Genomic DNA, 115,343 nt, shown 5'->3' with positions numbered 1-115,343 from the left:
GACTAATGCGTTGACGCTTACCTACGCCCATCAACGAGAAGGAGGTCCGCAATGCCGGATTGCAAACTGCCCACAGCGGCCCGGAGGCATGCGTGTGCCAGGAATCGCGAGTGGTACAACAACGCCGAAGCCGGGCGCCACCCAGCCGCTGCAGGCACGCGCCCATCTTCGCGACCACACCTCGGAGTACAGGCTGGGTGGTGAGGCGCGGACCCACCCGGAGCGTTCAAGCGATAGCAGCCAAGCTTCTTGTGCGCGTCCCCAGACCGTCGCGGCCATTATTTAGTTGGATACACATGCAATGACCCACAACGAACCAACTCCTGAGCCTTTTGTGATCCTTGCTATGCCAAGGACCGGAACACACTATTTAGAAGAATTGCTAAACGAGCATCCGACCGTTTTGAGTAACGGTGAGTTGCTAAACGAATATGATCCCAATTGGCCCAGCACGGATCGCCTGCTAGGCACGGATCGCGAGCTTCTTGAGCTTGCCTATGTGCGCTGCCCTATGCGCGACTACAAGAATGTGACGCATCTTGGCTGCAAGATCAATGAACCTCAGTTTCGCGAGCGTCCAGCATTCTTTGCGGAATTAGCTCGTTGGCCAGCACTCAAGGTCATCCTCGTTGTTCGCCGAAACGTATTGGAATCGCTCCGTTCCTTTGTGCAGGCCAGGGAAAGCGGTCAGTGGCTGAAGTTCAGCTCGGACAACGATACCGCTCGGCCACCGAGCGTCAGGTTGTCAATCGCTGACTGTGAGGCTTATTTCAAAGCCGCCGACGATTTTCACGCTCGCGTTATGGACTCCTTCACGTCGACCAACCTGCTTGTAATGGAATACGAGAGCCTTCTTCATGAACCTGCCCAATGCTTGGGAGCGGTTTGGGATTTCCTGGGCGTTCCAGCGCTTGAGCCATCAGATAACGCCATCCTGCAGCGCCAGGAAACGCGACCGCTGGATCAAACGGTGGAGAACTTTGACGAGTTGCGGATTCACTTCGCACGCGGACCTTATTCAAGATTTTTTGACCTCGGAGATTCGATGCGCTCCTACGCTTAATCGCTTGTCCCGCGTGCTCTGATGGGCGTGTAGGATATCCTACAGTTTGCGCGCATTCCGTCGCAAAACTGACCAACCAAAGTCACCAAGACGACAGATATCGGCCGGCATTCGATCTGCGGCGAACATCAAAGGCACGGCCGCAAGGCGACCTGGTCAATTCCCTCTCTGGCGAAGCACTTCTTCACGCGATCTTTGGCGAGCCTTGAGTGCAAATTCCGGCAAAGGTGGAGGGTTCCAGTGCGCAACCCGCACCAATCTCGCTGGACGGGACAGGCCTCCAGTTGGCACGGCGCTTGCTCCGAGATGACAGCAGCGCTCGACCGGAGCGCAGCATGGGAGAAGGAGGAGCCCCCACCCCGATCCGGTCAGGGAGAGAGAAACGGTGTTGGTTCCAAAAGTCCCCCGCGCGATCGCAGCGCCCCGCAAGCGCCATTTTGCCCGGACCTACGTGCAGGTGCTTGCCGCCATAGTCCTGGGTGCCGCAATTGGCTATCTCTATCCGGAAACCGGCCAGAGCCTGAAGCCGCTCGGCGATGCCTTCATCAAAGTCGTCAAGATGATTATCGCACCTGTCATCTTCCTGACAATTGCGACCGGCATTGCCGGCATGAGCGATCTGCAGAAGGTCGGCCGAGTTGCCGCCAAGGCGATGGTTTATTTCCTCACCTTCTCGACGCTTGCACTCGTTGTCGGACTGATTGTCGCGAATATCGTTCAGCCTGGCGCCGGCCTCAACATCGATCCGGCCTCGCTCGATGTCCAAGCCGTTAAGGGCTATGTGGCCACGGCTCACGAGCAGTCCGTGACCAGCTTCCTGATGAACATCATCCCGTCAACGATTGCCAGTGCCTTCGCGGAAGGCGACATCCTGCAAGTCTTGTTCTTCTCGGTCCTGTTCGGCATTGCTTTGGCGATGACCGGAGAGACGAGCAGGCCGGTCGTTACCTTTCTCCAGGCGCTTACCGCCCCCATTTTTAAGCTCGTCGGCATTCTGATGAAGGCTGCACCCATCGGCGCCTTCGGCGCAATGGCCTTTACGATCGGCAAATACGGTATCGGTTCGGTGGCCAACCTCGCGATACTGGTCGCGACGTTCTATCTTACCGCCTTCCTCTTCGTGTTCGGGGTTCTCGGCGCGGTCTGCCGCTACAACGGCTTCTCGATCTTTTCTCTTGTCCGCTACATCAAGGACGAACTGCTGCTTGTCCTGGCAACGTCCTCCTCGGAGGCCGCGCTGCCCTCGCTCATGGAGAAGATGGAGAAGGCCGGCGCCGCGCGTTCGGTCGTAAGTCTCGTCATCCCTACTGGATACTCATTCAATCTGGACGGTACCAATATCTACATGACGATCGCCGCCCTCTTCATCGCGCAGGCGACGAACACAGATTTGTCAATTGCCGATCAGATCCTCCTGCTGCTAATTGCGATGCTTTCCTCGAAGGGTGCGGCAGGCGTCACCGGCGCCGGCTTCATCACATTGGCCGCTACTCTCTCTGTCGTGCCGAGTGTTCCCGTTGCCGGAATGGCTCTAATTCTTGGCGTGGACCGCTTCATGTCGGAATGCCGCGCGCTGACGAATTTAGTCGGTAATGCGGTGGCATCGCTCGTTGTCGCTCGCTGGGAAGGCGAATTGGACCAGTCACGGATGGAAGCCGCTTTCCGCGGTTAGGGTTACATCAAACTGGCTCCCCGCAAGCAAAATCGCAACAGCGCGACGTGTAAGTCGCGGCCTTGCCACAACAGTCGAATTGCCAGCCTCCAAAGAGCGCTGGAAATAGAGTACTAACGCAGTGAGTAATACAACACCATGAAGCCCCTAAGCAAACGAACGGTTCACGGAAACTCATCTGGGTGCGCATGGAGCGCTGTTCGTCGAATGCGCTATCAACCGCCGGGTGTGGGAACTATTTCAGCTTGCCGCCCCAAGCCGTCGCGGGAGCGCACCGGATGATGGAGGACCGGCCGATCAGAATCGCTAGGGGAAAGCGCGTCACAATTGCCGATCTCGCCCGCGAAGCCGGAGTCAGCGTAGCAACAGTCGATCGGGTTCTGAACGTCCGCCTTCCGGTGCGAGAGGAGACCGCCCAGCGGGTCCATGCGGCCGCGCACGCGATCGGCTATCATGCTGCCGGTCTCATCAAACAGCGCTTGCAGCAGCACCTGCCGCACTACAAGCTGGGCTTCATCTTGAGAAAACCTACCCACGATTTCTACCAAGATTTCGCTCGCAAGATCGAAGAGTCGGTCAGTATGGCTAAATCCTTCCACGGCCTTCCGATCATCGAGTTCGCGCAGTCACATTTGCCGCGTGACCTGCTCCCGCTTCTTAAGGACCTTGGGAGCCGCTGCCAGGCGATCGCCATGGTGGCGGCCGATCACCCGAAAATCACAGCATCAGTCGAGGAGCTCAAGGCGAAAGGTATCCCGGTATTTTCGCTGCTATCCGACTTCGCCGATGGCGTGCGCGAGGGCTACATCGGCCTCAACAACAGCAAGGTCGGACGGACTGCCGCTTGGGTGTTTTCCAAGACCGCAAAACGGCCCGGCAAGGTGGCGGTGTTTGTCGGAAGCCATCGCTTCCAGGCGCATGCGACGCGGGAAACGGCCTTTCGTGCGTATTTTCGTGAGAACGCGCCAAAATTCGAGGTGCTTGATGCGCTCGTGAACCTTGATGAACGGCAGCTCACTTACGAAAAATTGCTGGATCTTATGCAGCGGGAACCAGAGCTCGTCGGCTTCTATATGGCCGGCGGGGGGATAGAGGGGGCAATTTCCGCGCTCCGAGAAGAGGGGAGCGGTCAGGATCTCGTCGCGATCGTGAGTGAAATGACGCCGCAGTCACGTGGGGCGCTTGCGGATGACATCTTGACGATGGCGGTCGGCACGCCAATGCGCCGACTTTGCCAGGAGCTGATAATGGCAATGGAGCGGGCCATCAAAGCCGGCGTCGCGGAGAGCCCGGGGCAGACATTTCTGCCGTTCGACATTTATCTTCCGGAAAATATTTGAGCTTGATGGATTTCTATCATGAGCGCCCATTTTCCTTTCACCGATGAAAGGAAAGCTCGATTGACTCGGCCGTCTCTGTCCGATCTGTGAACCGGCGTGGTTCCGTCTTGAAAGAAGCCGGATGCCGAAATGGCAGCCGCGCTTCATGGAAGGAAAGTCAAGCAATGCGCCAGGTATCGCCCCGCTTTGCACTCGATCACATGGCGGCGCCCCGCCTTGACGTCAGTGCGCTTTTCGCGCTTGCCCGTGACCAAGGCCTGACCGACGTCCAAATCCGTTACCCTCATTTCAGCAATCCTGTCGCACGCGGCATTCCGGCTGCGGACGTCCGGTTTGCCGCTACCGAAGCGGGCATCACGATCATCTCTGTCAACGCCTTGCAGCGGTTCAACGACTGGACTCCAACGCGTCAGGCCGAGGCAAGCAACCTCGCCGATTATGCGACGGCGTGCGGGGCGGAGACGCTCGTGTTGGTGCCGGCCAACCGCAGCTCGTGGCCCACCAATAGCGAGCGCCAGGACAATCTTCGTTTCGCTCTAAACGAGATCAAGCCAATCCTCCAGTCGCGGGGTCTGATCGGTCTTATCGAGCCGCTGGGTTTCCGAACCTGCTCGCTTCGATCAAAGAAGGAAGCGGCCGAGGCCGTTGCCGCGGTTGATGGCCAGTCCGTCTTTCGCCTCGTGCACGACACGTTCCACCACACCCTGGCCGGGGAGACATGCCTGTTCTGCGAGCTTACCGGCCTGGTGCACATTTCAAGCGTAAACGACCCGACCTTCTGGATTTACCCCGATCGCTTTCTTGCAGGTTCCGACAATGGCAGCCAGATTCAGGCGCTGCTGGATGGCGGCTACGCGGGACCTTTCTCGTTCGAGCTGGTCGAGGAAGTCCATTCTCTGGACGATCTCGCAGGCGCACTTGCCGCCAGCATCGACTTTATCCGGCGAGGGCTATTGTCGTCAGAGTAGATGGTGACAGGAGTAGTGACTATAGGTGCGCCTGAATTTTCCGTGGGTTCACAGCGGGACAGCCATCCGAGATGCCTCTTGCATCATTATCTCCCGCATCCAGATGCTTGCCGGATCGCTATTGTGGAGGGCCGGCCATTGGAGGGTCTCGGTGAATGTGGGAAATGGCAGCGGAAGTTCGATAACCCGCAGGGGGAACGTGTTTTCGAAATGCCTGACCAGCCGCAAGGGCATGGTCGCTATACGAGCTGTGCCGGACACCATAGGTGGAATCATGCTGAAGCCCTGCACGGCGACCTCGACACGTCTCTTAAGGCCATGCTCAAGCAAAAACCATTCCTCGATAGACGGCTTCATCGTACGCCCGAACCTGACCGCGACGTGCCTCATCGACATGTATCTCTCGAATGTAAGCTGCTGTGGCAGCTGCTTGTTTGTGGGACAGCCTACGCACACGAGCTTCTCGTCAAACAGCGGAACGCTTGAATGCACACTCGACGTGAACATATCCGGTAGAATTAGAAAATCGACGTCACCGCGCCGGAGAAGCTCATCGGGGCTATCGTCGACAGGCAGCAGTTCGAAGCTGACGGCGGGGGCTTCCCGTGCAATACGCTCCACAAGCTTTTCGAAAAACACGAGCGTGACGAAATCGGAAAGAATGATCCTGAAGAGGCGATCGGCTCGAGCTGGGTCAAACGGATCCGAAGAAATAATCGAGCACTGGATGTGCTGGAGAGCGTCGCGAACTGCGGGGGCAAATGCTGCCGCACGCGGGGTTAGAAATCGTTCGCGACCTCTTATCGTAAACAGTTCATCGCGGAAATAATCGCGCAGTCGGGCGACGGCCGCACTCATGGCGGGCTGACTCAGGTTGATCCTGCGTGCCGCCGCCGAGAGATTACGCTCCGTCAGGAGTGCGTCGAGCACAACGAGGAGATTTAGATCAAGTCCTTTGAAACGCATGTCATCAGCCATCCATGGGATGGATGCCTTTAACCGAAACAAACGACTTTAACAATTTAGCATTCTTGCAATCTTTTGTCGCAAAAAGTTTATGATGGATGACGTTAAGGTCCGACATATGAGCCGCGTGATCTGCCGAAGCGAGCAATCGTACGTACTGTGCTGGTCAGAGATTGGCGGTTTGAAATGCCGGGCCGATGGCGCCGGGCTATCAACCAGCGTCTTCGGCGGCCCCGACCTAGCTAGGCGTGGAACCTAATAGGGTGCACCCTTCCAGTCCGAGGCGACTGATGGGCGGTTTGATCCTAAGCTGCCGTGAGGCCTGTGTTGTATCGGCGAAGCCAATGCAGCAGTTCGGCAGCGTTTTTGAGAGCTGTTGTAGGCTCGGCCTAAGCCCATTGGCGCAAGCCTGTCTGAACGAAGCGCTTGGCCTTGCTGTTATCCGGTGGTGATCTGTGGTGCCTTTTCGTCCTGCTGTTCTTGTTTTGGAACGCCCTTATGGTGAGCCCATCCGGGACGTGGGGCACCGGGAGCACGAAGGTGCAGGCAGGCCGTCAATAGACCGTGGGCTGAGAGCCCGAGCTCGTTACATGGCCGCCCCTCGCGACTTTCCCGGAGGCGCTGCGAGCGCGGATCAGTAGATGTCGTGTTACCCGCCAGCTCCCGTCTTTGACCGAGCCAAGAAGGAGGAACGGACATGCGCATCATCGGACTGGATATTCACCGCGCCTTCGCCGAAGCAGTGGCATGGGAGGATGGCAGGCTCAGGCGACTCGGCCGCGTCGACATGCGGCGCGATCTGCTGGCGGCGTTCGCCGCGAAGCTGTCGCCGAACGATGTCGGGGTGATCGAGGCCACCGGCAACGCGACGTCCGCTACGGCTGTGGTTGCGCCGCATGTGAAGAAGGTGGGGATCGCCAACCCGAAACAGGTGCGTATCATTGCCGATGCCAAGATCAAAACGACGATCGACGCCGACGTTCTTGCGCAGCTCTATGCCAGCGGCTTCTTGCCAGAAGTCTGGATTGCGGCCGACAGGAGAATAGCGCAGATTTATCAAAAAGGCTCTTGTCGATCACATCAGTGGTCTTGGGCGCTGTACGGCCGGGTGAAGACTTTGCAGGTGGCCCGGAAAGCGTTTGACCTGTAGCGAAGCAATTGTCGTCATTACGCGCTCGACCCGGGCGCCCAGCTTGGCATAAGAGCTACGTGGCCTCAGGAAGCGTCGTCAATGCAGACCATGGACGAATTCCCAGCCGATGCCGAGATGCCGGTCGACCGTGCCTGTCGCCGTCCGGTGATGCGATGCCCCCGAGCGCATGAGTTCGCCCCGGATGCTCCCGGTCACGACGCACGGGTTCGGGTTCCAAGGCGCTCAGTTTGTTCGCGCCTAATCGGTGTAGGACGCGGCAGAAATACGAGCGTGACGAAATCGGAAAGAATGATCCTGAAGCGGCGATTCGGTAGAGCCGGGTCAAACTATCCGACGAAATAAACGAGCACTGGATGGGCAGGAGAGCGTCGCGAACTGGAGGGCAAGAGCTCCCGGACGCAGCGTTAAGTTTGAATACCTCCGCGGACATGGTCGCGAGCTCATCGCGCAAATAATCGAGCAGCCGAGCGCCGGCCGCACTCATGACCGGCTGGGCTCGGTTAATCTTGCATGCCGCGCCCATGAGGTTGCGCTCTGTCGGGAGTGCGTCGAGCACAACGAGGAGATGTAGTTCACGACCTTTGAAACGCGTGGTCAATTATCCAAAGTGTGGATGCCTTTCATCGAAACAAACGATTTCATCAATGTTCTGGAATCCTGCATGGGCAGAAGCACCTGACGGACACCGATGCCCCACTGCCTCATAGCGTGGCGAGCGTCTTAAGAAACCGCCCGAAAGGAGATTTTTCATGCGCTCTACCGGGCAGTGGAGTGCTGGGAAAGGGAGTTGCAACTGACCGGCCATGTCAAACTGTCCGACTTCTTCCGAGCCTATGGACAGACTGGGAGACGCGCACGGTGTAGCGGCTCACATCGTCATACTGCACCTACGCCACACATCGGCCGGACCTGATCCGGCTTTATGAGCATTGGGCTTTGTCAGTCGCACAAGCGTGATGGCTTTCGCGACGCGGCGCGCCTCAGGAACTGAGCCGCGGGTCCGGGTCGAAACGCGGGAAAGAAAGACAGGAAACAGAATGGCCGATCAATTCGCAACGGACGTCATTGCCCTGATCAAGAAACGCGCCGAGTCGGAGAGCGGTGAGGGAATGCCTGCGTCATTCGTCGGCGAGATAACAATCGCCACGGAACTGGACGCGCTCGGGTTCGATTCGCTGGGTTTGGCGGACGTCCTCTGGGATGTGGAACAGGCCTACGGCATCAAGATCGACATGAACACGGCCGATGCCTGGTCGAATCTCAAGAATGTCGGCGACGTCGTGGACGCCGTCCGCGGCTTGCTTGCGAAGGAGGCTTGAATGGACAGGCGCGTCGTTATCACCGGAGTGGGCGGCCTGTGCGGACTGGGCACTGACGCCGCCTCTATGTGGAAAGAGATCCGCGAAGGCCGCTCCGCCATCGGCCCGCTCGCCAATTCCGAGCTTCATGACCTGGAGGGCATGACCGGCGCTGAGATCAAGGCGCTGCCCGAGCACGACATCGATCGCAAGCAGCTCGTCTCCATGGCCCGCTTCAGCTTGCTCGCCGTGCTTGCGGCGCGCGAAGCCATGCGGCAGGCCGGACTTTCCTGCGACGAAGGGAATGCCCATCGCTTCGGCGCTACAGTGGGCGTCGGCGGCTTGGGCTGGGATGTAATGGAGGAAACTTACCGGGCCCTCCTTTTGGACGGCGCGAGGCGAGTTGGCATCCTCGCTGTACCCAAAACGATGCCAAGCGCCGCCGCCGGCCAGGTGAGCTTGCGCCTCGGCTTGCGCGGGCCGGTGTTCGGGGTGAACTCCGCATGTGCCTCGGCCAACCATGCGATCGCCTCGGCGGTGGATCAGATCAAGCTGGGCCGGGCCGACGTAATGGTTTCCGGGGGCAGCGACGCACCCTTCGCATGGGGCGTGCTGAAAGCATGGGAAGCAATGCGCGTGCTTTCACCCGATACCTGCCGGCCCTTCTCCGCCGATAGGAAGGGCCTGGTGCTGGGCGAGGGTGCGGGCATGGCCGTGCTGGAAAGCTACGAGCATGCCACGAGGCGTGGTGCCACAATTCTTGCCGAGATCGCCGGCGTCGGCCTTTCCGCCGATGCCTTCCACATCGCCGCGCCATCTGTCGAGGGGCCAGCGTCGGCGATGCGCGCCTGCCTTGCCGATGCCGGGCTGAATGCCGAGGACGTCGACTACCTCAACGCGCACGGCACCGGTACCAAGAGCAATGATCAGACTGAAACGGCGGCGATCAAGCGTGTGTTTGGAAATCACGCTTATTCGATGTCCATCTCTTCCACCAAGTCCACGCACGCGCATTGCCTCGGCGCAGCGAGCGCGCTTGAAATGATCGCCTGCGTGATGGCAATCCAAGAGGACGTCGTGCCGCCGACCGCCAACTATCGCGAGCCAGACCCCGCTTGCGATCTCGACGTCACGCCCAATGTGCCGCGCGAGCGCAAGGTGCGCGTCGCCATGAGCAACGCCTTCGCCATGGGCGGCACGAACGCAGTTCTGGCATTCAGGCAGGTGTAGAAGCCATGCAAGACGCCTCATTTGAGGTCACCTGTCGTATCTAGCTGCTTGAGGGGCGGGGCATTGTGATACAGGGGGAGCTGTGTGGCCCCTCTTTCTCGGCCTCGACGATGTGGAAGGAGCCTGTGCCGCGAAACGGGCCGACGCCCCCCAGGCCCAGAACTTGGGCGAAACCAACTCCCACCAAAGGACAGCCGGTTTAGTAGCCGAACAATGAAGCCTCGCTCGACGAGCCGCCGCCTCTACTGTCAGCGGCATCACGCGGTTGAAGCGAACAGCGCAGCGGCTACTGTTCCGCACAACTCGGATGGCAATTGGGACAAGTCCGCACATGTCGTCACGTACGCTGAACGCCGCAGGTACAGCCAAATTGGGGGCGGGGCGTTTCTGCCGTTTTGATAGAATTCTATCAAACTGACAATTTTCCTTGCACAAATGCAAGGAGAGCTCGATTGACCCCTCCCTCTCTTGCGTCAACGATGGGTTTGCAGGCTGCGGTGCGGCAGAAGCCGGACAGAACGGCGACCGGTCGAGTAAAGGCCTGCGCAAACGGCATATTGCGAGCGCCCGCGCGGAGGAGAAGACGCTCGTCCTGGTGAAAGGCAACGATGCTCAGGCGCCATTGCCATTTGCCGAGGGCGTCCGCGCGCCGGAAATTTCGAAGCAACAAAGGTGAGATCGAGAATGATGATGACGAAATACAACACAGCTCACCGTCCAGTGCAGTTCTACCGGCGGGTGGCGGAGTGGGATGGGCTGCCAAATGGAACGTAAAAAGATCAGCAAGGAGATGCTTGGCGATAGTCAGGCGCTGCGCAAGCTGCGTGAGCACCTTGTCAAGGTGGCCAAGGCGAAGACTACGGTCCTGTTGCGAGGTGAATCCGGAACCGGCAAGGAGCTGGTTGCCAAAGCCATTCACGAGCTCTCGCCTCGCGCCAAGCAGCCCTTCATCAAGGTCAATTGCGCGGCGCTCACCGAGACGCTTCTGGAATCTGACTTGTTCGGTCATGAGAAGGGTGCCTTCACCGACGCGAGCAGTTTGCGCAAGGGGCGCTTTGAGGCTGCCGACAAAGGCACATTGTTTCTGGACGAGATTGGCGAAATATCAGGTTCGTTCCAGGCTAAGCTGCTGCGTGTCCTGCAGGAGCAGGAGTTTGAGCGCGTCGGCAGCAACCACACCATTAAAGTTGATGTTCGCGTGATTGCCGCAACGAACAGGGACTTGGAAACGGCAGTTCAACGCAAGGAGTTCCGGCAAGACCTCTATTATCGCATCAACGTCGTCACTTTACGCGTGCCGGCATTGCGCGAAAGGCGAGGTGATATTCCGCTCTTGGCCGCTCAGTTTCTCAAGAATTTCAATACTGAGAATGATCACACGCTGACCTTCGCTCCCGAAGCGATTGAGGTGCTAATGAACTGCGAATTTCCAGGTAACATCCGAGAGCTCGAAAACTGCGTTCAACGGACGGCAGTTCTGGCGACGGGTCCATCAATCCTCAGAACTGACTTTGCCTGTTACGCGGATCAGTGCTTGGCCGCGGCGCTGTGGAAGAACGGACCGCCGACGTCAGAGAAGTCGACTACGATCGAGCCTTCCGCCGCCTGTGCCGCCCCGCCCGTCGGCGACGGGCAAGCGCCGATAGGCCCTGCCACGACTCGTGGTAGGGTGCCCGATGCCGATACGGTCATTGCTGCCATGGAAAAGTGTGGCTGGGTGCAGGCAAAGGCGGCGCGCCTGCTCGGTTTGACCCCGCGCCAGATCGGCTACGTGCTGAGAAAACGCGGTATCGAGATCAAGCGTCTCTGAAACAACCCGCCGAGCAAGAGCTGGAGCAGGTCAAGCATTGGTGCTCTGGCGCCGAGCCCATCGGCCAGGCTTACGAAGTGGGTGTGAACAGCGCTGCCAAGATTCCGGCCGTGTGCTTTCTACCACCAGTCGTACTGGGGCTCTGCGACTGACAAACTAAAAAGGAGTAATCCTATGGCTAGTAACTTCGCTCTACACCGCAAGGGCAAATCAATTCGACGTGCCTGAAATCCAGAAATAATCGATGTATCATTGGTGACACGCCAGCATGCGTAGAGGCGACGCACAGATGTCCGCTGGCGGGACCTGGTCGATACATAAGCTGATCGCTTACCGCTCGATATCGCGCCAATCTGAGATGGGCATGAAAGTGAGTTCGACCGCTGGACAGTTGCCGACTTCGTCAGGTATTGGCCCCTGCGACCGGTTGATCTGCGATATTTCCAACTTCGCAGAAGTTGGTCGAGACGAAACTGTCGCCCCGGCTCGTGACCGCGCGCCCGGCAAGACCGAGTTACAAAGTTGCCGAGGCCAGTTTGATGTGCGTTCCTGCATCACTGCACGGGACACGACCTGACGGGAGACTATGATGCGTAGCCAAAAAGAAAAGATGCTCGCAGGCGAGTTTTACAATGCGGCGGATCCGGAGATCCAAGCTGACCTGTTGGCCACCGGGGCTTGGCTCAAGCGGTACAATGATACGCTGGGGCAGACCACGGGGCATTGGCATGAGCTTTTGTCCGAGCGGCTGGGAGAGGTTGGGCGCGGAACGGTCATCCGTCCGCCCTTTTTTTGCGACTACGGATTCAATATCCGCATTGGCGCCAATGCCTACATCAACTTCAACTGCGTTATTCTTGACGTGGTAGAGGTCAAAATCGGGCAAGGAACGGCAATTGGGCCTGCCGTGCAGATTTATACCGCCGATCATCCACATGATGCCGAGCAGCGGCAGGCCGGCCTGCAGGTCGGGCGTCCTGTTCGCATTGGCAGCCGTGTCTGGATCGGCGGTGGAGCAATCATTCTGCCTGGCGTCACGATTGGCGATAATGCGGTCGTAGGCGCTGGCAGCGTGGTCACACGAGATGTTCCCGCCGGGGCAAAGGTAGTGGGAATTCCTGCTCGCGTCGCCAACCCACATAAACAGGCATAATCAACCTCCTTGACCCTGGAGGTGCATGCGAACTGTCGAAACTGTGCCAAATTTCTGCCGAAGCCATTGAGCGCTGCATATCTTGTCGCGGTTCGGCTCGGGCGCTTCAGTTCTTTTGCCACGGGTGTCACAAAATCATGTGCGTAATGCCGCCGCAACGTGCTCACGTCCCGCAGCAGCGGGCCCTTTGACATGGCCCAACGAATTCAGAGCCTTCGTTGTGCTGCCAGTAGCATTACTGCTCACGAATGTATTCCCAACTGAGTTTTCGCCCTTGGAGGCAAGCGACTCACCAGCAATCGCCGGCCATTAATCCTGGCTAGCATCGACCCCGACGAGGCGAGCCGCGGCGTTGCGGATCGGCATGTCGATGACCGTGATCGCGCCTTCGGCAAGGAAACGACGTTCGTTTCTGGTCAGCGTAGCCGAATCGATCACCGCAAAGTGTGGGCCAGTGGAGCGCTTCATCATCTGTCTGGCATATGTGCGCAGCATCTGATCGTTGAAGCGGCAGCCCACGAAGAAAAAACCCCGGTTGACGCGCCGTTGCTTCACCACGTCCGGGATCGGCGTCTGGATATCAATTTCGGTTAGGACTTCGACGTAATCGGAATCAGCCACGAGGAAGTTTGCGGCCGGCCTGACGCTGCCGTGCGGCGCATAGAGCACCGTCCTAGCCACTTGTTCGGCGTCGAGTTCTGTTCCTGACAAATCGTAAGTTCTCGTCCAGATGTTACCGATTCCGGTCGCGCGCGTCGTTCCTTGTATCTCGACAACGTCTGTTTGGCCGGCCTCTGCAAGGGCTGCTCGCATGGCGCCATCGTACCAGCTATCGATGATGACAGACAGTTGAAGGGTTGCGAGCCAGGCGTGAAGAACGGTCGGCTCGGCGGGGGCTGCGAATATCTCCGCCATCCACGCTTGAAGAGTCCGACGATGTCGGCGCTGCTCGATAAACTGCGCGACCGACCACATATTGGTGCGAATCCTGGAAGGGGCAGGCGCCCGCTTGTTGAGCGCCGCGGCGACATCTTCAGGGGTGCAAGGTACAGGTGATTCCGGCGCGTTAAGCTGCAGAAGACCAGGACCGAGATAGGGGATCACTCGATCGGCCTTGAGAGCGCCCTTCAGCAGGTCAATCAGCTTTTTGGCAAAACTGCCCCGGACGACGACGAGATGGTCCCAGCTCAGCATCGTGTTCATACGCGTTTCCTCTCCGCCACTGAACCCACCGGCATCAGGCCCCGTCGGAAATCTTCATCGCCTCGACGGTGATCGGCAAACGCGTATCGCGCGGAAGGTCGGGCAGCATGAGCCGCCAACCGTTCCTGAGCGTCACGGTCCCGCCCCATAAGTCTGCGTTCTCAATCTCGGTGATCGGCTCTTCGAGATCCTTCTTGGGGACATAAGCCGACAAGCCAGTAGCGGTCCTGCGAATCATTACTTTCATCCGGCTGTTCCTCCGTTGGAAATGCCTTCAGCTCCGCAGGGAACCTCGACTTTGTCGAGGCTAATGAGTTCGCGCGCTCGCATGCCGACGACCGTGCCACGATCGATCCATTCGACCGCATAGATGAAGAATTGCTGGAGAAAGGTTCCAATGTCGCGCACGTAGCCTTCGTCGCCCTTCCGCACGAGGTTTTCGCCGATCTCCTTGCCGGGATAGGTTCCGTCGTTTTTTATGTGGCGTGTCGCACGGACCCGCTCACCCTGCATGAACCGTGGCGGTCTGCCGATTTCGACCTCCTGTTCGCGTCTGGACCACATGCTGTCCATTCCTTTCTCGAGGCTTTTGGTGTGGTCGCGGTTTGCAGGCGTCCTCGTGCGGCGAACCCGACCTTCGGTAGGAATCAAGCGGGAACGCAGGTTTTCGGTACCGGACAGACCGACACGCATTGCTGCGTATCGAAGGCCTCCTTGCATTCGGTGCACTTGTTTGGATCGATCACATAGGCGTCGCCCTTGAAATTGATCGCTTCCGAGGGACATTCGAACTCGCAGGCCCCGCATTGGGTACATTGGGATGCGATGATCTTGAAAGCCATTCTAACTCCTGGTTATCGGACGAGACGGCTCAGGCCGTCGCCGCTAGTGGTCTGATCCCAAACTCGGCCGCGTAAAGTGCGCTGACTGCGGTCTCGATATAGTCATGGGCATAGGCGTCGGTTGCGCGCAGTCCAGCTCGCGAGAGTTGTTCCTTCGGGCGATTTCCGATCTTGGCGCATAGCACTATGTGTATGCCTTCCAGCGCAGCGATGACGCCCTCGAGGATGGCGTCTTCGCCCCCGCCTCCGAGGCAATACCGCTCGACCTTCCGATGCCCGACCAAGCTGATCCCTCTAGGCGAGACTTCATAAACTTGGAATTCCTTCGCGTGGCCGAAGTGTTCGTTGACGCGTCCACCTCCCTTAGTGGCCACCGCAACCAGAAGCGACTTTTCGGAGTCTGTTGCCTTGACCATACCGATGGCTTCGCTCCTCGCCGCCTCATGATCACGGCGCTCGTGTGCGACCACCTGCCGATAGGCCTGACGCTTGCCAGCCTCGTAGGTGACACCGTCGGGAATCCCGTCCAGCGTGAATTCCTGGCCACGATCTTCACCGAGCAGGCCGACAGCATCTGCCCGGCACTGCCGGCAGTGGCGCATCAACTTGGCGCCACCTTCAAGTCGATCCTGAAGAGCCATCATCTCCATTGCCGTTGGGCCGCGCTGCCCGATGAGTCCGTAGTGGGTGCCGTGCGCCGGGTCCGAAATCAGAGGCATCACGTTGTGCAGGAACGCGCCCCGCTCCTTCACCATTTTGTTCACCTCAAACAGGTGCTGGTCGTTCACTCCAGGAATCATCACCGAGTTGATTTTGGTGAGGATGCCGCGCGCGCTCAGCATCTCCAGGCCCAGCATCTGCCGCGCGTGCAAGATTCGAGCCGCTTCGATGCCGAAGTAGCGGCGATTTTCATAAAAGATCCAAGGATAGATCTTTGCGCCGACTTCCGGGTCGACCATGTTGATGGTGATCGTCACGTGATCAACATTCATTTCGGCAAGCTCGGCGACATGGTCCGGCAGCACGAGCCCGTTGGTGGAGACACACAGCTTTATGTCGGGAATTTCCCTGATGACGCGGTCGAACGTTGCCTTCGTTTTCTCCCAATCGTAACAGGCATCCCCCGGCCCAGCGATGCCAAGAACCGAAAGCTGCGGAACTTCGTTGGCAACCGCGATGACCTTGCGTAGCGCTTGGTCGGGCGTCAGCTTCTCAGACACAACGCCAGGCCGGCTCTCGTTGGCGCAATCGTATTTGCGATTGCAGTAGTTGCACTGGACATTGCAAGCCGGCGCGACCGCCACATGCATACGCGCGAAATAGTGATGCGCTTCCTCCGAAAAGCAGGGGTGATCCTTGATCTTGTCCCAAATAGCCGGATCCACATCGCCCGGGCTGGTCGGCGACGAGCCGTAGGAGGACGGTGCGCAGCCACCGGATTTCGCGGCTGCCAGAAAACCCTCGGATGTCGTGCTGGTCGGCCCCTCAATCGAAACTGTCGGTGAGGACATCAAACGGCTCCGTTGCTGGTAACGTCGCGGTTCAAGATGCAAGAGCCATACCAACTTAAAAAAGCGGCTTCAGTTCACTATTTGGGTCGATGTCGGATTGTGTGAGGCCGGCGCGACACAATTTTGTCCTGCTTGCGACAGTGCAAGTCCAAATCCGTTCAGAAGCACAAAGCACTCCTTGTCGCGCAGAGGGCGCGCAAGACCACTGGCCTGACGATTGGCTCATCAGGCTCTTAGAATTTCCTTCACCTCGATACTATGCCGGCGTATCGCCTAGCCGACTTGTCGCGGCGTGAGGCGGAGAATTCGAGCCGCATTAGCCTGAACCCAGCCGGCCTTCTCCATTGTGTCGATCAGCCGGTCACGCTCCGTCCGTCGCGGTCCCAGCGCCGGTCCGGCCGTATCGTTAGAATCGCAACCGGCTATCTCGTGTTCAGGGGCGCCGATGCGCCTAACCGGCTTCGTGCTGGGCCGTGAGAGCTCGTCGATGCCATTGCCACGTTCCGAAAGATTGGTTCCTTCCAGAGGAGAACGCGCAAGTGTGGCTGTTCTTTACACGCTAGTTCTCCAGCTCGCGGACGTTGCCGCGGAAATAGCATTGCGAGATCAGCTCAACTGCCGACGGCGTAAAGCCATGGTTCTCCATATTTCAAAAGTAAGCGCTGTGTCCTTCCAGGAGTGCCCGCGATCTGTGGGCCTGCCGATTCTGAGGTGGATCGGAGATCGGCTTGTGTCTGAACTTGAACTTTACGATTGACCCTGAGCGGCAGCCTCGCGTTTCAAGGTGATCAACGGCGCTGTTAGTCGGCAGGCATTGGTCGATGGACGACAAGGGACGGAGTCATCGCCGAGACCCTGGGGCCGAACGTGGTGATCTCGGAGGTTGCCCGGCGCTACGGGCTGCGGCCGCGGCGGAACGCTCGCAAGCTTGCGACGTCGGCAGGACAGGCCACTCCCGCCTTTGTTCCGGTGGTGGTTTCGGTGGCGCCACCGGAACGACCCGTTGGGCCTACATCCGTGCACCAGAACTCAAGGCCGCGGCCTGAGAATCGGCCGCCGCTCACCCTTTACTTGGTTCCTCAGCCGACAGCGCTAAGAAGGAGAGCAACTTCCGTCGGTGCGAGGATCATTGCGTCGTGGCCAGTGGCGAGTTCCTGCCACGCCCAGCCATCCTGCTTCGCGACCCATTCTCGCGCTCCCGCCATCGGCGGGTGGAGTGGATTAGTGCAGACGACATAGGTTCGGGGCCTGCCGTTGCCGAGCGGGTGCTCGAGCTTAAGTCCGCTTTCGTAGGTGCCTGCCGGATGCGGTGTTATCCGGCGCCGCACCCAGTCCGTGAGCGAGTGTCCCTCGGGAATGCCGAATGCTGTTGGCGGCGGAGTCGGCATGAAGATACCCCGTCCTTCCTCCGCAACCAATTTTCGACGGGCGGCGACGATGTCGGGGGGCATGGTGCTGAATACACTTTGACCGCTCTCGACGATGGCGCCGTCGAGATAAACGAGATGGCTGATATGGTCGGGTATCCGGTCGGCGGCGCCGGTGATGCTGATGCCGCCTAGACTGTGACCGACAAGGATCACATCGCTCAGCTCTTCCGTCACAATGTGGTTGACGATGTCGGTCACGAATGTGTCGGGCGTGATGTCCTTGCACAGCAAATGTGCGCGTTCGCCGACACCTGTCTGGGTCGGCGTGGTCACGTGGTATCCCATCTTGCGAAGATTGGCGGCCACGTCCCGCCAACACCATCCGCCATGCCAGGCACCATGCACTAGCACATACGTCTTTGTCATGGGTTGTGCCGTTCCACTTGCTCACCGGCCGTTGTGGCTGCCATCCGGCACGATGGCCGGACGTTGTCCCAAAGGGGCTCGACCACGTGACCGGTGGTAAGTCCGGCGCACAGGGCACCGCCGTGGCCTGAGGACACCGCTAACGAGTCGAGGAAATTTGAATTGCGAAAGGCCAATATTCACTAGCTCTTTGCAAGTGGATGGAGAGGCTCATGGTGTGCCGCAGTTGCTCGCTGCCGGCATGCTCTTGGCACGGTCCCGGCTGATCATCCGAACTTGAACAGGACACCAAAGCCGCCGCGCGGATAGTTCCACTCGATGTCGCCGCCTTTCTCGCACAATATCCGGCAGGTGCCGCATTCCATGCAGCCGTCGGCGGTGATCTCGACTTGACCCTTGTCATTCAACTCATAGCATTTCGCTGGACAGACGTAGGTCAACGCAAGCAAGTTCGCGCTTGGCTTGTCGTGCGGTCGCACTATAATATGGGGGCGGCCGGAATCGACCAGATAGCGGTTCTGGTAAAGCTTGTCCTCGACACGAACCTTCGTCACTGCGATCGTCATCTTGTACCCTCTTCAGCGCCATGCCAATGCCAGGCGGACCGCGTCGCTGACCAACCCCCAGCGCGAGCGCGCGTTGATGAAGGCGGCCGTGGTGTTCTTTTCCTTCTCGATCTTCGGCGTGCCGTCGACACGCATGAAGTTCTGAGCGGCATGCGACATCAACCGCGGATAGCTGTCAAAAAAGTTGCTGGAATTGGTGTGGAGTAAGGCTGGCATGTCCTTGTATTTCTTAAGATCCTTGATCACAAAGGAGTCATCCAGCATCGTCTTGTAGAGCGCAAGGTTCGCTTTGGTCATAGGACCGTTGCGGCTTTTGACTTTGATGATCGCCTCAGCCGCGACACGACCCGAGGTCATGGCAAGGTTCGAACCCTCACGGTGAATGGCATTGTTCAGTTGCGCTGCGTCGCCGACGATGACCCAACCGTCGCCGAAGAGCTGCGGAATGGCCCTGTAACCACCTTCGGGGATAAGATGGGCGGCATATTCTTTCACCTCCGAGCCAGCGATCAGCGGCCGGATCGAAGGATGGTTTTTCATCGCATCTAGGAGGGCGGACGGGCTCTCCATCGTCGCGGCGAAATCCGAGACCAGGCAGCCGATGCCGAGTGAAATCGACTCCTTGTTGGTGTAAAGGAAGCCGAGCCCGGCCATGCTGCGAGAGATCGTGCCCACGGCCTCGATTACGCAGCCTTCATCGCCCTTGACACCGAACCGCTGGCCAATGACCTCTTCGGGCAAGAAATGCATTTCCTTGACGGCAAGCGCCACGGTCTCCGGCTTCGGCATCTCGCGCAGGCCTGCGCGAGTGCCAAGCAATCCCGACACCCCTTCTGCGAGAACGACCACATTCGCGAAGACCACTCCGCCAGCCCGGTCTGTGCGGACGCCGATCACCTTGCCATTGCCATCACGGACGAGTTCCGTCGCGGTCGTCTCACACAGGACCGTCGCGCCAGCCTCGCGCACCTTGCGGGAAAACCATTTGTCGAACTGGGCGCGGATGATCGTGTAGCGGTTGGGTTTCGCCTCATTGAAGTCGTCCGACCGGTAATGAATTCCGGTGTGAGACGTGTCGTCCATCACCCAAAGTCGCTGTTCGACCAGGTGCCGCTCGAGGGGCGCATCATCCCGGAAGTCCGGGATGATCTTCTCCAGCATGTTCGCGTACATTATGGCACCCTGGACGTTCTTAGAGCCCGGATATTCCCCGCGCTCCAACTGCAGTACCTTCAGCCCCTGGCTTGCCAAAGTGTAAGCAGCTGCGTTTCCGGACATGCCGGCTCCGACCACAATGGCATCGAATTGTTCAATCATGTCCTCTCCCTCAACTCGCAAGCTTGTCTCGACTGTGCGGCGACAGCCGCCGGGTGAAGGCTTCCGTCAGTGCGGGCAGGAAGCGGATTGCATCCGTGACGATCCCGAGGTGGGCGAACTCGAAAATCGGCGCGTTCGGATCGGTGTTGATCGCGACGATGAGATCGGCCCCCTCGACCCCAACTCGGTGCTGGATGGCGCCGGAAATTCCGGCCGCGATGTAAAGCTTCGGTCGAATGGTCTTGCCAGTTTGGCCAATCTGCCGATCAGCCGGCATCCAGCCCTTCTGGACCAAGGGGCGCGAACAGCCATGCTCGGCGCCGATCGCTCGGGCAAGTTTCTTCACAAGCTGAAGGTTCTCCGCCGCGCCGAGACCGAGGCCTCCCGCAACCACGACATCCGCATAGGCAAGATTTGCCATTGCCGACTGGTTATCCGGCAGGAAGCCGAGGACTTTGGTGACGATATCGTCCTCAACGAGCGACAGCTTGTGCCGCATGACACGCCCGACCGGCTTATCCACCCGCTGCGGCATAGGCATGACCCTTGGTCGCACCGTCGCCATTTGCGGCCGGTAGTTTAGTGTATAGATCGTACACAACAACGAGCCACCAAAAGTCGGACGGGTCGCGGCGAGTGAACCGTCGGAATCTACATCAAGTTCTGTGCAGTCGGCCGTGAGCCCCGTCTGCAGGGTCGTCGCTACCGAGCCCGCAAGATCCCTGCCCAGTGTGGTCGCGCCGAGAAGGAGGATTTCGGGTTTATGGGTATTGACCAGATCCGTGAGCGCCTTGGCGAACGGCTCGTTCCGGTAGTCGGCGAGCGGCGGCGCATCGACGATGTAGACAAGATCCGCCCCGTAAGCGAAGGCCTCGGCAACAGCGTCCTCGACCATCTCGCCCGGCGGTCCCAGCACGACGCCCGCGAGCTGGACTTCAAGCTTGTCGGCTAATTTGCGGCCTTCACCCAGCAGTTCGAATGATACAGGATGCACATTGCCGCGTTCGAGCTCGAGGAAGACCCACACGTGCCGGTAGTCTTTGAAACGGTCGGGAAGTTCTTTCTTTACACCGGAACGGCCGGGGGCGAGGCGAGGGGTAGCTTGGCTTGCGGTCGACATTTTCTGCTCCTGGCCGTCACGTGCCGCTGTTGAAGGCCAACTCATGTTCCAGCGCCGGCCGGCGGGTTAAGATATTGGCGATGAGTTCATCGGCGATGTCCTGCAAGCACTTTTCCGCGGTGTCGATCTGCGCCGCGCTTTCTGCCCGTGCGGTGGGGGCGAAAACACGCTTGACGACTGTCGGCGAGCCACGCAGACCGCACCGGGTGAGATCATCAATGCCGGCGTCGGCTGCAGTCCACTTCACGACTTGGCTGCGCGCCGCGCAAAGAGCCTGCTGGAGCGAGCCCCGGCGGATTTCGTTGGTGTCTTCCAGCATGGTAATGAGGCAAGGGAGTCTGCTCTTCAGCAACTGGGTGCCGCCTTCGGCGCGACGCGCGACTTCGATCTCGCGCGTTTTGAGATCGATGGAGGCAATCTTCGCGACATAGGTAAGTTGCGATAGATCCAGGCGCTTGGCTATGCCGGGTCCGACCTGGGCGGTATCGCCGTCAATCGTCTGCTTGCCGGTGAAGACGATGTCCGGCCTGCCGAAAGTCTCCCCAATTTTTGCGATTGCTTGCGAAAGAGCAAAGGAGGTCGCCAGCGTATCGGATCCGGCAAAATAGCGGTCCGTCAAGAGAACTGCTCGGTCAGCACCGTAACCGAGCGCCTTTCGCAGCGAGTCCTCCGCCATGGGCGGACCCATTGTGAGCACAGTAACCTCGCCACCATGAACGTCGCGCAGTTTGAGCGCTTCTTCGAGGGCGAACAGGTCGTAGGGATTGATGATGGTCGGCACACCCTGACGCATGATCGTGTTCGTCACCGGGTGGACGCGGATCTGTGCCGAATCCGGCACCTGCTTGATGCAGATTACGATGTGCATTGGCGATTTCTCTAAGCTCCCAGTCCGGATGCGTGCTTGGCGGTTCACCTCATGCCTGCATCGTTCATGCCAAGTCTTCTTCCTGCCTCTATTCCAGAAGGTGGCTTCGTTTGCTTCCGAGGAGGCGTCATGAGGACTGGATTTGTCGACTTCTCGACATTGTCGCGCCGCAGCCGTGTCGGGCTCATTACTTTCCGAACCGCTTCAGTGCAGAGTCGAGAGGGACGAAGGCGCGGCCAGGTGCGGCACATATGTTTGGATCGTGGTCCCTTAGCACCTTGAACACACGTTGCGTGAGCGGCGAGGAAGTCGCGAAATCTTCGTAGGCGCGTTCCAGCTTGGCGCGTACCCGCGCGGCGATTACCTGGTCAGGCAGACCGGAGAAATCTTCTTCGGCAAGGTATTGGCCCACGCGCTTCATGATATGGAGCCGCGAGACATTCATCACTTTCGGGTCGTAGGAGACGCCAAGGCAGGCGAAGAAGTCCTCCGCAGCCGACAGCCCCTTCAGTCGCGCCAGGATATCGGTGGGATCGATCGGGCGGCTGTCAGCGGAGCAGTTCATTGTATTCTCCCGGCACGAAATTGTGGTGTCGATGCGTTGGTGACATTGCTGACGGCGTGCCGACCTCTGGCACGGCGGCTGGGCAAGAGACTTGGCGATCTCAAGCTTTTCTGAAGTGGTGAAGGCGACCCCGGGTTTGACCGCTCTCCATTGCGCAGGGTCGTCACGTTGAGGAAGACCTCACGGCTCGTCGGCTATTGTGCCGCTCGGACCCGGGCCGGAATGAAGCTGTTCTGCACCTCGCCCGCACAGTCCAGCACTGGGAACGGCCCGTAGCTTCTCGGTGATCGCAGGCAGGACCTCAAGCACGCGGTCTACGTCATCTTCGCCGTTGTCACGCGACAAGGAGAAGCGGACTGCCCCACATGCCGCGTTCATAGCGATCAGAACATGGCTCGGTTCCAGTGAGCCAGAGGCACAGGCGGACCCGGCGGAACAGGCGATTCCCAGCCGGCTCAAGACAATTGGGATTGCATCGCCTTCGATACCTTCGAATCCAATGTTTGCAGTGTTTGGCAATCGCTCTTGCGGATCGCCGTTGATGGATGTGTTTGGGATGCGCTGGATGATCCCGTTCTCAAGGCGGTCGCGCAACCATTTTATTCGTTTTGTCTCGTCCATGAATTTCAAGGCGAGTTCGGCCGCCATGCCCAGTCCGACTATGCCGGGTGTGTTTTCAGTGCCTGCACGCCGGTCGCGCTCTTGGTGCCCACCCTTGATCATGGAGGAGAAGCGCACGCCACGTCTTACATAAAGCGCGCCTATCCCCTTTGGACCATGCAGCTTGTGGGCGGAGAGCGACAGCATGTCGATCGCGGTCGATTTCAGCTCAATCGGAAGCCTTCCGACCGCCTGCACTGCATCAGTGTGGAAAAGCGCGCCGACTTCCCTGGCTAGATCGGCAAGCTTAACCACGGGAAAGATCGTACCGGTCTCATTGTTCGCCCACATTATCGAGACGATTGCCACTTGTGGGGTGAGGGCGGTTCTGTAGGCGTCCAGGTCGAGCCGGCCGTGGTGATCGACTGGGATAATGTGCACCTTGACGCCGCGCGTCTTTTCAAGGTGCGCGCACAACTTCAGAACGGCCGGATGTTCAACCGCGGAAGTCACTATTTCCGTTCGGTCGGGCATCACCTCCAGCGCCGAAAGGATGGCTGTACTGTCGCTTTCAGTCCCGCCCGAGGTGAAGATGATCTCGTCCTCGAATCCCGCGCCGATGAGGGCTTGCAACTGTTGCCTCGCCTTTCTCACGGCTTCAGCAACCGATGCGCCATAGGCGTGCATGGACGAATGATTGCCAAATTGCTCCGTAAAGAAAGGCAACATCGCTCCAACGACTGCAGGATCAACCCGCGTCGTTGCGTTGTTGTCGAGATAGACAGGGCTCATTGGGAGTGATCCTTCAACTGCTGAAATGATTCAAGGGTAGGCGGGCCATTGAACCTCTGGCGCATATCGTATCTGGTAAGGTGGGCGGCCGGGCGAGCGATGGCTTGGCTGACCGGTCGCTGTCGACATTGCCCTTTGGTGGCGGCATCCGCCGGGAATTCAGCTGTTTCGGGCAATTTTGTTTGCTTGCCCACGGCAACGATCGATGATCGCGATTTCGCGCATCACCGAACGCAATTGTTCCGGGCCGACAGTGCGTGTCGGCCGGTTCCAGAGCGCCGGCGGTTACCGGTTCGACGCAGTATTCCTTGGCGTCGCTATAGTCGAACATAGCCTGTTCCCTCGCAATCATTTGCAGGACTTGCCGCAGCCGCACGTCTCACGCGCATTGGGGTTATCGAAAACAAAGCCGGATGTTTCGAGCCCAGTGACGAAGTCCACGGTCATGCCGGCGGCATGGGGTTGGGAGCCTCTATCCATGAACACCTTGAGCCCATCTCGCTCGATGATCGCATCGCCCTCACGTGAGACGCTCTCCAGGCCCATTGAGTATTGGAAGCCGGCGCAGCCGCCGGCATGGACCATGATGCGAAATCCTTCCGCCGGCTCGCTGGCGCGGTAAAGAGCGGCCTTGATGGCGGCAACAGCGTTGTCGGTGAGCGTAATCATGGCTCGATTTCTCCTCGGTCCGACGTTTTCGCGGATCATCTCGCATGGACCGTGCCAAAGGGAAGACGTGTCAAAAACCGTAGGACATCCCGACGTCTCTTATGCTCGATTGCTGGGGAGACGTCCGACAACCGACACTTACTGTCGGGTTTGTCGCGTCCGCGTCACAGGAAGGGCGCCTGAGTTCGCGATGCACTCACGCGTAAAGCAATGAACAGAGCCAAAGATGTTCAGAGCTTGCCGCGGAGCAACTGGCACGATTTTTGTGAAGCCTTCGTTGCGGCGGCAAAATTGCCGGCCGATTCACCTTTGGGTTGCCCTCGCAATCGAAGAACGAAGGAAAGCAATATGATCCATCAGACCCGCCTTGAGTGGGAAAGCAGCACCGCCGGTGGTACCCGAATGCTCGATCGGCCGATTGGCGCCGACCACCCAACAATCGCTCTCTACCGGCGATTGGCCGCTGACCGCCCGGAGACAGGATTCGACTGGCATGTGCCTGACGATCGATCGCGTCCGCCGTGCACACCCCTGAGGCCCGTTTTTCGATCGATCGTCAAAAGAAGAACGGGGCGGGGGTAAAAACATGGATCAGCGCAAGAAGCGGTCGCCCAACGAAATCCGGCGTGCGTGGGAAGTCTGTCCGAACATTCCCGCGCGTGATTTCGCCGCCCAATTGGCCATTTCGGAAGCGGAACTGGTCGCGGCCCATTGCGGTTTCGGCGCGGCACGCATCGACCCGCGCGTCAATCACCTTCTGACGGGCCTCGAATTCGTGGGCGAAGTGACGGCGCTGACCCGCAATCAAGGTGCCGTGCACGAAAAGATTGGCGTCTTCAACAGAGTGATAACCGGCAACAATCACGCCATGGTCCTTGGTGACGAATTCGACCTTCGCGTCTTCCCGCAGGCTTGGAGGTATGGTTTCGCTGTTGAAAGGCGCCATCGCGGCGGAATCCAGCGCAGTTTGCAATTCTTCGACGCCACCGGCGCAGCAGTGCATAAGGTGCATCTCAGGCCGGTCTCCAACCTTCATGCCTATCGAAAGCTGGTGGCCGAGCTCGTATCCGCCAACCAGGAGCCGACCATGTCGCTTAAGGCGAGAGTAGCCGACCTGGGCGCGAGGACTGCGGACTGGGCCGGCACGGTGGACGACCTACGCGAGCACTGGAGCCGGCTGACTGACGTCAACCTTCTAAAGACGCTCAAGCTCAGCCGCTGCCAGGCTTTGCGCATGGTCGGCCAGGATTACGCTTGGCTGCTCGACAATGCCGCAGTTGGCGCCGTGCTCCAGCGTGCGGCCGAAGACGAATTGCCGATCATGTGCTTCGTCGGCAACCGAGGTTCTATCCAGACCCATTCCGGCTTAATCAAGTCGGTCAAGCAGATCGGGCCGTGCATCTATGTGCTGGACGAAACGTTCCGGCTGCATCTCAGGACCCACCAAATCCGTGAGGTTTGGGCCGTGCGCAAGCCGACCAATGACAGTCACGTCACCTCGCTCGAAGCATATGGGTCCGACGGCAAGATTATCATCCAGTTGTTCGGTGCGCGCAAGGAAGGCGAACGCGAGCGCGACGACTGGCGGGTTCTGGCGGAAAACCTGCCTCGTTTCCCCGACAGCTACATGAGAAAAGACCGATCGTCGTCGGTGGGACGCCGGCGCCCATCTGCCTCCGCAGCCAGTAGCCGGGCATTGAAGCCGAGATCGGGGACACGATGACGCAATAAGCGCGCTGTATTATCGCAACGCGATGAGCAGGAAGCAATTTGGCGCTGCCCCATCGACCGCATGGTTACGACGAAGCCGCGGCCTTTGGGCCGAGCTCAGAGGTGACAATAGCGTGAACGCCGCCGACCGTCGTCACTCCCCACCAGGCGGTCAGGTTTTGCGGTTCGGGCCGAGCAAAAATACTGTCAAGACAGCGAGGAACGTAGCAACCGCGCTGTAGACAAAGACACTGGCAATACCCGTGTGATCCACCAATAGGCCACCGAAAGCTGTGCCGGCTGCGATGGGCACTTGGAAGGCTATGACCATCAGTACACCAGCGCTCTCGGCCTGTTCCGGAGCGACGCGCAGCACCATCCAGGTCTGCAATCCGACCGGGACTGCGCCAAAAGCAAAGCCCCATACGGTAACTGCAATTGCCGAGATCAAGGCCGATGCTCCCATCGTCAGGAGCGAGACAGCGGCTACGGCAATGAGCAGGGGCGGCAGGGCCGCGACCGCCTTGAGACTGTGTTTGGTGAGGAATGCGCCGGCTAAATTGCCGAAGACGCCGGCCGTGCCAAAAGCAAGGAACACGAGCGGGATCGACTTCTTGTCGAGCGCAGGAACGCTCTCAAGAAAGGCGCGGATGTAGGCGAAGCTGGCAAAATGGCCGGAAGCGACCAATAGCACGACTAGCACCGCAACCTTCATCGCCGGATTCTTCGCGACATCCAGCGGACTGCGGAATCTGCGCACTTCGATCGGAGGCAGTGGCGGAATGGTTACGAGTTGCACGAGCAGCGCAACGGCACTCACGATTGCGGCGACCTTGAACGAGGCTCGCCATCCCCAAATGTCACCGACATAAGCGCCGATTGGAGCCGCGCAGACGGAGGCGACAGAAACGCCGGTGAGGATGATCGACATGGCGCGCGGCATGAGGTGACTTGGAACCAGCCGCATCGCCAACGCTGCCGAAATTGACCAAAAACCACCAAGCGATATGCCAAGGACGACGCGTGCCGCCAGCAAAACCGGCAGCGACCCCGCAACCTCCGCCAGAACGTTCGACAGGATCAGCAGCAGCGTCATCGCCCAGATGACGACCCTGCGGTCCAGACGCTTTGTCACGATGGCGATTATCGGTGCCGAGATCGCCGCGACGATTGCGGTCGCTGTTAGCGCCTGTCCAGCCGTGCCCGTGGTGATACGGAGATCATGCGCGAGCGGTGTCAGAACGCTGGCGGGCAGAAACTCTGCCGTCACAAGCCCGAAGGTGCCGAAGGAAAGCGAAATGATGGCACCCCATGCAGGGCCAGAACGTTGATAGGGACTTTCTGGGTCAAGCCGATCTCGGTCGAACAAAGCCGCGTCCACTAAATCTGTCGCCGATTCGGTCATGAATGAGTTCTCCGGCTAGGAGCTGTTGCAGCAGGGGTGGCTACATCGCCGGGGATCAAAGCCGCGAGACCTTCCGGCGGCGGCCAGTCGGCATCAGTCGAGGCCTCGGCGCCCGACGCATCCGAGGCCTCATCGGAGGGCCGACGGACCCAACCGTCGACAATGCGGGAGAGTTCTCGGCGCGGTCGCATCGATCGCATTCGTCGAAGTGCGGCCTGTTCACTGCGAACCAAGCAAGCCGAACGCGGTGTCCTCGATCGAGGCCTTGATTGGGGGATGATCGACGATCTCTATATTGCTTTGAAGCAGGAAGTTCCGTCGCCATATGTGGTTATCCTGGCAGCCAGAATTGAGCGGTTGTCGCAAGCACCAAGGCGGTCGCAATGAGTGCAACGAGGCGGAAGTCTGATCGATGGCTGCGGTTCGATGGCCGCGCGATCGACAAAATTGAGGTGATGAGTTATCCCTTTTGAAGCCGTTGCTCCCAATTTTGGGATAAGGTGATTGCAGGCGGTCCCAGCAACGTCGGGCGGCCTTTTTGGTGATCGAATTCATGGGACGACACTCTCGGTCCGTGACGCATCTGCGAATGACTGCGCAAGTTCCGTGCCATCAACGACAAATCTGGCTCTGCTGAGCGGGTGGTGGAGGCACGAGCGTGGGCTATCCCAAGAGCTTGCCGCAAGGTTGTTCGAAGTTGAGGTGCCGGATAGACCGCAAATATGTCGGGCGGCCTGGGGTTGGCCAACACGAAGATGCGCAAGTTCAAAAGGACGAGCTGAACCCTTGCCGATATCCGTCCGAGGCTGATCTGGAGAAGGTCAAGAACTGCGTCTTGAAGGCTTCCGCCGCACCGGCAAATGCGAAGCCAAGGTGCTGGGCAAGATGGACAGGGCCATCCAACCCGTCGACTGGACGCTCATGGCGTCGGTGTGGCTCTGTAGCTGGCGAGAAAAACGCCCTGCTGAAAGACAAAAGCTCGTGTGGCCGGCTCTGAAGGACGGCCAATGAGGCAGGCGAGGAGAGGCTATAGTCCATTCGTGTAGACTGATCTTGTCCCACGGAGGCGGCTAACCACCCCGCCAGACATCATCGAGGGGAGCGCCACTAGGCTCACCCCAAGTGTTGGTCATTTCCACCTGGGTGACCTCGGCCAAGTCACCAAGCCGCTTAGCGCAAGCTTTCGAACTGGATGCTCCCCGGGCACATGATCGGCTAGCGATCCCACCAGTTGAGTTGCTCCAAGTCGGTGTCTAGCTTTCTACATTCTGTGTCCGACGCTGGACAAGAATGTTGCAATCCCGACCAGCAAGTCAGCGCAGGCGCCACCTGCTGCCCAGCAAACAGCAAGGATTATCGAAAGACGAATTCGGCACGGAGCTTGCACCAACGATTGCATGCAAATGCCGACAGCATCTCATGAACGGTCTCTCGATTCTGGCGCGGTTAAATCGCGGCCGGTTCCAGATCATGTCCCGCCCGAAATGGTGAGGGACTTCAACCTGTTTACGTCGCCCGGCATGTTGCCGACCGCTAACGGGGATCCGCATGCAGCGGTTGCTTGCATTCATGCCGGGCCTCCGATCTTTTATTCAACCAGCAACACGCGCGACGGTCGGGGTACCTGGGTCATCACTCGCGCGAGCGACCAGCGCCGGGTGCTGCAGGACACCGAAACGTTTTCCAGCCATCGCAGCATCTTCGCCTCTGTGCTCGGCGAGAGCTGGCCGATGATCCCGCTTGAGCTCGATCCGCCATTCCACGGTGTTTTTCGCTCACTGCTCAATCCGCTGCTTTCGCCAAAGCGGGTAATGGCATTGGAGCCGGCTGTCCGGGAACGAGCGATCAAGCTGATCGACAGGATCGCCGCATCAGGCACGAGCTGCGACATCATGAAGGATTTTGCAGTTCCGTTCGCGGTCAATATCTTCCTTCGCTTTATTGGGCTTTCGGACGACGGACTAGAAACATTTGTCGGCTGGGCTAGAGATCTGCTCCACGGCGATAAGGAGCAACGACCACCCGCAGCCCGGACGATCGTGGCCTTCATCGACGAACTTGCCACCGAGCGCCGCAAGGAGCCGGTCGATGATTTCATGACCTTCATCGTGAAGGCAAAGGTCGAGGGCCGTCTGCTCAGTGACGAAGAAGTCCGTGGCATCGGCGTGCTTGTGTTTGTCGCGGGGCTCGACACGGTCTCAGCAGCCATATGCTTCGACTTGGCCCATCTCGCGCGCAACCCCAAAGATCAGGAATTGCTACGAAGCGAACCGGACCGGACTGCCGTCGCTGCGGAAGAATTGCTGCGCGCCTATTCGACCATTCAGATGATCCGAGTGGCAACGAAGGATGTCGACTTCAAAGGCGCGCCGATCCGCAAGGGAGACTATGTTTCCTGTGCCACGATGATTGCCAATCGTGACCCGGCGGAATTCGAATGCCCGAATGAGATCGATCTGGCGCGCGAGGACAACCGGCACGCTGCCTTTGGCTATGGTCCCCATCGTTGTCTTGGCTCACACCTTGCCCGGCGGGAGATTGTCATTGGCCTGGAGGAGTGGCTGGCGCGCATCCCAGCCTTTCGGATCAAGACAGGGACTGAACCTATCACCTTCGGCGGCCATGTGTTCGGGATCGAGAATCTGATCCTGGACTGGTCCTGAAGTTTCAGCCAACGACATTGGAGTTCGCTATGCGTGTCGTCGTACATAAAGCCAGATGCCAGGGTCATGCGCGCTGCTGGGCGCGGGCGCCGAGAGTCTTCAAGCTTGATGACGCCGGCTACATCTTGCCCGGTGATATTGATGTTGCCGATGGGGAGCAACTGCTTGCCTCAAAAGGGGTACGAGCCTGCCCCGAACAAGCTCTGGAAGTTGACGAGCCCCCCGCTAACTCAGTTGTAGAGAGAGACACACGCAAAGTGCAGACTGGCATCGGGAAGGATAAAACAATCATACAATTCGCGACAGACCCTGTCGACCACGCGAAAATTACCGAACTGCGTGACCGAGAGGCGATCCGCAACTGCCTGTATCGGTACTGCCGCGGGATAGACCGCGCCGATGAGGCGGCGCTGCGTAGCGCATACTGGCCCGAAGCGTATGACAGGCACGGTCCCTATTGCGGACCGGCAGAGGACTTCATCCAATTTGCTCTCGGTCTGCCGGGGCACCGTAATATCCATCAAATCACGAACAGCCTGATCGACTTCATCAGTTCAGCAGAGGCCGCGGTCGAGAGCTATTTCACCGCGCTGCAACGCGGACCGGATACAGACCAAGAAATACGTCAGACGCTGCTTTGCGGCCGTTACTGCGATCTGTTTCAGAAGAGGCAGGACGAGTGGCGAATTGCGGAACGGACAGTCGTCTACGATTGGGTTGAGGAGCAAATCCCGCCAGCGATTCTTGAGGCAGATAGGTTCGGCCGGCGACAGCCGATTGGAGCACCACATCCAGACGATCCCATCTACCAGTTGCTCAAGGGTCACATCCCCACCGACCAAGATGGCGTCGAGGGTCCCCAACTGGGAGCTGCATAAGTGGGTAGAAATGGAGGATGAGCGCCCTACGGGAACGACATCTGTGTGGGGCCGCAACTGGCGGTCACTGCAACGATTTGGCTCGGCCCTTCATTCCGCCCAAGGTTGATGGGCTGAGATCACAAGCGGTCATCGTGGAGAAGCTCTCGTGAAACTGGCAGCACGCACCGTAATCATCACAGGCGCTGCGGGCGGGATCGGCCGTGCCCTGGTCGATATCCTTGCCGCGGACGGAGACACTGTAGTTGCGGTGGACCTTCCGGGCAGTGGTGTGGTTGAACTGGCTCGGGATCTCGGGTCGCCGCACGTCGGTCTGGAGTGCGATGTGTCGCGAGAGAAGGACATGCTCTCACTTTTCGGCCAGGTCGAAGCACGGTTCGCGCAAATCGATGTCCTCATCAACAATGCGGCGGTTGGACCCACGATGGATAGGATCATCGACACCGCTGTCGATACCTTCCGACGCGGCGTGACAGTGAACCTTATTGGGCCATTCGTTATGGCCCGGGAAGCGGCGCGGCGCATGAAGCCGGGCGGTGCGATCGTCAATGTGGCTTCGATGGCGGGCGTGGTCGGCAATCCCAGGCGCAACGCCTACGCAGCCTCGAAAGCTGGCGTGATCTCGTTGACAAAGTCCCTTGCATGCGAGTGGGCTATGCGAGGAATCCGCGTCACGGCGGTGGCGCCGGGCTCCGTCCGCACCCCAATGGTCACAGAACTGGCACGCGCTGGCAAAATGGACCTCGCGGCGATACGCCGCCGCGTGCCGATGGGGCGCTTGGCTCGCCCCGACGAGATCGCCAGGGTCGTGCGTTTTCTGAGCAGCACGCAGGCGCGCTACATCACCGGCTCGGTGCTGGCAGTCGACGGAGGCTGGATGTCATTCAACCAGCCGGGGGATGCTCACCCGCCGGTGGATGGTGCGCTCCAAGCCGAGCTCTCCTGTCCGGCCGAATGCACAGATGCGCGAATCGTGCTCGTCACCGGTGGCGCAAAAAGCATTGGCGCGGCCGTCGCTCGCCGCTTTGCCGCGAACGGCGACACCGTCGTGATTGCTGATAAAGATGGCACTGCAGCGGCAGAGCTGGCTACATCGCTCCCCGGCAAGCATCTGGCGAAATCGCTGGACGTGGCCGTCGAGAGCGATGTGGTGTCGATGTTCGAAGAACTGAGGGGACGCTTCGGGTATATCGATGTTCTGGTCAATAGTGCTGATACCGCCGACAGGATTGTGCCTGCGATCGAGCAACTGTCGAAACAGCTCGAACACGTCCTGGATGTCAACCTTACCGGCGCCTTCACCTGCGCGCGCGAAGCGATCAAGGCTATGCGCCCGGGCGGCGTGATCCTCAATCTCGGGTCGATCGACAGCTTTCTGCCGTTCGCGCCGCGCCATGCCTACGGCGCCTCCAAGGCGGGGATGGATATGCTGACCCGTTGCATGGCGGCCGAACTCGGGCCGGTCGGAATTCGGACAGCCACCGTCGCTCCTGGCCACATCCGCACGCCCGCACTTGCTCAGTTGGCCAAAGCCGGCCGCATCGACCTGGCAGCAATCGGACGACGCATCCCCATGGGCAGGATGGGACGGCCAGAAGACGTCGCAGATGCATCGTTCTTCCTTGCTTCGTCTGACGCCTCATACATCAACGGCTCGATCCTCTACGTGGACGGCGGCTGGACCTCGTTCGGTGATGCGGGAAACGCCAGCGAACTCTATGACGAATGTTTTGCGGAGGCCGCAGGTTAATTGCCAGGCCTTCGCAGGCGACCGGCCGAGCATTATGAAGCCTCGGCTCCACGACGCACCCGAGGTGCTTGAGATCCAAGCATGTGCATGCCGAGCACATTCCCGGTCGGCTGACGTGTCTATAACGAGGAGAAATCATGGAATTTGCCACGTTCATTCTGGCCGCCCAGCGTGGCTATCACCAATCCTCAGAAAGCGTCATCCGCAACTCCATCGAACAGGCCGTCGCTTCGGAGCAGGCTGGGTTCAACACCGCGTGGTTTGCTGAGCACCACTTCAACAATTACAGCCTCATACCATCCCCGCTGATGATGGTGGCGCACTGCGCCGGCTTGACAAGCACGATTCGCCTGGGCACTGCCGTCTGCGTGCTGCCGCTTTACCAACCGCAGCGCCTGCTGTCCGAGATCGGCTTCGCCGACATCGTTGCGAACGGCCGTCTCGAGCTCGGCGTAGGCTTGGGATACCAGCAGTTCGAGTTCGAACGGTTCGGCGTGGACATCAATGAGGCGCCGGCCGTCTTTTCGGAATACCTGGACATCATTCTCAAGGGCCTCAACCAAAACGTCTTCGAACACGACGGCCAGTATGAGAAGATCCCCCCAACAGCGATTTCGGTCCGCACAGTCCAGCAGCCGACGCCGCCTATCTGGATCGCTGGCGGAGCCGCACGGATGGCTCGGGCCTACCGCGACGGGCACAATTTTTTTGTCACAGCCTTCCACGACGGCTTAGAGACTTTGACCACACTGCGTGAATCAGTCGAGAGGGCGGCGGCATCCGAGGAAAAGAACGTCACCGACGTCAAGATATCGCTGCTGCGCTGCTGCTATGCCAGCCACGACGAGTTGGAGATCAACAGCTATCTCGACAACGCCCGCTTCCAGCGCCGGCTTTCTGAAGCCCTGCATCAGCGCCGCCAACAGAGCCACGATGGCTACCTGCTGCAGGAGACACCGACCCAGCAGGATCTGTCCTTCGAGACCATGCGCAAAAATTTGCCGATTGGCAGCGTAAATCGCGTGATTGATCGCCTGCTGGAAGAGATCGATATCTTGAAACCGGACCAGATCGCAGTTCAGACTCAATTGGGCGACTTCGACCAAAAGACGATGCTGCGCCAGATCGAGCTCTGGGGCGACAAGATCATCCCTGCGGTCAACAAGGCGCTTTGTCATGCCGGAAGCTGAAGCCGGCCGTTACGATGATGGCTGCCTATCCAGCGCGCAATGGCGTGGGTCCGAGCTAGGGAGGAGCTTCGATCAGCATGTGCTGCCCTGCGTACATTCACGTTCGCTTGAGGAGGTCCAGGCGGGCGAGGTGTTGGCGACGGAGGGGACAGGCCTTTCGTCTGTCGAATTGCGTGATGTCTTGGCCGCAACTTTCCCGTCTACCTCCAGCAGCGTATTCGCTTTGGAGGAGTTGAGCGAGCCCGAGCCGGAACTGGAAGAGGAGCTGCTACGCCGGCTGCTGCTAGCGCATGCTGCGCCGGCCGACCCGGCGAGCGGCCGCTTGGCCAAGATCATCGCCCGGCGTGCGATGCGCACGGACCATCTTTGGCGGGATCTTGGCCTCTCAAATCGCGCTGAGCTCAGCCGCCTGCTTGCCAGACATTTTCCCGCGCTGGCGGCAGGCAACACAGAAAACATGAAATGGAAAAAGTACTTTTACCGCAAGCTGTGTGAGGCCGAAGGCTTTTCGTCATGCACTGCACCCAGTTGTCGGGAATGCCAGGACTTCGAAAGCTGCTTCGGCCCGGAGGAAGTTGAGAGTCGCCTCTCGCCGACCAGGAATGCCGGTTAGTCACTTCGCTTGATCGCAGCTGCGGACAAACGCTTATCGCGGCGCCGTCGTATGGAGGAAGGGATGTTCATCGCCTCGCGATATTTGGTGACGGTACGGCGAGCGACATCGATGCCGGTCTCCTTGAGTTGAGCAACGATGTCTTCGTCGGAATGTACCTTGTCGAGCGATTCTTCGGCTATGATTGCCTTGATCCGATGGCGGACAGCTTTGGCGGAGTGCGCGTCGCCGCCCTCGCAGGATGCGATTGGCGCAGCGAAAAAATACTTCAGCTCGAACACCCCGCGCGGAGTCAACATGTACCTGTTCGAAGTCACCCGGCTTACCGTCGACTCGTGCATGCCGATCTCGTCAGCGACATTTTTGAGACAGAGAGGCCGCAGATGGGCGGCGCCGTGTGTAAAAAAGGCATCCTGCTGGCGCACGATTTCGGTCGCAACCTTAAGGATCGTCTTAGCGCGCTGCTTGAGACTGCTGATCAGCCAGTTCCCTTTTTCCTGGCAATGGTCGAGAAACGCTTTGCCTTCCGGATTTTGCTTGGTCTGCTGCGAGATTTCGGCGACATAGGTGTGGTTGATCAACACTTTGGGCAGCGTGGCCGGATCAAGCTCCACCCGCCATCCACCTTCGGACTTGGGCATTACCCAGACGTCCGGTACGATGGTTTCCGGCGTCCCGGACTGGAACCGGTCTCCAGGCTTGGGATCGAGCGCGCGGATTTCGTTCCTCATGTCGAGGAGATCCTCCTCGTCGACTCCGCAACGCTGCTTCAATCCCTGAAAATCCCCCCGTGCAAGCATCTCGAGATTGGCGACCAAAGCTGCCATAGCCGGGTCGAACCGGTCTTGCTGGCGCAGCTGAATCTCCAGGCATTCGCTGAGAGTTCGCGCAAAAATGCCCGGCGGATCAAATTGCTGCAAGATTCCGATGACCCGTTCCACATCAGCTTGCCGAACGTTTAACCTCCTGGCCAGATCGAAAAGGTTTACCTGAAGATAGCCAGTGTCCTCCAGATGGGCGGCGAGCTGTCCGGCAATCAGCCGCTCCTGGGGGGTGAACGGGGTGAGGGCGACCTGGCGGGCGACATGGTCGTGCAATGTTTCGGTGTGGGCGGTAAACTCCTCGACGGCAGGTCGATCGTTGCCGCTACTGCGTTGCGACTTCCATTGCCCGCGCCCGCCAGACGGCCCGCCAATGGGCGATTCGCCGATTTCGCTTCTGCTTTGACTGCTCCGCTGATCCACCCCTGACAGCGGCGAATCGTCGTCAAACGGGTCAGGCTTCAAAACGGGGTTCTTCTCGAGTGCCTGCTGCACGAGCTGATGGAGTTCAGTATGCGTCAATCGCAGCAAGCGAATAGCTTCAATGGCTTGAGGCGATAAGACCATACGTTGCTTCTGGCGTTGAAGCAGGCTTGCTGAGAGATGCATGTTGAACCGGTAATCTGCCGAGGAGGCTCTAGTGTGTGCTGGGGTTGTGTGAGACTTGCCACTTCTGGGTCATGCCGCCGCCTTCAGTTTGTCGAGAACGTTTTGCGGGGATGAAACGCCATAGGGGTCCGTCTCGCAGTTGTCACAGAAGCCTTCCTCCTCGAACCACTGCTCCACCACGCCATCGTCGATCAGAGCGGCGTATCGCCAGGAGCGCATGCCAAAGCCCAGATTGTCCTTCGCGACCAGCATGCCCATCTTGCGCGTGAACTCGCCCGACCCGTCTGGGATCAGCTCGATCTTCTGCAGCCCCAAGGACTTTCCCCACGCATTCATGACGAAAGCATCGTTGACTGAGACGCAGTAGATCGCGTCAATTCGCAGTTCCAGAAATTGATCATAGAGTTTTTCGAAATCGGGCAGTTGGAAGGTCGAGCAGGTCGGGGTGAAGGCGCCAGGCAGCGAGAACAGGATAACGCGCTTGCCCCCGAAATAATCGTCGGAGGTCTTGTTCTCCCACCGATAAGGATTTGGCCCCCCGATCGACTCATCGCGAACACGCGTGCGAAAGGTCACGAGAGGAACGTTCTTTCTATCGGTCATTGATTTGCTCCCAGGCCAAAGTGGTACGGTGCATTTTTCGGTTAAACTGAAGCGGCATCGACTTCGGTGGACAGTTCCGGCAGCCTTTCGCCCTGGCGTGGTTGCCTCGGACCAGTCTTGTGCAAGACCGCCCCCGAGCAGGGACGTTTAACGGCGACGAGCTTCCAGTTTTCCGCGGGGACGGGGAATGTTTGCTCGCGTGCTTTATCGAGCTTTGAGAGGTAGGCATGGTCTCCAACCGTGGTTTTGACTGCGTTCTAGCGACCGGGTCGCAAGCGCCATGCCAATTGACCCCATGCCTTGGGTTCACTTCGGTTTTTGCAGCAACTTTTGTGTTGTGCAGTAATGCCGGTCGATATTATTGCTCAAGCAGCACTGGAAATTGGGTGGGACTCCGTTCGGCAAACCCGGCCTTTGTCCGAAGCCGGACACGAATGTCGGAAATTAGCCAAACGCCAGGACCTGGGGCGGGTTTAAGAAACGTTGCCGTGGGCACCGTTCTTCAGCACAATTGCGCCACGCGAGCATGGCTCCCAGCGTCAATGCCGTGCAGCAGCGAGACGAAAGTCACTGCAGAATATCAACCTCTGCGAAGTCGTTGAGACCCAGCATGTGCGAGCCGTTCGAGCCGCAGATCAAGGCATGCTCGAGGAAGAGCTCGTGCTCTCGGCAGCAAGTGTTGCGACGTCTGACAAGGATCGTCGCGCTTCAAGGAAAAGAACCTGAATGGTGCACGGCTTGTGAAGGCCTGGCGCATGGAAATGGCTGGGCTGATCATCCTCCATGGCGGTTGGATGAAGAGCTGGCCCCTATCTCCCTCAGCTGCAACGGGGGGAGATAGGGCATGCCGGTCTATCGCGCTGGGTAACATTCCTCGGTGAGGCAATAAGGGGAGCAATTTCTCATTTCGGCCGACACGACCCAGCTCTCCTTTCATGCGCTGATTCCCCTAGGGAAATCGCGACTCCAGCCTTCCTATGCAGCGAATCGCGGTGCTGTCCGATGTCCGACAATGTCGGATGCGGATCGTAGCTGGGCTAGATCCGTCACTTTGCCTCGAATGGTTTCCCACTGGCCTAATATCTGCTTCGCCCCAAATGCGGCGACAGTTATCTCAGGAGGGAGCCAAACCTGTGCGGCATCTGTGAATGGATCGACTTCAATCGCGACCTCGGAGGTCCCGACGCGCGAAGAAGCTTGCCGATATGACGGCCACCATGGCGAACCGCGGTCCGGACGACGAGGGGACTTGGATCGGCGGGCCTGCGGCGCTGGGACACCACCGCCTGGCAATCATCGATATCCATGGCGGCCGTCAGCCCGATGATGCTCCAGGAGGATGGCCGACCTGACTTGGTGCTCGTCTACACGGGTGAGACTTACAACTACCGCGAGCTGCGTCAACAGCTGGCCGGCCTAGGCCATCGCATGAACACGAGCAGTGACACCGAGGTGGCGCTGCACCGCGCCCGCGGGTGGGGCTCTTCGGCGGGTACACTTTTTTCACGAAATCCGTGAATGTTTCTCGCGACATCATCCCGCAATCGGTGGTGCAGCGGGTGAAGAGCCCGTATCCGGCTATCCAGGATGCCGCCTACGACAAAATGCTACGTACGCGGTTCACTGCGGTGCTGGACGACCCTAGTGCGGCAGTGGCACCGCTGTTGTCCGTCGACAGGTCCCGCGCTTTGCTCGGTGCGACCAACAACCTTAAGGGGCTAGGGCGTATCCTGACCCTGCAAGATCTCCTCGCCGACTATAAGGTGCGCCTCACGATCTGAGACGATGGGACAGGATGGCCAAGGAGGTGCGCCGTCTTGCATGCCCCGCCAGCGAGGCGAACCCTCTTGGCTACGCGCGCCACCAGAGACGCTCCATATCGTCAGGCCCGCGTCTCATGCTCAGATGAGCCGGTATTTGGCTCTCTCATCAGCGAACCGAGAGAGCCCATGCCAAGACGGAAGCAAGCAAGACGAACGAGCGTCAGATACCCTGCGCCTGACCCATAAACAGGGCAGTCCGGTGGGCGAGGTGGCAGAGCAACTGAGGTTCGGCAAGACCTCGGTTTCCACCTATTTCTGCGGGCGCTGGAGGCGGGCTGTCGTGCTGGCCCTGCATGCGGCTTTGACGACGATGCGATGTTGAAACACCGTCTGTTGCGCCGAATCGGCCGTCGGCCACACGTTGGGTCGTCATCAGGTTCTCGACAGCTTCCCGGTGTCAAATCCAAACCGTGGTCGGCGATCCCCACCAAGGTGGGAAGGCAGCGCTGACACAGCCGAACGTCGATCAAGTCACGATCAACGATTGCCTCATGTCACATGCCCTGCGGGACTGAAAAACGGAGAAGAACATGTGCGATGCAAAACTGAAGACCGTGCTTTCGCTTTTTTCGCCGGTGGCCAGCAAATTAGATGCTCTCTCGTCCAACGGACCAGCGACGGATGCAAATTGCGTTAAGCTAAATACGAACGAGAACCCGTTTCCGTTGCCGAAGAGCGTAATGCAAAGTGCAATTGCTGCGATCGAACACCAGTATCTTTATCCGGAAGACGACAATCTCAGCTTAAGGGCAGCTGCCTCCGACACTTACGGATTTTCCAAAGATCAGGTGATTGCCGGCAACGGTTCGTCGGAACTGCTCGGACTCATCTACAGAGCTTTCCTCGCCCCAGGAGATAGAGTGGCGATGCTGTCGCCCGGATTTTCGTTCAACCGTAAACTTGCCATGTTGCAGGGTGCTGAGTTTCTCGAAATCGCATCGAGCGAAGCTCATCCCCTGCCGATAGAAAAACTGCTGTCCGGCCCCGCAAAAGACGCGAAGTTCATTCTGTTGGCTAATCCGAACAATCCGACCGGAACATTCGTGCCGGTGGCCGAAATCGAACGCCTTGTGGAGCAAGCAGATCGCTTGATCGTCTTGGATGAGGCCTACGTTGACTTCGCACCCGACCATGCCCTGCGCCTCGTCAATAGGCATCCGAATCTTTTGATCTTGAGGACTTTTTCAAAGAGCTATGCTGCCGCTGGCGTGCGAGTCGGCTTCGGTTTCGGTCACCCAGAAATCATTGGCAGGCTGCGCAACATCCAGAATGTCTTCAACATGAACGTGATCGGGCAGGCGGTCGGGAAAAGCATTCTTGCGCATCGCCACGCCTACGAAGAGAACCACAGGCACATCAAGCATGAACGACAGCGAGTGACCCTGGCGCTGTTGCAACTTGGCTTTTCAGTAACACCCTCCCACGCAAACTTTTTGCTGGCCCGTGTGCCGGCGGGACAGGAGGGCTCATGCTGGCAAGCCGCGTTGAAAGAGCAGAAGATCCTCATCGCCAGCTTTCCTGACATAGATTTGAAGAACTGCATTCGCGTCAGCATTGGCACCACAGAGCAGATGGACAAATTCCTTGCTGCCGCCAAAAACGTTTGTATGAACGTTAAGAGGAATCGCGGTATGCACAAGCATGAAGTCAATTCACATTGCTTTGGAAATGTATCAAGTAATAAGTGTCGATGTGTTGTGAGTTATGATGTTTCCAATAGTGGATAAATCATAGGTAATTTGGAGAATAATTAATTGAAGAAAATTTTCGCTTCGGGCCTGACCTTCGGCATCTTCGATCATCTGGACGAAAACGGCGATGACATCGCCCAACAATATGCAGATCGGCTGAGCCTAGCAGAAGCGTGCGATGGCTATGGCTTTTATGCGTATCATCTCGCAGAGCACCACTGTACGCCGCATGGCAGAGGTCCATCACCGAATTTGTTCTTAGCGAGCGTCGCCCAGCGAACCCGCAGTCTTCGTGTTGGTCCCATGGTAATGCTACTTGCGCTCTATCATCCGCTGCGTGCCTTCGAGGAGATCTGCATGCTTGATCAGTTGAGCGGCGGCAGGCTTGAACTCGGCATAGGGCGCGGCTCTGCTCCGACTGAATTGGGATACTTCGGGGTTGCTGTAGAAGCAGCACCAGAACAGTATGCGGAGGCCAGCGAGATTCTCATCAATGCGATGAAAGGCGGGACGCTTTCTTATCAGGGCCGCCACTTTGAGTTGAAAGACGTTCCGCTGACGTTGAGACCTCACCAATATCCCCATCCGCCGACATGGATCGCCACCAATCGACCCGAGCCGGCTAGCTGGGCCGCCGCGAATGGGGCAAACATCGCCTGCGTCGGACCTTCCACTTCTGTTCGCAGCGTTACCGACGCGTTCCGCGCCGCCCGAATTCACGATGCTGACATTGGCCACCAAGCGCCATTTCTTGGATTGCTCCGAATGGTGGTGATAGAGCGTTCTGAAACAGATGCGTATTTGCTCGCAGCACCTGCCTATGAACGATGGCTCAAGAGCTTCAAATTTCTATACGAACTAAATGCCATTCCCACTCCACCAAACTTGCCTCTGAACTTCGATGCAGCAATTGAAAGTGAATTGTGCGTCGTGGGAACGGCAGCTTCTGTCCGAAAAGCTCTCCTTGATCAGTTGGAAGAGGCAGGTGCTAATTATCTTCTGTGTCAACTGGCATTTGGGGATTTGCCGCTGGATGCGTCCCTATACACCGCATCGACCATTCGATCCGAAATCATGGCTCGAGTTGGCGCATCGTGAAATCCGTTGCGTGATTGGAGGAGCAGCGGCAGCGCTGCTCCTCATTCCGAAACGGTTGTGGGGGCCGAACCTCTTGTGTCAGGCGTAAACCACTAGAGCACGTCCTGTTTGATCCAGTTCATATCCTGCGGCTTTGAAGTAGTTGGCACATTCGGCTGGGGTGAAGAGGTCGACGACCGCGCCGACGCGTCTCATAGAGCCTTGATGGTTCTCTCGGCTTTGCTCGCAGCAGCGCCTTAAGTTTGGCGAAGGCGTTCTCAATCGGATTGAAGTCGGGACTGTAGGGCGGCAGGTAGAGCAGGCTCGCGCCCGCGGCCTCAATCGCGTCGCGCACGCCGGCGGCCTTGTGGGCGGGCAGGTCGCCCATGACGACTACGTCGCCCCGCGACAATGTCGGTGAAGGCCTTGGTCTTCCAGTGGCATGTGGCACGCCGGCCTGGCAGCGCTCGCCGCGCAGGGTTCTCCAGGCGGATGTCGCCAATGTCAAATTTGCTGGCATCCATGCCGCCATCGCTTTCTGGTTCCAGATCGAAAAATCGCCGAATGGAACCAGCGCATCAACCTGCGCCTCAAGGAGCTCACTGCCACTTTCGGTCGGCGGGGTGTGCCGCCCCACAAATAGAACATCAATTGTCGTGCCAACCGCGCAAGCGAAGGCCAGAAAGCCAACCTGTGTTTCTACGGCTTAATTGAGAGGCAGCCGATGTCGGCCGAACATCACCTTGTCTCGAAGTCGACGAATCCGACAGCAGGTTGCGAAAGTGCGCGCGACGCGAACAAACTGCTGAAGCGCTCAACTCTTATTGATCACGCGTGTTGGACGCGAACCATTCTCGTTCCAATCGGGCTGAGCGCAAATTCTCCCGGTTCACAAAATTGCGTTGCTGGAGTAGTGGGGGCGCAGAGAAATCTCCGGTCGCAGCCTTACCCGGTCAAAACAAGGATACCAATGATGAAGACTCTCGCCGTCTGCTCTGGCGGATTGGACTCCGTTTCCCTTGCTCACATGGTGGCAGCGGAGCATGAACTCACCGGCCTTCTATCTTTCGACTATGGCCAACGGCACAGGAAGGAATTGGGCTTCGCCGCTCTTTGCGCGGAGCGACTGAAGGTCCCGCACCAGATCATCGACCTCCGCGAAATTGGCCGTGGCCTTTCCGGCTCAGCGCTCACCGACAGTGTCGACGTGCCGGACGGCCATTACGCCGAAGATACTATGAAGATTACGGTGGTGCCGAACCGCAATGCCATCATGTTTGCAATCGCCTTCGGGCTGGCCGCCACGCATAAGGCAGAAGCGGTGGCGGCGGCCGTGCATGGTGGGGATCATTTCATCTATCCAGATTGCCGTCCGGCCTTCATCGAAGCTTTCCAGACAATGCAAGACCGCGCGCTCGACGGCTATGCGCAGATACGCCTCTATGCACCGTACGTGAACCTCGGAAAAGCTGACATTGTGGCGGATGGCGCAAGATACGGCACCCCGTTTGCCGAGACCTGGTCCTGTTACAAGGGCGGCGTGCGTCACTGCGGGCGATGCGGGACCTGCGTCGAGCGGCGCGAAGCGTTCCATCTCGCCGGGCACGCTGATCCCACCGACTACGAGGACGCCGATTTCTGGCTCGAGGCACTCCGCAGGAGGCGCGCGTAATGTTCCACATCAGCAAGGAATTCCACTTCTCGGCCTCGCATCAGCTCACCTCCTTGCCCCCCAACCATCAATGTGCGCGCCTGCACGGGCATAACTATATCGTCGTAGTGGAGCTATCGGCCAAGGAACTGGACGCCCGCGGCTTCGTGCGCGACTATCACGATCTGGCGCCGCTCAAACGCTATATTGACGAGAGCTTCGACCATCGGCACCTCAACGACGTGCTGGGACATGAGAAAGTCACGGCGGAATGCCTGGCCAGACATTTCTATGAATGGTGCAAGGCACGTCTGCCGCAGACCACGGCCGTGCGCGTTAGCGAAACACCGAAAACTTGGGCGGAATACCGTCCGTGACCGACATGCATCCCGCAATCCGTGTGAGCGAGATATTTGGGCCGACGATCCAGGGCGAGGGCGTGCTCATCGGCTTGCCGACGGTGTTCATCAGAACCGGCGGATGTGATTATCGCTGTTCATGGTGCGACAGCCTTCACGCGGTGGACAATCAGTATCGCAATGAATGGCTACCGATGCCGATCGATGCCGTGTGGCAAACCGTCCATGCGCTTTCCGGCGGCAGGCCGGTTATGGTCTCCTTGTCAGGCGGCAACCCGGCCATTCAGCCGTTCGGTCCCCTCATAGAACGAGGCCATCGCGAGGGCTATCGTTTTGCACTGGAAACGCAGGGTTCCGTGGTGAGGGAGTGGTTTGCGGATCTTGACGTGCTGATCCTTAGCCCAAAGCCGCCGTCCAGCGAAATGACGACCAGTTGGGCTGCGTTTGAGGCGTGCCTCGAAGCGGCGCAAGAGAAGCCGCAAATCGTGCTCAAGCTCGTCGTTTTCGACGAGAGTGACTATGCCTACGCCAAAGAAGTCGCGGCGCGATATCCGCACCTTCCGATCTATCTGCAACCCGGCAATCACACGCCGCCGCGCCCTGGCAGTGAAGACACCTCTGTCGACTTGGACGGAATAATGATGCGAATGGAATGGCTTGTCGAAAGGGTGACCAGCGACAGGTGGTTCGAAGCCCGCGTGTTGCCGCAGCTGCACGTTCTGCTTTGGGGTAACAAGAGGGCGGTCTAGTCTGCGGCTTGCGTCGCACCGGAAGGCCGGGCTCCGACGGCTTGGCAGGCTCTCTTAGCGTGCCGAGTACAGCCGAGCTTTGTTCGCGCCAGCGGTCTCGCATTGTGCGGCTGGAAACCGCCCGGACACCCGCTGCCGGCGTGTGTTACCTTGACTCCGATGAGCGGTCGTCACGCAAAGTTGAAATCCGCAAGAACTGGCCTTCTCGCCCCAGCTGCTTGACTGTTTCCTCCGTCGCAAGCACGTCATCCCTCCCATCCTTGTCCAGCCCTTATCGATGTATCTCATGGTCCGGCCTGACGCTCGACTGTCAGACACCAGAACGCCAAAGGGGCTGGCCCGCCGGTCAACGGCAGCTGCTAAACAGAACGGCGATGTGCATGGGAATGCATCCGTTGCTTAAATGCCTTCCATAAAGAAGATCGATTTCCTCACTGGCCCAACGATCTCATGGATTTGTTCACGCAACAGGTGAAGCCGTCCGAGATTACGGCGCAACTCGGCTCGGCTTCGTTCCGGTCGGGGCATACGCTACCCGCACCGTCGGACCCTTTGCCCGCGCGTGTTCGATTGCCGCTCACTCGTCATCTTCTGGCGGTTCTAGTTTGCCAACCGAAACCTCTAGCCTCGTGGTGCACTCAATAAGGTTAGCTAGCAATTTGGCATCAATGTCTGTGTGCCCCTCGTACTCGGAGAGGTTTCGCTCGTTGTGCGCCTTTAGAAAAATCTGAATGTCAGCCTTGTCGGTTCCGACGGTATGAACGAGCGCTTGAAACACCGAAGTGCGATTGTCCGAGCGATAGCCTTCGCGGCGTAGGGCTGCCAGGGCAAGCCGATGCGCAGCTCCATATAAGAGAGTGAATTGGCTGTCGGGGTCGAGACCTTTCTGTGCGTCAGTTAAATTCTTGCGCGCGCCACCCAGCATGCCGTCATATTCGGACAGCGATGGGGGCTCACTTTTCATCAGCCCAATCTTTACGAGGTTGTCTAGTTCTTGCTTGCCCACGCTTGTAAATCTTTCTCCGAGCCGATGAGGAAAATCTTTGGAAGGGTACTTACCTTGCGGACAAACGACCCTTTCTGAGACGCCTTTCGTTGCCATTCCTCCGGCGACAGAAATGTCGGACTGACCTTTCGGCCTAGTCTCAGTTCCGCGTTTTGTGCGGCTGAATAAAGTTCAGAGAGGTTCAGGTTATCGCCGACCACCATCAAATCGATATCGCTGCGTTCTGTGTCCGTGCCTTTGGCGACTGAACCGTACACGAAGGCAGATTTGATCGAATGAAAGTGCGACAGCAATTCCCTTAGTGGCTCGGTTGGTATTTGGTTCTTAAGTGAAAAGTGCGCCGTGCTCTGCAAAGCAGGGGGGGCTGCGTTCTCAGGCCCCGCGCTAGTGCCGTCACGATGCGCCTTTAGGCGCTGGTATTCATCGACCGAAAGCAGCACAAGCCGTTCGCGGCCATTCTTGCTGATGATCACGGGTTCCGCTAGCGCCTTGTCCTGATACACCCCAAAGTTGCGCTGAAATTCAACCGAGCTAATGACCGACATAGAATTGTCCCGATAATCCGTCATATCCGTATAATACGTATCTTTTTGAAAATATCAATGATCTCGTGCTAAGGTACTGAATTACTTGCCTTCGATATAGCGCGTCGGCGGAACCAACTCGTAGACGGGCTATGAAAGGTTAAGCGCGGATGTCTATCGGCCGCCGGCGTTCCCGCTCCGCAAGCCTGCCTGAACTATTCCGCGCGGCGGTCAAGCCCCAGGCTCCTGCTCATCCAGCGACCGCAGGCTGGAAAAGACAATAGCCGACGTCTTCCGATGGTCTCGCCATCAGCTTTGGGCTAGCTCCCCATTATCCCGCTTCGAGCTCGACACAGGGCGGTTTCGATGGCGCACGACAATCTGTGTCGGCTTTGTCGTGTCCGTGACAGACGCCTGAAAGGCCCGCTCGCGCGTTTTGCCGCCGTCTAAGTGGCTGGAATTTAATAACAAAGTTTCTTCTCGGATCGGCCGATCACGCTGGTACGCTTTTTGCGATGCTTGGTGTGAGGTGGCACGAGCTGCCTATCGGCACTTGTGTCGCGGGCAGTCGCGATGATTAGAACGAAGGAAGGAAAGCTATTATGTCAGGTCTGCGTCAGATCGCCTTTTACGGCAAAGGCGGCATCGGCAAGTCCACCACCTCCCAAAATACGCTCGCCGCCCTTGTCGACCTCGGGCAGAGAATCCTCATCGTAGGATGCGACCCCAAAGCCGATTCCACACGCTTGATCCTGAATTCGAAAGCTCAGGATACCGTCCTGGATCTCGCCGCACAGGAAGGTTCGGTGGAAGACCTCGAACTCCAGGACGTGCTCAAGGTCGGCTACAGAGGCATCAAGTGCGTGGAGTCCGGCGGCCCCGAGCCGGGTGTCGGTTGCGCCGGCCGCGGCGTCATCACCTCGATCAATTTCCTCGAGGAGAATGGCGCTTATGACGATGTCGATTATGTCTCCTATGACGTCCTCGGCGACGTGGTATGCGGCGGCTTCGCCATGCCGATCCGCGAAGGCAAGGCCCAGGAGATCTACATCGTCATGTCCGGCGAGATGATGGCGCTCTATGCCGCCAATAACATCGCCAAGGGCATCCTCAAATATGCCCATTCGGGCGGTGTGCGGCTGGGCGGGCTGATCTGCAATGAACGTCAAACCGACCGTGAACTCGATCTGGCCGAAGCACTGGCTGGCCGATTGAATTCCAAGCTCATCCACTTCGTGCCCCGCGACAACATCGTCCAGCATGCCGAACTCAGGAAGATGTCGGTGATCCAGTACGCGCCGGACTCCAAGCAGGCAGGGGAATACCGCGCTCTGGCCGAGAAGATCCACGCCAATTCGGGCCAGGGTACGATCCCGACGCCGATCACCATGGAGGAGCTGGAGGAGATGCTGCTCGACTTCGGCATCATGAAGACCGACGAGCAGATGCTTGCCGAGCTTCACTCCAAGGAAGCGGCGAAGGCGGCGGCCCAGTAGTGACATTAGCGCTGCCATGAATCGGCGCGCCTTGCAGAGAACGGCGCCTATTCGTTGAGGCGTCACCCAACCTTGAAAGGGGACTCATGAGCCGGGAATACGAGAATGACGGTGCTCTTCATGCGAAGCTTATCGAAGAGGTGCTGTCGCATTATCCCGACAAGGCGGCGAAGCGCCGCAAGAAGCACCTCAACGTCGCAAAGAGCGGCAACGAGGCTGGCGGGGAAAGCGAGGTCCTTTCCGAATGCGACGTCAAATCGAACATCAAGTCCATTCCCGGGGTGATGACGATTCGCGGCTGTGCATATGCGGGTTCGAAAGGCGTGGTGTGGGGGCCAGTCAAGGATATGGTCCATATATCGCACGGCCCGGTCGGCTGCGGCCAATATTCTTGGTCGCAGCGCCGCAACTACTACGTCGGTACGACGGGCGTCGACACGTTCGGGACAATGCAGTTCACCTCCGATTTCCAGGAGAAGGACATCGTCTTCGGCGGCGACAAGAAGCTGGAACAGATCATTGACGAGATTGAAGTCTTGTTTCCGCTCAACAACGGCATCACCGTGCAATCCGAATGCCCTATCGGCCTGATTGGCGATGACACCGAGGCGGTTTCTCGCAAAAAGACCAAGGAGTATGACAAGACGATCGTGCCGGTACGCTGCGAGGGTTTCCGCGGCGTCTCGCAGTCGCTTGGCCACCACATCGCCAATGATGCGATCCGGGATTGGGTCTTCGACAAAAAGGATGTCAAGTTCGAGGCCGGCCCCTACGACGTCAACGTCATCGGCGACTACAATATCGGCGGCGATGCCTGGGCCTCGCGCATACTGCTTGAGGAGATAGGGCTGCGCGTGGTCGGCAACTGGTCGGGTGACGCCACACTCGCAGAGATCGAGCGCGCCCCGAAGGCTAAGCTCAATCTTATCCACTGCTACCGGTCGATGAACTACATCTGTCGGCATATGGAGGAAAAGTATGGCGTCGCTTGGATGGAGTACAATTTCTTCGGTCCCTCCCAGATCGAAGCCTCTCTGCGCAACATAGCCAAGCATTTTGGGCCGGAAATCGAGGAGAAGACCGAAAAGGTCATTGCCAAGTACAGGCCGCTTGTTGATGCGGTCATCGCCAAGTACCTGTCGCGCCTGGAAGGAAATACCGTGATGCTCTATGTCGGCGGCCTGCGCCCCCGCCACGTCGTCACGGCCTACGAGGACCTCGGCATGGTCATCGTGGGCACCGGCTATGAATTCGCCCACAGCGACGACTATCAGCGCACCGGCCACTACGTGAAGAACGGCACGCTGATCTATGATGACGTGACCGGCTATGAGTTGGAGAAATTCATCGAAGGGATTCGCCCAAATCTGGTCGGCTCGGGAATCAAAGAAAAATACCCGGTGCAGAAGATGGGCATACCGTTCCGCCAGATGCATTCCTGGGATTATTCAGGCCCGTATCACGGCTACGATGGCTTTGCCATTTTCGCACGTGATGTGGATCTCGCCATCAACAACCCGGTCTGGGACCTATTCCACGCGCCTTGGAAAAGAAGCCGGGGCGATGAGCGGGCGATGGCTGCCGAATAAACATCTGCTTTAGCCCCAGTCTCCCACTGGGACGGTGAACTCCCGCGGCCTCTGATCCGCCGGAGCCTGGAACGTCTCGACGTCCTGAGCTGCCGTACCGCGCAGCCAGATGCAAAAGAGGTAATCATCATGCCGCAGTCGGCTGAAAAAATTCTCGATCACGCTCCCCTGTTCCGCGAGCCGGAATACAGAAAGATGCTCGCTGAGAAGAAGCTAAACTTCGAATGTCCGCACCCCGATGAGATCGTTTCCGATCAGCGCGATTTCACCCAGACGTGGGAATACCGCGAAAAGAACCTCGCCCGCAAAGCGCTTGTCGTGAACCCGGCCAAGGCCTGCCAGCCGCTGGGTGCGGTATTCGCTGCCGCCGGCTTCGAGCGAACCATGTCCTTCGTCCACGGCAGCCAAGGTTGCGTCGCCTATTACCGCTCGCACCTGTCGCGCCATTTCAAGGAGCCTGCCGCGGCGGTCTCCTCCTCAATGACCGAGGATGCGGCGGTGTTTGGCGGCCTGAAGAACATGGTCGACGGGCTCGCCAACACCTACCAGCTCTACGACCCGAAGATGATTGCCGTGTCGACGACCTGTATGGCAGAGGTCATTGGCGACGACCTGCACAGCTTCATCCAGAACGCCAAGGACGAAGATTCAGTCCCGCGCGACTTCGACGTACCCTTTGCCCACACGCCGGCCTTCGTTGGCAGTCATGTCGACGGCTATGACAACATGGTCAAAGGCATTTTGGAGCACTTCTGGAAAGGCCAGGAGCGTACGCAAGTCGAGGGAACCATCAACATCATTCCGGGCTTCGACGGCTTCTGCGTCGGCAACAACCGGGAGCTCAAGCGCCTCCTCGATGTAATGGGCGTGTCCTACACATTGATCCAGGATGCCTCTGACCAGTTCGACACGCCTTCGGACGGTGAATACCGCATGTATGACGGGGGCACGAAGATCAACGAGGTGAAGAAGGCCCTCAACGCCGAGGCAACGCTTTCGCTGCAGCATCACAACACCCGAAAGACGTTGGGCTATTGCGAGGAGGTCGGGCAGGCGACGGCCTCGTTCCACTATCCGCTCGGCGTTCAGGCGACCGACGAATTCCTGATGGAGGTCGCGGCGATTTCCGGCAAGGAGATCCCCGAGGCAATTCGCCTCGAGCGCGGCCGACTGGTAGACGCCATGGCGGACAGCCAATCCTGGTTGCATGGTAAGAAATACGCCATCTACGGCGATCCCGACTTCGTTCACGCGATGGCCCGCTTTGTCATGGAGACCGGCGGCGAGCCAACCCATTGCCTCGCCACCAATGGCACCTCGGCATGGGAAGCCGATTTGAAGAAGCTGCTAGCATCCTCGCCTTTCGGCAAGGCTGCCCAGGTTTGGGCGGGCAAGGACCTGTGGGCGCTGCGCTCGCTGCTCTTTACCGAGCCGGTGGACCTTTTGATCGGCAATTCCTACGGCAAGTACCTGGAGCGCGACACCGGAACGCCGCTGATCCGGCTGATGTTTCCGATCTTCGATCGGCACCATCATCACCGCTTTGCGCTCTTTGGCTACCAGGGCGCGTTGCGCGTGCTGACGACGATCCTCGACAAGATCTTCGACAAACTCGATCGCGAGACGAGCGAGACGGGTGTGACGGATTATTCCTATGACCTCACGCGCTAAGAGCCGTGGCCGGCTTTTCGCCGAGGCCATTCCTTGCCCAATGGACTGGGGAGGCTGAGCGATGTCCTCCCTCAGCGCCAAAATCAAGGACGCCTTCGATGAGCCCGCCTGCGATAAGAACCGTGGCAAAGATGCCAAGGCGCGCAAGGAGGGCTGCTCGAAGTCGCTGACACCAGGGGCGGCAGCCGGCGGCTGCGCCTTTGACGGAGCCAAGATCGTCCTGCAGCCGATCACCGACGTTGCGCATCTGGTCCATGCGCCGCTCGCCTGCGAGGGCAATTCTTGGGACAACCGTGGTGCGGTTTCGTCAGGGCCGACCTTGTGGCGGACAAGCTTCACGACCGACCTCACCGAACTCGACCTGGTGATGGGGCAGGGCGAGCGGAAACTCTTCAAGGCGATCCGCGAGATCAAGCACACATACGCGCCGCCGGCGATCTTCGTCTACTCAACTTGCGTAACGGCGCTGATCGGTGACGACATCGAGGCCGTGTGCAAACGCGCCACGGAAAAGTTCGGTTTGGCCGTGGTGCCGATCAATGCGCCTGGCCTGGCAGGCTCCAAGAACCTCGGCAACAAGCTCGCCGCCGAGGCGTTGCTCGATCATGTCATCGGCACGGTCGAACCCGACGACCCCGGGCCCTACGACATCAACATCCTTGGCGAATTCAACCTCTCGGGCGAATTCTGGCTTGTAAAGCCGCTCCTCGATCGGCTCGGCATCCGGGTGCGCGCCTGCATTCCCGGCGATGCGCGTTACCGCGACATTGCTTCCGCGCACCGCGCCCGGGCGGCAATGATCGTGTGCTCGACCGCGCTGATCAGTCTTGCCCGCAAGATGGAGGAGCGCTGGGACATCCCGTTCTTCGAGGGCTCCTTCTACGGCATCTCCGACACATCGGAAGCTCTTCGCAACCTTGTCAGGCTGCTGGTGAGGAAGGGCGCCGATCCGGAGATCCTCGAGCGCACGGAGACGCTGATCGCGCAGCAGGAGGCGATCGCGTGGAAGAAACTCGAATCCTACCGGCAAAGGCTCCAAGGCAAGCGCGTGCTGCTCAACACAGGCGGTGTGAAGTCCTGGTCGGTTGTCCATGCGCTGATGGAGATCGGAATCGAGATCGTCGGCACCTCGGTCAAGAAATCTACCGTGCAGGACAAGGAGCGCATCAAACAAGTTCTCAAGCACGACAAGCATATGTTCGAATCCATGGCTGCGCGCGAGCTGTACGCCATGCTCTCTGAACACAGGGCCGATATCATGCTGTCGGGCGGTCGCACGCAATTCATTGCGCTCAAGGCCAAGACGCCCTGGCTCGATATCAACCAGGAGCGCCAGCATCCTTATGCCGGCTATGACGGCATGGTGGAACTCGTACGCCAGATCGACCTCGCCATTCACAATCCGATCTGGTCTCAGGTGCGCCAGCCGGCCCCGTGGGATTGCCAGCCTGAGCTGATAGGCGAATTGCCGTGCACGAGGAACGAGACCGCGTACCTGTTTGATGAATTCGCCTGCGCGACGGCACACGAGTGTTGAGGCGACCGATGGCCCGCATCCTTCCCCAGAGCAAATCGGCGGCAGTCAACCCGCTGAAGTCGTCGCAGCCGCTGGGTGCCGCCTTTGCCTTTCTTGGCGTCGACGGTGCGATGCCGCTGTTCCACGGCAGCCAAGGATGCACAAGCTTTGCGCTCGTTCTCTTCGTGCGGCACTTCAAAGAAGCGATTCCCTTGCAGACTACGGCGATGGATGAGGTGGCGACCATCCTCGGCGCAGCCGACCATCTGGAAGAGGCGATCCTCAACCTCAAGAACCGCACGAAGCCAACGCTGATCGGGGTGTGCACGACCGCGCTGGTGGAGACGCGTGGCGAAGATTGCGCGGGTGATATTGCCAACGTCAAGCTGAAGCACACGCAAGAGCTTGCGGGTACGGAGGTCGTGCTGGCCAACACGCCGGATTTTGACGGCGCGATCGAAGAGGGCTGGGCCAGGGCAGTCACCGCAATGATCGAAGGGATTACACGCTCGGGCGAACGGGCGCGGCACCCGAAGAAGATCGCAATCCTGCCCGGATGCAACCTCACTGTCGCCGACGTCGAGCATATGCGGGACATGGTTGAAAGCTTTGGGCTCAAGCCGGTTATTCTGCCCGACATCTCAGGCTCGCTCGACGGTACGGTTCCTGACCGCTGGGTAGCGACCACATACGGCGGCACCAGCGTCGAGGACATTCGCGAGTTGGGCACGGCCATGCAATGCATCGCCATCGGTGAGCACATGCGCCGCCCGGCGAAAGCGCTGCTCGGGTTGACCGGCGTGCCTTACGTGTTGTTCCAGTCACTGACTGGGCTGCAGGACACGGACCGCTTCGTGTCGCTGCTGTCTTCGATTTCGGGCGCGGCGGTACCGGCCCGCGTGCGCCGGCGCCGGGCCCAATTGCAGGACGCGATGCTCGACGGACATTTCCATTTCGGCGGCAAGAAAATTGCCATCGCTGCCGAACCAGACCAGCTGTTCCAACTTGCAACCTTCTTTGCTGGCCTCGGCTCCGAGATAGCCGCGGCCGTCACAACGACCGACAGGTCTAAAATTCTCGAGAAAGTCCCGGCGGTTTCGGTTCAGATCGGCGATCTCGGCGATCTGGAAAGTCTTGCCGTCGGTGCTGACCTGCTTGTCACGCATTCGCACGGGCGCCAAGCATCGGAGCGGCTCCGAATTCCGCTCATGCGCATCGGGTTCCCGGTCTTCGATCGACTAGGCAGCCAGCACAAGCTCGCAATTCTCTATCAGGGCACCCGCGACCTGATCTTCGAGGTCGCCAACATCTTCCAGGCCAACCAACACGCGCCCACTCCTGAGGCGCTTGATCCACTCCGTAATCGAGAAATATCACATGAACGCTGTTCGCCGCCTCTCGCTGGTCAGTAATGAGGTTTTCGCCCCGATGCCTGAACGACGTGCGGGCGCATTGCGCGTTGCGATCGCCACTCAGGACATGCAGAACCTCAATGCCCATTTCGGATCGGCCAGGCGCTTTGCTGTCTACGACGTGACGCGCGAGGAATGGAATCTCGTCGAAGCCGTGGCCTTCGATGACGTTTCGGATGAAAGCGGGGAGCATCGGGCCGAGGGCGATGACCGCATCACGCCCAAGGTGGATGCGCTGAAAGGCTGTCATCTGCTGTTTTGTCTGGCGATTGGCGGACCTTCGGCAGCCAAGGTTGTCGCGGCAAAAATCCACCCGATCAAAGTGGCGGAGCCCCAATCCATCCGAGAGGTGCTGTTGCGCACGCAGATGATGCTCAGGACGTGTCCTCCGCCCTGGCTGCGCAAGGTGCTGGCGCAAGCGGGCGTTGCCGAAACGAAACCGTCCTTCGAGGACGAGGACTGATAGGAGGACGCCAAATGTCTGACCCCGCAATCCCCCCAGCTGTCACCGAAGACGAGGCGGCTCTTTGCACCCCGTTCGTCAAATGCCTCGTGCGGCTGATCCGTGCTCAGGATTCCTATGGCTCGTGGGAACGCAAAGCGGACGCCGAGCTGCTGGGCGACTTCATCATTACCAAGGAACAGCGCCGGGCGATCCCGATCATCGGAGATCCCGATCCGGACGTGCTGTGGAGGCTCGACAAGTACTACGCCGCCATCGGGCTTGCGATCGAGGAGCGCTGCGGCCTTATGGCATCGCCGATGATCCAGGTGAGCCATGAGGGTTTTGGTCGGGTGCTTTTCACGACCGGACGGTTGGTCGTTTTGTCCAAAACGCTGCGCGATGTCCACCGGTTTGGCTTCGAGACGCTCCTGAAGCTCGCCACGGCCGGTACGAAGCTGGTCGACGATGGGATTGCAGTCATCGAAGCCTTTCCCCACGTGGCGCTGGCATGATGGGCGCGATTTTCGAGAAAGGCCATCATGACGGAACCGAGAATTGTTGGCCAGCCCCCTCGATCCAGGGGCTCGAGGCCGACCAGGTTGCTGGGGTATCGCTGATGAAGAAGCCGCTGGTCCTGATCTGCTCGCAAGATGCCGAGTTCTATCTGCTCTACAGTCACATACTGGAGGTGGACGGTTTCAGCAGTGAGACGGCAGACGGCGCGAAGGCTGCGCTGGCCTTGGCCGACCAACGGGAGCTTCAGGCCGTGGTGCTGGATTGCGACCCAGCCAGCATAAACGGGCCCGCAATTTGCGCCCACCTCAAGCGGGAACCGCGCACCACCGACCTGCCCATTATCGCCCTGATCGCACCTGGCGCCGAGCACCAGCACCTCGATCTCTTGAAGGCAGGCGTTGAGAGCTTTGTGCGGCCAGTGGCTCCGGCCAAGCTGCTCGACTGCCTGCGGGCGAGGCTCGGGCTGACCAAGCGTGGTTCCAACGGGGTTGAAAACGACAGTTGGATTTGTTGTGGAGGCCTGGAGATGAAGCTCGATGCCCATCGGGTTCGCGGTAATGGCCACGACATCCATCTCGGACCGATCGCGTTCAACGTGCTGCGGCTTATGATTGAGGCCCCCGGCAAGGTCTTCAGCCGGAACGAGCTTATCGGGGCGGCCTGGCGGGCCAACATTCATGTCGGTGAACGCACCGTCGATGTCCATATCAGCCGAATCAGGAGGGCGCTGAAAACGGCCTTGCCCGGCAGTGTCATTCGCACCGTCAGGTCGGCCGGCTACTCGCTCGAGAAGCCGGACGACTGAAATCGGTCGAATGTGGTGCCGCTCTCTCTTCCTCTGCTGAGAGCGGTGTTGCCGCTTTGAGACGCTCCTAACGAAGACCAGGAGAAGCAGGCAAATGGAATTTAAAAGCATATTCAGTGTAACGGGTGCTGATCATTCTGATGAGGACCTCTCAACAGCTGCCGGACTGTGTGCCGAGGTCGGCGCGCACCTATCTGTACTGATTATACCGCCTCCATTGCTCTTGATGTCGTCTCCGCCCCCCGAGTGGGGTACGGGACGTGCACAGGCAATTGCAGTACCGAATTATCGATTTCAGCAAATCGAGAAATTTTCACAGGACGTGACCAGAATGGAAAGACGGTCCGCGGATATCCTCAAACGGCTGAAAGCTATGTCGCTTTCCTGTGACGTTGACACCGACTATTGCGATCCGGCTAGCCTCGGTGAAGTGGCACGACAGCGGGCGCTCTGCGCTGACCTGACGATCGTTGGAGGAGACCTCCTCAACGATGAGACTCTCGGACCTCCTGTTGTCAACGGCTGCTTGTTCGATAGCGGAAAGCCGGTGCTCATCGTGCCGAAGGGCGCTAAGGCGACCCTGTCGCCTCGACGCGTGCTGGTCGGCTGGGATTCGCGCGTAGAGGCCTCGCGTGCGGTTCGGGAAGCTCTTAGTCTCCTATCCGCTGCTGAGGAAGTTTGTGTCGCTATGGTCGATCCGAAGGCGCAAAACAACGGGAAAGGTGCGCAGTCTGGAGCAGACATCGCTGCCTATCTTACTCGGCACGGTGCTCGGGTCTCGGTTGACCTGCTTAAGAGCGCCGGTAAATCGGCGGCCACAGTGCTGACGCAGCACGCGGCCGACACCTGCGCCGACATGATAGTCATGGGTGCTTATGGCAGCCGTCGGCTGCGTGAGCGGATTTTCGGCGGTCCGCCGAGCTGGAGCTTTGAGAAGACCACATTGCCGCTGTTTTTGGCTCGCTGATCAGTTCCGTAGGAACACCGATCAGGTCGTAGGACCGCCAACCAGTCCGAAGTCGTCGTCGGTTACCGGTCGGATTGCGGAGACATGGCTGGATCCGCGAACATCGTGCGATGCTTGTCAGAGCCAAACCGGACGCCTCGACTGCTTCAGGACGCTCTCGTGCATCCAACTCGTGCGAGATCGTCTGTAACGGGCAGTAAAGACGAACGGCTGCAGCAGACCGCAGCCAAGCCACAGGGCGGGTGTACCAGGGGACCCCCGCCTCGGGGCGCGAACCCTGTTGGAAGGCCCCTGATCAGTACCCGGACGCGGGTCAAATCGGCGGCTGCCCCCTGTCAGGCCTGCGGTGTGCAAGGGCCGCTGCCGCGGAGCTTCCTCTGCCCGATCGTCGGGCGTGCGACAATGTCGGGTTCCAGACGAGCTGGAATTACGAGAACTCGTTGGTTTGACAGTTTTCTTTATCCGGCACGCTGCATGCATGGGAGTCTACGAACGCATTACGAGCCGTTATCCATGGTTACGCCCCTCGAAGAAAGAGCCGCTTCCGTCGTAACCGGGAAACAGCCAATCCTGGGGTGGAGGCAGCCGCTAGGAGCCGCCGTAAAATCCGGAGAGCTGCGCGACAGCATCACACGCGGTCCTTCTCGCTCTTGGGTTCGGATGATGCGGTGCCCGCTGTCGATGTCGCCCATTGAGCCCAAGATCTGGAAGGCCGCGCAGGCTTTTGCCTTCCTCTCAGTCGGGACCGCGGCTCAACGATGCCTGTGAGGTTCGCAATGCTCAATGCCTGGCGGTCGCCGCGCACATGCCGCTGAGTTGGAAAACACTCCTAGAGGAGCAAGGATAAGTGGACCTCTTTTGCATTGGTATCGGTGCTGGGCCGTCTAATTTGAGCCTTGCGTGTCAGATACAGGAAGAGATTGCGCAAGGGGCACTGTTCCTGGATCGGCAGGTTGATTTCCGAGGACATCCAGGCAGCGCTTTCGATTGCGCGGAGCTCCAGGTCGGCCACTTCCAGGATCTGGTTACTCTGGTCAATCCGCGATCAGCCTACACATTCGTAAACTACCTCCACGAGAACGGGCGTCTTTACAATTTCCTCAATGCGCAATTTCACGGGGTGCTCAGAGCCGAGTTCGCTCAATATCTCAACTGGGCGTTCCAGAAGAATCCGCTTGTCCGTGGCGGCGAGGCCGTTCGCGAAATCCGCTTTGACGGCGAGTTTCGCGTGCGGACGGACAACGCGGTCCTTGATGCGAGAAACCTCGTCATCGACATAGGCAAGCAGGCGCAAATTCCGCCTCAGTTTCATGGCTGGACTGGACCCAACCTGTTCCACTCATCAGACCTAGCGCATATCCATCCTGAGGTACACAAAAAGCATGTCTGCGTGGTTGGCGGCGGACAGTCGGGAGCCGAGCTGCTGCTGCACCTTGTCGGCCGGCCGAAAGAACGGCGGCCCGCGGCGATCACTTGGGTCTTGACGCGCGAGATGCCTTTCGACGACCACCCGTTCACAAACGAGCTGTTCACGCCTTGCTTTTCGGATCGTTTTGCGGCCATGAGCGAGGTGCATCGCCAGCTGTTCCTGCGTCGTTTCGCGCTTGCCTCCGATGGGATTTCAGAAAGCACGTTGCGCGCGGTCTATCAGGCGCTCTATCACCACGCCTTTCTCGAGCCACACCAATGCGACATCAAACTGCGGCCAAGTTGCAACGTGTCGCGCTGCATCAACGCAGGGGCGGGGCACAGGCTCACGCTGCAGCGCGGCATGGATAACATCGGAGAAGTAACCGCCGACATCGTCATCCTGGCCACGGGGTACGAGAACGCGCTGCCGGACTTCCTGGAACCGATCGCAGATCGCCTCGAGCAGATCGGCAATGAGCTCGCCACCGGCGAGGATTTTTCGGTGTACTGGGACGGACCGCGAGACAGACGCCTTTTCGTTCAGAACGCCTGCCTTGGACAGCGCGGGCTGGCTGATCCGAACTTTGGCCTGCTGGCCTGGCGAGCGCGCCGCATCCTGGACAGCCTTCTGGGGCGCGCGCCATGCACCAATCCCGAGCATCTCGGCCTCATCAGCCGTACGTTGATCGAGCGCCGGCCCGACCTCGTAGCCGAAGAAATGGGCAGCGGGATATAACTGGTCTACTATTGTTCATTGGCGGTGGCATCCAGGGAATGATGTACGCCTTCGTTGCGGCGAACGCGGGAGCCTTAGCCCAGATCATCTTGACCGAATAAGCACTCGGGCCCTGAGGCACATCGTATATTCTGCGGACGTTTCCCCTACGCTCGTTAAGTCCTTACGTTCACTCGAAAGAGTGCGGTAGCCTCAGCGGCCATGGCTGAGCCCGCGCTCAGCGGGGAGGGTCCTTGCCTTTGGCGATGCATGTCGTGGCTGGACCCGGTGAGTTAGGTGAGTCCGGCCCGGTCTACCCAGCCCCTGCGCCCGCCCCGAAGCCGCTCGCCCGCTCAGCGCTATCGAGGGGGCGCTCGCGCGGCTTCGCTGACCGTCGCGTTACAGCGTAAGGACGCGACCCCAGTGAAGGCATACTCCAGTGTCGCCAATTCCGTTTCGTTGGCCCGCCGCAAGCCGGTCTTCCAACCAAAGGCCGAACTCGCCAATTCGCCAGCCAACTCCACCAACGATTGTCTAAATCCGCACCCCAGGGCGGTTCGCTCGGGCTCGCTTGCTTGAGCACGGCACAGACGGGATCGCGAGCATGATGCCGCGGAATGGGAACGCACCATGGTTAGGCACGAGGGCCCGTGCCAACGCGCATCGCGCCAATCGGCGTCGTCACGTCCGAGATTCAGCACCGGCTGCTCGGCGCTTTTACGCTCGCATCATGGGCCGGCATGCCGCTGGCGATCCATGACGCGATGCCGCCGAGGCTGCTCGTTCATGGAAAGCGATAAGCACTAGATTAATGGGCAACCTCGTCGGGACCGAAAAGGGCGCTAAACCGGCTGGCTAGATCGATCCAGGGTGCCGCGTCTCCGCGCTCTGAAGCTATTCGAACGACCGTCGCCAGATAATCGGTAAAGGCCTTCAGTCTGATGGCGCCTTGCTCAGAAAGGTGGTCAATGGCGTCAAGCCGCTGGTGAACGGCAGCCAGCATATGTTGCACCAAAAGCAGTGAGGATGGGCAAGGGCAGTCGCCCTTACTCGCGAGGCGCCTGCACTCGCTGCAAAGCCGCGGAATGTCCTCTAAGGCTAGGTCGCCGGAAAGCCGTTGTATGAGATTGTCAGTGGCGTTCCACAAATTCGCTCGCATGCAGAACGGAATGCAGCGTGACCCCATGTTGGGCTAGCAGCGCCGTAGCTCCCTCGTCGCGGTCCACGAGGCAAGCAGCGTCACCTACAATGCCCCCGACGCGGCGAACCTCTTCAATCGCCTTCAATATCGACTTGCCGCTTGTGGCAACGTCGTCAACGATCAGGACGACTTTTCCCTCGAGATCTTCTTTGGGCCCAAGACCTTCAATCACGTCCCTTGTGCCATGAGGCTTTGGAGTCTTGCGAACGAAGATCGTGTTTATGGGTTTGTTCATCGCCGAGCTGACAGCTGCCATCGATCCGATTACGGGGACCGCTCCCATTTCAAGGCCGCCGACGTACTCTGCTTTCACTTGCTCAGCGATTTTTAGGAACTCAAGAGCGGCAAGTTGCGCGCCTCGCGCCATCATCATGGTAGGCTTCATATTGAAATAGATGTCGCTCTCTATGCCCGACGAGAGCGTGTAGCGTCCGGATCGAAAAGAGCGCTCACGGACGATTTCGCGGAGTTCGTCCTTGTCGTGTTGGCTGGAATCAACTGGTCTGAATTTTGCCAGTGCCGCCATAGATCAGACCTCGCCCTAGGGAAAAAATTGGGTGCGGCATGCACCTAGTCACTACCGCTATGTGGCTTATGCAAGTGTTCGCGGGGTGTGTCAATTAATGTCAATACCGGTGCGACCGTTTCGCGCAGATTTTTCCATTATCGTTATTGGGTGCCTAAAGCGTGATCACGGGTTTCCCTACGGCTGGGTAGCGTTGGCCACCCGCCCTTGCCCGATCTCGGCAGGCACGGCTTTTCTCGATGCGGGCCGTCTCTTTGAGGATTTGGGCGTTTCATCCTCGTCCCCTCGAGTTCCGCCTCGCTCGGCCCCGTTTGCGCCAGCTTCTTAACCAGGTTGCGCATGAGGTGAGCGTTTCGGCCGCCATGTCGGCCCGTGTCGCTCTTGTGATGACGAGTGGGCAAGGCCGCGCTTTTCGTGCAACCTCCTCGTCGAGGCGCGAGAGGTAAAGTTCGAGCCGCCGAGAATTTTTGTCATCAGCACCGCGGCGCAACATTTCGGCTCGCTTCATCTGACGACGGTAGAAAGCAAAGTTCAAGGTAGGTCGTAGTCCACCTCCCTGCCGGCCGAGTCTTTACGGCGATATCGGCGACAGGGGCGAGCGTCTGCCTCTGAGGCAGACGCCGAACAGCAGGCCGAGCCTTACACTGATTTTGGTGACATTGAGTTCGCCGACACCCCTGAGATGGAGCCTATCACGGGCGGGAAGCGCCTTGTGGCAGAACTCGACAAGCGGCGCTACGTTCTGGACGCCGGCGTTGCTGACAGGACATCGAGGCGCCCGAAGGTTTCGATTGCCTGCATCAGCCGCGTTCCACCTGCCTCTCACCCTGGCAACCATTTTTCGTCAATCGATCGATCCCGGACGCCGTCGTTGGACTTCGCTGTGATCAAGATCCGCGGACCACTCTTGCTCCCTCGCGGGCGAACCGCGCTTTCCTTGCCGACCCCGCTCGCGGCTTCGGCGATCACCGCCACCTTGTCGATAAGCCGGCCACCGGCTCCCCGTCGCGCTGGTTCAACAAAATATCATTGTGAAAGTTCATGGTTTCTTCCTTTCCGATGGCGAGGCTCGGCTTCCGCGAGATAGTCGTGGACGACCTTCCCGAGCGCGAGCGTGAGATCGGCGACGAGGTGTACGGCCGAGACTACTTCCAGCACCGGCAGTTCGGCGACGGGGGCAAGCGCATGCGACCAGAGGTTCAGGGCTGCCGGGCCGGTCCAGGCGCCTCTCAGATCGATGTCCTCCAGGTGGTATTCCACGAGTTCGCAGATGCGCGGCGTGCCGTCGACATGCGGGATGATTTTGAGGAGGAAGTTCGGGTCGGCGAGCGAGGCCTTAACGCTCGCAAGGTCCGCGGCCCGGTGCTTGTAGCCCATCGTACCCGTCGCGACGCGGACCGGGCCGTAGTCCAGCGTGCCAACAAGCGTGTCCGTCTCTGTTCGGAGCGTTGGGCTGGCGAGCTTCTTGGGAAAGCCCCACAACTCGCGTCCGCCCGCTGTCGGCGGATGGTCGTCGAGAAACATGCAGTGGGTGTAGCTCCCCATGCGGCCCCAGAAGGAGACAGGGATGACCTGTCCGCTTTCCGTGTAGTCGCCGAAGCCCGTCGAGTCCGGCATGCGAATGAACTCGAATTTGACCAGAGGCTCGCACACCTGAAGCGGCTCCGGCACAAGGTCGCGCAGTTTTTGCGGATCGGTGCGATATGTGATGATCAGATACTCCCGGTTGCTGAAGCGATATGGGCCGGGTGGGTAGGCTGGGCTGGTCAGGGGCATGGCGAAAGCTCTCCCACGGACGGTATCTTGGTGCATGTTTGAAATTCCTTTGTGCTGGCTCAAGTGGGCTTAGATAGGTCTCGATGATGGCGGCGAGGCTCTCCGAGGTGCCTTCGTTAGCCTGGATGCATGGCGTGATCGCGCGTAGCCATTTTGCGCTGGGCAATTGCCTCGGGGCGCACTCATTGTATGGTCGCGGACGCGGTTCCATGGGTCCGGTTGTAGTCGAGAGGCAAGATTCGAGGTAAAGTGATTTTGTTCCTCATTTGAAGGCGCTGCTTCCCGTCTGCTCTCGTGGTAGGAGGAAGTGGAGTGGCGGCCAGCTCCGATTTCGCCTCATGGCGGGGTTTGCGGATCAACGCGCACGCGCCATGCCAAATGAGAATCGTTCGAGGCAAAGCGATAGATCTTGCTCAGCTACGTTACGCCTCCGACGTTGTCGGACATCGGATAGCGCCGAACAGGACCGCTTGCGGATTGGGAGGACGTGTCTTTTGCGCAAGAGGACCTCCGCCCCTCAGGCAAATAGCTCCGACCGGGGCGCTATGCTTCACCACCGTCGGCCCGGGAAGTAACGCTCTTTATGCCGAGGTGTTCTCCCACTGGACGCCGCGCATTCGCCATCATGTGAAAGAGTTCTACTGCTCGACGACCAGAAATTCTCGACCAGCCGGGGCACATGCGGCTAGGGCAAGGAGGCTCTGGGCCCAAAGGCAGGTTGACGTCGTGCGTACCCATTCGGCGCTGGTACGCCCGCAAGGTGAGCTGGACGCGCTCCGCCGGGGGAACGAGACATTTCAAGGGATCTTGCGATATCCGTCGTGTTAGCCTCGCCGTCTTTACCGGTGTGGTTCGAGGCGCTAGTCAGCGTGACGCGCCTTGCATAGTGCCCGATCACCCGACAACGCCTGTGATCCATCGCGAGGAAATACAGCGGACCTCATTTGCTGGCAGAATGCCTATCCGACCCAATCGTACCTTCTAATGGCGGCTGGCTATCCGGCGGCGCAGATTACTGCAGTCGCGCTCGAACGTGGGCAGGTAGCGTCGCTCGACGCCTGGCTGCAGAAGTGGAGGCAGCGAAGGGCATCCGATACATTGGTGCAGCATTATGTTCTGTCGGGGCTCAACGCCGCGCTGATTGAGCCCAATGCCGCCGACTTGCCAGCCGCGTGGTGATTTATGTCCACGAGGCAAGGATCCACACGCGGCGGTGGCGGCACGAGGACCAAGCCGCCCCGCACTTTCGACCCGGCGCCAAAGTGCCACTGCTCGAGGACGCCGGCCAGTCTAATGACAGGCGAGCCATCCAAGCTCTCACCTGTCCTAAAGCGGCTGGCTCAAGAGGGCGAAACCCGACAGCGGCAGAAGACATGTCAGGTTCACGACAATCGGCCGTGTTTGGGCTCGTGGAGAATTTTCAAAGCATTCCCCGCCGCTTACCGGAGCTGAGAGGGGTTGGCACGCCCATTGCTGCTTGATGGGCGGCAACACTGTGAGAGGGCTGAATCGCATGCAAACGCGCAAGACGAGCGATGGCCTCCTGATCCGTGTGTTGCGATTCTGACAGAGAACCAACTACGCATAAAAGCCACGAAAGGTGTGGGTAGCTTTGGATAAGAACATCATGGAACTGCGTATGGGGTCCCCGGCTCCTCCGATCAAAGTGGAGAACTGGCTGCGTGGCGAGCCCGTCAAAAACTTTAAGCCCGGCAAGGTCTACCTCGTTGAATTTTGGGCGACTTGGTGCGGACCATGTGTGACGGCCATGCCGCATTTGGTTGAACTGCAGGAGAAACATGCAGACAGCGGATTTGAGATTATCGGAGTCGCAGCTGGCGAACGGGCTGCAACCGCGGACGAGGCACGTACTAAGGTGGATGCCTGGCTGACCGAGAAGTTCTTGAATCTGAATTATCGTATCGCGTTCGATTACACTGGCGAAATGAACAAGCTCTGGATGGATCCCAGCTCTTCGATCGGGATTCCCACCTCGTTCGTGGTCGACCGCGACGGCCACATCGCTTTTATCGGCCACCCGGCGGAACTCGATGACGTTTTGCCGAAAGTCCTTAACGGCAGCTGGCGCAGCAGCTATGAAGCGAAAGCCGCCGATGCAAAGCGAATCGCGCGTAACCAAAGTATAGCGCGCGAAAGGTCGCTGACCCGGCCGATATACGCCAAACTTAGGCCGGCGATGCAGGACGAGGATTGGACAGCGGCACTATTGGCCATCGAAGAAGGCCTCGCCGTGATGCCAGAATCTTATCATTTTCGGCAGATTCATGCGGATCTTGTGCTTCACAAGCTGCGCGACATCAAAACCGGCTTGCCGCTTATGCGCCAATTGGTCGAGGACGCGATCGACAAAAAGTTCGAAGCGATGTCTTGGATGGTCATGGCGCTGAACCAACTCTTCGATCCCACGATCGACAACTCCCATCTTCCGCATGATGATCGCTTTGCGATGGGCAACGAGCTCTCAGAACAGATCCTGGAACTTAATCCTCCGCAAGGCGACGGGCCCCTTAAATTCCGTTGGTACATCCCGGTCGCTCAGTATTATTACGAGAGCGGCAACAAGGATCGCGCGATCGAGCTGATCGAGGTGGCAATCAAATCGCTGGACCACCCGGAGCCAATGCCGGACCACACCAAACAGCACTACCTCACCCCGTTGCTCCAAGCCCTGGCCAACTACACGGGTGAGCCCGCCTGTCACGCAGATATCTGTGTGGCTCCGCAAAATAAGGCTTTCGAAACTCAAAACGCAGTCACTTCCTGAGCAAAGATCGCGAAGGGGATGACAATTGGAATTGAACACTGGCCAATCCGCCCATCGAGGCTCGCTTCGCAGCAAGTATGTCGATGCAGCAAGGGCGGGCGGCTTGCGGCAGGTTGGATTTCAATTGCGTTGACCACCGGTCGGATCGCGGCGCAGACGATGTGCGCCGCGAATTCGCGCCGTAGGTCTCGCACTCGTGGACATGTCGAGGTCGGCCACGGGGCACTCTTGCGTGGGGTTGGCCCGCCCAAGCCATTCGTCGGCCACGCAAGTGGGCCCGGAGTGGGCATCGCAGAAAAAGGAAATCGTCTCTCGAAGACGAAGACTGAAATGAGAAACAACGAAATGCCTCATGCACCGGTTGGCCCTGATGTCAACAAGGACGAAGAAGCCCTTGCTCGCCCGTTCGTCAAATGCCTTCTGCGGCTGATCCGTACTCAGGATTCCTTCGGCTTATGGGAAGGCAATTCGGACGCCGAGCTGCTGGCCGAATTCATCATCACCAAGGAACAGCAATGTGCGACCCCTCTCATCGGCGATCCTGATTCGGACGCGCTGTGGAGGCTCGACATGTTTTACACCGCCGTGGCGCTTGCGATTGAGGAGCGCTCCGGCGTGTCGACGTCGCCAATAATCGGAATGAAACCCCTGGGGGCTTCCGGCGGTTGGTCGTTCTATCGAGACGTCCACCGGTTCGGCTTCGAGACTTTCCGCAAACTGGCTGAGGCCGGTACGAAACTGGTCGACGATGCGACTGCAGCCATTGAAGCCTAGCCCGAGATGGCGCGCATCAAGAAAACCATTGTTCCAGGAAGGATCTATGTCAGACCTAGATAAGATGAGGAATAAAGTCCGAAAGCTCCAGTTGCGTGCAGCTATTGCCAAGATGGCATTGCAGGACCTTGTCGAGGGTCTGCCGGGCAAGTGGGCCGACATACAGGAAGTCGCCGAGAAAACCCACGCCGTTTATGCCGAGTTGGATGTTGCCAAGAGAGAACTCGCTTCAATGAAGAATTTAGGATGACGCGCACATTCACCACCCGTGACGGCTCCATTTGGATGCCGTCGTACCTGACCTTCATCGATAGCAAGACCTGCATCGGCTGCGGCCGTTGTTTCAAGGTCTGCTCGCGCGATGTCATGCATCTTCACGGTGTCAATGACGCGGGTGAAATCCTCGGCCCCTGCGATGACGAAGACGACGATTTCGACGGCGAGCTCAATCGCATGATCATGGTTGTCGATGATGCCGGCCGCTGCATCGGCTGCGGAGCCTGCGGCCGCGTCTGCCCCAAGAACTGCCAGACGCATGTTGCGGCCGACGAGCTCGCAACATGATCTGGCGAAAAAACCAGGAGAACGGCGTTACACTTCATATCTTTTGTCGGCTTGTGGGGCTGATCCTGTGCAGCAATGCGTCGATGGTTTACTTCGCTTCGCATTCGCCCCGTGTGGCAGTCGTCACGACGCTGGCCTGTTCGCTGCTGCTTCAGGCCTGCTATTTCGGCCGCCTACTCTTTCTGATCCGGCAGTCTAGCCGCGCTCGTGGAACTCGCCACAGGGGCCAGCATGTCAATGGTTCCAGGAAAGCTCGGGTATCAGTCGTCTGAACTCTGATCAGCTGCGGAATGAAATTTCAGCTGTGTCCGAGCTAAGTCAATTACCCAGCATGTGCTGCTGCTTTGACGCGCGAATGACATGATCAGTGCTCAGGCCCACACCACTTTTGGTAACCCTCTGATCACTGAGCTGATCGATATAGGGGATCTGTATTTGGCAGTGGGACGCGACCACATTCGGTTTGTCCTTAGGCCAAGGAGATGCGGGTGTTGGGTCGATTAGGCACATAAGAGTCATCGCAGCACGCCGGATGCGGTCTGCTTGTCGCAATGACAAACTCGGTGCTGCAATAACGATGAACGTCTTCTGCACCCGCTTCGAAAGACGGGTGGCTTTGATCACACACACCCTTGGGCTGACCGGTGCGTAGCCGGTTCAGGTACTTTTTTGCTGGAGAGAGCATGCTGGAAAAATTCGAACGTTATCCGCTCACCTTTGGGCCCACGCCGATCGAGAGGCTCGACCGCCTCGGCAAGCATCTGGGCGACAAGGTGGAAATCTACGCCAAACGCGAGGACTGCAACTCTGGTCTCGCGCTCGGCGGAAACAAGCTGCGCAAGCTCGAGTACATTGTGCCCGACGCGATCGCGTCAGATGCCGATACGCTCGTCACAATCGGTGGCGTGCAGTCCAACCATACGCGCATGGTCGCTGCGGTCGCCGCCAAGATCGGCATGAAATGCTTCCTGGTCCAGGAGAGCTGGGTCCCACATGATGATGCCGTCTACGACCGGGTCGGCAATATTCTCTTGAGCCGCATCATGGGGGCAGAGGTGCGCCTGGTTGACGAGGGCTTTGACATCGGCATCCGCCGCAGCTGGGAAAAGGCACTTTATGAGGTCAAGGCAAGGGGAGGACGGCCCTATGCGATACCGGCCGGCGCCTCTGTCCACAAATACGGCGGCCTGGGCTATGTGGGGTTCGCTGAGGAGGTACGCGCCCAGGAAAAGCAGCTTGGGTTTGCCTTCGACTACATCGTCGTCTGTACGGTGACTGGTTCAACCCACGGCGGCATGCTCGTCGGGTTCGACAAGGACGGTCGACAGCGCAACGTGATCGGTATCGATGCCTCCGCCATGCCCGCCAAGACCAAGGCGCAGGTGCTTGGCATCGCCCGAAATACAGCGAAGCTCGTCCACCTCGGAGCGGAAATTGTCGAGGAAGACGTGGTATTGCTCGAGAACTACGCGTACCCGCGTTATGGCGTTCCATCGGAGGAAACCAAAGAGGCAATCCGTCTGTGCGCGCGGCTCGAGGGCATGATTACCGATCCCGTTTACGAGGGCAAATCGATGCAAGGGATGATCGACCTCGTCCAGAGGGGCTTCTTTCCAGAGGGATCGAGGGTCCTCTACGCACATCTAGGCGGCGCGCCGGCGATCAACGGGTACGGCTACACCTTTCGCAACGGCTGACATTCGGCAGACTGCGATTCCGCCGTCCTGCCGTACCGGACGTGCATAACATCGTTTCAGCGCTGGGCCGGAAAGGCCGAGGTCAATTTCGCGGACGTCGATGATCTGTAGAACTGTTCATTCGCTCCGCAGAGGGCCGGCGAATCCAATCTCTTCCTAAGGCCGTTGGCCGTAATCGAAAGACACGAGGCCGGCGAGTTCGTGCTCAGCTGTCACTCTGTTAGCAAGGGAACGGAATCCAATCCCCCGGAACAGATGGCGAGAGTTGAGCGAAGACTGCGGTCGGAGCTCCTGCGCTTCCGGGTCTCCGAGGGACGCCTTTGCGAACCGAAGGGAGTTTGATGCGTTGACGTGCCGGCGTGCGGCAGGTTGGGCCAGCGACAGGGCTCCCGGCCGGCCGGGAAGCACCGCCCTCTTCAATGTGCGTTGACTTCGCTTTCTTTGGCGAAATGTGGGTAACGGCGAGGGCCGCACACTTCCCGGACCCAAATGACCGTCGACATTCCCGCCCTTTTGGTGCGTTCGCCGTGAGGCGCGACAATTCGGTGCCCGCGTGTAACTGCGGGCATTCGCCGAAGCTTAGACGTGGTGCATTCCCGCCCGCCCGCTCGGCGGACAGTCCGGCCGTGCTGGTTTTGCCGGCCGTAACGCCCCCGGCTCGTCGGTAAGGCCTCACTGCCACACGCCTCTCCGGCAACGGCTCGGCGCATCGCGCAACCCGGTTGGCGCTCAGGCCAGGCCCTTCGCTAGTTCCAACGCCTGCCGTTCGAAGAGGCGGCGGTAAATGCCACCATCGAGATCGATCAGCGCGGCATGATCGCCGTCCTCCATGATGCGGCCACGGTCGAAGACGAGCAGCCGATCGAGCGAGCGGACCGTCGACAGCCGGTGTGCGATGACGAGTGTGGTTCGACCCACCATCAACCGATCCACCGCTTGTTGAATGAGCACCTCGGATTCCGAATCGAGGCTCGATGTGGCCTCGTCCAGAATAAGGATCGGCGCGTTCGCGAGGAAGGCGCGCGCGATCGCCACGCGCTGGCGCTCGCCGCCGGAGAGCTTCAAACCCCTTTCGCCGACCAATGTCCCATAGCCCTTCGGCAGGGGCGCGATGAAGTCGTGCGCACTGGCCAGCCGTGCCGCTTGCTCGATCTCGGCCTGGCTCGCGCCAGGCCGGCCATAGGCGATGTTCTCGGCAAGCGACCTGTGAAACAGGATAGGCTCCTGCTGCACTATCGCGATCTGCGAACGGAGCGACTCTTGGGTTACTTCGGAGACGTCCTGGCCGTCTATCAGGATCCTGCCGCCGCTCAGGTCATAGAGTCTCTGGATGAGCTTCACGAATGTTGTCTTGCCGGAACCGGAGGGTCCAACCAACCCAACCCTTTGGCCAGCTTCAATCGACAGCGAACATTCGCTATAGAGCGGCAGGGGATGGTCGGCGTAGCGGAAGTGGACGTTCTCGAAATCGATACGGCCCTTCGTGATCCGGATCGGCTTGGCCTCTGGACGATCCGCAACATCCAGCGGCTGATTGTGGATGGCCACCAGTTCTTCCATATCATTAACCGAGCGTTGCACGTTGCGGACATGTATGCCGGCATCACGTAGATAGCCCTGTAGGACGATGAAGGACGTGAGAACATATGCTATCTCGCCTGGCGTTGCCTGTCCGCGAGACCATAGAAGCAGGGCATATCCGATCACCGCCACCCTGAGCGCAACCAAAGTGACGCCTTGGGTTGAGCCGATGATCGTTACCCGCACCCAATTCCGGCGCGCGCGGTGCCGCCATTTCGTCATGATATTTGCAAGCCGCTCGTCTTCGCGAACCTCTGCGCCGAAGCCCTTGACCACAGCGTTGCAACTGACCGCGTCCGCAAGCGCGCCGCCGAGCCTTGTGTCCCATCGGTTGGCAAGGCTCGCCGCTGGCGCGACATAGCCGAGCGACAGCGAAATCGAAAACGCAAGGTAGACGAGAGAGCCGCAAGCAAAGATCACGCCCATGACCGGCCAGTGCCAGCCGAGCAGCACCGTCGAGCCGATCAAGATGACAAACGACGGGAGCAGCGTGACGAGTATCGTGCTGTTGAGGAGGTCGAGCGCCCACATGCCGCGCGTTATCTTGCGCACTGTCGAGCCGGCGAAGCTGTTTGCATGCCAGTCTGTCGAAAAGCGCTGCACATGATGGAACGCTTCGGTCGCGACATCGGAAATCATTTTCAACACCAGGTCGCTCAGGCCAATGAAGGCGACGTGGCGCATCGCAATGCCACCGAGTGCCAATCCAATCGGTACAGAGAATGCTGCAACAGCTGAATCCCAAGCTGGTGCTGCCGCATTAGCAGCACGAGAAACAGCGTCGATGAGTCGGCCAGAATAGAGCGGCATCAACACGTCAGCCAGCGTGGAGGCGAGCATCGCGGTCATGATGATCGCGAGCCGGGCCGGCTGCCTGTTCCAGAGGCGAACAGTGAAGGCGAAAACGTCGCGACAAGTGGCGCCGCGCCCATGGACGGGGAAACGTTTCATAGTTTCCAAGCGGGCGCATCAACACGCTCGCTCCCAAAGAAGTTAAATGACAAAGCTGGAATTTTCGACCTCCCCCACAACAGCATCAATTTTGGCGGGCAGCTCCTGGCGCCTCACAATGTGAGCTTCAAAGGTCGTGCCAATTGAGCGGGAACAGCCGAAGGACAAATTCAGCAGGTTGCCGAGCCTGGAGAAAGTCAGCCGCGATCCAACGCGCCGCGAATACTTTCCTGCCCACATCCGGTCAATCGAATGCTCGACTGTCGGATTGTGCGCTCCCCGACACAGTGCTGTTCGGTTCGCCTCCTGGGTACCTCGCTCCAGTCGGTTTACAACCTGAAAAAGCTCCGCTCGCAAGGTGGCACGACTCTTGATGCCACGTCTTTAGGTGGCGGAAGAGAACTCCGGCTGTCGATCCGTTCACTACGCATGTTGCGATGCTGGGCTGGAGCTGTGCACCTGAGGACGCAACTGAAGGAGAGATCGTGAAACTCCCGCGGATTGAACTCGAGTTAGGTCTATTCCTCAACATGACTGATGGTATCGCTCAATCCGAACGGTTGTTCGAACTGTTGTCCGCGTTTGCGCTGAAGTTCGATTGCCCTTGGATTGCCTATGGCCCGCTCGCATCAAAACAGAGGGTTTTCAAGCCGAACCGACAGGATTCTGTGGTGATGTGGAATTATCCTGCTGAATGGCAGGAGCGCTACTCGAGAATGGGCTATGCCAAAATAGACCCGCTCATCAAGAAAGGTCGAAAGGAGGCAGGGGCCTTTCGATGGAGCGAGGTGTATACCGATAAAAGCATAACTGAAGATGGACGCCGCGTCTTGGACGAAGCAGCAACATTCGGCTTGAGGTCAGGCGTTACCGTCCCTTTACATGGCCCTGCTGACAGCTTTAGGTTTATGAGTTTTGCTCAATCCTCGGACTGCGAATTGCTAAATAGAACGATCACCTACCTGCAAATGGCCGCGCTACGGTTTCATCTGATGGTTACGAAGTTCGACACTACGACTGCGTCAGAACAAGTTCATAGCCTGTCTGCGAGAGAAATAGAGTGCATTGATTTGGTGTCACAAGGAAAATCGTCATGGGAAATAGGAACTATTTTAGGCAGATCACGAAATACGATAGATTTCCATTTAAAAAATGTAATGCGGAAGTTGGATGCGACCAGCAGAACGGTAGCTGTTGTAAAAGCTTTGGAACTTGGGATTATCGAACGGCAGTAGGTTGCGCAGCTAGTTCTCCGCCCGTAGTAGCGCGAGTGATAGCCGAGACGCTCCGGCGTGCGCTCGCTCTTCGAAGCATCCAGCGCATCGTCCATCTCGGCCTCGAGCACCTCCTGCATGACCGCGCGGATCACCTCGTTCAATCTATCCGGGTTCCAAAGCAGAATGTCTTTGACGGCAGCGCTGGCGGTCTTACTTTCTGTCTTGATCATGGCGGCGTTCCTTCCAGGGAATCGGTGACGTTGAACACCACCCTGTCATGACCGCCCACTCTCAGCGAATTTGCAGAACTCAGCACGCCATTCCGTCTTAAGCGACTGACGCATGAGTGATGTGTGTCCAAATCTGACAGCCGTCAGAAAACATGTCGGGTTCAAAACAGCGGAGCGTCTTGGGCCTGTCGGGCTTTTCGAAGCCCATCACGCAGTAACTGCGCGCCAGGCGCACTGGCACGGCCTTTGCTGGTCGAGGTGCGGCAATATAGGGTGAGGGTTGACCCGCATGAGAACACGGAACTCGCTCGATGAAAGGGGTGATCGACCTCATCCAGAAAGCTTCTTTCCGGCGGGTTCGAGGGTGCTGTGCGCGCATCTCGGCGATGGGCCAGCGATCACCGGTTGAGGCTACATCTCCGGAGCGAGTGATGCCTCGAAAGATGCAATGCTGTCTCTGGTCCGACGCGCTCGAAGTTTGTGAGGAGTCGGCCCGGCAAATCGGCGAACCGGGCGGCTTAGGCTGCCAAAAGGGTAGATGGCCGCGTTGCCTCAGTAGATCAGCAGGCGGTGCCAGAAAGCCAAAGGCACACCATCGTGGCGCTTCGACGTAAGTAGATGGGAGTCGTCACCAGTGATTTTGCCGGAACTTCGCTTAGCAAACACAGCCGGCAGGGTTTTGGAGATAACGACGACCACGGGATGTGTCGTAGGATGTTCATATTGTCCCCAGGACAAGTTCGCGGTCCGGCAAAGAAAAGTGTCTCATGCGAGTCATCTGGGTCTTGAAGATTTCAAGCGGTGTCTAGCCCGCGTACCGGCTTCCGTCGACATTGGTTTTGCGGGATACTCCGAACCTTGGCTCAATCCGGACTGCACCGAAATGGTGGAGCACGCCTTCGCCAAAGGCCATGGCATCAGGATTTTTACGACGCTGGTGGGAATGAACGGGGAGGACCTGCAACGATTGCAAGCCTTGCGCTTGGGCGTATTCGTGGTTCATGTTTTCGATGATGGCACCTACATGAACAGCCGCCTGGTCGGAGACAAGTATCGCGATCTGGTTCGTCAACTCGTCGACGCGGATATCCCCTTGATCCGGTTCGTGGCTTTGGGCGAGCCCCACCCAGATATAGCCGACATTATTCCTACCGAAGCACTGATAAGAGCGCGGCCCATGAGCAGTAGGGGTGGAAGCGTCGACCCTAAGATCGTTGCACCACGCCAGCCAGTGGTCGGAGCCCTAACCTGCGTGGACGAACGACAGTATCGGAATGTTCTTCTTCCAAACAGCGACGTTACCCTGTGCTCCATGGATTTTGAACGGCGTCACGTATTGGGCAACCTTCTATATGAGGGTTACTCCGCTCTGTTTGAAAAGCCAGTTTTTCGCGAAATCGTCGACCGCATGAATGGAGCGGATGGTTTTCTGCTTTGCAGAATGTGTGAATTCGCCGACCCAAACGACCGGACCTGAGTGGATGCCGGCCGAGAGGGCGTACCTGGCAATCCGGATGGCCCCACGGCACATGCACCTGCCGGCGACGCGATCGTGTTTTCACGTTACGCGAGCATGATCCCGTAGGCGCGGCAGTGGGCCTCGACCATTCCCAGACGAGCTCATCGAAAGTGGTCTTCGGCTTCCAACCGAGCTTGTCGGCCTGCCTGCCTTGAGGTAACGCCGATCACAGGTCAACCTCGGTCGGACGGAAACAGCGTTGTCGATCCCGATCAGCGCTTGATTGCTTACTCACGGCCCACCTCGTCAACGCCTTTACCCTCCCAGACTATCTCCTTTTCGACTCGCCTGAAGGCAGCAGCCCCAGCTGCGGCCGGGGATGGTTGCCGTCGCGGTAGTGGACGTTCTCGAAACCGATTCGGCCCTTCGCCAGCGCGTCTCTCGGTTGCTTCCGCCTGGCCTACAAACGGGCTTTCCGTCAAGGGCGCCCACGGCGGCCCGCCCTCTTGACCCGGCGGCTCGGGCCAATCATCTCGCGCAAGAGATCGGAATCCGCAGTCTTCTCCAAGAGAGCGCGGCTTTCGCTCTGTCATCGGTCATCAAATAGTTTCTTGAATCAGGTTGGTGTCCGCAGCCCGAGGTTGAACGGCGAATATTGATGGCCGCCGCAAAGCCGCTCGCTCGCTACGGCGCTATTGAGGAGCGCGCTCGCGAGCGGCTTCGCTAGCGCCGAGCTACACAACCTCTGGCGACGCGACCCTGCTAATCGTCCTTGGACCCATTCATTGTCCGGAGGCGCTATGGGTAGCGATGGGTGGGTACGTCAACTACCTGATGCCATAGTAGCGGTGCTTTCGCGGAAGCTTTAGAAACCATCCTGTTGCAGCACATTCTCCGAAGGCATCCGAATGGAGGGCAACGCAACCCAACAATATTCGATGAGGATCCCGGCATCACCAGACCAACCAAAGCTTCCTCCGGCATTCTGCTCTCAATGTTAGATGACGAACATCTACCGCAAACCACTAGCCATTAAACAGCTCTCTTCTTTGACGACCTATGTGCAGAGGACTCAATATGAACACCGACCCTTTCACGGCCCATGAGTCCAACGTTCGTCGCTATGGCCGGTCGTTTCCCGCGGTCTTTGCGAGGGCACTTGGGGCCACCATCTGGGACGAGTCCGGTAACGCATATATCGACTTCCTAGTTGGGTCCGGGGCGCTCAATTACGGGCACAACAATCCGGATATCATGGCGCCGGCGATTGAATATCTCGTCGGTGAGAACATTCTTCTGTCACTTGATATGCATACGGCGGCAAAGCGTGACTTCATTGAAGGGTTCGTCGATTGGATCCTGAAACCCAGAGGCCTTTCGTACAAGATTCAGTTTCCTGGGCCGACCGGCACGAACGCCAACGAAGCGGCTCTGGCGCTGGCGCGAAAATACACCGGCCGCTCGAGCGTCATGGCCTTTACGAATGCGTTCCACGGCATGTCGCTCGGCTCTCTAGCGGTGTCGGGCTCGGCCTCAACCAGGGAACTGGGAGGCGTTGCTCGCCACGATGTGATCCGTGTTCCCTATGACGGCTATCCGAGCCAAGCTTTCGATTCCGCCAGTTACATCGACTGCGTTTTGAGCGACCCGGGGAGCGGAATAGAAAAGCCGGCCGCAATCATTCTGGAGACCATCCAGGCAGAAGGCGGCATGAACGCCGCATCCGCAGCTTGGCTCACGGAAATTCAGCGCATTTGCCGTACTCACGGCATTGTTTTTATCGTCGACGATATTCAGGCGGGTGCGGGCCGAACTGGCGATTTCTTTTCATTCGAGTCCGCAAAAATCGAACCGGACATTGTGTGTCTTTCCAAGTCCCTAAGCGGTTCAGGTAGCCCGCTTTCCATCGTTCTGATTCGACCCGACTTGGACATATGGAAGCCCGGAGAACATAGCGGGACTTTCAGAGGCAACAATTTCGCCTTCGTGACGGCAGGAGCCATGTGCAAGATGTGGTCGGATAGGAAATTTACTGCAGGTGTCGAGCGGACAGCCGTCAGGCTGCAAACGCACCTCGATCGCCTGGTTGCGAAATTTCCCAGATACATCCAACAAAAGCGCGGGCGCGGCCTGATGGCCGGCCTGAAATGCCGTTCACCGGCACTTGTCGGCCGCGTGCACGATGTCGCATTCGAAAATGGCCTTCTTATCGAATCCTCGGGGCCAAATCGCGACGTTATCAAAGTCCTCCCGCCGATAACCATCACCGATGCCGAACTCGATCGTGGCATCACCATCCTTGATCACGCACTACAGGAGCAAGACAATGCCTAAGCAGATAACTCAAGTGCCAGCCATCTCCCCGGTTTCGATCAAAGAACGGACCGGGTCGATCAACACGGGGGAGATCATCTCGGTCCTGAAAGGTGAGCTCACCGCTCTGCACGTCAAGCAAGCTTTCAGCACCGAAGTAGCCGAGGAGATCACCACGAACTTTATTGGAAGCTCCGGTCTCAGAGAGCGTAGAGATGGTGTGCCCGGACAATATGTCGGCGCATCTCACTACAGGAAGGATGCAGCCACCTATTTCGCAGATGCGGAAGCTGCGCGACCTTACGTCGAGGCCCTTTTTAAGAATTTGGTTGACCCGGTCCGAGCAATATTCGGCGCGTTGAAGCGAGAGCTTCACAACCAGGGTATTGAATTGCGGCTCGCCCGTTCGGAACGCGGTCAGGCCAACGTCTGTCGCGCTCTCAGTTGGTCAGGCAGTGGCACGTTTTCCTTGGATCCCCACGACGACGTCGCTCAAGTCTTACGTGCTGGCGATGATTACGAGCTTTCTGCGGTGGCGCACAATACGGTCGCAGCGCTCAACCTCTATCCCAGCATGTCCGAGCACGGGGGCAATCTGAGGCTCTGGAGCCATAAGCCGACAGTTGCGGACCGAAAGTCGCAGGGTGTGGAGACCACTGGATATCCCTATTCGGCAGCCTATCTTGAGGCCGTCCCGTGCCGCGAGTTCCAGCTCAAGGCCGGGGATATCGCCCTAATCGATGGCGGCTTCGTTCACGGGGTTACCGGTCAATCAGGCGACGGAAAGCGTCGCCTGGTGCTGAATTGCTTTTTCGGGTTTGCGCGGCCGGATCTTGTTCTCTGGTGGACCTGATAGGCCGTGGATAGCGGCGACTGTTTTGTGCCGATAGTGAAGGCGTCACCTCCGTCATAGCGGGGAACCTTCAATGACAGACCCCTCCGGACGTTTTTCCATTCTTCCGGAGGGGGCGAACCTGACTTGTTGAGTTCAGTAAAATGGCTTGGCAGTGACTTTTGCGTCCGCCCAGCCCCGTGTTTGCCGGAGCGGCGGACTGTGGCGCCTGCTCAGGCAGCCAGCGCCCTCAGGTTCTCGTAGTGGCTGATCAACTCAATGTACCTGACGCGGAAGTGATATGGCGATCCAAAATTCTACCCATCCTATCGGCTCCGGCGGGGCGAGCATGTCGACTAGAGAACTTCTCGAGGCGGCCGCCGATGAAGTTTGGAGGCCGTACCTGTATCATCAGACCTTTGATGGCGTAGATGCGGCCCAGAATATCGCCGACGACGGACAACAGCCACGGGTTTATTCTAGCGACGCGCTTTGTTGCGGCACATTCGGCGAGTTGCTCCAAGGACAGTTGCCGGTCGGTTCCGTTCCCGGGGACCCTCACTTCTTGATCACAATGCCTATCGCGCTCTTTGCGCGAGCTCACTTCATGCCGATGGCAGGCACACAATCCGTAAGCGTTTATCCGTCACATAAAATCAAAGCGAAACGGCTGGCTGAGAATCTCGTGATTGCGCTCGGCGCCTCAGGAGGAATCCTCCTTTTGGAATCTGAGCTCCCTGAAGGCAAAGGACTCGCGAGTTCGTCGGCCGATCTTGTTGCGACTGCACGGTCAATCGCCTGCTGCTTTAAGCGTAGAATCCGGACACTGTTGATCGAAAAGCTAATGGCGGACATCGAGCCATCCGACGGGGTGATGTACCCGGGTGTGGTTGCATACCAACAGCGAGCATGTAACCTTCTCTCGTTCCTTGGCCAAATGCCGCCGCTTGCGATCGTTGGTATCGATGAAGGAGGGACGATCAAAACCGTCGATTATGATCAACGGCGAGGTGAAATCTCCGCCAGTCGAAGAGCAGAATATCAAGGACTCCTGGACCGCGCACGGATAGCAATTCCGCGGGGTGACGCGGCGACGATAGGCAAAATAGCCACTGCCAGCGCTCTCCTGCATCAGGAGCGGACTCCAAAGAAGCATCTGAACTCGATGTTGAAAGCATCGCAGGCCACCGACGCTCTCGGGGTGATAGTCGCGCACAGCGGCACCATGATTGGAATCCTGCTTGATCGAACCGCGGATGACTTTACACGAAAGATTCAGTCCGTGCTCGCACATGTGTCGCGATTCGACAACTCGCCAAGAATTTACCGGACCATGACTGGCTGCCGATGAGGTAAGAAATATGGACGCTGCTCGCAAACACCTTCTATTCTCCGGATATTCTGATGCGTATGCTCTTCCTAGAATTATTAGGTGCGGGACAAACCTTTATCTCGCGCAGTTCGCTTTCATGAAGCTTCTCCCTGCGAAGTACATTATCGAGAAAGCGGTGACTCGAGGGACGTTGACGCACGGCATGAAAGTTCTCGAGACCTCAAGCGGAACCTTCGCACTGGGGCTGGCCGTCATTTGCCGAGAACGTGGATTCCAGCTTGAGATCTTCACGGACCCGGTGATGGACAAAGGTCTCGAAAACAGGTTGAGCTCTCTAGGAGCCGAAGTCGTCATAGTAACTGAAAAGGCCCAGGATGGTGGTTACCAACGAAGCCGGCTGGACGCGTTACACGCTAAGATGAGACAGTTGGGCCATTCCTGTTTCTGGCCCCGTCAGTACGAAACACCGGACAACCCCGCAGCCTACAAGCTTTTTGCTGATCAACTATCGGGGATGCTGGACGCCGACATAACTTTGGTCGGTTCTGTGGGGTCTGGTGGCTCTACTTGCGGAACGATAGAGCGCCTTCGCCAAAAAGCCCCGGAGGCGCGCCTGATCGGAGTAGATACCTTCAATAGCGTCATTTTTGGCCAACCGGATGGCGACCGGAAACTGCGGGGCCTGGGGAACAGTCTTGTCCCCAAGAATGTGAAGCATGAACTGTATGACGACGTGCATCTCATTTCGGCTCCGCTCGCATTTGCTGCAACGCATACCCTCCATGAGCGGCACGCCGTTTTCGCCGGTCCGACCTCCGGGGCGAGCTACATCGTTGGGCGTTGGCACGCTCGGCAGTATCCAGGAGAAACCGTGGTCGTCATATGTGCAGATGAAGGCCACCGCTATGCCGAAGCTGTTTATGACCACGAGTGGCTCAAGCAGAATGGATGTCTGCATGAAGGTGCTCTTCTGGACGCTCCGTCCAGTGAAGAGCATCCCTCGACCGCTCTTCCGCCATGGAACCGATATCGTTGGAATCGGAAAAGCCGGGAAGCTGTCTTAAGCCTGCTGGAGGACGATTCTTGATGAACCGAGGTAGCTTCCTTTTCGTGGAAAGCAACACGACGGGCACCGGCGAACTATTAATGAAACGGGCCCGAGCTCTTGGCTTCGAACCATATCTCGTTACGCGTAATCCTGCGCGTTATCCGTTTCTGAAGGACTCGGTCGCTCACGTTGTCGAAGCTGAAACGCGTAGTCCGGACGAACTCATCGGGGTCGCCGCCAAGTTGGGAAGGCTGGCAGGAATATACTCGTCGTCGGATTATTTTGTGGAAGCAGCGTCAAGTGCTGCGACGGCCATCGGGCTACCAGCAGCCAATCCGAAGGCTATAGCTACCTGCCGGAACAAATGGAAGCAAGCGGCCGAGTTGCAGCGACAATCAATCACGATCCCTGAGACTCGACTGGCCACTTCCGTCCGAGACGTGGAGAAGATACTTGCCCAAGCCACTCTGCCGGTGGTGGTGAAGCCGGTCTCCGGTAGTGGTAGTAGTGGCGTGCGGTTGTGCGATACAGCGGCAGCCGCAATCAAGGCGTTTGAGAGTGCAAGGGGCGCGTTACTCGATCAGGTAGGTCTGTGCAGCCCTGATGTCCTCATCCAGAAATATATAAGGGGTAAGGAATACTCCGCAGAGATAATTGCGAACGATGGAACCCTGCATTGCCTTGGAATACTTGCAAAGCACAAGGGCCCGCCTCCCTGCTTCGTCGAGGTAGGGCACGACTTCCCGGCACCGCTCCCGGAGCGCTCCCTCCAGGAACTGGCCTGTTTTGCCGTGAGTGCGGTATCAGCGCTCGGCCTGGAGTTCGGACCGGCTCATGTAGAGTTCGTAATAGCGGAGCCAGGCCCGGTCATCATTGAGGTCAATCCCAGACTGGCTGGAGGAATGATTCCAGTCATGCTGTCGCACGCTTTGCGCACCTCAATCCTTGATATGGTCATTAATCTTTACGCGGGACAAGGGTTTACGCCTCCGCGGGCGGGCGGAAGAGCGGGAGCTATCCGTTTCCGCCTTGCTCACGAATCCGGGAAGCTCAAACGCCTGAGCTTTTCTCGAACTCCAGGGCCGACAGTGCCCGAAGCGGGGCTTCTGAAATATGGGGGGGAGGATGTTCAAATAAATGGCGATTTCAGAGACCGAGTAGCCTACGCCGTAGGCGTCGCTGATGAACTCGACGCCGCCGTTATAGCAGCTCAACAGATGATCGATTCCACGGTGATGGATATGGAAGAGGCTGCTGGCGAATCGGACAACAAGCAAGTCGCTGGGGCAAGCGAGGGCAGGTGGAACCTACATCCCGAAGCGATGAAGTTGCTCGCTCCGCCTATCGAAATCTCGCGTGACGGTCGCCTTCTGCGGCACCAGGCGACCATAGATGAAGCACATCTGGTGATGCTCGCGGATCAGGGCTTGATCAACCGGGAAGTCGCTGCCGATCTCTTGAAGCACATCTTTCACCTCCAGGACGAGGGCTTTCAGTCTTTGGAGGGACGCGATGCTCCGCGCGGCCTCTACCTTGCCTATGAGGCAGAACTTGCCGCCAGAGCTGGCCCGGAAAAGGCCGGCTGGCTGCACCTTGCAAGATCCCGCAACGACTTGAACGCGACCATCTCTCTGCTGGTCCTTCGGGAAGCTGGGTGTGCTATCTCCCAAGAAATAGGCATTGCACAAGATGCCCTGCTTCAGCGCGTGGAGGAAGCATCGAGATTTGTTGCTCCTTTGTACAGTCAGTACCAGATTGCAATCCCCGGATCGCCAGGGCACTACCTGCTCAGCGTTTTCTTCGCTCTGCGGCGCGAGCGCCAGCGGCTCCATTGCCTCCTGGAAGACATCAAGAACTGCCCTATGGGAGCTGGTGCCGGCGGAGGCACCAGCCTGCCTATCGACCCTTTGAAGACAGCAAATCTTCTGGGATTTGAATTGCCGTCATTCAACTCGCTTGATGCGGTTGCAAGCCGTGACCATCACCTACAAGGGCTTTCACTCTTCGCTAGCGTTGCAATTTTGCTCAGCCGTGTGGCCCAGGACCTGCAGCTTTGGACGACCAGGGAGTTCGCGCTCATTGACCTTCCTCATTATCTTGCTGGTGGCTCTTCCATGCTTCCCCAAAAGAAGAACCCATTTTTGCTTGAACACGTCAAGGGGTCGGCAAGCACAGCGATTGGGGCCTACGTTTCTGCGGCAACAGCCACCTGCAAATCGCCTTTCAGCAACTCGATCGAAACGAGCAACTACGGTTGCTCTCCATTAGCCCTTGCAGAAGATGCCCTTAAGAGGGCCATCACCCTCACATCACTCATTGTGAAATTCATGTCTTTCAACGTGCGGTCAATGCGTGAAAATCTGGAAGATGGCTCACCCATGACGGCAGTCGCCGCAGAACGGATGGCGTCGCGAGGCGTTCCTTTCAGGAAGGCCCACACACTAATTGGTGAGATCGCCCAACGCCTGTCTCTGGATAGCTCGGTTGCGGAGCGCCGAAGCGAGTTGGCAAGCCACCTCACTGGCGTGTTGCCGGAGAGTCTTGAAGAATGCAGGGATGCTCTGCAGTTCGGAGGAGGACCCGGACAACGATCAACCGATGATCAGCTTTCTGTAGCAAAGAAGATGTATGGCGAAATGCAGCTGAAATGCGCGGAAATACGGGAGCGTTGGGCGCACGCTGAGATACACCGCAAACAGAGGGTGAATGAGCTTATTGATGATCATCAGGCAACTTGAACGAGCGACATATGGACAGCGCTTAATCTTATAATAATCGGCAGATCAGTCCGCGGCTGGAGCGGCGCAGCGGCTGCAGCCTAGGCATTCCCCCATTGGACGAGCCACGACACGCTCCGGTCATTTGCAGTGACGGGGGTTGCCCTTTTTGGGTTTGTCAATAAAAAACTCGACGGAACTACAATCGGCCCGGCGACAACATCGACGTACGCATCCGGTGAAGACCGCAGACGTGCGTATCTGGTGGCCATGAGAACCTGAGCACCGGAGTGCTGGGGTCAAGCTTTCGATGGGGAGACGCGATGATATTCTTCGAGGAGGAGTTTGACCTCCTCGATGCCTTCATCGGTGAAGGCCAAGATCCCGTCGTCATCGTTGGCGCCGTACACCCAGATGACGCCGTCCTCGGGCTCCAGACCGAGGGTCAGTTCGTGGATGAGCGCTTCGCTGACGCCGAGGTCCCTGGCGACACGTTCGACGGTGTAGACGTGATGCACCTTATTGCGCTGCATGATCAGGCCGCCGCTGGTTGGGTCCGCAATTTTGCGGATCTCCAATTCCACGGCAGCAAATCATCGATCCGATGGGCCGGATAGGCGGGCAGTCGGGCGAGGACGTCGGCGAGCCAGGCCTGCGGGTCGATATCGTTCATCTTGGCGCTGACGATCAGAATGGCCGCGCGCTGTCCGCCGCGATCGGAACCGCAGAACAGCCAGGACTTTTCTTCCGAGAGCGAAGACTGATTCATTATGCACCTCATCTTCAAATGGCGGAAAACAGCGATTCCTGGTTGTCGTCGTGGATGCGACGCGGAGTATTGCGCGCCAAATCGGCCTTGATCCGTTCGTCTTCGAGGTCGCTGGCGCGGATCTGGTAGGGCGCGCCGCGCATGACTTGCTCGGCCGGCAAGAGGCCATCCCTGATGAACCGGCGGATTTTGACGTGCGACACGCCGAGCTTCGCGGCCGCATCCGACATGGTGAGCCACTCGCCATTCTTGTCGGAAGAGCGATAGCCGCTGATCTTGTGCACCGTGCGCAGCGATTGGACGCGACGCGCGGTCCAGGTCTTTCCCTGACCGGTCTGCATGCCCATGCGGTTGAGTGTGGCAGCGATTTCGGCATCCGACCACCGGGTTGCCATGGATCGCATGATCGCCAGAGCCTCCTCAGGCGTACGCTGGCCATGCTCTCCGGATTTGGGCTTGCGAACCCGTACCTGCGAGTGCTGGCCTCCGTGCCAGTGGATGGTCAAGATCACGTCGCGCGCATCGTCATCGACATCCGCCACGATATCCTTGATGAGCGCGCGCAGCAGTTGCTGACGACAGCGCATGTCGACACCCGGCGCATTCCAGGAGGCCTCGAGATCCTGGGCGAGGCCCGTGAAGTCCGGAACCGCGTCGACAGGCTCCACACGCTGGACTTCGCTCAGCTGGGCCTCGCAGGTCTCCACGCGCCTGAGTGTGGCTTCCCAACTCCTCTCGAGCTGGGCCGCAATAAGCCGGTTCTCCGGGTCGCAAGCGGCATAGCGGCGCTCGGCGAGCGATGCCTCATAGCGCGCCTGCTGCAGGTCCATCTCGATCATCTGCCGCCGCTTGGCTTCGCTCTCCAGCTGCATCCGTTCAGCCTCCAACGCCGCTTCGATCGCCATCGGCGCAACCGCCTCCAGCGCTTCGCGGGTCACCGCCGCGTCGGTGCGAAAGCCGTTGAACGACATGCATCGCGCCTGTGCCATCATGAGGTTGCCGCGCTCGCAGCGATATACCGGATAACCTTGGCCGCGTCCGGCATACATGACAACCAGTCTTCGCCCGCATCGACCACAGGAGATAAGACCCGGGAGCAGCGCGCGACCGCCGCGGCCCGACTTGACGCCGCCGGCTTTGCCGTAAGCGTTGGCTGCGAGCAGTTCCTGGTTCCGTTCGTACTCGCTCCATCCGATGTAGCCTTCGTGATGGTCCTTGAGCACCACCGCCCACTCGCTAGCCGGCTTGTAATGGCCATAGCTCTTGCGAACGCGGCCATCGACGATCTCAGTGCGCTTCTCGCTTTTACCATAGACATAGGCGCCGGCGTAGAATGGGTTCTTCAGGATCGAGATCACGTTGCGGTAACGGATCGGAACCCAGTCGAAGGACACCATCTTCTTGCCGTCGGAGGGTCTGGGGAAATGCACGCCATCGTCGATCATCGAGATCAGGACCTGGCGCGCGCTGCCGAGTTCGCGGAAGCGCGCGAATATCAGGTGAATGGTCTCCTGCAGGCGCATGTCGGGATCGAACCCGAGACCGTAATCGCGGTGCCAGACATAGCCGAAGGGCACGGAGATGCGCAGTTCTCCGCGCTGTGCCTTGGCGCGGGCGGCCTCGTACATGCGGGCACGCAGCACGCCGAGCTCGAATTCGCTGATGCTGCCCTTCATACCCAGCAGCAGGCGGTCGTTCGGCAATCCCGGATCGTAGACTCCGTCCAGATCGATCACGCGTGCATCGACTTCGCCGCACAACTCGAGCAGCCGATGCCAGTCCGGCCCGTTGCGCGACAGGCGGGACGCCTCCAGGCAAAGCACGGCGCCCACATGGCCGGTGCACAGATCGTCGACCAGGCGCTCGAAACCGGGACGCTCCACAGCCCCGCTTGCGGTTCGTCCCAGATCCTCGTCGATCACCTCTACTTTGCGGAATCCCCAACGCCGCGCGACGTCGACAAGCTCATACTGCCGACGCTGGCTCTCAAGGTTGAGCTGGACCTGCGCCTGAGTGGATTGACGCACATAGACGACGGCCTTGCGCTTGAGGACGGCAGTCGGAATCAGATTACCGCTCGTCATCGCAGCTCTCCTCCTCCGTTGCCACGCCGGCGGCGGCCCTCAGTACGTTGGCGAGCCGGGCGATCACTATGGTCCGTTGCGTTGAACTCAGCCCGTTCAGCTTCTGCGAGTCGAGCGGCAAGCTGAGTTGGCGAACGACCTCGAGAGATCGTGTCGGGGGTGGCAGGGTTCTCATGTTGCGACTCCGCGATGGTGAAACCATCCGGAGAGCCTCGCCGGAAACGGCGTTCGATCAAGAGCTTGTTAAGCTCAAGCAGCGCGGCAAGCGATACGCGCGGGGGGCCCAGGTCCATCGCCGCGCAAGCCACGGGATCGATCATCCAGGCCGGAGCGGTAATGACATGACCGGGCGCGACGACGAGGTGAATGATCCGGCCGTCGGCGCGCTCTTCGCTGTTCTCGCAGCGAAGCCGACGTCCGAAATACGGGTGCCAACGGTAATGGACCTCGACCTCCTGCCCAACATGGGCAGAATGACCCCGAGATGGCGATGCCGCGCAGGGCTAGCTCGGCTGCATTGTTGGATAGGCAGATCCGCCCATCGTCGAGGAACCGGGTGAAGGATGACCAGCGGCGCAGCATGTAGTTGAAGGCCTTGGTCAGGTCGTGCCCGCGCGAGAGCTTGTCGCGCGTCTCGATCATCCAGCGCTCGAGCTCGGTGACCAGCGGCGCGCTCCGCTCCTGGCGCACGGCGTGGCGTTGGGCCGGCAACAGGCCGTTGATCGCGCGCTCGATATCGAACAAGGCATCGATGCGCTTCACGGCTTCGACCGCCAGCGGATAGACCAGGTTGGGCTTCTCGCTGCGCGCCTTCTTGCGCGCCGCCGCTTCGACATCGGCCAGCTCAAACACTTTGCGCCGGCTGTGGGCCCAGCAGCTGGCCTCCAGAACAGGCGCCGGCTGACGACCCGTCGCATAGAGATCGCCGTAACCACCAAAGGCATCGGCCTGCAGAATGCCGTTCCAGCCGGCGAGATGCGCCGCGGGCTGTTCGCCTCGGCGATCGCGGGAATAGTAGAACACTGCCGCCGGCGGATCGGCGCCGCCGAACGGCCGGTCATCGCGCACATAGGTCCATAATCGACCGGTATCGGTCTTGCCCTTGGCCAGGACCGGCACCGTCGTGTCGTCGCCGTGCAGACGTGAAGCGGCCAGCACATGGGCTTCGAGCCGCTTGAACAGCGGCATCAGCGCCGCGGTGCCGGCGCCGACCTGGTCGGCGAGCGTCGACAGGCTGAGCGGCACGCCTTCGCGGGCATAGCGTTCGGCCTGGCGGTTGAGCGGCTGATGCTGGCCGAACTTCTCGAACAGGATCATCGCCAGCAGGCCGGGACCGGCCCAGCCGCGCGGGGTGGCGTGGAAGGGCGCCGGAGCCTGGCTGATCGTCTCGCAGTCGCGGCAGGTGAACTTCTCCCGCACGTGCTGGATCACCTTCCATTGCCGCGGCACCACCTCCAGCGTCGGTGATATCCTCACCCAGCTTGCGCAGCCGATGACCGCCGCAGCAATGGCAAGCGGTCGGCGCCGGCTCGACCACGATTCGCGCGGCAGATGCTCTGGAAATGGCTGGCGCGCCGGTCGTTTGCGCACATAAGGCGCCACCTCGGTGGTCCGGGCCGCGCCCTGTTCGGCGGCGATCTCGTCTTGCGTCGCGGTGCTCTCGAGTTCCTCGAAGGTGAGCTCCATCTGATCGTGCAGGCGGGCTGAGCGTTCAGAACTCTGACCATGCAGCGCCCGCTGCAGCTTGCGGATCGTCAGATCCTGATGTGCGATCAGCGCCGCATCATCCGATGCCTTGGCCCTGGCGACCGCCAGTTCGGCCTCGACCAGCGCAGCGCGCGCGGCCTCGTCTTCGGCTCTGGCCAGCGCCGCGGTCAGCGGTGCTCTCAGCGCGCCGATATCGTCCGGAACAGCATCCTGGGCGGTGGCAACCATGCCTTGGAGTGAATCATAAAACGCGTCCGCTGACTCGCGGAAAATGGCGCAAACTCAAAGAAAACTCAGCCCGCGCGCTGCGGGCGGAACGTGTGAACCGGGTTGCGCCAATCGATCCCGTCGAGCATGTAGGCGAGCTGCGCCGGCGATATGGAAACCGTGCCGTCCGCCGGCGACGGCCATAGAAACCGGCCCTTCTCGAGCCGTTTCGCATACAGCGACATGCCGAGCCCACGCCACCTTCGAGGTTGCGCGATGCGAACCCGCACCTTGGCGGATCGCATTTATTCGGCGCCGGCCGTAGACATATGCGCCGGCATAGGCCGGGTTGTGCAAAATATGATGGACGTCGGCGATGGTGGCGTCTCGCCACACCAGCTCATGGGGCGCCGGCCCGCGAATCGGCGCACCGGTACGCGTAGGTCGTGCGTGCGCAGGTAACGCATAACGCGTCGCGCGGTCTGAAGCTCTCTAAATTTGTCGAAGATCAGACGCAGCCGAGCCTGAACCTCTTCATCAGGGTTGAACACGATCTGGCCGGAGCGGTTGTAGGCCAAGCCACCTGGCAGCGGTATGCGAAGCTCGCCCCGCGCCGCCTTCTGCCGTCCCCCTTGATGCAGGCGGGTGCGGATCTGGTGCAACTCCGCTTCGCTCATGATCCCCGAGAGCCCTAACAGCAGCCGGTCTTGATAAGCGCAGGGACCGTAGAGACGTTCACCATCGGCGATGACAACGCCGAGCAATGAACACAACTCGAGGAGTTGATGCCAGTCCCGGTTGTTGCGCGCTGCATCGAGGCTGACCACCAGACCCGCGTTGCCGAGCCCGATCTCGGCCCCGATCTCGGCGATGAGCCATTGGAAGTCGCCGCGCTCGACTTGGCCGTTTCCTGGTTTTCCAAGATCCTCGTCGATGGCGACGACACGATCCGGCGGCCAGCCCAATCTGACGCGCGGTCCACCAAGCTGTGCTGAAGTTCGGTGCTTTCCTGATGGTGGCGCACCTAGTTTATCGAGGATTGGCGCACAACACGTAAGCGAAATTTGAACGCCGGACGGCCGCTCTCGGAATAACCAACATCAAACTGGTCCCTCGCGGCTGGCGCGTCCGGCGGCATCCGGCGGATCAGCGCGAGCATCTGCGCGACTTGGTGCTGAGATACCGGTGGGAGATTGTTCCAAAAGGCTGGGCGTATCTGGCTTGATCCGTACCAGTGGAACACTGGTCTCCGGTAGAGCCACCGCAATCCGATGCGCCAAAGCATGAGCACCATCGCAACTCGCCATTGAGTTATAAAGGTGATTCGCGCACAATACACTAAAGGAAGCAAAGTCCGAACGGGTATTAACTTTCCAGCCCGCTACGATGTTCACCATCATCATCGCTAGCAGGCGACAGATTCGTAACTGAGCGGCGGATATTGCGCGACCGTCCATCCGGAAGGCGGATGACAAAAAAGGCAGATCCGCGCACTGACCGAAGTGATGCCACCTCAAACTGCTGTCCACAGGGTGCGTGTCGACGGTCAACCACCGTGACATGAGATACCAACCGGATCAACAAGAGGGGCATCCTGCGCTGCTTGGGTCGCCACGACCTCATGCCAAGCGGAGACGGGCAACTGGCTGGTTACGATGGTGGAGCGGCGTCCATAGCGGTCCTCGAGGATTTCAAGGAGGTCATGAGGGGCCTGGCCGTCGAGGGGCTCAAGGCCCCAATCGTCAAGGATCAGCAATTGCACACTGCCGAGCTTGCGCAGCAGGCGTAGATAGCGACCATCCCCGCGCGCCGATGCCAGGGAGCAAACAGTCTGGGCACGCTCTGGTAAAGGACGGAGCGGTCATCGCGACAGGCCTTGTAGCCGAGCGCACAGGCGAGCCAACTCTTTCCGACGTCTGATGGCCCGCAGATCGCCGGATTGTCGGGGCGGAGGAACAGGAGCCGATCGAGTCCGCGCGCTGCGATAGTCAACATCCTCGGGAATGGTCTGGTGGCGCAGCTTTGCAAAGCGCAGGCGGGCAGCAAGGTTGCGATCGTACCGCCAGCTCCATTCCCGGTCGAGTAGCAGACTCAACCATTCGACATGAGAGAGTTGTTCGACCTCGGCATTGGCGGTGAGTTCGTCGAATGCCCTGGCTATGCCGGACAGGCCCATGGCGTTCAGGCGATCGAGGGTGGGGGGTGCAAGCATCCCTTTCTACTTCAGTCGTTATAGCGACAGCCGCGGATTGGGAATGGTCGATGGCTCGCGGGACGCCGCCCGCGGCGACGGCGCTCGGTCGAGATGGTTGTCGAGAATGGAGCGGACCGAGCCGTAGGTCCGCGCGCCGATCTCAAGCGCGCGACCGCAGGCGGCATTGACCTGTTCCCTGCCAAATCCCTTGACCAGGCGAGTGATGCCCAGAAAGGCCCGGAAGCCCTGCTCGGAATGTGGCCGGTCAGCCAGGATCTTCTCGCACAGCAGCGCCGCGTCGGAACGCCGAGGCATCGTGGCCGATCCGCTCAATCGTCCGATCAGCGAAGCGCCGATGCGAGGATGGCATGTGATCGGGACCCTGGTGTGCCGGCCATTGCCGCTGGAACGCAAATGGACGGCGATCCATTCGCCCTTGCAGAACAACTCGACGGGTCGCTTGACGCGCGCCTCGACCTGCTCGCGCGCGAAGGGCCAGAGGAGGGAGTAATAGTGGCGATCGATCTCGACATGATAGTCGAGACCGGCACGCCGGATCCGCCATTCGGCGAAGACTTTACATTCCGCCGGCAGCGGCTTGAGCGCCGGACCGTCGACCTCCTCGAACAGCTGCCGGCACCCGACGATCGTTCAGATCGGCCAGCAATTCGCCGATTGCCGCATTCACCTTGGCCAGACTGTAGAAGGCCGAGAGGCCAGCGCTCGACAATGCGCACCGCCGCCTCGACCTTCGCCTTATCGCGCGGCCGGCGCGGCCTGGTCGGCAGCACCGAACTGCCGTAATGGGCCGCCATCCCGGCATAAGTGCGGTTGATCTGCGGATAGTAGCGGCGGCCTCCGCGACCTTCGCGTTATCAGGAACCACCAGCGCGCGCGCCGCCGAATGCCTCGAGCGTATTGAGTTGGCGGCCGAGCCAGTCGGGCAGCGTGCGCTCCAACGTGCCTCTGCTAGGACAGGCTAGACGCGCCCAGCACCGCCAGGAACAGATGCGCCTGACGCGTCCTTCCCTTGAGGCGGTCGACCATTACCGTCACCGTGTCGCCGGCATAGTCGACGAACAGCTTCTACTTGAAAGCATTTTCAGCAGGTCTTCACGGGTCAACCAAACGAGCCAGTCGTCGTCGCATATGCCCCGCGCTGGCAACCGCAGGACGGATGCATGTGGCTCTTTGTGTAGATAGCCGTTGCGATCTGCTATGCCCTTTTCGATGTTCCAGCTACCAACGAGGGCGTAAATGAAATCCGGCGACCATTGAGTCCATGCCACTCCAAATGCGATCCGACCAAGGAAGGACAGAAGACCGCGTCCCCGAAAATCCTCACGGAGCCAGAGGTCGCCGCGATATGCTACAAGCCCGGTAATGCTTCTGGCGGACGGTGCGTAGCAGCTACACGAAGAGCCAGGCCCTGCTTTAAGACCAGGGTCCGCGAAGCAGTCTCTGAGCGTCCCAAGGTGCTCATCAAGACTTGTGGTGGAGAGATCGTACAGCCGCATTGCTTGGACATGCGCTACCCTGTCTTCCCGGTCCCTGCCAATAATCCAGAAAGCCTTTCCAGGTAGAAGATCAGAACAGTCCGGACGAAAGTGTGGATAGGTCGGTGACTTTCCAGGAAGTCTGTCAGTGATCCTGACGTACTCCTCAAAATCGTCTCCCATCGTGATGTGGAGACCGGACTTACGCGCCAGCTCGTACGCTGCACAGATGAACTTCGAAATGTCTAATGTCGTTACGTTATCCTGCATGCAGATGCACCCTGACAGCTAAAGAAGTGCGGTTCTAATATAGCGGAATGCGGACCGATACTGCGAGATTTGATAGTTGACGTGACTATCGGCTCATGCTCACGTTGCACGCGCTCTCCGACCGCCATCGGCGCAAGGCCGATAGTCAAAACCGCGCTGAAGGAGAACCAACACCGAAATGGTCCTGACCTTGCCCCTTTGATCTAATCCGGTTTGAAGTTCGCTCTGGCCCATCGAGAGGACCAGGACATGAAACGCGGCCGCTTCTCTGAAGAGCAGTATCATCGGAATTTTGAAGGAACTTGAGGCCGGGGTATCGGTTGCCGATCTGTGCCGCAAGCACGTGGTCGGCGACGCCTCGATTTACAACTGGAAGGCCCGCTTCGGCGGGATGGATGTCTCCGAGGCTCTGCGACTGAAGGCTCTGGAGGACGAGAACACCCGGGTGAAGCGGCTTCTGGCCGACGCCATGCTCGACAATGCCGCGTTGAAGGATCTTGTGGGAAAGAAATGGTGACGCCCGCGGCCAAGCGGAAAGCTGTCGCTCGCCTGAAGGAAGGCTTCGGGGTGAGCGAACGGCGGGCGTGTAAAGCCATCGGCTGTTGCCGCATGACGGTTCGCTACGAGACCAGCAGGCCGGACGACCGCGAGGTTCGCGAGCCGATGAAGGCGATCGCGCAGGAGCGTCGCCGGTTCGGCTACCGGCGTCTTCTCGTGATGCTGAGGCGGGAGGGCCTGGTCGTGAACCACAAGAAGCTGTTCCGGCTCTATCGGGAGGAGAAGCTCGCCGTTCGCCGCCGTGGCGGCCGCAAGCGGGCGATCGGGACCAGGGCGCCGATGCTGGTGCCGCTGAGGCCCGACGAGCGCTGGTCGCTCGACTTCGTATCGGACCAGCTCACCGACGGGCGCCGCTTCCGCATCCTGGCCGTCGTCGACGACTGCACGAGAGAGTGCCTGTCACTCGTCGTTGATACGTCTCTCTCGGGCATGCGGGTTGCCCGCGAATTGGACCGGCTCATCACCGAGCGCGGCCGGCCCAGGATGATCGTCAGCGACAATGGCAGCGAGTTCACCTCGAACGCCATCCTCGCCTGGGCGGATCAGAACCGCGTCGAATGGCATTACATTGCGCCCGGCAAGCCGATGCAGAATGGCTTCATCGAGAGCTTCAACGGCCGACTGCGCGATGAACTGCTCAACGAGACGCTGTTCACCTCGCTGGCTCAGGCGCGCGTAGCCATCGCCCTGTGGCACGCCGACTACAACACCGCGCGGCCGCACTCCCAAATCGCCTGGCAGACCCCGGCAGAGTTCGCCAGCACCTTCAATCCGCGACGGTCGCTCGCGCTGCGCTATGCCAAAGGCTCCGGGCCAGCGCCCGTCGCTTCACCCGCCCAGCAGGGCACAACCCACGCCGGAAACGAACTCAAAACTGGATAGAAACTGGGAGCAACGTCAGTCCGACCATCGGCAGCAGCGCGCTCGAACCATGCTGCTCATGATGAAAGATGACTAGCAGGCAACGACCACACCCAGGCGTCACTTGCCCCTTACATGGGCGACCCTCACTGGTCGTGCAGACGACAACACTTGCTCGGGCTTCAGTGCGTCGCTCGGCATTAACACAACCTTAAACTATCTTCACAACCGCAAATCGCTGACAATGGTAGGTTCACCACAGCGTCTGAGGTCAGGCACGGCTGAAACAGCTGCGCCGTTCCGCTCCGACTGCCGCACACCACGCAACCTTGGGGAACAGCCAATGGCAAGAAGAGCGCTCATCCTAGTTGAAGGCCATCAGCGTATGGGTCTTCTATACGTTCAAGCGGCCCAGCGTCTCGGTCTGTATCCAATTACCCTGTCGGCTAATCCAGCTCAGTACAAATATCTTGCAGCTGAAGAGAATGAGGCAATCCGTGTGGATACAGACGATCTCGATGCGCTGATCCGTGAATGTTCCCGGCTACGTGCCAACTACGACATTGCTGGTATTACTGGCTTTTCGCGCGCCGACGAGTCGGCCTGCGTGACAGCTGGTAAGCTCGGTCAGCACTTCGATCTGCCGGGACCGAACCCTGCATCAATTGAGCGATGCTGCGACAAATCCGTTCAACGTCAGCTCCTTGCGGAGGCCGGCGTTCCAATACCTGAATTTCGCTTGGCTACCAATGCGACGGAGGCAGAAAGCTCTGCCGTGGAGATCGGCCTCCCGGTTATCCTTAAGCCAGCCGTGGGCGCCGGCAGCAGCGGTGTCCGTTTGTGCCGCAGTGTCGACGAGGTAACCGAACATATGACCTATTTGTTGGGCGGGGAGCACCTATGGCGGTCTTCGCCGAGGATACTGGTCGAAGAGTTCGCCCAGGGGCCTCTCTATATCGCTCAGATAATGGGAAATGTGGTGATTGCGATAGGCGCCGCTTTATACGGCCCACCACCGCATTTTGTCTGTCGTCAATTGAACTATCCGGCCGTGCTGACTGAGGACGAGAACAAACGTATCGCCGCTGTTTCACTGAACTGTTTGCGAGCTCTCGACCTCGGCTGGGGGCCAACGAACATTGAATTCCGGTGGACGGAGCTTGGCCCAGTCGTCATTGAAGTCAATCCGCGCCTTGCTGGCGCGCCCGATCCTCAGCTTGTTCAGCTGGCTTACGGTGTCGATCTCATCTCCGAGCACATCAAGCTTGTCATCGGCAACGAATGCAATTTGAGCAGGAGGCGTTCGCAGACTGCGGCTGCGCGTATGTTAGTCCCTGATGACGATGGCACCCTCGACTGGATAGATGGAAACAGTCAGGCGGCTGCTATATCAGGTGTCGCCGAGGTCAAATTGTATGTTGAACCCAAGACGCTGATCGTTAGGAGAGGCGATTACTTAGACAAGCTCGGACATGTCATCGCCGCGTCAGCCTGCCCCGCCCGGACGGAGGCGATACTCCAGCGTGCTGTCGACTCAATTCGTTGGTCCATCACACCATTCCCGACCCTTGGCAATTAGGTACAGTCCGTTCGGCGCAATGCCAGACATGTGGATGCAGCGGAACCATCCGGACCTCCCGTTCGAGCGTTATGCCGATGATGCCATCTGCCATTGCCGAACCGAAAACAGGCAGTGGTGCTGCGCGACGCTCTTGAAAAGCGGTTCGCAGACTGCGGGCTGACGCTACATCCCGAAAGACGAAGATCGTCTACTGTAAGGATGACGATCGACGCGGAACCATTCTAATCACAACTAGACTTCTCGGCTATACTTTCAGGTGTCGGGCGAATTGAGAAACTGACCCCCCGCATTGCCTCACGTTGATTGTTACCAATAGGGTCGCCGTCCCGAGGGGATGAAGCCGTTGTTGTCATCCTGATTCGGAGGCTGGATGGCAGGGCGGGTTAGCATGGCGACACGGTTGGAATTGGTTGAAGCGATTGTCGAGCGATATCGATCGGGCTGCGGGCCGACAAACAAGGGATTTTGGACGAGTTCGTCGCAGTCGCTATCATCGCAAACGTGCGATCCGGGTGTTGCGACCTCGGGCTGCCGGTCCGTCGCCCACCCGACAATATCCGGTGCTTTATGGCGCCGAAGTTTCTGGAGGCGCTGGTGGCATTGTGGAAGGCGTCCGATCGCCTTTGCTCGAAACGGCTGAAACCGCTGATTCCCATTTTGCTGCCGGCTCTTGAGCGGCATGGCCGGCTCGATCTGGATGGCGAACTTCGCGACAAGCTGCTGACGATCAGCGCAGCGGATGGATCGCCTGCTTTCGGAAGTGCGTGCTGTAGCTCGCGGGGGGCAGCGCCGTCGCGCCGGACTGAGTTCTGCGGTGCGTACGTCGGTTCCGGTGCGCACCTTCGGCGACTGGAATGATCCGCCGCCCGGATATGTCGAGGTCGACTTCGTTGCCCATTCCGGCACCTCTTCGTCCGGCAGCTTTGTGCAAACGATGGTCTTGACCGATATCGCCACAGGCTGGACCGAGTGCGTGCCGGTGCGGACGCGAGGAAGTGGTCTTGTCATCGCTGCCATCAAGCGGGCCAGGTCGTTGTTCCCCTTTCCGCTCAAGGCGTGGACTTTGACAATGACAGCGCCTTCATGAATGAACTCGTGGTCTCCTGGTGCAGAAGTCAAGGATTGGAAGTGACGCGTTCCCGTGCTTATCGGAAGAATGATCAGGCATGGGTCGAGCAGAAGAACGGTGCCATCGTTCGTCGCCTGGTCGGCTATGGCAGGTTCGTGGGTGCGGAAGCCACGGCGGCGCTTGTTCGTCTCTATGACGCAGTGCGGCTGCACGGCAATCTCTTCCAGCCCTCGTTCAAGCTGCGAGAGAAGACCCGTATCGGCGCGCGTGTGATTAAGCGCTATCATCCGCCAGCGCCGCCGGTCGAGCGTGCCATCCAGAGGTGGCGGAGGACGACAAGGAGCTGTTGCGTTGCGTGCGATGCTCGCAACGGCGGACCCGGTGATGCTGTTCACCGGCATCCGTGCGGCACAGGAAGATCTGGGAAGACGGGTCGATCGTCGTGGAGTGCAAACAACGCCACAGGAACCGGTCGTCATCGATCTGCAGCGCTTTACCGCAAATCTGAAGACGGCTTGGCAGGGCGGTGAGGTGCGACCCACCCATAAAAGGCCTTATCGGCGGACAAAGCCTTATCCGAAGAGACCGAGCATGCTTGAGCCCTATGAGGCTCAGATTCGGGCACGGTGCTGCAGCGGCTGATGAACGTCGATCAAAGACGGTTCACGAACAAAAGCCTGCGGACGGTGCAAATAGCGGTGAAAGCCTGGCGTAAAGAGACAGCCGTTGAAATAACCAATGGCGACTAGATGGCGATCTCCCCGCTTCTTCAACCCGCCACATCGTAAGGTAACATTCTTCGGGTGAGGCAACAGGGGGGGCAGTTTCTCAATTCGCTTGACTTTCAGGCCGAGGCTTGCGCGCCGAAGAGGCGGAAAGGTGGGCGTCTCGTTTAGCCCCGCGGCCAGTGACAAAGCTCTCATGGCGACGCAAGAGCACCGTCGATTTAGGCTCTCTCGGACCGGTCGGCAAATCGGCCACCGAGGTCCGTTCCCGCCCCCCAGGATTCGATGGATCCAGAAGCCGTCGAGACCCGCCTCCTGAATGACCACAAGCGCAAAGTCCCGGCCGGTGCGCGCCTGTGCCTTGTCCTGAAGCCGGGCAAAGCGGCCGAAGGGATCGAAAGCCATGTCGTCGACGCCGCCTCGATTGCCACGCCGCGCCGGCGGCGTCGTGCCAAGACCGACAAGATCGATGGTGAGGCGTTGGTGCGTGAGCTGCTCGCCTACAAACGAGGCGAGCCGCGCGTGTGCGCGATGGTTAGGGTACCGAGCGTCAAGGAGGAGGACCATCGGCGCATCGGCCGTGAACGCAAGGCTCTGGTTGGTCAGCGGACCTGCCATGTCAACCGGATCAAGGGCCTGCTGTTTGCTCAGGGCATCACCGGCTACGAGCCGCTGGGACGTGACCGGCGACATCGGCTTGAGGAATTGAGGACCGGCGACGGCCGCGCACTGCCAGAACATCTGAAGGGGCAAATCCGTCGCGAGCTCGACCGACTCGAACTGGTGATAGCCCAAATCAAAGAGGTGCAGGCCGAGCGCGACGCTCTGCTGGCAATCGAAGTCGCCGAAACTCCAGCAGCGACATTGCTCGATCTCAAGGGCATCGGCCCCGACTGTGCCGCCATCCTCTACTCGGAAGGTCTGTTCCGGCACTTCGATAATCGCCGGCAGGTCGCCGCCTATGCCGGGCTCGCGCCAACGCCTTGGCAGAGCGCATTGGTCCAGCGCCAGCAAGGCGTCTCGAAGGCCGGCAACCCCGACTGCGAACGACGATGATCGAGTTGGCCTGGCTGTGGCTGCGCAATCAACCGAGTTCAGCGCTTACCCGCTGGTTCCATGAACGCGTGATGCGCAACCAAGGGCGCCTCAAAAAGACAACCATCGTCGCCCTTGCAAGGAAGCTGCTCGTGGCGCTGTGGAAATACGTGACCGCGGGCGTCGTCATCGAAGGTGCTGTCATGAAGGCGTCTGACGAGATCACACCGATACACTCATCCCTCGAGGCCTGATCAGCCTCGGCGGATCCAGGAGGCGAACCGAGATCCCAGCTGGCTAGAATGCCGTATCAAAGATGGGTCTCGCCTTCTGGGCCCCTGCCGCCGCAAGGGATATTGGTGCAGCCGTCTGAAGCGGCGACCGTATGTGAGTTTGATTAGGCTCGATTGACCGAGCCGTGTCACGCAATCGGGCCCAGCTCTGGATTCCGCCACCAATTGGGAGCAATACGATGCCGTCCTAACACACCTCTTGACCTCAGCATCGTCATGTGAGCCTGGGATCAAACAGCTAGGCTGGGCCAGCAGCTTTGATGTCGCATTTTTTGGAGCACAGATATGATGCGGGCATTCCGCACCTGTTTCCCTACTGCCCCCAAGACAGGCGGGCCGATCGATTTTCCACCATAGCGCAAGTCGTTTAGTTCGTGATTGCGCCAACGATCATCGGGCCACTTCCAAGGCTTCATGTCTTCGATTTCAGTCACAGACGTCTTCTTACTTCATCTCGGCCGGCGCGATTTAGACCGGGTTGGCTTTGCCCACTCGCATCACTGCGGGCGTCGGACCGGTTTCAGCATGATCCGCAATGCTGTCGCTTGCTCGATTGCTTCCGTCGAATAGAGGAGTGGCTTGTATTTGCCGTTTTGCCAATCTTCCTTCATGTTGCTGTAGTTCGGCGACTCCGGATCGCCCGACTGCCCAGGAAAATTTATAAAAAGACTGTTGTCCCAGTTTCCTACATCGATGACCATTCGCACGGACGGGCCTGCGATGGTCTGATAGTCGTCGGGCCGGTAGACAGCACACATCGGTGTTGAGCCGCTGCCGCCAAGCTCCATAGGTTCTAGGTCGAAGGACGCCGACAGTTCGGGGAAAGCGCGGCTCAGCGCATGCTCAAGAGATAGCTTATGGAGCTTGCCCCATTGCCAAAGTCTAGGGGCTCCTCCGAAGCGGGTTTCGCAGTCGCGCCATGCCGCCCCCAGCGTATGCTGAAAAATGTCCCGGCGCGCCGCGTCGGCATTGCTCTCCAACCATTCCTCGGGCCTTTCCGAAAACGAGAGCACGGATTGGATGTCGCCGGGCTGCAGTAGAGCGTCGATCTTATCGCCTTTCGTGAAAGCCTGATAAAGCGCCGGTTTCAGGTGACTTGTGATCCAGGTCTCGAAAAGTGCGGCTGGCGACGACTCTGGATCCGTCACACAGTCCCAAGCGAGCATATGGGCTGCCGCACGGCCCGCTGCCTCGTTTTCGAACCGCAGATGGCGGAGGATCGCCTGCATGCGCTCCGCTGGGATCGAATAAAGATCATTCTGAAGTGCACAAGAGTCGCCGAGTGTGTGTTTCGGCTGGCCATCCAAAACGCGGCAAATGCGTTGCGCCCGGCTTCGGTCGCTCCATTCGTATCCGATCGGTGGATTGTCCACCTTCCAGCCCGACGGCAGATTCATCTCGTTGGCTGTCGCAAGGAAGCCCCGTTCGGGATTTCGGGCCGACGGCAAATCTTCAGGCGCCACATAGCCGCTCCACTCGTAGCGTCCGTCGCCCGGCACAGGCAAAAGTCCGTTCCAGTTGGGCCGGATCGGGATCTTGCCGGCCGTCTGCCAACCAATCGTCCCGGTTACGTCGGCATAGAGGTGATTGGTCGAAGGCGTTCCCCAGTTGCGCAGGGCCTTCCGGTATTCGTCGAAGGATTTGGCGCGCACGGCGGAGAGGCTTGCAAGGTAGGGAGCCGACCCCGGTTCGCTCCAAAGGGTGCGAATGGCAAAAGCCTTCCGGCTTTCCCTATCCTCGTAGACGACTGGACCATGCCGAGTGAAGCGCAAGGGTAGGATCTGCGGCACGCAACCCTTCACATCGAACACTTCCTCAACTGCCGTCATGGTCGCCCAGCCGTCGCCATAGCGGTAGGCGACCGAATCGCCAGGTTTCGTCTCGTAGACGTAGACATCCTCCTGGTCGGCGGGGAAAATGGTGAGCGAGAAAGCGCTGCGACCATTATGCCCCAGAGAGATGCCGGGCACGGCAGGCTCGCCCGCGCCAATCGCATCGAAGCCAGGCATCGAGAGGTGCACCATGTAGCGGAGCGCCGGTACCGCTTGTGGCCTGTGCGGGTCCATCGCCATAATGGGACGGCCGGTTGCGCTTCGTAAGCGCGAGACGGCCCAGTTATTCGAACCTTCCGACTCGATTGCCTGTACGACCTCTCCCAGCGTATCGACGCGATTCCAGAGAGCGGCCATCTCCAGGCGGGCAGTGAGGCGTTCCTGACTGAAGGTGACGGAAGCGGTCGCCAAATTGAAGGCATTGATGACGGCAAGAGGAATGGCCCTCAATGCCAGGTTGGGATCGGTAGCGGGCTGAACCTGAGGTTCAAGATATCTGCGTAGGGCATCCACCCTCGTTCCTGCCCTTGCCAGAACATTCGCCCGCACAATCTCAGAGACCCCATTGCGTATAATGCCGTGGCTTCGGATGCGTACGACGTCTTCGGCTTTCCAGCGCGACGGACTAGTGCCGAGCTTCCCGAACTCGGGAGGAAGCCTTTCCTGGCCGCGCTTCACGCGGTCCACGTAGGCATTAATCCCGGTGACAAATGCTTGGCAAATCGCATTGGCGTCAGGCGAATATGCCGCCCACTCGGCTGCCATGTCTCCGCGGTACATGAAAAGACGGGAAGCGCGATCTTGCTCGAGGAATCCGGGACCGAAATCCGCCGCTAATAGTCCGAGTCCTCGCTTGCGCCAAAGGTCAATCTGCCACAGGCGATCGCGCGCGGCGTTGTAACCCTGTGCGAAGAAGAGATCCTCCAAGCCATGCGCGCGAATGTGGGCCAGCCCCCATCTATCGATAGCAATTTCGACCGGTTCATTGAGGCCGCTGACCTCGATGCTTCTGATTGACTGAGTTGCTTGTCCATGTGTCGATAGCATGAAGAACCTATTTGCTCTGGGCCGTGCCCGCGTGGCCCGTGAAAAAGTTAACGCCGCTACATACTATGGCTCGGGATTGCGGACCGAGCTTGTCGACCGCTCAATCCGAAAGCGATAGGTGGACGCTCCCCCGCGTGCAGCTGGAGGGACGCGTTGCTCGGCTGACATCGCAATCTCATCCTCCGCTTCTTTCAATTGATGGGATGCCGCTCTTACAACGTCGGATTCCGCTTCCGGTAGACCACTTGAGGCCGCAACCAGTGGCCCGCGCCGAACTCGGGGTTCTCGTAGTCGCCCGCGGGATCATAAATCATGCCGATCTTCTGCATGACCTTTTGGCTCGGCTCGTTCTCCTTGGCTGTGAAGGCCGCGACCTCCGGCAGACCGATTGACCAGGCGTACTCGAGCCATGCCCGCGCACCTTCGGTCGCGAATCCTTTGCCCCAATGTTCCTTTGCGAGCACCCATCCGATTTCGACGCTCCGATGGCTGGGAATTGCCGCCTGCACCGCCTCTGAGAAGACGCCGAGCCCGATCATACCGATAAGCTCGCCGCTGCCCTTCAGCTCAGCGGCCTGAAAATGAAACCCGTTGGTCCGGGCACGCTCGATCGCAACGTCGATCTTGACATTCGCTTCCTCGACCGTCAGCACTTTGGGAAAGAAGCGTCTGACGTGCGCGTCACTGTAAATTCGTGCCATTGGGCCCCGGTCTTTGTCCTCCCAGGGACGCAATATGAGACGTTCAGTCGTCAGCCTCATCGGTCAAACTCATCCATCTTTCTAAACGGATGTCGGCAAAGCGCAAACGCCTCCTTGGCGCCCTTCAGGAAATGCACCGACGGGACCAAAAAAACTGGTCGGACAATCTGGTTGCCAGCCATGCAAGTTGAGAGGCCGCAGTTATCGGCAGGCGTTCCATAGTTTCAGCTCCGCAGCTATTTACGCTGGATGTTGTCACCTCGTGCACGGGTGCACAAAGCTATCGATTGCAGGGTTGCGGCCATGGCGCCGTCCTCGACCGGTATCGCCCAAAATCTATCACACCAACAAAAGGCTGAATGTTAATTTGAGCGAAGGGTATCTTAATTTTCTTTTCGGCAAACGTAACATTAAAAAATTTGTTTTGAGTCTGAACGTTTGGACATTTCCGTGATCCGACGTGTCTTGCTTTGACCTGCCACGGGTAATTTACTTCACCTGAGATTGGAGTCGGGCCTCGATTGAAGGACGGACAGATGAAGGGAAAGCGTTTCACGGAATCATCGCGGTTTTCCGCGAGCATGAGGCGGGTGCGAAGGCGGGCGATCTGGTCCGCCAGCACGGGAAGGCGGGATGGAAGTCTCTGATGCCAAGCGGCTGAAGGCCCTAGAAGGAGAACGCAAAGCTCAAGAAGCTGCTCCCCGACCAGATGAGAAGCCTCGGCACTGGGAGCTTCTGTCAAAAAATGTATGGTCTGCCCCGTCCGTGCAAGGTGTCGCGACATCACGAATGACGATTTCAGTTGCATAAATGTGTCCGGCCTCTCGCGACTGGACTCCTGTTGCAGCCAGGCCACTGACGAGATCCGCGCACGCCGTTCCCAATTCGGGCACGAAGCCCGCTTTTTTGCACAGGGCGTACGGCATGCTGGTCCACTGTTTCGTTATCTCGATTCACGAGCCTTGCAATCGAGCCGCAAGCATCAGCGAAAGCAGGATCTCTGCGTTCGTAGAGTGCACCCGGCTTGGTTAAACCACTCAGACAATGCGTGGCATCTTGGCGGCAAGTGCGACGACTGCTTTGTGCGGATGCATGCGACACTAAAGGCCCGTTGAGCCAGCTTACAAAGCTATCGCGCGTTCGGTCCAGATGCCGAAACCAGGATCGCGCTCCATGTACCAGGAGCTTTCTCACATAGCAGTTCCCCGCTTGCTGATGCCAGCAACGTCTGTTTTCCTCCGGTCGAGTATTGTCTGGGCACCAAGCCCAGCCATGCCGCAGCGGGCTGTGCGAAACTGCTACCCGTTGCCGATAGCGGCGAGCGAAGCAGTCGCACCTAATGCGCCGATACCAGGATTGTCATAGTCGGCGTGCCACCTCCTCTCGATCGGTAATCGCTTCGATCTCTCCTTCGTCACTTGGCGGATACGCTCTTCAAGGCGAGAGAGATCGGTGTTTAGATCGCCCAGCAGTCGGCGACAAATCGTTCTCCTCGTCATTCAAAGCGTCCGCAGATCAAATTTGAACAATCCCGCGCCTTGACGCAAAGGCCGCCGTATTCGAGGCAGAAAGCCCGCATCTGTTTGATCAACCGCGTCCTCGAGTCGATCATCTGGTCGCGATCCGGTGCAGCGCAAGATCGACCTGATCAGTTTCCTTCACGGTGATGAACCGGCCGCGTCCGTAGCCTCCACGATCGCCTCAGCGTCGATGATGTCGTTTTTGTTCGACTCCACATAAGGCTCACATGAGGAGGATTGGATCAAGTATGGATTTTCAGGTCATCGTTGGCAAACGCGTGTCGCAGTCGACCTGCGCGCTTAAGCTCACATGCGGTCGCCGAAATAACGGCTGCACCAGAATTCCATTCGCGAATTTCCTGAACAGGGCTTCGGATCACAAGGGCCGGCAAAACCGGGGCCAACGCCGTTGAGCTCGAGCAACATCCGAACCGGCTCCAGTGCGGAGCTGGCGGCCGGAGCCTCCAAGAGTCATCACGCTCCGCCTTCACGGCCTCGATCTGCCGGTTAAGCAGCTCGATGACTTCCAGCTCGCGCAGGGCCAGCGTCTTGAGATGTCGGAAGCGGCCGCCCGTCTCCTATGCGCAGAGCCTTCAGGCGATCCCGGCGGTCATTGTTCAGAGGATCGTACCCGCCGTCCCTTGCGACAAGAACAGACCCTTCAACCGGTTTACATGACGGATAGTCTCTCCGATCAGAGTCTTCAGTTCTGGCAAAGGCGCCGACGATCCGCTTCTTCCGGTGTCGGTACGCAAACCATCAAACAGACCCGCGGTTCGCCCCTTTCCACGCCATGAGTGTGCGAACAAGCGCCTCCCCCGTCGATCCGATCTGTCTTGGTGCGGCGATGCCTGCGCGAAACCGCGATCGAAGCTGGGTCAACGACGTGGCTCTCGATCCCTTCCGCGATCAGGCCGCGGTGAATCCAGAACCCGTCCAGTCCGGCTTCCTGGATCACGATCAATGGGACAATCCGGCCGGTCCGGCGGCGGACATGGCGTTGCAGATCCGAAAAGCGCTCCAGCAGTCCGGCATATCCCCACCCCGCACCTGTTGCGTCGACAGCTTGGATCCCACGGGGGCCGCAATGTCACCAGCCACGTTGAGCGGCTGAGCTCCAGAGAAACGGAAATCGCGCCGCACCCAACGGTCGCAAGCGTATGTGCGGTGGTCATTCTGGCAGCCTGCATGGCAAAGGTCTCCGTCGAGGAAGTGAGCGGCCCAACTCTTCCGAGTTAGGCGCGCGCGTCTCCTCCTCATGGAATCTTCACGAATTGCGCGGGGATCAAGCGCACCTTGACCAAGTGCCCGTATCTTCCGGGCGAGCCACTATGAACCTGCGCAGGATTCCATGTATGCTCGGATCTGCGGGTGTAATGAACTGCAGAAGGGTGTCTCGCCGAAAGCGAGCTTTCTGATCAGGCGTGCCGTCGCAGCTGGTCAAGTCCGGGAACTGCTGGATAAATTCTGGCGGGGCTCCTTTGCCGCTGCTTTCTTGTCGAGGCCCTTTTTTTCGGGTCTCGTATTCCTGATCGAGTTCGTGCCGGACGGCGGTCATCTGGCGGCGCTCGAAATCGGTGATCCTGATTGCCCGCCACCGCTCGGTAGCTCGGATCATGGCGCTGAACATAAGCTTGAGAACGGGCTTCTCGCCGAGGGCATTGGGAAGGGTCTTTAGCCTGCGCCGCTCCTCGACGAACAGACGTTCCAGAAGATTGGTGGTACTGATGGCGGCGGTGAGTGCTCGGCAATCAGATGCGCGATTGCCGCTTCGAAGTCGTCCATGAAGCAGGCGGCCGCGCTCGGGCCTCGTAGTCGTTCACCAGACCGGCGGCGAGATCGCGGGCAATGGCGCGCGAGGGAGCCTGATAAGCCGCGGTGGCGCGGGCCTTGAACTCGGGCCAGCGGTCTGCCGGCACCTTGGCGGCGACATTGCGCATCCGGTGCCCCAGGCAGCGCTGACGCTCCGAGCGCGGAAAGCAGGTCTCGATCGCCTTAATGATGCCGGCTGCCCCGTCGCACACGACGAGCAGCGGATCGCCGAGCCCGCAGCCGCGCATGTCCTGGAAGAATGCGCTCACCGTCTCGGCGTCCTCCTTGAAACCCGCCATCAGATGCAGAAGTACTTTGGCGCCAGATGCCGTAAACCCCAGGCGGCCAGCACCGGCTGGCGCTTCTGCCCGGAGCGGATCCGTTACGCGATGCCGTCGACGAACAGATAGGCGATCTCATATTCGCCAAGATCACGCGTGGCGAACTCCTGGTAGTCTGCCGGCCGGTCTCGCTGACCGCGGTTTTCGACAGGAGCAGCCGCCCCGGTTCATCGCCGAAGGCGTCCTCAATTCGCGCACCGAAAGACCGCGTGCCAGCAGTTCCACCGCGCGGTCCTCGAGCGCCTCCGTGCGTCCCTTCACATACTCGCCGGACGGCACACCGCGGCCCGTCACCTGCGGGGGCCGAGTATTCCACGAAGCCTTCCGCCGTCTTAAGGCGCCCGCTGCGCAGGCCGTTGCGGTAACCCTGGCCGGCTCGGCGCCGGGTTCGTAATAGTCCCGCCCGACCGCATCCCGGCTTTCCCCCTCCAGTGCTTCCTCCAGGATCAGGCGGGTCGCAAGCTTCATAATCAGGTCGGAAAGGGATTGGCGCGTGCGCGTCCATGCCGATATTCCATCGTCATGCACCCGCCCTCAATTTCCAGATGGGGTATTCGGCTCGGAGCCTCATCTTTGGTGACGACGCCTGGCTGAGGTGCTGCGCTCGAGCTGATCATAAACGTGGTCTGTGAGGAACAGCCACAAGCATCAGGAAAGGATTGCAGCGCGAAACACTATGCCGGATTGGACTGCTCGGTGAAAGAGCCGGCGGTGTGCATCATCGATGAAGCAGGCAAGGTGTACCGGGCAATGAAAGTGGCAAGCCATCCCGTGGATTTGCGCGGGTGCTCGAGGATCCTGCTTGGGATTTTGAGCGGATCGGGCTTGAAGCCGGACCTTTATCCAATGGCTGTTCGAGCGTCTTGCCAAAGCTGGCTTGCCGGTGATCTGCATCGAGACCCGGCACATCAAGGCATTTCTCCAGGCCCAGCCGAACAAATCCGATCGCATCTATTCCTGCGGTGCCCAGATGGTGCGAAACGTCGGGCACTGCTGTCGGCACGCAAGCTGCTGCAGGACAGGGCGATTGCCATCGAGAAGGACATCCGCGGGATCTGCGCAATTTCGGGGCTCAAGGTGGGCATGGTCAGTGCCGCAAAATTCGAGCAACGCATCCACGAGCTCGCCGAAGGCCTGCCCGACCTGATCGAGCTCCTTGAGCCGCTGCTCGATGCACGAAGCAAGCTGCGCCAGCACTTTGCCGCCCTTCACCGAAACGTTCTGGTGCTCGCTCGGGAGGATGGGAGGTGCCGTCTGATGACGGTCCCAGGGGGTCGGGCCGGTCGCGGCGCTAGCCTACACCGCAACCATGGACATTGCGATCCGCTCCGCAGCTTCAAAGCTGTTGGCCCGGTCCTGGGCCTGACACCGATGCTTAGTGAGTCGGGCGAAAGCCGCCGGGTCGGCCGCATCTCGCTGTGCGGCGACGCCATGGTGCGCGCGCTGCTCTATGAAGCCGCGCAGGTCCTGCTGGCGCGCGTGTCCAAGTGGTCGTGACTAAAGGCTTGGTCGATAATATCGTCAAGCGGCGTGGCATGCGAAAAGCAATCGTCGTGCTTGCACGGCGGTTGGCGGTGATCATGCATCGCATGTGGAGCGACGGAATACAGTTCCGCTGGACCAGGAAGGAACTCATGCCGAACCAAACCTAGCCTGCCGCCGTGCTCGCGCTCGTAAAGGGCGCCAAGTCCCTACGCGATGGCGCTGTCGGGACCCACCCTTGACGACCACTGCGCAAGGCGGCCAGCCGCAGAAGGTCGGGACGTGAAGATGGCCGCAGGGTCGAACCGGAGAGGGGAATATTGATGAAGGAGGAAATGTAAAAGCCGGAAGGAGCCAGACGATAAGTTCCCACTTGCCGGTGGGACGATTGTCCCTCGCGGACAACAAATGAGGTGAGTTCGCAAACTTGCTTGTTCCGCTTCGGCAGGACGCTTTCCAGATTGCTCACCTCGTTCACTTGAATCCCATGGAGGGAGGGCCTGAGCGCCAATCCCGTAGAGAAGCAAAAGCCGCGAAAGAACATCAGATGCCGGCGAAGCGGAAAGCTCGCAAGCGCTCGACTTCAACACGCCGAGTAGAGAAGCAAGTTTAGGACTTCACCGGCGTGATCAACCAATCAATCGAGTCAACGGCACGCTGGATTATCGCTTCGGTCCGAGCGTGGCTGGGTGAAACGGCGATGATCTGTCCTATGCAGTCTCGGACATCACCTTTCCTAACGATCGGCGTCTTGGGTTCAACATACAATTCGACCTCGGCGACACCTGGTATAGCAGCCGCCTGACTGTGGCCGTCAATCCAATCGAGAGTGCCATCGCGATCAGGAACTAGGTACCGCGCGGCCGCAGTCTGCGAATGCCTTCTGCGCAAATTGCATTCGTCGCCGATGACAAGCTTGATGTGCTCGGAGATGAGATCGACACCGTAAGCCAGTTGAACCAATTGAGGCTCGGGCGCGCCAGCAAGACGCGGATTGACTTCAATGACGACTGGTCCAAGCTTCGTCCACCGGAATTCAATGTTCGTCGGACCCCACCCAAGGCCGAGAGCTCGCAAACAGCCTAGCGAAACATCGGTGACACGCTTATGCTCGTTATCGCTCAGCAGGGCCGGAAAGGTCATCGCTCGACAAACGAAATGCGGTGGGCGGCCCCAGTCACCGGCGCCAATCCCAATGACCTCATTTCCCATTGTCTCAGCGAAATAATACGGGCCTTGTGCGAATTCTTCGATCAGTATTCTCGGTGAAGACCGCCATGTGTGCTTCCCGCCCAGCAGATAGTCCGTATGTTCCGTTAACTCATCGACGTCGCGGCACAATCGGACACCCCTGCTGCCGCTGCCTACCGTTGGCTTTAGAATCACCGGAAGGCCGATTTCCGCAGCAGAGCTTTGTACGTCGGTTGCATTCGCTGCCAAGCGATAAGCAGGAATTGGAATGCCAGCCCCCGCGAGAAGCTGACGTTGAGTGAATTTGTCACTACACCGTTCAATCGATCTAGGGTTCGGTCCCGGTAGATCGAAATGCTGGCAGAGCTTGCCGACTGCCGCATAGACTGAGTCCAAGGCGCCCGTGATCCCAGCAATGTCATAGGTCGCACGTAGCTGAGAACATTCGCGAATCAAAGCATCGAGATTGTCTGTATCGACAAGGATAGTCTCGATCTCTTCCGCAGCAAGATAGCTGTACTGAGTTGGGTCGGCCGACAAGGTAATTGGATGAAGGCCAAGATGCTGGGCTGCTTGGACGTATGACAAACCATTTCCCCGATGACCTTCAACCAGGATAAGCGCTCTTCTTGCCATTGGCTGTTGCTCCGATATTGCATGCTGGTGCGCGGTCCAAGCGTAAATCGGCATCAGCTTTAAGCTGTCCCTGACCTCAGACTTTGCCGTTAATGTACTATTAGCGGAGGTGTGTGGTCGCAAAATTTCTGTGAATTGGTATGAAGGATCTGTTGCAACGTTGGTTGCCCCCCGGCGTAGCATGGAGCTTCTCGATCAATTTCCAAGGTTGGATGCTTCCGGGGAAGCCAGTTTGATGAGACGGCCGGTTCATCGTGAACGAGATGCTGAACGCGAGCTCAAAGGCGTTGGGCCAAGAGATTTGGTGGCCTATGCACCTGCCGCTGGCCACGCGGCACGTATGCCGCTTCCGGGATCACCTCGCCGATCGCCGCCACAAGGCCGGCATGGTCGTCGGACACGACCAGTTCGACGCCCCTGAGGGCTAAGTCCTTCCAGGCCGAGCGGCTTTCGCGATTGGCCATCTCGACGGCCAAGATTTGGCGCCGCCCATCCCAGTCGATGCCGACTGCGATCAGCACCGCCTGGCTCATGACGATGCCAGCTTCACGCACCTTCTCGTAGCGGGCATCGAGGATGAGGTAAGGCAAAAGGCTCTTGAAGCGGGCGTTCGGCAAACGCCTTCAAACTCTCGTCCAGGCGTTTGTTGATGGCCGAGATCGATGAGGCCGAGAAGGCATGGCCGCACAGCTCTTCGGTGATCGCCTTGACCTTGCGGGTCGAGACCCCTAGCACATACATCTCCGCAAGCGTCGCCACCAGGGCTCGCTCCGAACCTTGGCGCGCTCAAAGCACTCCTCGATCGCCCAACGCAGGCCGGCCACTGCCGCCAGCTCGGCCAAGGAGGAGCCGGGCGGGGCGAAGATCAGGTAGTAGGCTTCTTCTCCGGATGTCGATCGCTTGCGGCGGACGAGAAGCCAATGCTCGAAGCCGCCTTTTGACGTCCAAGGGCGGCGGATACGGGCCCAGTCGTAGAGCCGGGGCCCTTTGGCGCCTTCGCCTGCCGCATGACAGGCCCAGTCCTCGGGTGCGAGTTCGCCGGCCAGTTCCTCGGGCGAGGTTTCATCAAACCGACGATCCTCCCGGCGGCGCATGAAGTGAGCGCTTCGCACCGCCAAGACATAGGGCTGCTCGCGAGCTTCCAGCATCCGGCGAAGGCTACTGTCCGCCCCGTAGACAGCGTAGCCAAGAACGTAAGCGCATGGGACGCCGGCATCGAGCGCCGCCTCGACCATGGCGCGCCATCTTCGGCTTGGTCGCAAACTCGACCGTCTCCGGAAATGACGCCTTGGCACACCGCGTCCGATCCTTTGTCCAACTCTGCGGCAGATAAAGCCGACGATCGACCAGCGCTTGACCGTAGCGACTCGCGTAAGCCAAGACACGCCGATCTGGCTGTTCTCGATCCGCCCGCCGTTCCCGAGTACTGACGCGCAACACCGGCGGAACGATCGCCCTTCTTCACAAATCCCGTCTCGTCGACGATCAGGACGCCATCCGCATCGCCCAACGCCTCCACTACATAATCGCGAACCTCGTCTCGCAGCCGATCCGCGTCCCAGTGGCTGCGCCCGAACAGCGCTTGCACCCGATAAGGCCGCTCCGCTCCGGATTGCTCTCCCATCAGCCAGCCGGTCTTGCGCTCAATGCCGGAAAGAAGGCCGTCAAGGAAATCTGTGCCCGTCTCCCGCAGCTCACGACGAGGAAGCGCCCGCCCAACCCGCGCCTTCAGCGCCGAGAGCTCCTGTTCCCAGGCCAACAAAGACCCTGACCACGACGCGACAGACATGATTCCCTCCATAACCTCGCGAAGGGAATCACAAAATCAACTGATCAACAACTGTAGTATTAAAAAGCAGAATGTCTTTGACGGCAGCGCTGGTCGATTTACCTTCTGTCTTGGTCATGGTGGCGTTCCTTCGCGGGAATCAGGTGACGTGAACAATCACCAGCCTGCCATGACCGCCCTCTCTCAAGCGAATTGCAGAACTCTCAGCACACTACCGGCTCCACCGCATAGACTCGCCCAACGCATAACGGTCCGAGCCAGCAATCGCACCATCGGTGCCATAAGGCCGTCGGGACCTTTCTAAAACGGACCGGATGGCTGGCGGCAAACACCTTCACGCTGGCCGGGATCATGCCAGGCGGACCGCGCGAATAATCCTGGCCAAATGATCCTGGCCGACATCGGCGCCAGCCCGAATGCCACATCGCCTAACAGATCTCGACCGTTGAAGACGCCGGGTGGGTGACCCCGACAAAGCCAAGCCGATCCGCATCCCGCTGCGGCGTGACCGCACCGCTCTTGATCGCCTTGCGCCGCCAGCCGAACAGCTGCGAGGTCGCCAGTCCAGCCTGTCGCGCGATCGCCGACACATTCGCGCCCGGAGCCATAGGCGCAGACATACAAATTGACAGCGCAAGCTTCTCGGCTCCTTCCTGTCATCATTTCTCGCCCATTTCATGCCGCGCCAGATGGATTGGGCTGCGTTTACAGAACATGGCGTGCTCACCGGCTTCGTCAAAGCCGGCAATCGCACCATGCCCGAAATATTGGTCAACCTCACGTATTGCCAGCACAACGGCCTGTCTTGGGGGCATGCAACGACGGCGTCAGTTGATCGACGCGAACGTCAGCCGGCAGAGGGTGGTGATGTCATATATGGGCAATCGGATGATGTTGCGGATCGCGGGCGTGACTAACGGGAAGGCCGTGCATTCAAACAGGATCGCCGCGATTTTCGGATGCGCGGCGCGGAGTCGCGCGACGCAGGCGGCTACATCTATCTCAATATCGACGACGTCGGTCGGGAGTGGCGGACGCATCATCTCGTTTCTCCACAACTTGCCGCCTTCGATGCCGCCGATGACAACCCTTGCCCGATCGGTCGGATCGTCAACCCCGAGCAGGTCTTCGACCAAGCACGTCGAGTCGGCGGCCACGACGGCGATCTTGGCGGGCCGCGGCAACTGGCGGAGCAACATCGGTAACAGAAGCAGGCTTGATGTCGCCACGGGGACGTTCACCGACGCGGCCACCGCTGCCTGATGCCGGATAAAGAAGCCGCAGTTTGCGCTTATTGCCACAGCGCCTCGCTCGACTAGGCGCCGGGCGGCCGCGATGCAGGCCGACTCGAGCGTTGGATCTCCGCGGATGACGACATCCGCCCAAGCTCCCGCCACCGTTTCCGATATGATCGGGAAGTCGAAGGTGGCGGGATTCAGCATCGATCCGGGCTTCGGCTTGCGGGGCGGGGCGCCAGGCTGCAGCCCCCGTTCGAGGTTCAGAATTCCTAGAGAACGCGGGGTCTGCGATGACATGGATGCATCTCCTTCAAAAATTGCTCGAATGGGCGTCCAAATGCACCCACCAGCTGCATCTGCTGCGCAAACGATCGCAATCGCCGCGCACTCTTGGCCATGTTTGCGCGCTGCTAGTCATATGCCGATCCTTCGTGTTGCCGCTTGCATCGTCCAGACCTCAACAAAAGTGCTTCCCCGGGGGAAAGCGCGGATCCATCTAGCTCAGACCAATAGAAGGCGATTATCTCCTGCGAACCACAAGCCGTTTGCGTGGTTGCTACGGTCGCCGCATGTAGCCCATCCCTCGCGGAGCAATTCTTATGGGTCACCTGATCCGCAGCGTACCCATACTCCGATGCGTCTCTATCAGCAGATTGTTCCTATTCGCCAAGCATCGGAGATGGTGTGATGGACCAACGAATTGAATCGACGGCACGCTGGAGAATCGCCGCGGTCAGGGCAGGGCTGGGTGAGACGGCCATAACACGTCCGAGGCAGTCTCGGTCATCGCCTTTCCTAACGATCAGCGTCTTGGGTTCAACATATAATTTGACCTCGGCGACACCTGATATAGCAGCCGCCTGTCTGTTTCCATCTATCCAGTCGAGGGTGCCATCGTCATCAGGGACTAACATACGCGCAGCCGCAGTCTGCGAACGCCTCCTGCTCAAATTGCATTCGTCGCCGATGACAAGCTTGATGTGCTCGGAGATGAGATCGACACCGTAAGCCAGCTGAATCAGCTGAGGATCGGGCGCGCCAGCAAGACGCGGATTGACTTCAATGACGACTGGGCCAAGCTTCGTCCACCGGAGTTCGATGCACGTTGGCCCCCAGCCAAGGTCGAGAGCTCGCAAACAGTTCAGTGAAACAGCGGCGATACGTTTGTTCTCGTCCTCAGTCAGCAGGGCCGGAAAGGTCAACTCACGAAAGACGAAATGCGGCGGCGGACCGAAGCCAGCGGCGCTGATTCCAATGACCTCATTCCCCATTATCTCAGCGATATAATGGGGCCCCTGTGCGAACGCTTCGACCAGTATTCCTGGCGAGGACTGCCATTTACGTTGCTTTTGTGAAGACAGCCACATGTGCTTTCCGCCCAACAAATAGGTCATATGTTCGGTTACCTCGTCGACATTGCAGCACAAACGGACGCCGCTGCTGCCGATGCCAACGGATGGCTTAAGAATAACCGGGAGGCCGATCTTCACGGCGGAGCTTTCTGCGTCCGCCGCATCCACTGCCAAGCGAAATTCAGGTATTGGAACGCCGGCCTGCGCAAGGAGCTGACGTTGAACGAATTTGTCGCAGCATCGTTCAACCGATGCCGGGTTGGGTCCCGGTAAAGCGAAGTGCTGGCAGAGCTTCCCAACCGTCGCATAGAACGACTCCGTGGCAGTCGTAATACCAGCGATGTCATAGGTCACGCATAGTCGGGTACATTCACGGATCAGCGCATCGAGGCTGCCTGTGTCCACACGTATCGCCTCAAAGCTTCCCGCCGCAAGATAGTCGTACTGAGCTGGATCAGCGGACAGGGTAATTGTATAAAGACCAAGGCGCTGGGCCGCTTGAACGTATAGCGGACCATTACCCCTTGTGCCTTCAATCAGGATGAGCGTTCTTGTTGCCATTGGCTGTTTTCCCAACGTTGAGTGATGTGTGACGGTCCGAGCGAAACCCGTTGTTTCAGCCGTGCCTGGCTCAGACTGTAGGTCAACGTATTACCAGTCCCAGCCATTTGCAGTTGCAAAGAGTCTGCGAACGTTATTTGAAGAATTTGCTGCAACGTTTGGTCACGGCGGTGTGGCACGCGTCACGATCCGCTCTGCAATCGTGACGCTGTGTGCGGCGCTGTTAATCGAAAAGTGAGAAATCTTGAATGGTCGGTCGACAATCTAGATTTGAACGCGAAGACTTGTGCGCGGGGCGCTGATCACGGCGAGGAGCCGCGATGCCGGCTTCTGCACCGCACCATGTTCTGGCACGGCAACTACCGTGTGAGGCGGCCCCACGTGATTCGAAATCAGCGAAGAGAGGCAGTTCGTTCTCGATATTTACGTCGAGAGTCACAGTAAACTTTAGCCTCCGCAGAGATGAACCGCCGAATGGTCCGAGCCGGGTGTCGTGGCAGCGTCGAGCCACCAGAGTTGGCACTTCTGAAAACACGTCAACACACTATCTTTCGAGTCCGAGCTGGAAACCGGCTTGGGGAACCAGATCGAACGAAAGGTCGGGTTCTCGACCGGCTCGAACGTCGCCGGCAAAATTGGATCCCCATCTGCGCTGGCCACCCTGCCCATTTTCTCCGACCCCGACTAGAAGAGTTACCGAAAGGTGCTGCTGCGAACGCGATGCTTGAGGGACTTGAGGCTGCCCTCCGGTCACCAAACCTGCTAGCGAATGAAAGACATTGCCAACTTTCAGTGATTAGAAGGGGTGGAATGCAATGCCGCCTGGCATCGGGCTTACAACTGAACAGCCTTCAGCACATTCTCGGCGCGGCGTAACACAGGTGTGTCGATCATCTTTCCATCTAGAGCGACGGCTGCCGCACCGCTCTTGCGAGCAACTTCAGCGGCCTCGACGACGCGTCTCGCATACTCAAGCTGCTCGTCATCTGGCGCAAAGCCTTCATTCGCGACGTCCACCTGGCTAGGATGGATGCACAACGTCCCTTTTAATCCGGCATCATGCGATCGCCGGACGAAGGAGCGATACTTCTCGATGTCCCGAAACTCTGCGATTGTGCCCAAGAGGCCGAGCGGCCGAATTCCCCGAAGGGCCGCGGCTACGACAAGCCGATACTTCACCGCGATGACGGTTTCCGAGTTCGGATCGCACCCCAGCACTGCGGCGAGGTCCTCATCGCCGCATGCGATCGCTATCACACGCGGAGAGGATGCGATCTCTTCCAGCCGAGCTACGGCCTCGGCAGTTTCGATAAGAGGCAAGAGTTTTGTATGACCCCGCGATAGGCCCGACGCAGCTTCTAGTTCATCGAGAACCTCACTCAGCAGCGCCAGATGCCCCGCGCCGGCAGATTTCGCCACCACGATCGCTTTGACATGGCCACAGACGGCGGCCTCTATATCGCGGACGGCCAATGACAAGGGCCGGTTGATGCGCACAAGGACGTCTCGTGAGCCGGTGCGAACACTCCTGGCCATGCCTTGAACCGCAGAGCGCGCTTCCGCTTTGTGTTCCGTCAGAACAGCGTCTTCAAGATCGAGAACGATGGCATCGGCTCGAGAAGTGCGTGCTTTTTCCAGATAACGCGCGTTGTCTGCCGGAACGAAGAGAAGTGAGCGCCAATGGACATCCTCGGCTTGGTTCATGGCCACTGATTTCTCAAGTCCTTTGTTAAGCGGGATTGTCAATTTGCCTGTTGAGATCGTCAAACATATTTTGTTGTCGTCAACTATCTGGAGTCCAGATGGAAGCGCGATTCTTGAGGGGCGATCTAGATGACGACAGAGGCGGCCATGGAGCGATGCAGCATAGGCGAACGAGCCCGAGGCGCGGGCGAGGCGCAACCCGGATCTTGCAGAAGACGGCCGCCAAGTAGAGGAAGCGGATCTCAGTGTGGTCGCCGCGCACAAGCTGGGAGACTCTACGCCGACATGATCGCCACGTTTCTCGAGCACCTCGAGAACGGAAAATCCAACTCTGCTGCCACGCAACTGCAGCTGAGCCGCGTGAGGCAGTTCTTGTCCTACCTAATGTTGGGCTGCGGGTGACCAGCACGCGAAAATACCCAACGCACGCACAGCCGGATCACGGATTGGTCGCCTTGACAGCCCTTCGAAGTTCGCAGCCGACCGTTCGAAATTCGTCGAGAGCTCTTTGCCTCAACTCATCATTGCAACAGTAGCAAGAGAGCCAATCAAATCCACCGGATCGGTAATGGGCGGCGCCAGCATTTTTGCCATCTGAATTTCAGATAAATCAATCGCGAAACTATATTTGACCAGCGCCGGACTCGGGATGGATTGTAGGTACTGGTTCAGGCCGAAATCTTGCCCCTGCACTCCTGTTGGAGAACGGCTACCTCCGGTGCATCGAGCTCTGATTAACAATTCAAAATCGCGCTGTGCGTGCCAATGCCTTCTGCCCGACAGCAGGCAAAGGGTGAGAGGATAGCTGCAAATGAAGCTAAGTGAATACGTCGAGCACGATGCCACCGGTTTGGCCTCTCTCTCACGCGCCGGCGAAGTGACGCCTCTCGAATTAACGGAGCTAGCTCGCGAGGCTTATGATGAGGTTAATCCGCGCGTCAACGCTGTCATCGAGTTTTACGAAGATGCTGAAAATGTTGCCGGCGCGGACGGTGGGCCCTTCCATGGCGTGCCTTTCTTGCGCAAGGATATCGGGGCCACCGAAGCTGGCCGCCTCCAGGAAAAGGGAAGCCGGCTGTTCAAAGGCTTTCGTCCCCAGATCGACAGCTATTTTTTTCGTCGAGCCCGAGCCGGAGGTCTCCGGTGTGTCGGAAGAACAACAACGCCCGAGCTTGGGTCTACGGTCATGACCGAATCCAGTCTCAATGGCATCACCCGCAATCCATGGGATTTGGCACGCTCTGCGGGAGGCTCTTCAGGAGGAGCGGCAGCGGCGGTGGCCGCCGGCATTACTCCTATTGCCCATGGCAGCGACGGCGGCGGTTCAACTCGCATCCCGGCTTCGTGGTGCGGTCTTGTCGGGCTGAACCCTTCCCGCGGACGCATTTCCGGCGGCCCGGACCGTCAGGACGCAGGGTCCGGCCTAGTTCGGGAGTTTGTATTATGTCGGACAGTGCGTGATATGGCCGCCGCGCTGGACGTCTTTTCCGGTCCCCATCCCGGTGATCCCTTTATCATTGTCCAGCCGAACCGTCCTTATGTGGAGGAGCTCTCACAGCCCACCGGTCGTCTTCGGGTCGGGGTCGCGAGAACGAGTTGGGGGCGCGTTAACCTCGATCACGAGGTGCTGCACGCTGTTGAGGGGGCGGCAACGCTTCTGCAGGAGATGGGGCACATGGTAACAGACATCGACCCGCCATATGAGCCCGTCGATTACAGCAAACTTTATCTCGTCCCAACGACCGCGAGTTCGCTCGAAATAGCGGCGCGGGCCATGGAGCGCACTATCACTGCGGACACCTTGGAGCCGGTCAGTCTTAAACGTTATAAATTTAGCCGCAGTTTACCTCCTTCCCGAGCGGTGGACTTACAAGAGGTGCTCCGCAGAATGCGTTTCCGTGTGGGCGAGGCGATCCATGCCTTCGACATTCTGCTGACGCCCACAATGCCAATCGTGGCCGTGCCGCATGGCGGCATCTATTCTGCGACAAACCCGGCGGTCTCCGCAGAGGAATATGTGGAAGCGGATACGGCGATATGTCAGTACACTGGCGTATTCAACGTCACCGGACAACCTGCGGTGTCGTTGCCTTTGGCGCAAAGCGCCAGCGGGCTGC

90 protein-coding genes and 18 pseudogenes (2 of these 108 cut by a window edge) are annotated in these 115,343 nt (G+C 59.0%); 55 read left to right on the top strand and 53 right to left on the bottom strand.

Features of this window, described 5'->3' with window-relative positions:
- The 5 genes from EJ070_RS02405 to EJ070_RS02385 all read left to right on the top strand — a co-directional run.
- Positions 1-14, top strand: partial view of an ABC transporter permease gene (locus EJ070_RS02405; RefSeq protein WP_091600620.1) — the 3' end only. It extends 775 nt beyond the left edge of the window; only the last 14 of its 789 coding nucleotides appear in the window; its start codon lies beyond the left edge, outside the window; the stop codon is at positions 12-14.
- Between the two features lie 287 nt (positions 15-301).
- Positions 302-1,063 (top strand): sulfotransferase, encoded by a 762-nt coding sequence (locus EJ070_RS02400; RefSeq protein ID WP_024505871.1) that lies wholly within the window; start codon positions 302-304, stop codon positions 1,061-1,063.
- Between the two features lie 388 nt (positions 1,064-1,451).
- Entirely contained in the window at positions 1,452-2,735 is a 1,284-nt protein-coding gene (locus EJ070_RS02395; protein ID WP_268929390.1) for a dicarboxylate/amino acid:cation symporter, read from the top strand.
- Positions 2,736-3,013: 278 nt separating this feature from the next.
- Complete coding sequence (locus EJ070_RS02390) at positions 3,014-4,075, top strand: LacI family DNA-binding transcriptional regulator (RefSeq protein WP_091600622.1); 1,062 nt, start codon at positions 3,014-3,016, stop codon at positions 4,073-4,075.
- A gap of 164 nt (positions 4,076-4,239) precedes the next feature.
- Complete coding sequence (locus tag EJ070_RS02385) at positions 4,240-5,043, top strand: TIM barrel protein (protein ID WP_091600623.1); 804 nt, start codon at positions 4,240-4,242, stop codon at positions 5,041-5,043.
- Between the two features lie 48 nt (positions 5,044-5,091).
- Here EJ070_RS02385 and EJ070_RS02380 read toward each other — a convergent pair whose 3' ends face one another.
- Positions 5,092-6,009, bottom strand: a complete 918-nt coding sequence (locus tag EJ070_RS02380; protein WP_091600624.1) for a LysR family transcriptional regulator — start codon at positions 6,007-6,009, stop codon at positions 5,092-5,094.
- 697 nt (positions 6,010-6,706) lie between these two features.
- On the opposite strand from EJ070_RS02380, the pseudogene EJ070_RS02375 reads away from it, so the two are divergent.
- A pseudogene (locus EJ070_RS02375) lies at positions 6,707-7,036 on the top strand (IS110 family transposase); the annotation flags it as partial.
- Between the two features lie 386 nt (positions 7,037-7,422).
- On the opposite strand, the pseudogene EJ070_RS37585 reads toward EJ070_RS02375, so the two are convergent.
- Positions 7,423-7,760 (bottom strand): annotated as a pseudogene (locus EJ070_RS37585) (LysR family transcriptional regulator); the annotation flags it as partial.
- 439 nt (positions 7,761-8,199) lie between these two features.
- On the opposite strand from EJ070_RS37585, the gene EJ070_RS02370 reads away from it, so the two are divergent.
- The 4 genes and pseudogenes from EJ070_RS02370 to EJ070_RS02355 all read left to right on the top strand — a co-directional run bounded on the left by EJ070_RS02370 (position 8,200) and on the right by EJ070_RS02355 (position 12,653).
- The gene (locus EJ070_RS02370) at positions 8,200-8,481 is read left to right on the top strand and encodes an acyl carrier protein (RefSeq protein WP_095517116.1); all 282 of its coding nucleotides are present in this window, start codon (positions 8,200-8,202) and stop codon (positions 8,479-8,481) included.
- Positions 8,482-9,690: a beta-ketoacyl-[acyl-carrier-protein] synthase family protein gene (locus EJ070_RS02365; RefSeq protein ID WP_126038017.1), complete on the top strand. Its 1,209-nt coding sequence runs from the start codon at positions 8,482-8,484 to the stop codon at positions 9,688-9,690.
- Between the two features lie 766 nt (positions 9,691-10,456).
- A pseudogene (gene nifA, locus EJ070_RS02360) lies at positions 10,457-11,500 on the top strand (nif-specific transcriptional activator NifA); the annotation flags it as partial.
- A 586-nt stretch (positions 11,501-12,086) separates the two neighbouring features.
- Entirely contained in the window at positions 12,087-12,653 is a 567-nt protein-coding gene (locus EJ070_RS02355; protein ID WP_095484269.1) for a sugar O-acetyltransferase, read from the top strand.
- 309 nt (positions 12,654-12,962) lie between these two features.
- Here the strand turns inward: EJ070_RS02355 and EJ070_RS02350 are convergent, their stop codons facing one another.
- From EJ070_RS02350 to EJ070_RS02280, 15 genes and pseudogenes are all read right to left on the bottom strand, one after another.
- A complete protein-coding gene (locus tag EJ070_RS02350) occupies positions 12,963-13,856 on the bottom strand; it encodes an SIR2 family protein (RefSeq protein WP_029356592.1) in 894 nt (297 codons plus the stop codon).
- 34 nt (positions 13,857-13,890) lie between these two features.
- Positions 13,891-14,103: a putative nitrogen fixation protein NifT gene (nifT, locus tag EJ070_RS02345; protein ID WP_024505230.1), complete on the bottom strand. Its 213-nt coding sequence runs from the start codon at positions 14,101-14,103 to the stop codon at positions 13,891-13,893.
- The gene (locus tag EJ070_RS02340; RefSeq protein ID WP_029356589.1) at positions 14,100-14,420 is read right to left on the bottom strand and encodes a nitrogen fixation protein NifZ; all 321 of its coding nucleotides are present in this window, start codon (positions 14,418-14,420) and stop codon (positions 14,100-14,102) included. Before EJ070_RS02340 ends, nifT begins: the two co-directional genes overlap by 4 nt.
- A gap of 83 nt (positions 14,421-14,503) precedes the next feature.
- On the bottom strand, positions 14,504-14,698 hold the full coding sequence (locus EJ070_RS02335) for a 4Fe-4S binding protein (RefSeq protein WP_029356587.1): 195 nt from the start codon (positions 14,696-14,698) through the stop codon (positions 14,504-14,506).
- Between the two features lie 29 nt (positions 14,699-14,727).
- The gene (gene nifB / locus EJ070_RS02330; RefSeq protein WP_126038020.1) at positions 14,728-16,209 is read right to left on the bottom strand and encodes a nitrogenase cofactor biosynthesis protein NifB; all 1,482 of its coding nucleotides are present in this window, start codon (positions 16,207-16,209) and stop codon (positions 14,728-14,730) included.
- 273 nt (positions 16,210-16,482) lie between these two features.
- Positions 16,483-16,581 (bottom strand): annotated as a pseudogene (locus tag EJ070_RS37580) (helix-turn-helix domain-containing protein); the annotation flags it as partial.
- 707 nt (positions 16,582-17,288) lie between these two features.
- Positions 17,289-18,005: an alpha/beta fold hydrolase gene (locus EJ070_RS02320; RefSeq protein WP_126038023.1), complete on the bottom strand. Its 717-nt coding sequence runs from the start codon at positions 18,003-18,005 to the stop codon at positions 17,289-17,291.
- Between the two features lie 266 nt (positions 18,006-18,271).
- The gene (locus EJ070_RS02315; protein WP_024505235.1) at positions 18,272-18,571 is read right to left on the bottom strand and encodes a ferredoxin family protein; all 300 of its coding nucleotides are present in this window, start codon (positions 18,569-18,571) and stop codon (positions 18,272-18,274) included.
- Between the two features lie 12 nt (positions 18,572-18,583).
- Positions 18,584-19,888: an FAD-binding protein gene (locus EJ070_RS02310; RefSeq protein WP_024505236.1), complete on the bottom strand. Its 1,305-nt coding sequence runs from the start codon at positions 19,886-19,888 to the stop codon at positions 18,584-18,586.
- A 10-nt stretch (positions 19,889-19,898) separates the two neighbouring features.
- Positions 19,899-21,008: an electron transfer flavoprotein subunit alpha/FixB family protein gene (locus tag EJ070_RS02305; RefSeq protein WP_029356578.1), complete on the bottom strand. Its 1,110-nt coding sequence runs from the start codon at positions 21,006-21,008 to the stop codon at positions 19,899-19,901.
- Between the two features lie 16 nt (positions 21,009-21,024).
- Complete coding sequence (locus EJ070_RS02300; protein ID WP_029356576.1) at positions 21,025-21,876, bottom strand: electron transfer flavoprotein subunit beta/FixA family protein; 852 nt, start codon at positions 21,874-21,876, stop codon at positions 21,025-21,027.
- Positions 21,877-22,063: 187 nt separating this feature from the next.
- Entirely contained in the window at positions 22,064-22,441 is a 378-nt protein-coding gene (gene nifW / locus EJ070_RS02295) for a nitrogenase stabilizing/protective protein NifW (RefSeq protein ID WP_029356574.1), read from the bottom strand.
- A 180-nt stretch (positions 22,442-22,621) separates the two neighbouring features.
- The gene (gene nifS, locus EJ070_RS02290) at positions 22,622-23,833 is read right to left on the bottom strand and encodes a cysteine desulfurase NifS (protein WP_029356572.1); all 1,212 of its coding nucleotides are present in this window, start codon (positions 23,831-23,833) and stop codon (positions 22,622-22,624) included.
- A gap of 13 nt (positions 23,834-23,846) precedes the next feature.
- Positions 23,847-24,164 (bottom strand): hypothetical protein, encoded by a 318-nt coding sequence (locus EJ070_RS02285; protein ID WP_126038026.1) that lies wholly within the window; start codon positions 24,162-24,164, stop codon positions 23,847-23,849.
- A gap of 17 nt (positions 24,165-24,181) precedes the next feature.
- Positions 24,182-24,502 (bottom strand): iron-sulfur cluster assembly accessory protein, encoded by a 321-nt coding sequence (locus tag EJ070_RS02280; RefSeq protein WP_029356570.1) that lies wholly within the window; start codon positions 24,500-24,502, stop codon positions 24,182-24,184.
- 586 nt (positions 24,503-25,088) lie between these two features.
- On the opposite strand from EJ070_RS02280, the gene EJ070_RS02275 reads away from it, so the two are divergent.
- A complete protein-coding gene (locus EJ070_RS02275) occupies positions 25,089-26,225 on the top strand; it encodes a ChuX/HutX family heme-like substrate-binding protein (RefSeq protein ID WP_084831565.1) in 1,137 nt (378 codons plus the stop codon).
- Between the two features lie 159 nt (positions 26,226-26,384).
- On the opposite strand, the gene EJ070_RS02270 is transcribed toward EJ070_RS02275, so the two are convergent.
- Positions 26,385-27,617, bottom strand: a complete 1,233-nt coding sequence (locus EJ070_RS02270) for an MFS transporter (protein ID WP_029356567.1) — start codon at positions 27,615-27,617, stop codon at positions 26,385-26,387.
- Positions 27,618-29,101: 1,484 nt separating this feature from the next.
- Here EJ070_RS02270 and EJ070_RS02265 point away from each other — a divergent pair.
- From EJ070_RS02265 to EJ070_RS02245, 6 genes and pseudogenes are all read left to right on the top strand, one after another.
- On the top strand, positions 29,102-30,280 hold the full coding sequence (locus tag EJ070_RS02265; RefSeq protein ID WP_029356565.1) for a cytochrome P450: 1,179 nt from the start codon (positions 29,102-29,104) through the stop codon (positions 30,278-30,280).
- 29 nt (positions 30,281-30,309) lie between these two features.
- Positions 30,310-30,432 (top strand): annotated as a pseudogene (locus tag EJ070_RS36865) (ferredoxin); the annotation flags it as partial.
- Between the two features lie 138 nt (positions 30,433-30,570).
- Complete coding sequence (locus tag EJ070_RS02260; protein WP_050580531.1) at positions 30,571-31,158, top strand: nuclear transport factor 2 family protein; 588 nt, start codon at positions 30,571-30,573, stop codon at positions 31,156-31,158.
- A 148-nt stretch (positions 31,159-31,306) separates the two neighbouring features.
- Positions 31,307-32,908, top strand: a complete 1,602-nt coding sequence (locus EJ070_RS02255) for an SDR family oxidoreductase (protein WP_029356561.1) — start codon at positions 31,307-31,309, stop codon at positions 32,906-32,908.
- A 137-nt stretch (positions 32,909-33,045) separates the two neighbouring features.
- Positions 33,046-34,098 carry an LLM class flavin-dependent oxidoreductase gene (locus tag EJ070_RS02250; protein WP_029356559.1) on the top strand — a complete coding sequence of 351 codons (1,053 nt, stop codon included), beginning with the start codon at positions 33,046-33,048 and terminating at the stop codon, positions 34,096-34,098.
- Positions 34,085-34,711: a nitrogen fixation protein NifQ gene (locus EJ070_RS02245; protein ID WP_029356557.1), complete on the top strand. Its 627-nt coding sequence runs from the start codon at positions 34,085-34,087 to the stop codon at positions 34,709-34,711. Before EJ070_RS02250 ends, EJ070_RS02245 begins: the two co-directional genes overlap by 14 nt.
- On the opposite strand, the gene rpoN is transcribed toward EJ070_RS02245, so the two are convergent.
- The gene (gene rpoN / locus EJ070_RS02240; protein WP_029356556.1) at positions 34,708-36,141 is read right to left on the bottom strand and encodes an RNA polymerase factor sigma-54; all 1,434 of its coding nucleotides are present in this window, start codon (positions 36,139-36,141) and stop codon (positions 34,708-34,710) included. The genes EJ070_RS02245 and rpoN overlap by 4 nt on opposite strands.
- A gap of 69 nt (positions 36,142-36,210) precedes the next feature.
- Complete coding sequence (locus EJ070_RS02235) at positions 36,211-36,744, bottom strand: peroxiredoxin (protein WP_029356553.1); 534 nt, start codon at positions 36,742-36,744, stop codon at positions 36,211-36,213.
- Between the two features lie 1,475 nt (positions 36,745-38,219).
- Here EJ070_RS02235 and EJ070_RS02220 point away from each other — a divergent pair.
- From EJ070_RS02220 to EJ070_RS02210, 3 genes are all read left to right on the top strand, one after another.
- Positions 38,220-38,525 (top strand): asparagine synthase-related protein, encoded by a 306-nt coding sequence (locus EJ070_RS02220; RefSeq protein WP_165778306.1) that lies wholly within the window; start codon positions 38,220-38,222, stop codon positions 38,523-38,525.
- A gap of 572 nt (positions 38,526-39,097) precedes the next feature.
- A complete protein-coding gene (gene hisC / locus EJ070_RS02215; RefSeq protein WP_126038032.1) occupies positions 39,098-40,294 on the top strand; it encodes a histidinol-phosphate transaminase in 1,197 nt (398 codons plus the stop codon).
- A gap of 27 nt (positions 40,295-40,321) precedes the next feature.
- Positions 40,322-41,356, top strand: coding sequence for an LLM class flavin-dependent oxidoreductase (locus EJ070_RS02210; RefSeq protein WP_029356540.1), 1,035 nt, complete (start codon positions 40,322-40,324; stop codon positions 41,354-41,356).
- Positions 41,357-41,434: 78 nt separating this feature from the next.
- On the opposite strand, the pseudogene EJ070_RS02205 reads toward EJ070_RS02210, so the two are convergent.
- Positions 41,435-41,738, bottom strand: a pseudogene (locus EJ070_RS02205) (transposase); the annotation flags it as partial.
- Between the two features lie 570 nt (positions 41,739-42,308).
- Between EJ070_RS02205 and queC the strand changes: the two are divergent.
- Genes queC through queE form a run of 3 tightly spaced genes read left to right on the top strand, consistent with a single transcriptional unit; the run spans position 42,309 to position 44,094 of the window.
- Positions 42,309-43,007: a 7-cyano-7-deazaguanine synthase QueC gene (gene queC / locus EJ070_RS02200; protein WP_029356538.1), complete on the top strand. Its 699-nt coding sequence runs from the start codon at positions 42,309-42,311 to the stop codon at positions 43,005-43,007.
- Complete coding sequence (queD, locus tag EJ070_RS02195) at positions 43,007-43,363, top strand: 6-carboxytetrahydropterin synthase QueD (RefSeq protein WP_029356535.1); 357 nt, start codon at positions 43,007-43,009, stop codon at positions 43,361-43,363. The genes queC and queD overlap by 1 nt, the downstream gene beginning before the upstream one ends.
- A gap of 5 nt (positions 43,364-43,368) precedes the next feature.
- Entirely contained in the window at positions 43,369-44,094 is a 726-nt protein-coding gene (gene queE, locus EJ070_RS02190; RefSeq protein WP_029356533.1) for a 7-carboxy-7-deazaguanine synthase QueE, read from the top strand.
- A 577-nt stretch (positions 44,095-44,671) separates the two neighbouring features.
- Here queE and EJ070_RS02185 read toward each other — a convergent pair.
- Positions 44,672-45,100: a hypothetical protein gene (locus EJ070_RS02185; RefSeq protein WP_029356531.1), complete on the bottom strand. Its 429-nt coding sequence runs from the start codon at positions 45,098-45,100 to the stop codon at positions 44,672-44,674.
- Positions 45,082-45,645, bottom strand: a complete 564-nt coding sequence (locus tag EJ070_RS02180; RefSeq protein ID WP_240992587.1) for a type II toxin-antitoxin system prevent-host-death family antitoxin — start codon at positions 45,643-45,645, stop codon at positions 45,082-45,084. Before EJ070_RS02180 ends, EJ070_RS02185 begins: the two co-directional genes overlap by 19 nt.
- 581 nt (positions 45,646-46,226) lie before the next feature.
- Between EJ070_RS02180 and nifH the strand changes: the two genes are divergently transcribed.
- The 11 genes from nifH to EJ070_RS36105 all read left to right on the top strand — a co-directional run bounded on the left by nifH (position 46,227) and on the right by EJ070_RS36105 (position 58,966).
- Positions 46,227-47,120: a nitrogenase iron protein gene (nifH, locus tag EJ070_RS02175; protein ID WP_024505261.1), complete on the top strand. Its 894-nt coding sequence runs from the start codon at positions 46,227-46,229 to the stop codon at positions 47,118-47,120.
- Positions 47,121-47,206: 86 nt separating this feature from the next.
- Positions 47,207-48,709: a nitrogenase molybdenum-iron protein alpha chain gene (gene nifD / locus EJ070_RS02170; RefSeq protein ID WP_024505262.1), complete on the top strand. Its 1,503-nt coding sequence runs from the start codon at positions 47,207-47,209 to the stop codon at positions 48,707-48,709.
- 129 nt (positions 48,710-48,838) lie between these two features.
- The gene (gene nifK, locus EJ070_RS02165) at positions 48,839-50,380 is read left to right on the top strand and encodes a nitrogenase molybdenum-iron protein subunit beta (RefSeq protein WP_126038034.1); all 1,542 of its coding nucleotides are present in this window, start codon (positions 48,839-48,841) and stop codon (positions 50,378-50,380) included.
- 61 nt (positions 50,381-50,441) lie between these two features.
- Positions 50,442-51,917: a nitrogenase iron-molybdenum cofactor biosynthesis protein NifE gene (nifE, locus tag EJ070_RS02160; RefSeq protein ID WP_126038036.1), complete on the top strand. Its 1,476-nt coding sequence runs from the start codon at positions 50,442-50,444 to the stop codon at positions 51,915-51,917.
- A gap of 8 nt (positions 51,918-51,925) precedes the next feature.
- Entirely contained in the window at positions 51,926-53,308 is a 1,383-nt protein-coding gene (gene nifN, locus EJ070_RS02155; protein WP_126038039.1) for a nitrogenase iron-molybdenum cofactor biosynthesis protein NifN, read from the top strand.
- Positions 53,274-53,771, top strand: coding sequence for a nitrogen fixation protein NifX (gene nifX / locus EJ070_RS02150; RefSeq protein ID WP_095517136.1), 498 nt, complete (start codon positions 53,274-53,276; stop codon positions 53,769-53,771). The genes nifN and nifX overlap by 35 nt, the downstream gene beginning before the upstream one ends.
- 14 nt (positions 53,772-53,785) lie before the next feature.
- Positions 53,786-54,265 carry a NifX-associated nitrogen fixation protein gene (locus EJ070_RS02145; protein ID WP_095517137.1) on the top strand — a complete coding sequence of 160 codons (480 nt, stop codon included), beginning with the start codon at positions 53,786-53,788 and terminating at the stop codon, positions 54,263-54,265.
- Positions 54,262-55,074: a response regulator transcription factor gene (locus EJ070_RS02140; RefSeq protein ID WP_245464790.1), complete on the top strand. Its 813-nt coding sequence runs from the start codon at positions 54,262-54,264 to the stop codon at positions 55,072-55,074. Before EJ070_RS02145 ends, EJ070_RS02140 begins: the two co-directional genes overlap by 4 nt.
- 94 nt (positions 55,075-55,168) lie before the next feature.
- The gene (locus EJ070_RS02135; protein WP_126038042.1) at positions 55,169-56,041 is read left to right on the top strand and encodes a universal stress protein; all 873 of its coding nucleotides are present in this window, start codon (positions 55,169-55,171) and stop codon (positions 56,039-56,041) included.
- An 847-nt stretch (positions 56,042-56,888) separates the two neighbouring features.
- On the top strand, positions 56,889-58,187 hold the full coding sequence (locus EJ070_RS02130) for a SidA/IucD/PvdA family monooxygenase (RefSeq protein WP_126038045.1): 1,299 nt from the start codon (positions 56,889-56,891) through the stop codon (positions 58,185-58,187).
- Positions 58,188-58,816: 629 nt separating this feature from the next.
- Positions 58,817-58,966 (top strand): hypothetical protein, encoded by a 150-nt coding sequence (locus EJ070_RS36105; protein WP_165778317.1) that lies wholly within the window; start codon positions 58,817-58,819, stop codon positions 58,964-58,966.
- A 330-nt stretch (positions 58,967-59,296) separates the two neighbouring features.
- Here EJ070_RS36105 and pyrE read toward each other — a convergent pair whose 3' ends face one another.
- Both pyrE and EJ070_RS02115 read right to left on the bottom strand, forming a co-directional pair.
- Positions 59,297-59,893, bottom strand: a complete 597-nt coding sequence (pyrE, locus tag EJ070_RS02120) for an orotate phosphoribosyltransferase (protein WP_126038051.1) — start codon at positions 59,891-59,893, stop codon at positions 59,297-59,299.
- A gap of 1,026 nt (positions 59,894-60,919) precedes the next feature.
- Positions 60,920-61,705 (bottom strand): acetoacetate decarboxylase, encoded by a 786-nt coding sequence (locus EJ070_RS02115; RefSeq protein WP_126038054.1) that lies wholly within the window; start codon positions 61,703-61,705, stop codon positions 60,920-60,922.
- Between the two features lie 948 nt (positions 61,706-62,653).
- Here EJ070_RS02115 and EJ070_RS02105 point away from each other — a divergent pair.
- The 7 genes from EJ070_RS02105 (at position 62,654) to EJ070_RS02075 (ending at position 67,489) form a co-directional block, all read left to right on the top strand.
- Positions 62,654-62,848 (top strand): hypothetical protein, encoded by a 195-nt coding sequence (locus EJ070_RS02105; RefSeq protein WP_029356503.1) that lies wholly within the window; start codon positions 62,654-62,656, stop codon positions 62,846-62,848.
- Between the two features lie 448 nt (positions 62,849-63,296).
- Positions 63,297-64,454 (top strand): TlpA disulfide reductase family protein, encoded by a 1,158-nt coding sequence (locus tag EJ070_RS02100; RefSeq protein WP_126038057.1) that lies wholly within the window; start codon positions 63,297-63,299, stop codon positions 64,452-64,454.
- A 330-nt stretch (positions 64,455-64,784) separates the two neighbouring features.
- The gene (locus tag EJ070_RS02095; protein WP_245455125.1) at positions 64,785-65,228 is read left to right on the top strand and encodes a DUF269 domain-containing protein; all 444 of its coding nucleotides are present in this window, start codon (positions 64,785-64,787) and stop codon (positions 65,226-65,228) included.
- Positions 65,229-65,274: 46 nt separating this feature from the next.
- Entirely contained in the window at positions 65,275-65,478 is a 204-nt protein-coding gene (locus EJ070_RS02090; protein WP_095517143.1) for a CCE_0567 family metalloprotein, read from the top strand.
- The gene (gene fdxB, locus EJ070_RS02085) at positions 65,475-65,792 is read left to right on the top strand and encodes a ferredoxin III, nif-specific (RefSeq protein ID WP_126038060.1); all 318 of its coding nucleotides are present in this window, start codon (positions 65,475-65,477) and stop codon (positions 65,790-65,792) included. The genes EJ070_RS02090 and fdxB overlap by 4 nt, the downstream gene beginning before the upstream one ends.
- On the top strand, positions 65,789-66,064 hold the full coding sequence (locus tag EJ070_RS02080; protein WP_126038063.1) for an exopolysaccharide production repressor protein: 276 nt from the start codon (positions 65,789-65,791) through the stop codon (positions 66,062-66,064). Before fdxB ends, EJ070_RS02080 begins: the two co-directional genes overlap by 4 nt.
- Before the next feature lie 411 nt (positions 66,065-66,475).
- Positions 66,476-67,489, top strand: coding sequence for a 1-aminocyclopropane-1-carboxylate deaminase (locus EJ070_RS02075; protein WP_126038066.1), 1,014 nt, complete (start codon positions 66,476-66,478; stop codon positions 67,487-67,489).
- Positions 67,490-68,218: 729 nt separating this feature from the next.
- Here EJ070_RS02075 and EJ070_RS02070 read toward each other — a convergent pair.
- A complete protein-coding gene (locus tag EJ070_RS02070; RefSeq protein WP_126043834.1) occupies positions 68,219-70,021 on the bottom strand; it encodes an ABC transporter ATP-binding protein in 1,803 nt (600 codons plus the stop codon).
- A 485-nt stretch (positions 70,022-70,506) separates the two neighbouring features.
- Here EJ070_RS02070 and EJ070_RS02065 point away from each other — a divergent pair, with 485 nt between their 5' ends.
- Positions 70,507-71,256: a LuxR family transcriptional regulator gene (locus EJ070_RS02065; RefSeq protein WP_126038069.1), complete on the top strand. Its 750-nt coding sequence runs from the start codon at positions 70,507-70,509 to the stop codon at positions 71,254-71,256.
- 17 nt (positions 71,257-71,273) lie between these two features.
- On the opposite strand, the pseudogene EJ070_RS02060 reads toward EJ070_RS02065, so the two are convergent.
- Positions 71,274-71,468 (bottom strand): annotated as a pseudogene (locus tag EJ070_RS02060) (transposase); the annotation flags it as partial.
- A 305-nt stretch (positions 71,469-71,773) separates the two neighbouring features.
- Between EJ070_RS02060 and EJ070_RS02055 the strand changes: the two are divergent.
- From EJ070_RS02055 to EJ070_RS02025, 7 genes and pseudogenes are all read left to right on the top strand, one after another.
- Positions 71,774-71,877, top strand: a pseudogene (locus EJ070_RS02055) (aminocyclopropane-1-carboxylate deaminase/D-cysteine desulfhydrase family protein); the annotation flags it as partial.
- A 474-nt stretch (positions 71,878-72,351) separates the two neighbouring features.
- Entirely contained in the window at positions 72,352-72,945 is a 594-nt protein-coding gene (locus tag EJ070_RS02050) for an SPASM domain-containing protein (protein ID WP_126038074.1), read from the top strand.
- A 1,059-nt stretch (positions 72,946-74,004) separates the two neighbouring features.
- Positions 74,005-75,261: a diaminobutyrate--2-oxoglutarate transaminase gene (gene ectB / locus EJ070_RS02045; protein ID WP_126038077.1), complete on the top strand. Its 1,257-nt coding sequence runs from the start codon at positions 74,005-74,007 to the stop codon at positions 75,259-75,261.
- Positions 75,254-76,093: a hypothetical protein gene (locus EJ070_RS02040; protein WP_126038081.1), complete on the top strand. Its 840-nt coding sequence runs from the start codon at positions 75,254-75,256 to the stop codon at positions 76,091-76,093. The genes ectB and EJ070_RS02040 overlap by 8 nt, the downstream gene beginning before the upstream one ends.
- A 280-nt stretch (positions 76,094-76,373) precedes the next feature.
- A complete protein-coding gene (locus EJ070_RS02035; protein WP_126038084.1) occupies positions 76,374-77,423 on the top strand; it encodes a hypothetical protein in 1,050 nt (349 codons plus the stop codon).
- 118 nt (positions 77,424-77,541) lie between these two features.
- Entirely contained in the window at positions 77,542-78,492 is a 951-nt protein-coding gene (locus EJ070_RS02030) for a cysteine synthase family protein (RefSeq protein ID WP_245455126.1), read from the top strand.
- Positions 78,492-81,191 carry a lyase family protein gene (locus tag EJ070_RS02025; protein WP_126038089.1) on the top strand — a complete coding sequence of 900 codons (2,700 nt, stop codon included), beginning with the start codon at positions 78,492-78,494 and terminating at the stop codon, positions 81,189-81,191. Before EJ070_RS02030 ends, EJ070_RS02025 begins: the two co-directional genes overlap by 1 nt.
- A 278-nt stretch (positions 81,192-81,469) precedes the next feature.
- Here the strand turns inward: EJ070_RS02025 and EJ070_RS02020 are convergent, their stop codons facing one another.
- The 11 genes and pseudogenes from EJ070_RS02020 to EJ070_RS01980 form a co-directional block, all read right to left on the bottom strand.
- Positions 81,470-81,754: a hypothetical protein gene (locus EJ070_RS02020; RefSeq protein ID WP_348629315.1), complete on the bottom strand. Its 285-nt coding sequence runs from the start codon at positions 81,752-81,754 to the stop codon at positions 81,470-81,472.
- A pseudogene (locus EJ070_RS02015) lies at positions 81,706-81,912 on the bottom strand (transposase domain-containing protein); the annotation flags it as partial. The pseudogene EJ070_RS02015 and the gene EJ070_RS02020, both read right to left, overlap by 49 nt.
- Before the next feature lie 41 nt (positions 81,913-81,953).
- Positions 81,954-84,023: a recombinase family protein gene (locus EJ070_RS02010; RefSeq protein WP_126038092.1), complete on the bottom strand. Its 2,070-nt coding sequence runs from the start codon at positions 84,021-84,023 to the stop codon at positions 81,954-81,956.
- Entirely contained in the window at positions 84,010-84,198 is a 189-nt protein-coding gene (locus EJ070_RS02005) for a hypothetical protein (protein ID WP_126038095.1), read from the bottom strand. Before EJ070_RS02005 ends, EJ070_RS02010 begins: the two co-directional genes overlap by 14 nt.
- Positions 84,199-84,272: 74 nt before the next feature.
- A complete protein-coding gene (locus EJ070_RS02000; RefSeq protein ID WP_245455127.1) occupies positions 84,273-85,958 on the bottom strand; it encodes an IS66 family transposase in 1,686 nt (561 codons plus the stop codon).
- A 65-nt stretch (positions 85,959-86,023) separates the two neighbouring features.
- Entirely contained in the window at positions 86,024-86,182 is a 159-nt protein-coding gene (gene tnpB / locus EJ070_RS36100) for an IS66 family insertion sequence element accessory protein TnpB (protein ID WP_210211049.1), read from the bottom strand.
- Between the two features lie 106 nt (positions 86,183-86,288).
- A pseudogene (locus EJ070_RS36860) lies at positions 86,289-86,360 on the bottom strand (hypothetical protein); the annotation flags it as partial.
- 239 nt (positions 86,361-86,599) lie between these two features.
- Positions 86,600-86,902: pseudogene (locus tag EJ070_RS36855) on the bottom strand (recombinase family protein); the annotation flags it as partial.
- Positions 86,903-87,549: 647 nt separating this feature from the next.
- Positions 87,550-88,149, bottom strand: a pseudogene (locus EJ070_RS01990) (ATP-binding protein); the annotation flags it as partial.
- A gap of 81 nt (positions 88,150-88,230) precedes the next feature.
- Positions 88,231-89,235: pseudogene (locus EJ070_RS01985) on the bottom strand (IS21 family transposase); the annotation flags it as partial.
- On the bottom strand, positions 89,184-89,897 hold the full coding sequence (locus EJ070_RS01980) for a hypothetical protein (RefSeq protein ID WP_126038098.1): 714 nt from the start codon (positions 89,895-89,897) through the stop codon (positions 89,184-89,186). The pseudogene EJ070_RS01985 and the gene EJ070_RS01980, both read right to left, overlap by 52 nt.
- A 249-nt stretch (positions 89,898-90,146) precedes the next feature.
- On the opposite strand from EJ070_RS01980, the pseudogene EJ070_RS01975 reads away from it, so the two are divergent.
- Positions 90,147-91,337, top strand: a pseudogene (locus tag EJ070_RS01975) (IS3 family transposase).
- 322 nt (positions 91,338-91,659) lie between these two features.
- On the top strand, positions 91,660-92,895 hold the full coding sequence (locus EJ070_RS01970) for an acetyl-CoA carboxylase biotin carboxylase subunit family protein (protein WP_126038100.1): 1,236 nt from the start codon (positions 91,660-91,662) through the stop codon (positions 92,893-92,895).
- A 309-nt stretch (positions 92,896-93,204) separates the two neighbouring features.
- Here the strand turns inward: EJ070_RS01970 and EJ070_RS01960 are convergent, their stop codons facing one another.
- The gene (locus tag EJ070_RS01960; RefSeq protein ID WP_189350321.1) at positions 93,205-94,362 is read right to left on the bottom strand and encodes a hypothetical protein; all 1,158 of its coding nucleotides are present in this window, start codon (positions 94,360-94,362) and stop codon (positions 93,205-93,207) included.
- A gap of 717 nt (positions 94,363-95,079) precedes the next feature.
- Here EJ070_RS01960 and EJ070_RS01950 point away from each other — a divergent pair.
- Positions 95,080-95,981 (top strand): annotated as a pseudogene (locus EJ070_RS01950) (IS110 family transposase); the annotation flags it as partial.
- 536 nt (positions 95,982-96,517) lie between these two features.
- On the opposite strand, the gene EJ070_RS01945 reads toward EJ070_RS01950, so the two are convergent.
- The 3 genes and pseudogenes from EJ070_RS01945 to EJ070_RS36850 form a co-directional block, all read right to left on the bottom strand.
- Positions 96,518-98,899: a penicillin acylase family protein gene (locus EJ070_RS01945; RefSeq protein ID WP_126038109.1), complete on the bottom strand. Its 2,382-nt coding sequence runs from the start codon at positions 98,897-98,899 to the stop codon at positions 96,518-96,520.
- Between the two features lie 212 nt (positions 98,900-99,111).
- Entirely contained in the window at positions 99,112-99,660 is a 549-nt protein-coding gene (locus EJ070_RS01940) for a GNAT family N-acetyltransferase (RefSeq protein WP_126038112.1), read from the bottom strand.
- Between the two features lie 1,839 nt (positions 99,661-101,499).
- Positions 101,500-102,295, bottom strand: a pseudogene (locus EJ070_RS36850) (IS110 family transposase); the annotation flags it as partial.
- 176 nt (positions 102,296-102,471) lie between these two features.
- Between EJ070_RS36850 and EJ070_RS01930 the strand changes: the two are divergent.
- Entirely contained in the window at positions 102,472-102,798 is a 327-nt protein-coding gene (locus EJ070_RS01930) for a hypothetical protein (RefSeq protein WP_126038116.1), read from the top strand.
- Between the two features lie 73 nt (positions 102,799-102,871).
- On the opposite strand, the gene EJ070_RS01925 is transcribed toward EJ070_RS01930, so the two are convergent.
- A complete protein-coding gene (locus EJ070_RS01925; RefSeq protein WP_281015654.1) occupies positions 102,872-103,273 on the bottom strand; it encodes a transposase in 402 nt (133 codons plus the stop codon).
- Positions 103,274-103,969: 696 nt separating this feature from the next.
- Between EJ070_RS01925 and EJ070_RS01920 the strand changes: the two genes are divergently transcribed.
- Positions 103,970-104,770, top strand: a complete 801-nt coding sequence (locus tag EJ070_RS01920; protein WP_126038122.1) for a transposase — start codon at positions 103,970-103,972, stop codon at positions 104,768-104,770.
- 594 nt (positions 104,771-105,364) lie between these two features.
- Here EJ070_RS01920 and EJ070_RS01915 read toward each other — a convergent pair.
- The 10 genes and pseudogenes from EJ070_RS01915 to EJ070_RS01880 all read right to left on the bottom strand — a co-directional run bounded on the left by EJ070_RS01915 (position 105,365) and on the right by EJ070_RS01880 (position 113,919).
- The gene (locus tag EJ070_RS01915) at positions 105,365-106,582 is read right to left on the bottom strand and encodes an acetyl-CoA carboxylase biotin carboxylase subunit family protein (protein ID WP_126038125.1); all 1,218 of its coding nucleotides are present in this window, start codon (positions 106,580-106,582) and stop codon (positions 105,365-105,367) included.
- Between the two features lie 338 nt (positions 106,583-106,920).
- A pseudogene (locus tag EJ070_RS01910) lies at positions 106,921-107,356 on the bottom strand (transposase); the annotation flags it as partial.
- Entirely contained in the window at positions 107,311-107,817 is a 507-nt protein-coding gene (locus EJ070_RS36845) for a hypothetical protein (protein ID WP_245455129.1), read from the bottom strand. The pseudogene EJ070_RS01910 and the gene EJ070_RS36845, both read right to left, overlap by 46 nt.
- Positions 107,741-108,022, bottom strand: a complete 282-nt coding sequence (locus EJ070_RS37390) for a transposase (RefSeq protein WP_281015655.1) — start codon at positions 108,020-108,022, stop codon at positions 107,741-107,743. Before EJ070_RS37390 ends, EJ070_RS36845 begins: the two co-directional genes overlap by 77 nt.
- Positions 108,023-108,044: 22 nt before the next feature.
- A pseudogene (locus tag EJ070_RS37385) lies at positions 108,045-108,371 on the bottom strand (transposase); the annotation flags it as partial.
- Positions 108,372-108,799: 428 nt separating this feature from the next.
- Positions 108,800-108,979, bottom strand: coding sequence for a transposase (locus EJ070_RS01900; protein WP_281015653.1), 180 nt, complete (start codon positions 108,977-108,979; stop codon positions 108,800-108,802).
- 219 nt (positions 108,980-109,198) lie between these two features.
- On the bottom strand, positions 109,199-109,906 hold the full coding sequence (locus EJ070_RS36095; protein WP_189350317.1) for a hypothetical protein: 708 nt from the start codon (positions 109,904-109,906) through the stop codon (positions 109,199-109,201).
- Positions 109,907-110,268: 362 nt separating this feature from the next.
- Positions 110,269-111,522 (bottom strand): acetyl-CoA carboxylase biotin carboxylase subunit family protein, encoded by a 1,254-nt coding sequence (locus EJ070_RS01890; RefSeq protein WP_126038134.1) that lies wholly within the window; start codon positions 111,520-111,522, stop codon positions 110,269-110,271.
- 834 nt (positions 111,523-112,356) lie between these two features.
- A complete protein-coding gene (locus EJ070_RS01885; RefSeq protein ID WP_126038137.1) occupies positions 112,357-113,226 on the bottom strand; it encodes a CoA ester lyase in 870 nt (289 codons plus the stop codon).
- Positions 113,227-113,739: 513 nt separating this feature from the next.
- Positions 113,740-113,919: a hypothetical protein gene (locus EJ070_RS01880; RefSeq protein WP_126038139.1), complete on the bottom strand. Its 180-nt coding sequence runs from the start codon at positions 113,917-113,919 to the stop codon at positions 113,740-113,742.
- A gap of 118 nt (positions 113,920-114,037) precedes the next feature.
- Between EJ070_RS01880 and EJ070_RS01875 the strand changes: the two genes are divergently transcribed.
- Positions 114,038-115,343 carry the 5' portion of an amidase gene (locus tag EJ070_RS01875; protein WP_126038142.1) on the top strand. It continues 119 nt past the right edge of the window, so the window shows 1,306 of its 1,425 coding nt (coding positions 1-1,306); it begins with the start codon at positions 114,038-114,040; the stop codon falls past the right edge of the window.

The sequence above is a fragment of the Mesorhizobium sp. M1E.F.Ca.ET.045.02.1.1 genome (assembly GCF_003952485.1).
Taxonomy (GTDB): domain Bacteria; phylum Pseudomonadota; class Alphaproteobacteria; order Rhizobiales; family Rhizobiaceae; genus Mesorhizobium.
The sequence above is the reverse complement of the archived record's forward strand: the minus strand, read 5'-3'. Positions and strand labels throughout refer to the sequence as shown.

Coding starts and splice junctions, on each gene's coding strand:
- EJ070_RS02075 (WP_126038066.1), top strand. CDS start 66,476: ATGCTGGAAAAATTCGAACGTTATCCGCTCACCTTTGGGCCCACGCCG.
- nifX (WP_095517136.1), top strand. CDS start 53,274: ATGAACGCTGTTCGCCGCCTCTCGCTGGTCAGTAATGAGGTTTTCGCC.
- nifK (WP_126038034.1), top strand. CDS start 48,839: ATGCCGCAGTCGGCTGAAAAAATTCTCGATCACGCTCCCCTGTTCCGC.
- EJ070_RS02115 (WP_126038054.1), bottom strand. CDS start 61,705: ATGCACCAAGATACCGTCCGTGGGAGAGCTTTCGCCATGCCCCTGACC.
- nifW (WP_029356574.1), bottom strand. CDS start 22,441: ATGAACTGCTCCGCTGACAGCCGCCCGATCGATCCCACCGATATCCTG.
- queC (WP_029356538.1), top strand. CDS start 42,309: ATGAAGACTCTCGCCGTCTGCTCTGGCGGATTGGACTCCGTTTCCCTT.
- EJ070_RS02010 (WP_126038092.1), bottom strand. CDS start 84,023: ATGACGAGCGGTAATCTGATTCCGACTGCCGTCCTCAAGCGCAAGGCC.
- nifE (WP_126038036.1), top strand. CDS start 50,442: ATGTCCTCCCTCAGCGCCAAAATCAAGGACGCCTTCGATGAGCCCGCC.
- hisC (WP_126038032.1), top strand. CDS start 39,098: ATGTGCGATGCAAAACTGAAGACCGTGCTTTCGCTTTTTTCGCCGGTG.
- EJ070_RS02305 (WP_029356578.1), bottom strand. CDS start 21,008: ATGTCGACCGCAAGCCAAGCTACCCCTCGCCTCGCCCCCGGCCGTTCC.
- EJ070_RS02270 (WP_029356567.1), bottom strand. CDS start 27,617: ATGACCGAATCGGCGACAGATTTAGTGGACGCGGCTTTGTTCGACCGA.
- EJ070_RS36095 (WP_189350317.1), bottom strand. CDS start 109,906: ATGTCATCGCAGACCCCGCGTTCTCTAGGAATTCTGAACCTCGAACGG.
- nifS (WP_029356572.1), bottom strand. CDS start 23,833: ATGAGCCCTGTCTATCTCGACAACAACGCAACGACGCGGGTTGATCCT.
- EJ070_RS02235 (WP_029356553.1), bottom strand. CDS start 36,744: ATGACCGATAGAAAGAACGTTCCTCTCGTGACCTTTCGCACGCGTGTT.
- EJ070_RS02300 (WP_029356576.1), bottom strand. CDS start 21,876: ATGCACATCGTAATCTGCATCAAGCAGGTGCCGGATTCGGCACAGATC.
- nifN (WP_126038039.1), top strand. CDS start 51,926: ATGGCCCGCATCCTTCCCCAGAGCAAATCGGCGGCAGTCAACCCGCTG.
- fdxB (WP_126038060.1), top strand. CDS start 65,475: ATGACGCGCACATTCACCACCCGTGACGGCTCCATTTGGATGCCGTCG.
- EJ070_RS01980 (WP_126038098.1), bottom strand. CDS start 89,897: ATGCAGGATAACGTAACGACATTAGACATTTCGAAGTTCATCTGTGCA.
- EJ070_RS02070 (WP_126043834.1), bottom strand. CDS start 70,021: ATGAAACGTTTCCCCGTCCATGGGCGCGGCGCCACTTGTCGCGACGTT.
- EJ070_RS02145 (WP_095517137.1), top strand. CDS start 53,786: ATGTCTGACCCCGCAATCCCCCCAGCTGTCACCGAAGACGAGGCGGCT.
- EJ070_RS02320 (WP_126038023.1), bottom strand. CDS start 18,005: ATGACAAAGACGTATGTGCTAGTGCATGGTGCCTGGCATGGCGGATGG.
- EJ070_RS02040 (WP_126038081.1), top strand. CDS start 75,254: ATGCCTAAGCAGATAACTCAAGTGCCAGCCATCTCCCCGGTTTCGATC.
- EJ070_RS01900 (WP_281015653.1), bottom strand. CDS start 108,979: ATGGCTCCGGGCGCGAATGTGTCGGCGATCGCGCGACAGGCTGGACTG.
- nifD (WP_024505262.1), top strand. CDS start 47,207: ATGAGCCGGGAATACGAGAATGACGGTGCTCTTCATGCGAAGCTTATC.
- EJ070_RS02245 (WP_029356557.1), top strand. CDS start 34,085: ATGCCGGAAGCTGAAGCCGGCCGTTACGATGATGGCTGCCTATCCAGC.
- EJ070_RS02030 (WP_245455126.1), top strand. CDS start 77,542: ATGAAGCTTCTCCCTGCGAAGTACATTATCGAGAAAGCGGTGACTCGA.
- EJ070_RS02275 (WP_084831565.1), top strand. CDS start 25,089: ATGGATCAGCGCAAGAAGCGGTCGCCCAACGAAATCCGGCGTGCGTGG.
- EJ070_RS02370 (WP_095517116.1), top strand. CDS start 8,200: ATGGCCGATCAATTCGCAACGGACGTCATTGCCCTGATCAAGAAACGC.
- pyrE (WP_126038051.1), bottom strand. CDS start 59,893: ATGGCGGCACTGGCAAAATTCAGACCAGTTGATTCCAGCCAACACGAC.
- nifT (WP_024505230.1), bottom strand. CDS start 14,103: ATGAAAGTAATGATTCGCAGGACCGCTACTGGCTTGTCGGCTTATGTC.
- nifH (WP_024505261.1), top strand. CDS start 46,227: ATGTCAGGTCTGCGTCAGATCGCCTTTTACGGCAAAGGCGGCATCGGC.
- EJ070_RS02035 (WP_126038084.1), top strand. CDS start 76,374: ATGGCGATCCAAAATTCTACCCATCCTATCGGCTCCGGCGGGGCGAGC.
- EJ070_RS01885 (WP_126038137.1), bottom strand. CDS start 113,226: ATGAACCAAGCCGAGGATGTCCATTGGCGCTCACTTCTCTTCGTTCCG.
- EJ070_RS01890 (WP_126038134.1), bottom strand. CDS start 111,522: ATGGCAACAAGAACGCTCATCCTGATTGAAGGCACAAGGGGTAATGGT.
- EJ070_RS02365 (WP_126038017.1), top strand. CDS start 8,482: ATGGACAGGCGCGTCGTTATCACCGGAGTGGGCGGCCTGTGCGGACTG.
- EJ070_RS01970 (WP_126038100.1), top strand. CDS start 91,660: ATGGCAAGAAGAGCGCTCATCCTAGTTGAAGGCCATCAGCGTATGGGT.
- EJ070_RS02000 (WP_245455127.1), bottom strand. CDS start 85,958: ATGGTTGCCACCGCCCAGGATGCTGTTCCGGACGATATCGGCGCGCTG.
- EJ070_RS02025 (WP_126038089.1), top strand. CDS start 78,492: ATGAACCGAGGTAGCTTCCTTTTCGTGGAAAGCAACACGACGGGCACC.
- EJ070_RS02310 (WP_024505236.1), bottom strand. CDS start 19,888: ATGATTGAACAATTCGATGCCATTGTGGTCGGAGCCGGCATGTCCGGA.
- EJ070_RS02400 (WP_024505871.1), top strand. CDS start 302: ATGACCCACAACGAACCAACTCCTGAGCCTTTTGTGATCCTTGCTATG.
- EJ070_RS02280 (WP_029356570.1), bottom strand. CDS start 24,502: ATGATTACGCTCACCGACAACGCTGTTGCCGCCATCAAGGCCGCTCTT.
- rpoN (WP_029356556.1), bottom strand. CDS start 36,141: ATGCATCTCTCAGCAAGCCTGCTTCAACGCCAGAAGCAACGTATGGTC.
- EJ070_RS36845 (WP_245455129.1), bottom strand. CDS start 107,817: ATGGTCGAGGCGGCGCTCGATGCCGGCGTCCCATGCGCTTACGTTCTT.
- EJ070_RS02140 (WP_245464790.1), top strand. CDS start 54,262: ATGATGGGCGCGATTTTCGAGAAAGGCCATCATGACGGAACCGAGAAT.
- EJ070_RS01930 (WP_126038116.1), top strand. CDS start 102,472: ATGTATGCTCGGATCTGCGGGTGTAATGAACTGCAGAAGGGTGTCTCG.
- EJ070_RS01915 (WP_126038125.1), bottom strand. CDS start 106,582: ATGGCAAGAAGAGCGCTTATCCTGGTTGAAGGTCATCGGGGAAATGGT.
- EJ070_RS02335 (WP_029356587.1), bottom strand. CDS start 14,698: ATGGCTTTCAAGATCATCGCATCCCAATGTACCCAATGCGGGGCCTGC.
- tnpB (WP_210211049.1), bottom strand. CDS start 86,182: ATGTCGCTGTATGCGAAACGGCTCGAGAAGGGCCGGTTTCTATGGCCG.
- EJ070_RS02385 (WP_091600623.1), top strand. CDS start 4,240: ATGCGCCAGGTATCGCCCCGCTTTGCACTCGATCACATGGCGGCGCCC.
- EJ070_RS02250 (WP_029356559.1), top strand. CDS start 33,046: ATGGAATTTGCCACGTTCATTCTGGCCGCCCAGCGTGGCTATCACCAA.
- nifB (WP_126038020.1), bottom strand. CDS start 16,209: ATGTCCTCACCGACAGTTTCGATTGAGGGGCCGACCAGCACGACATCC.
- EJ070_RS02005 (WP_126038095.1), bottom strand. CDS start 84,198: ATGAGAACCCTGCCACCCCCGACACGATCTCTCGAGGTCGTTCGCCAA.
- EJ070_RS02135 (WP_126038042.1), top strand. CDS start 55,169: ATGGAATTTAAAAGCATATTCAGTGTAACGGGTGCTGATCATTCTGAT.
- EJ070_RS02180 (WP_240992587.1), bottom strand. CDS start 45,645: ATGTCGGTCATTAGCTCGGTTGAATTTCAGCGCAACTTTGGGGTGTAT.
- EJ070_RS02390 (WP_091600622.1), top strand. CDS start 3,014: ATGATGGAGGACCGGCCGATCAGAATCGCTAGGGGAAAGCGCGTCACA.
- EJ070_RS02315 (WP_024505235.1), bottom strand. CDS start 18,571: ATGACGATCGCAGTGACGAAGGTTCGTGTCGAGGACAAGCTTTACCAG.
- queD (WP_029356535.1), top strand. CDS start 43,007: ATGTTCCACATCAGCAAGGAATTCCACTTCTCGGCCTCGCATCAGCTC.
- EJ070_RS02090 (WP_095517143.1), top strand. CDS start 65,275: ATGTCAGACCTAGATAAGATGAGGAATAAAGTCCGAAAGCTCCAGTTG.
- EJ070_RS02105 (WP_029356503.1), top strand. CDS start 62,654: ATGGCGGCTGGCTATCCGGCGGCGCAGATTACTGCAGTCGCGCTCGAA.
- EJ070_RS02100 (WP_126038057.1), top strand. CDS start 63,297: ATGGAACTGCGTATGGGGTCCCCGGCTCCTCCGATCAAAGTGGAGAAC.
- queE (WP_029356533.1), top strand. CDS start 43,369: ATGCATCCCGCAATCCGTGTGAGCGAGATATTTGGGCCGACGATCCAG.
- EJ070_RS01940 (WP_126038112.1), bottom strand. CDS start 99,660: ATGAGGCTGACGACTGAACGTCTCATATTGCGTCCCTGGGAGGACAAA.
- EJ070_RS02050 (WP_126038074.1), top strand. CDS start 72,352: ATGGTGGAGCACGCCTTCGCCAAAGGCCATGGCATCAGGATTTTTACG.
- EJ070_RS02355 (WP_095484269.1), top strand. CDS start 12,087: ATGATGCGTAGCCAAAAAGAAAAGATGCTCGCAGGCGAGTTTTACAAT.
- EJ070_RS02265 (WP_029356565.1), top strand. CDS start 29,102: ATGGTGAGGGACTTCAACCTGTTTACGTCGCCCGGCATGTTGCCGACC.
- ectB (WP_126038077.1), top strand. CDS start 74,005: ATGAACACCGACCCTTTCACGGCCCATGAGTCCAACGTTCGTCGCTAT.
- EJ070_RS02340 (WP_029356589.1), bottom strand. CDS start 14,420: ATGTGGTCCAGACGCGAACAGGAGGTCGAAATCGGCAGACCGCCACGG.
- EJ070_RS02095 (WP_245455125.1), top strand. CDS start 64,785: ATGAGAAACAACGAAATGCCTCATGCACCGGTTGGCCCTGATGTCAAC.
- EJ070_RS01945 (WP_126038109.1), bottom strand. CDS start 98,899: ATGCTATCGACACATGGACAAGCAACTCAGTCAATCAGAAGCATCGAG.
- EJ070_RS02350 (WP_029356592.1), bottom strand. CDS start 13,856: ATGAACACGATGCTGAGCTGGGACCATCTCGTCGTCGTCCGGGGCAGT.
- EJ070_RS02380 (WP_091600624.1), bottom strand. CDS start 6,009: ATGCGTTTCAAAGGACTTGATCTAAATCTCCTCGTTGTGCTCGACGCA.
- EJ070_RS02285 (WP_126038026.1), bottom strand. CDS start 24,164: ATGTTCGACTATAGCGACGCCAAGGAATACTGCGTCGAACCGGTAACC.
- EJ070_RS02080 (WP_126038063.1), top strand. CDS start 65,789: ATGATCTGGCGAAAAAACCAGGAGAACGGCGTTACACTTCATATCTTT.